The sequence below is a fragment of the Paenibacillus sp. FSL H8-0332 genome, assembly GCF_037963835.1.
In the GTDB taxonomy this organism is placed as follows: Bacteria; Bacillota; Bacilli; order Paenibacillales; family Paenibacillaceae; genus Paenibacillus_AQ; species Paenibacillus_AQ rhizoplanae.
Genome location: NZ_CP150145.1, coordinates 2,939,227 through 3,054,569 on the forward strand (window position 1 = coordinate 2,939,227; position 115,343 = coordinate 3,054,569).

Annotated in this window: 115 protein-coding genes and 1 pseudogene (2 of these 116 only partly in view); 84 read left to right on the forward strand and 32 right to left on the reverse strand. The window is 50.8% G+C overall.

All coding sequences use genetic code 11. The features are described from left to right. Positions 1 to 179, reverse strand: the 5' end (the start) of a protein-coding gene (locus NST43_RS12660; protein WP_339224750.1) for a MarR family transcriptional regulator. The gene continues 301 nt to the left of window position 1, outside the view; only the first 179 of its 480 coding nucleotides appear in the window; it begins with the start codon at positions 177 to 179; its stop codon lies beyond the left edge, outside the window. A 129-nt stretch (positions 180 to 308) separates the two neighbouring features. On the opposite strand from NST43_RS12660, the gene NST43_RS12665 reads away from it, so the two are divergent. Continuing rightward, positions 309 to 584, forward strand: coding sequence for a hypothetical protein (locus tag NST43_RS12665; RefSeq protein ID WP_339224751.1), 276 nt, complete (start codon positions 309 to 311; stop codon positions 582 to 584). Positions 585 to 608: 24 nt separating this feature from the next. Beyond that, positions 609 to 2,105, forward strand: coding sequence for a monooxygenase (locus NST43_RS12670; RefSeq protein ID WP_339224752.1), 1,497 nt, complete (start codon positions 609 to 611; stop codon positions 2,103 to 2,105). Between the two features lie 149 nt (positions 2,106 to 2,254). On the opposite strand, the gene NST43_RS12675 is transcribed toward NST43_RS12670, so the two are convergent. From NST43_RS12675 to NST43_RS12700, 6 genes are all read right to left on the reverse strand, one after another. Further along, positions 2,255 to 3,178 (reverse strand): carbohydrate ABC transporter permease, encoded by a 924-nt coding sequence (locus tag NST43_RS12675; RefSeq protein WP_339224753.1) that lies wholly within the window; start codon positions 3,176 to 3,178, stop codon positions 2,255 to 2,257. 17 nt (positions 3,179 to 3,195) lie between these two features. Continuing rightward, a complete protein-coding gene (locus tag NST43_RS12680; protein ID WP_339224754.1) occupies positions 3,196 to 4,158 on the reverse strand; it encodes an ABC transporter permease subunit in 963 nt (320 codons plus the stop codon). Between the two features lie 121 nt (positions 4,159 to 4,279). Continuing rightward, positions 4,280 to 5,965 carry an ABC transporter substrate-binding protein gene (locus NST43_RS12685; RefSeq protein WP_339224755.1) on the reverse strand — a complete coding sequence of 562 codons (1,686 nt, stop codon included), beginning with the start codon at positions 5,963 to 5,965 and terminating at the stop codon, positions 4,280 to 4,282. A 127-nt stretch (positions 5,966 to 6,092) separates the two neighbouring features. Then, positions 6,093 to 7,835, reverse strand: coding sequence for a sensor histidine kinase (locus NST43_RS12690; RefSeq protein WP_339224756.1), 1,743 nt, complete (start codon positions 7,833 to 7,835; stop codon positions 6,093 to 6,095). 18 nt (positions 7,836 to 7,853) lie between these two features. Beyond that, positions 7,854 to 9,407 (reverse strand): response regulator, encoded by a 1,554-nt coding sequence (locus NST43_RS12695; RefSeq protein WP_339225406.1) that lies wholly within the window; start codon positions 9,405 to 9,407, stop codon positions 7,854 to 7,856. A 219-nt stretch (positions 9,408 to 9,626) separates the two neighbouring features. Further along, positions 9,627 to 9,764: a hypothetical protein gene (locus tag NST43_RS12700; protein ID WP_339224757.1), complete on the reverse strand. Its 138-nt coding sequence runs from the start codon at positions 9,762 to 9,764 to the stop codon at positions 9,627 to 9,629. A gap of 355 nt (positions 9,765 to 10,119) precedes the next feature. On the opposite strand from NST43_RS12700, the gene NST43_RS12705 reads away from it, so the two are divergent. After that, complete coding sequence (locus NST43_RS12705; protein ID WP_339224758.1) at positions 10,120 to 10,305, forward strand: hypothetical protein; 186 nt, start codon at positions 10,120 to 10,122, stop codon at positions 10,303 to 10,305. Positions 10,306 to 10,413: 108 nt separating this feature from the next. Here the strand turns inward: NST43_RS12705 and NST43_RS12710 are convergent, their stop codons facing one another. Then, entirely contained in the window at positions 10,414 to 10,782 is a 369-nt protein-coding gene (locus NST43_RS12710) for a nuclear transport factor 2 family protein (RefSeq protein WP_339224759.1), read from the reverse strand. 24 nt (positions 10,783 to 10,806) lie between these two features. Continuing rightward, positions 10,807 to 11,706, reverse strand: coding sequence for a hypothetical protein (locus NST43_RS12715; protein ID WP_339224760.1), 900 nt, complete (start codon positions 11,704 to 11,706; stop codon positions 10,807 to 10,809). A 293-nt stretch (positions 11,707 to 11,999) separates the two neighbouring features. On the opposite strand from NST43_RS12715, the gene NST43_RS12720 reads away from it, so the two are divergent. The 5 genes and pseudogenes from NST43_RS12720 (at position 12,000) to NST43_RS12740 (ending at position 16,177) form a co-directional block, all read left to right on the forward strand. Beyond that, complete coding sequence (locus tag NST43_RS12720; RefSeq protein WP_339224761.1) at positions 12,000 to 12,155, forward strand: hypothetical protein; 156 nt, start codon at positions 12,000 to 12,002, stop codon at positions 12,153 to 12,155. Positions 12,156 to 12,345: 190 nt separating this feature from the next. Then, entirely contained in the window at positions 12,346 to 13,272 is a 927-nt protein-coding gene (locus NST43_RS12725; protein ID WP_339224762.1) for a hypothetical protein, read from the forward strand. 197 nt (positions 13,273 to 13,469) lie between these two features. Then, positions 13,470 to 13,820: a VOC family protein gene (locus tag NST43_RS12730; protein ID WP_339224763.1), complete on the forward strand. Its 351-nt coding sequence runs from the start codon at positions 13,470 to 13,472 to the stop codon at positions 13,818 to 13,820. A 254-nt stretch (positions 13,821 to 14,074) separates the two neighbouring features. Next, positions 14,075 to 14,814 (forward strand): annotated as a pseudogene (locus NST43_RS12735) (tyrosine-type recombinase/integrase). Positions 14,815 to 15,022: 208 nt separating this feature from the next. Next, positions 15,023 to 16,177, forward strand: coding sequence for a YARHG domain-containing protein (locus NST43_RS12740; RefSeq protein WP_339224764.1), 1,155 nt, complete (start codon positions 15,023 to 15,025; stop codon positions 16,175 to 16,177). Between the two features lie 295 nt (positions 16,178 to 16,472). Here NST43_RS12740 and NST43_RS12745 read toward each other — a convergent pair whose 3' ends face one another. Next, entirely contained in the window at positions 16,473 to 18,452 is a 1,980-nt protein-coding gene (locus NST43_RS12745) for an AraC family transcriptional regulator (protein ID WP_339224765.1), read from the reverse strand. A 161-nt stretch (positions 18,453 to 18,613) separates the two neighbouring features. On the opposite strand from NST43_RS12745, the gene NST43_RS12750 reads away from it, so the two are divergent. Beyond that, positions 18,614 to 19,897 carry a hypothetical protein gene (locus NST43_RS12750; protein WP_339224766.1) on the forward strand — a complete coding sequence of 428 codons (1,284 nt, stop codon included), beginning with the start codon at positions 18,614 to 18,616 and terminating at the stop codon, positions 19,895 to 19,897. Between the two features lie 82 nt (positions 19,898 to 19,979). On the opposite strand, the gene NST43_RS12755 is transcribed toward NST43_RS12750, so the two are convergent. The 5 genes from NST43_RS12755 to NST43_RS12775 form a co-directional block, all read right to left on the reverse strand. After that, positions 19,980 to 22,040 (reverse strand): methyl-accepting chemotaxis protein, encoded by a 2,061-nt coding sequence (locus NST43_RS12755; RefSeq protein ID WP_339224767.1) that lies wholly within the window; start codon positions 22,038 to 22,040, stop codon positions 19,980 to 19,982. Positions 22,041 to 22,209: 169 nt separating this feature from the next. Continuing rightward, a complete protein-coding gene (locus NST43_RS12760; RefSeq protein ID WP_339224768.1) occupies positions 22,210 to 22,962 on the reverse strand; it encodes a (2Fe-2S)-binding protein in 753 nt (250 codons plus the stop codon). Between the two features lie 13 nt (positions 22,963 to 22,975). Further along, entirely contained in the window at positions 22,976 to 23,932 is a 957-nt protein-coding gene (locus tag NST43_RS12765; RefSeq protein ID WP_339224769.1) for an ABC transporter substrate-binding protein, read from the reverse strand. Between the two features lie 120 nt (positions 23,933 to 24,052). Further along, the gene (locus tag NST43_RS12770; RefSeq protein WP_339224770.1) at positions 24,053 to 25,699 is read right to left on the reverse strand and encodes a helix-turn-helix domain-containing protein; all 1,647 of its coding nucleotides are present in this window, start codon (positions 25,697 to 25,699) and stop codon (positions 24,053 to 24,055) included. A 283-nt stretch (positions 25,700 to 25,982) separates the two neighbouring features. After that, positions 25,983 to 27,464, reverse strand: a complete 1,482-nt coding sequence (locus NST43_RS12775; RefSeq protein WP_339224771.1) for a 4-hydroxyphenylacetate 3-hydroxylase N-terminal domain-containing protein — start codon at positions 27,462 to 27,464, stop codon at positions 25,983 to 25,985. 254 nt (positions 27,465 to 27,718) lie between these two features. On the opposite strand from NST43_RS12775, the gene NST43_RS12780 reads away from it, so the two are divergent. Then, complete coding sequence (locus NST43_RS12780; protein WP_209985958.1) at positions 27,719 to 28,081, forward strand: VOC family protein; 363 nt, start codon at positions 27,719 to 27,721, stop codon at positions 28,079 to 28,081. Next, positions 28,078 to 28,641, forward strand: a complete 564-nt coding sequence (locus NST43_RS12785; protein ID WP_209985962.1) for a winged helix-turn-helix transcriptional regulator — start codon at positions 28,078 to 28,080, stop codon at positions 28,639 to 28,641. The genes NST43_RS12780 and NST43_RS12785 overlap by 4 nt, the downstream gene beginning before the upstream one ends. Before the next feature lie 560 nt (positions 28,642 to 29,201). Here the strand turns inward: NST43_RS12785 and NST43_RS12790 are convergent. The 4 genes from NST43_RS12790 to NST43_RS12805 form a co-directional block, all read right to left on the reverse strand. Next, positions 29,202 to 29,648: an OsmC family protein gene (locus tag NST43_RS12790; protein WP_339224772.1), complete on the reverse strand. Its 447-nt coding sequence runs from the start codon at positions 29,646 to 29,648 to the stop codon at positions 29,202 to 29,204. A 1,068-nt stretch (positions 29,649 to 30,716) separates the two neighbouring features. Beyond that, a complete protein-coding gene (locus NST43_RS12795) occupies positions 30,717 to 32,135 on the reverse strand; it encodes a hypothetical protein (RefSeq protein ID WP_339224773.1) in 1,419 nt (472 codons plus the stop codon). Between the two features lie 1,010 nt (positions 32,136 to 33,145). Further along, a complete protein-coding gene (locus NST43_RS12800; protein ID WP_339224774.1) occupies positions 33,146 to 34,006 on the reverse strand; it encodes a sulfurtransferase in 861 nt (286 codons plus the stop codon). 193 nt (positions 34,007 to 34,199) lie between these two features. Next, positions 34,200 to 34,595, reverse strand: a complete 396-nt coding sequence (locus NST43_RS12805; protein ID WP_339224775.1) for a hypothetical protein — start codon at positions 34,593 to 34,595, stop codon at positions 34,200 to 34,202. Positions 34,596 to 34,801: 206 nt separating this feature from the next. On the opposite strand from NST43_RS12805, the gene NST43_RS12810 reads away from it, so the two are divergent. Then, positions 34,802 to 35,740, forward strand: a complete 939-nt coding sequence (locus NST43_RS12810) for a phosphotransferase (RefSeq protein WP_339224776.1) — start codon at positions 34,802 to 34,804, stop codon at positions 35,738 to 35,740. Positions 35,741 to 35,780: 40 nt separating this feature from the next. On the opposite strand, the gene NST43_RS12815 is transcribed toward NST43_RS12810, so the two are convergent. Then, positions 35,781 to 36,716: an aminoglycoside phosphotransferase family protein gene (locus NST43_RS12815; protein ID WP_339224777.1), complete on the reverse strand. Its 936-nt coding sequence runs from the start codon at positions 36,714 to 36,716 to the stop codon at positions 35,781 to 35,783. Between the two features lie 150 nt (positions 36,717 to 36,866). After that, positions 36,867 to 37,238, reverse strand: coding sequence for a hypothetical protein (locus tag NST43_RS12820; protein WP_339224778.1), 372 nt, complete (start codon positions 37,236 to 37,238; stop codon positions 36,867 to 36,869). 285 nt (positions 37,239 to 37,523) lie between these two features. Here NST43_RS12820 and NST43_RS12825 point away from each other — a divergent pair, with 285 nt between their 5' ends. The 5 genes from NST43_RS12825 to NST43_RS12845 are packed head-to-tail and all read left to right on the forward strand — an operon-like array spanning position 37,524 to position 41,055. Beyond that, entirely contained in the window at positions 37,524 to 38,498 is a 975-nt protein-coding gene (locus NST43_RS12825; protein WP_339224779.1) for an ABC transporter ATP-binding protein, read from the forward strand. Beyond that, the gene (locus NST43_RS12830; RefSeq protein WP_339224780.1) at positions 38,491 to 39,237 is read left to right on the forward strand and encodes an ABC transporter permease; all 747 of its coding nucleotides are present in this window, start codon (positions 38,491 to 38,493) and stop codon (positions 39,235 to 39,237) included. Before NST43_RS12825 ends, NST43_RS12830 begins: the two co-directional genes overlap by 8 nt. After that, positions 39,237 to 39,620: a GntR family transcriptional regulator gene (locus tag NST43_RS12835; protein ID WP_339224781.1), complete on the forward strand. Its 384-nt coding sequence runs from the start codon at positions 39,237 to 39,239 to the stop codon at positions 39,618 to 39,620. The genes NST43_RS12830 and NST43_RS12835 overlap by 1 nt, the downstream gene beginning before the upstream one ends. Before the next feature lie 5 nt (positions 39,621 to 39,625). Beyond that, positions 39,626 to 40,327, forward strand: coding sequence for an ABC transporter ATP-binding protein (locus tag NST43_RS12840; RefSeq protein ID WP_339224782.1), 702 nt, complete (start codon positions 39,626 to 39,628; stop codon positions 40,325 to 40,327). Continuing rightward, on the forward strand, positions 40,321 to 41,055 hold the full coding sequence (locus NST43_RS12845) for a hypothetical protein (protein WP_339224783.1): 735 nt from the start codon (positions 40,321 to 40,323) through the stop codon (positions 41,053 to 41,055). Before NST43_RS12840 ends, NST43_RS12845 begins: the two co-directional genes overlap by 7 nt. A 103-nt stretch (positions 41,056 to 41,158) precedes the next feature. Here NST43_RS12845 and NST43_RS12850 read toward each other — a convergent pair whose 3' ends face one another. Continuing rightward, positions 41,159 to 41,500: a PilZ domain-containing protein gene (locus tag NST43_RS12850; RefSeq protein ID WP_339224784.1), complete on the reverse strand. Its 342-nt coding sequence runs from the start codon at positions 41,498 to 41,500 to the stop codon at positions 41,159 to 41,161. A 182-nt stretch (positions 41,501 to 41,682) separates the two neighbouring features. Here NST43_RS12850 and NST43_RS12855 point away from each other — a divergent pair, with 182 nt between their 5' ends. From NST43_RS12855 to NST43_RS12890, 8 genes are all read left to right on the forward strand, one after another. Then, positions 41,683 to 42,288 carry a pentapeptide repeat-containing protein gene (locus tag NST43_RS12855; RefSeq protein ID WP_209985996.1) on the forward strand — a complete coding sequence of 202 codons (606 nt, stop codon included), beginning with the start codon at positions 41,683 to 41,685 and terminating at the stop codon, positions 42,286 to 42,288. A 153-nt stretch (positions 42,289 to 42,441) separates the two neighbouring features. Beyond that, entirely contained in the window at positions 42,442 to 44,073 is a 1,632-nt protein-coding gene (locus NST43_RS12860; protein ID WP_339224785.1) for a diguanylate cyclase, read from the forward strand. Between the two features lie 412 nt (positions 44,074 to 44,485). Beyond that, entirely contained in the window at positions 44,486 to 44,566 is an 81-nt protein-coding gene (locus NST43_RS12865; RefSeq protein WP_245368211.1) for a YjcZ family sporulation protein, read from the forward strand. A 165-nt stretch (positions 44,567 to 44,731) separates the two neighbouring features. After that, on the forward strand, positions 44,732 to 45,535 hold the full coding sequence (locus NST43_RS12870; protein ID WP_209986019.1) for a glucosaminidase domain-containing protein: 804 nt from the start codon (positions 44,732 to 44,734) through the stop codon (positions 45,533 to 45,535). 5 nt (positions 45,536 to 45,540) lie between these two features. Continuing rightward, positions 45,541 to 45,822, forward strand: coding sequence for a holin (locus NST43_RS12875; protein WP_209986021.1), 282 nt, complete (start codon positions 45,541 to 45,543; stop codon positions 45,820 to 45,822). A gap of 114 nt (positions 45,823 to 45,936) precedes the next feature. After that, positions 45,937 to 46,359, forward strand: coding sequence for a hypothetical protein (locus NST43_RS12880; RefSeq protein ID WP_339224786.1), 423 nt, complete (start codon positions 45,937 to 45,939; stop codon positions 46,357 to 46,359). Positions 46,360 to 46,507: 148 nt separating this feature from the next. Next, complete coding sequence (locus NST43_RS12885) at positions 46,508 to 46,642, forward strand: YjcZ family sporulation protein (RefSeq protein ID WP_209873522.1); 135 nt, start codon at positions 46,508 to 46,510, stop codon at positions 46,640 to 46,642. A 180-nt stretch (positions 46,643 to 46,822) separates the two neighbouring features. Continuing rightward, the gene (locus tag NST43_RS12890; protein ID WP_339224787.1) at positions 46,823 to 47,074 is read left to right on the forward strand and encodes a YjcQ family protein; all 252 of its coding nucleotides are present in this window, start codon (positions 46,823 to 46,825) and stop codon (positions 47,072 to 47,074) included. A gap of 113 nt (positions 47,075 to 47,187) precedes the next feature. On the opposite strand, the gene NST43_RS12895 is transcribed toward NST43_RS12890, so the two are convergent. After that, a complete protein-coding gene (locus tag NST43_RS12895; protein WP_209986030.1) occupies positions 47,188 to 47,763 on the reverse strand; it encodes a hypothetical protein in 576 nt (191 codons plus the stop codon). Positions 47,764 to 47,976: 213 nt separating this feature from the next. On the opposite strand from NST43_RS12895, the gene NST43_RS12900 reads away from it, so the two are divergent. The 4 genes from NST43_RS12900 (at position 47,977) to coaD (ending at position 50,340) form a co-directional block, all read left to right on the forward strand. Beyond that, positions 47,977 to 48,369, forward strand: coding sequence for a hypothetical protein (locus NST43_RS12900; protein ID WP_339224788.1), 393 nt, complete (start codon positions 47,977 to 47,979; stop codon positions 48,367 to 48,369). A 62-nt stretch (positions 48,370 to 48,431) separates the two neighbouring features. Then, positions 48,432 to 48,770, forward strand: coding sequence for a hypothetical protein (locus tag NST43_RS12905; protein ID WP_339224789.1), 339 nt, complete (start codon positions 48,432 to 48,434; stop codon positions 48,768 to 48,770). Between the two features lie 459 nt (positions 48,771 to 49,229). Continuing rightward, a complete protein-coding gene (gene rsmD, locus NST43_RS12910; protein WP_209986038.1) occupies positions 49,230 to 49,838 on the forward strand; it encodes a 16S rRNA (guanine(966)-N(2))-methyltransferase RsmD in 609 nt (202 codons plus the stop codon). Next, positions 49,822 to 50,340 carry a pantetheine-phosphate adenylyltransferase gene (gene coaD / locus NST43_RS12915; RefSeq protein WP_209986041.1) on the forward strand — a complete coding sequence of 173 codons (519 nt, stop codon included), beginning with the start codon at positions 49,822 to 49,824 and terminating at the stop codon, positions 50,338 to 50,340. Before rsmD ends, coaD begins: the two co-directional genes overlap by 17 nt. Here coaD and NST43_RS12920 read toward each other — a convergent pair. Continuing rightward, complete coding sequence (locus tag NST43_RS12920; RefSeq protein ID WP_339224790.1) at positions 50,312 to 51,568, reverse strand: nucleoside recognition domain-containing protein; 1,257 nt, start codon at positions 51,566 to 51,568, stop codon at positions 50,312 to 50,314. The two genes, coaD and NST43_RS12920, sit on opposite strands and share 29 nt — an antisense overlap. 160 nt (positions 51,569 to 51,728) lie before the next feature. Between NST43_RS12920 and NST43_RS12925 the strand changes: the two genes are divergently transcribed. Further along, a complete protein-coding gene (locus NST43_RS12925) occupies positions 51,729 to 52,769 on the forward strand; it encodes a PDZ domain-containing protein (RefSeq protein ID WP_339224791.1) in 1,041 nt (346 codons plus the stop codon). Here NST43_RS12925 and NST43_RS12930 read toward each other — a convergent pair. Beyond that, positions 52,759 to 53,997 carry a nucleotidyltransferase gene (locus NST43_RS12930; RefSeq protein ID WP_339225407.1) on the reverse strand — a complete coding sequence of 413 codons (1,239 nt, stop codon included), beginning with the start codon at positions 53,995 to 53,997 and terminating at the stop codon, positions 52,759 to 52,761. The two genes, NST43_RS12925 and NST43_RS12930, sit on opposite strands and share 11 nt — an antisense overlap. Before the next feature lie 139 nt (positions 53,998 to 54,136). Here NST43_RS12930 and NST43_RS12935 point away from each other — a divergent pair, with 139 nt between their 5' ends. The 23 genes from NST43_RS12935 (at position 54,137) to NST43_RS13045 (ending at position 77,596) form a co-directional block, all read left to right on the forward strand. Beyond that, positions 54,137 to 54,658 carry a YceD family protein gene (locus NST43_RS12935; RefSeq protein WP_209986051.1) on the forward strand — a complete coding sequence of 174 codons (522 nt, stop codon included), beginning with the start codon at positions 54,137 to 54,139 and terminating at the stop codon, positions 54,656 to 54,658. Between the two features lie 51 nt (positions 54,659 to 54,709). Next, a complete protein-coding gene (gene rpmF / locus NST43_RS12940) occupies positions 54,710 to 54,883 on the forward strand; it encodes a 50S ribosomal protein L32 (protein ID WP_076154019.1) in 174 nt (57 codons plus the stop codon). A 274-nt stretch (positions 54,884 to 55,157) separates the two neighbouring features. Continuing rightward, positions 55,158 to 55,754: a transcription factor FapR gene (fapR, locus tag NST43_RS12945; RefSeq protein WP_209986054.1), complete on the forward strand. Its 597-nt coding sequence runs from the start codon at positions 55,158 to 55,160 to the stop codon at positions 55,752 to 55,754. Further along, the gene (gene plsX, locus NST43_RS12950) at positions 55,738 to 56,727 is read left to right on the forward strand and encodes a phosphate acyltransferase PlsX (RefSeq protein WP_036694171.1); all 990 of its coding nucleotides are present in this window, start codon (positions 55,738 to 55,740) and stop codon (positions 56,725 to 56,727) included. Before fapR ends, plsX begins: the two co-directional genes overlap by 17 nt. Positions 56,728 to 56,735: 8 nt before the next feature. After that, complete coding sequence (locus tag NST43_RS12955; RefSeq protein WP_155991613.1) at positions 56,736 to 57,725, forward strand: beta-ketoacyl-ACP synthase III; 990 nt, start codon at positions 56,736 to 56,738, stop codon at positions 57,723 to 57,725. A gap of 114 nt (positions 57,726 to 57,839) precedes the next feature. After that, positions 57,840 to 58,763, forward strand: a complete 924-nt coding sequence (gene fabD / locus NST43_RS12960) for an ACP S-malonyltransferase (protein ID WP_339224792.1) — start codon at positions 57,840 to 57,842, stop codon at positions 58,761 to 58,763. 51 nt (positions 58,764 to 58,814) lie between these two features. Further along, positions 58,815 to 59,564: a 3-oxoacyl-[acyl-carrier-protein] reductase gene (fabG, locus tag NST43_RS12965; protein ID WP_339224793.1), complete on the forward strand. Its 750-nt coding sequence runs from the start codon at positions 58,815 to 58,817 to the stop codon at positions 59,562 to 59,564. Positions 59,565 to 59,686: 122 nt separating this feature from the next. Further along, entirely contained in the window at positions 59,687 to 59,920 is a 234-nt protein-coding gene (gene acpP, locus NST43_RS12970; protein WP_036694165.1) for an acyl carrier protein, read from the forward strand. A 175-nt stretch (positions 59,921 to 60,095) separates the two neighbouring features. After that, positions 60,096 to 61,334, forward strand: a complete 1,239-nt coding sequence (gene fabF / locus NST43_RS12975) for a beta-ketoacyl-ACP synthase II (protein ID WP_339224794.1) — start codon at positions 60,096 to 60,098, stop codon at positions 61,332 to 61,334. A gap of 14 nt (positions 61,335 to 61,348) precedes the next feature. Beyond that, positions 61,349 to 62,053, forward strand: a complete 705-nt coding sequence (rnc, locus tag NST43_RS12980; protein WP_173126887.1) for a ribonuclease III — start codon at positions 61,349 to 61,351, stop codon at positions 62,051 to 62,053. Positions 62,054 to 62,279: 226 nt separating this feature from the next. Further along, positions 62,280 to 65,849, forward strand: coding sequence for a chromosome segregation protein SMC (smc, locus tag NST43_RS12985; RefSeq protein WP_339224795.1), 3,570 nt, complete (start codon positions 62,280 to 62,282; stop codon positions 65,847 to 65,849). Positions 65,850 to 65,906: 57 nt separating this feature from the next. Then, on the forward strand, positions 65,907 to 66,899 hold the full coding sequence (gene ftsY / locus NST43_RS12990) for a signal recognition particle-docking protein FtsY (protein WP_339224796.1): 993 nt from the start codon (positions 65,907 to 65,909) through the stop codon (positions 66,897 to 66,899). Between the two features lie 20 nt (positions 66,900 to 66,919). Beyond that, positions 66,920 to 67,123: a hypothetical protein gene (locus NST43_RS12995; protein ID WP_339224797.1), complete on the forward strand. Its 204-nt coding sequence runs from the start codon at positions 66,920 to 66,922 to the stop codon at positions 67,121 to 67,123. Between the two features lie 552 nt (positions 67,124 to 67,675). Continuing rightward, entirely contained in the window at positions 67,676 to 69,139 is a 1,464-nt protein-coding gene (locus NST43_RS13000) for a circularly permuted type 2 ATP-grasp protein (RefSeq protein WP_209986075.1), read from the forward strand. Between the two features lie 29 nt (positions 69,140 to 69,168). Further along, positions 69,169 to 70,122, forward strand: coding sequence for an alpha-E domain-containing protein (locus NST43_RS13005; protein ID WP_339224798.1), 954 nt, complete (start codon positions 69,169 to 69,171; stop codon positions 70,120 to 70,122). Then, positions 70,119 to 70,985 carry a transglutaminase family protein gene (locus tag NST43_RS13010; RefSeq protein WP_209986081.1) on the forward strand — a complete coding sequence of 289 codons (867 nt, stop codon included), beginning with the start codon at positions 70,119 to 70,121 and terminating at the stop codon, positions 70,983 to 70,985. The genes NST43_RS13005 and NST43_RS13010 overlap by 4 nt, the downstream gene beginning before the upstream one ends. A 214-nt stretch (positions 70,986 to 71,199) precedes the next feature. After that, on the forward strand, positions 71,200 to 72,009 hold the full coding sequence (locus NST43_RS13015; protein WP_209986084.1) for an SDR family NAD(P)-dependent oxidoreductase: 810 nt from the start codon (positions 71,200 to 71,202) through the stop codon (positions 72,007 to 72,009). Positions 72,010 to 72,036: 27 nt separating this feature from the next. Next, positions 72,037 to 72,381 (forward strand): DUF1801 domain-containing protein, encoded by a 345-nt coding sequence (locus tag NST43_RS13020; protein ID WP_339224799.1) that lies wholly within the window; start codon positions 72,037 to 72,039, stop codon positions 72,379 to 72,381. A gap of 177 nt (positions 72,382 to 72,558) precedes the next feature. Then, entirely contained in the window at positions 72,559 to 73,326 is a 768-nt protein-coding gene (locus NST43_RS13025) for a DUF2087 domain-containing protein (protein ID WP_339224800.1), read from the forward strand. Positions 73,327 to 73,351: 25 nt separating this feature from the next. Next, positions 73,352 to 73,732, forward strand: a complete 381-nt coding sequence (locus NST43_RS13030; protein ID WP_209986092.1) for a GIY-YIG nuclease family protein — start codon at positions 73,352 to 73,354, stop codon at positions 73,730 to 73,732. Between the two features lie 19 nt (positions 73,733 to 73,751). Further along, on the forward strand, positions 73,752 to 74,150 hold the full coding sequence (locus NST43_RS13035; RefSeq protein ID WP_339225408.1) for a DnaJ family domain-containing protein: 399 nt from the start codon (positions 73,752 to 73,754) through the stop codon (positions 74,148 to 74,150). A gap of 240 nt (positions 74,151 to 74,390) precedes the next feature. Then, complete coding sequence (gene hrpB, locus NST43_RS13040; RefSeq protein WP_339224801.1) at positions 74,391 to 76,892, forward strand: ATP-dependent helicase HrpB; 2,502 nt, start codon at positions 74,391 to 74,393, stop codon at positions 76,890 to 76,892. A 107-nt stretch (positions 76,893 to 76,999) separates the two neighbouring features. Further along, positions 77,000 to 77,596: a general stress protein gene (locus tag NST43_RS13045; RefSeq protein WP_209986099.1), complete on the forward strand. Its 597-nt coding sequence runs from the start codon at positions 77,000 to 77,002 to the stop codon at positions 77,594 to 77,596. A 633-nt stretch (positions 77,597 to 78,229) separates the two neighbouring features. Here NST43_RS13045 and NST43_RS13050 read toward each other — a convergent pair. Both NST43_RS13050 and NST43_RS13055 read right to left on the reverse strand, forming a co-directional pair. Beyond that, positions 78,230 to 78,748 carry a GNAT family N-acetyltransferase gene (locus NST43_RS13050; RefSeq protein ID WP_339224802.1) on the reverse strand — a complete coding sequence of 173 codons (519 nt, stop codon included), beginning with the start codon at positions 78,746 to 78,748 and terminating at the stop codon, positions 78,230 to 78,232. Positions 78,749 to 78,789: 41 nt separating this feature from the next. Further along, positions 78,790 to 79,242 (reverse strand): MarR family transcriptional regulator, encoded by a 453-nt coding sequence (locus NST43_RS13055; protein ID WP_339224803.1) that lies wholly within the window; start codon positions 79,240 to 79,242, stop codon positions 78,790 to 78,792. 898 nt (positions 79,243 to 80,140) lie between these two features. On the opposite strand from NST43_RS13055, the gene NST43_RS13060 reads away from it, so the two are divergent. Beyond that, positions 80,141 to 80,500, forward strand: coding sequence for a helix-turn-helix transcriptional regulator (locus NST43_RS13060; RefSeq protein ID WP_339224804.1), 360 nt, complete (start codon positions 80,141 to 80,143; stop codon positions 80,498 to 80,500). Positions 80,501 to 80,606: 106 nt separating this feature from the next. On the opposite strand, the gene NST43_RS13065 is transcribed toward NST43_RS13060, so the two are convergent. Then, on the reverse strand, positions 80,607 to 81,146 hold the full coding sequence (locus tag NST43_RS13065) for a TraR/DksA C4-type zinc finger protein (RefSeq protein ID WP_339224805.1): 540 nt from the start codon (positions 81,144 to 81,146) through the stop codon (positions 80,607 to 80,609). 213 nt (positions 81,147 to 81,359) lie between these two features. On the opposite strand from NST43_RS13065, the gene NST43_RS13070 reads away from it, so the two are divergent. The 10 genes from NST43_RS13070 to NST43_RS13115 all read left to right on the forward strand — a co-directional run bounded on the left by NST43_RS13070 (position 81,360) and on the right by NST43_RS13115 (position 92,854). Next, positions 81,360 to 81,755 (forward strand): DivIVA domain-containing protein, encoded by a 396-nt coding sequence (locus NST43_RS13070; protein ID WP_339224806.1) that lies wholly within the window; start codon positions 81,360 to 81,362, stop codon positions 81,753 to 81,755. A gap of 69 nt (positions 81,756 to 81,824) precedes the next feature. Continuing rightward, positions 81,825 to 84,563 carry a CHASE3 domain-containing protein gene (locus NST43_RS13075; RefSeq protein WP_339224807.1) on the forward strand — a complete coding sequence of 913 codons (2,739 nt, stop codon included), beginning with the start codon at positions 81,825 to 81,827 and terminating at the stop codon, positions 84,561 to 84,563. A 186-nt stretch (positions 84,564 to 84,749) separates the two neighbouring features. Next, positions 84,750 to 85,616, forward strand: coding sequence for a PRD domain-containing protein (locus tag NST43_RS13080; RefSeq protein WP_036728836.1), 867 nt, complete (start codon positions 84,750 to 84,752; stop codon positions 85,614 to 85,616). A gap of 21 nt (positions 85,617 to 85,637) precedes the next feature. Further along, complete coding sequence (locus NST43_RS13085) at positions 85,638 to 86,153, forward strand: PTS glucose transporter subunit IIA (RefSeq protein ID WP_339224808.1); 516 nt, start codon at positions 85,638 to 85,640, stop codon at positions 86,151 to 86,153. Positions 86,154 to 86,196: 43 nt separating this feature from the next. Continuing rightward, complete coding sequence (nagE, locus tag NST43_RS13090; protein WP_339224809.1) at positions 86,197 to 87,651, forward strand: N-acetylglucosamine-specific PTS transporter subunit IIBC; 1,455 nt, start codon at positions 86,197 to 86,199, stop codon at positions 87,649 to 87,651. A 156-nt stretch (positions 87,652 to 87,807) separates the two neighbouring features. Next, positions 87,808 to 89,088, forward strand: a complete 1,281-nt coding sequence (locus NST43_RS13095; RefSeq protein ID WP_339224810.1) for a stalk domain-containing protein — start codon at positions 87,808 to 87,810, stop codon at positions 89,086 to 89,088. A 232-nt stretch (positions 89,089 to 89,320) separates the two neighbouring features. Next, complete coding sequence (locus tag NST43_RS13100; RefSeq protein WP_036728818.1) at positions 89,321 to 89,836, forward strand: sigma-70 family RNA polymerase sigma factor; 516 nt, start codon at positions 89,321 to 89,323, stop codon at positions 89,834 to 89,836. 23 nt (positions 89,837 to 89,859) lie between these two features. Beyond that, positions 89,860 to 90,987, forward strand: a complete 1,128-nt coding sequence (locus tag NST43_RS13105) for a hypothetical protein (RefSeq protein WP_339224811.1) — start codon at positions 89,860 to 89,862, stop codon at positions 90,985 to 90,987. Beyond that, positions 90,984 to 91,976 carry an ABC transporter ATP-binding protein gene (locus NST43_RS13110; protein ID WP_339224812.1) on the forward strand — a complete coding sequence of 331 codons (993 nt, stop codon included), beginning with the start codon at positions 90,984 to 90,986 and terminating at the stop codon, positions 91,974 to 91,976. The genes NST43_RS13105 and NST43_RS13110 overlap by 4 nt, the downstream gene beginning before the upstream one ends. Continuing rightward, on the forward strand, positions 91,973 to 92,854 hold the full coding sequence (locus tag NST43_RS13115; RefSeq protein ID WP_339224813.1) for an ABC transporter permease: 882 nt from the start codon (positions 91,973 to 91,975) through the stop codon (positions 92,852 to 92,854). Before NST43_RS13110 ends, NST43_RS13115 begins: the two co-directional genes overlap by 4 nt. A 103-nt stretch (positions 92,855 to 92,957) precedes the next feature. Here NST43_RS13115 and NST43_RS13120 read toward each other — a convergent pair whose 3' ends face one another. Continuing rightward, on the reverse strand, positions 92,958 to 93,284 hold the full coding sequence (locus NST43_RS13120) for a helix-turn-helix domain-containing protein (protein ID WP_209986135.1): 327 nt from the start codon (positions 93,282 to 93,284) through the stop codon (positions 92,958 to 92,960). A gap of 188 nt (positions 93,285 to 93,472) precedes the next feature. Here NST43_RS13120 and NST43_RS13125 point away from each other — a divergent pair, with 188 nt between their 5' ends. The 8 genes from NST43_RS13125 (at position 93,473) to NST43_RS13160 (ending at position 100,535) form a co-directional block, all read left to right on the forward strand. Beyond that, a complete protein-coding gene (locus NST43_RS13125) occupies positions 93,473 to 94,255 on the forward strand; it encodes a GTP cyclohydrolase II (RefSeq protein WP_209986140.1) in 783 nt (260 codons plus the stop codon). A gap of 75 nt (positions 94,256 to 94,330) precedes the next feature. Beyond that, positions 94,331 to 95,386, forward strand: a complete 1,056-nt coding sequence (locus NST43_RS13130; RefSeq protein ID WP_209986143.1) for an ABC transporter ATP-binding protein — start codon at positions 94,331 to 94,333, stop codon at positions 95,384 to 95,386. Between the two features lie 70 nt (positions 95,387 to 95,456). After that, a complete protein-coding gene (locus tag NST43_RS13135; protein WP_339225409.1) occupies positions 95,457 to 96,251 on the forward strand; it encodes an ABC-2 family transporter protein in 795 nt (264 codons plus the stop codon). A gap of 8 nt (positions 96,252 to 96,259) precedes the next feature. Beyond that, positions 96,260 to 97,045 carry an ABC-2 family transporter protein gene (locus NST43_RS13140; protein ID WP_339224814.1) on the forward strand — a complete coding sequence of 262 codons (786 nt, stop codon included), beginning with the start codon at positions 96,260 to 96,262 and terminating at the stop codon, positions 97,043 to 97,045. Between the two features lie 235 nt (positions 97,046 to 97,280). Then, positions 97,281 to 98,270: an ROK family protein gene (locus NST43_RS13145; RefSeq protein ID WP_339224815.1), complete on the forward strand. Its 990-nt coding sequence runs from the start codon at positions 97,281 to 97,283 to the stop codon at positions 98,268 to 98,270. A 297-nt stretch (positions 98,271 to 98,567) separates the two neighbouring features. Next, positions 98,568 to 99,500: an NAD-dependent epimerase/dehydratase family protein gene (locus NST43_RS13150; RefSeq protein ID WP_339224816.1), complete on the forward strand. Its 933-nt coding sequence runs from the start codon at positions 98,568 to 98,570 to the stop codon at positions 99,498 to 99,500. Between the two features lie 114 nt (positions 99,501 to 99,614). After that, the gene (locus NST43_RS13155) at positions 99,615 to 100,145 is read left to right on the forward strand and encodes a hypothetical protein (protein ID WP_339224817.1); all 531 of its coding nucleotides are present in this window, start codon (positions 99,615 to 99,617) and stop codon (positions 100,143 to 100,145) included. A gap of 48 nt (positions 100,146 to 100,193) precedes the next feature. Continuing rightward, entirely contained in the window at positions 100,194 to 100,535 is a 342-nt protein-coding gene (locus NST43_RS13160) for a DUF6054 family protein (RefSeq protein WP_339224818.1), read from the forward strand. A 125-nt stretch (positions 100,536 to 100,660) separates the two neighbouring features. Here NST43_RS13160 and NST43_RS13165 read toward each other — a convergent pair whose 3' ends face one another. Beyond that, a complete protein-coding gene (locus NST43_RS13165; protein ID WP_339224819.1) occupies positions 100,661 to 101,104 on the reverse strand; it encodes a DUF4395 domain-containing protein in 444 nt (147 codons plus the stop codon). 208 nt (positions 101,105 to 101,312) lie between these two features. Here NST43_RS13165 and NST43_RS13170 point away from each other — a divergent pair, with 208 nt between their 5' ends. The 8 genes from NST43_RS13170 to NST43_RS13205 all read left to right on the forward strand — a co-directional run bounded on the left by NST43_RS13170 (position 101,313) and on the right by NST43_RS13205 (position 109,323). Further along, positions 101,313 to 101,882 carry a TetR/AcrR family transcriptional regulator gene (locus NST43_RS13170; RefSeq protein WP_339224820.1) on the forward strand — a complete coding sequence of 190 codons (570 nt, stop codon included), beginning with the start codon at positions 101,313 to 101,315 and terminating at the stop codon, positions 101,880 to 101,882. 67 nt (positions 101,883 to 101,949) lie between these two features. After that, positions 101,950 to 103,404, forward strand: coding sequence for a DHA2 family efflux MFS transporter permease subunit (locus NST43_RS13175; protein ID WP_339225410.1), 1,455 nt, complete (start codon positions 101,950 to 101,952; stop codon positions 103,402 to 103,404). Between the two features lie 184 nt (positions 103,405 to 103,588). Then, positions 103,589 to 103,921, forward strand: a complete 333-nt coding sequence (locus NST43_RS13180; protein ID WP_209986167.1) for a helix-turn-helix transcriptional regulator — start codon at positions 103,589 to 103,591, stop codon at positions 103,919 to 103,921. After that, on the forward strand, positions 103,921 to 105,255 hold the full coding sequence (locus NST43_RS13185; protein ID WP_339224821.1) for an FtsW/RodA/SpoVE family cell cycle protein: 1,335 nt from the start codon (positions 103,921 to 103,923) through the stop codon (positions 105,253 to 105,255). Before NST43_RS13180 ends, NST43_RS13185 begins: the two co-directional genes overlap by 1 nt. A 69-nt stretch (positions 105,256 to 105,324) precedes the next feature. After that, positions 105,325 to 106,092 carry a M15 family metallopeptidase gene (locus NST43_RS13190; protein ID WP_339224822.1) on the forward strand — a complete coding sequence of 256 codons (768 nt, stop codon included), beginning with the start codon at positions 105,325 to 105,327 and terminating at the stop codon, positions 106,090 to 106,092. A gap of 99 nt (positions 106,093 to 106,191) precedes the next feature. Beyond that, a complete protein-coding gene (locus NST43_RS13195) occupies positions 106,192 to 106,968 on the forward strand; it encodes a stalk domain-containing protein (RefSeq protein WP_339224823.1) in 777 nt (258 codons plus the stop codon). Positions 106,969 to 107,178: 210 nt separating this feature from the next. Continuing rightward, on the forward strand, positions 107,179 to 107,793 hold the full coding sequence (locus NST43_RS13200) for a TetR/AcrR family transcriptional regulator (RefSeq protein ID WP_339224824.1): 615 nt from the start codon (positions 107,179 to 107,181) through the stop codon (positions 107,791 to 107,793). A 42-nt stretch (positions 107,794 to 107,835) separates the two neighbouring features. Continuing rightward, the gene (locus NST43_RS13205; protein WP_339224825.1) at positions 107,836 to 109,323 is read left to right on the forward strand and encodes a DHA2 family efflux MFS transporter permease subunit; all 1,488 of its coding nucleotides are present in this window, start codon (positions 107,836 to 107,838) and stop codon (positions 109,321 to 109,323) included. Positions 109,324 to 109,521: 198 nt separating this feature from the next. Here NST43_RS13205 and NST43_RS13210 read toward each other — a convergent pair whose 3' ends face one another. Further along, on the reverse strand, positions 109,522 to 110,421 hold the full coding sequence (locus tag NST43_RS13210) for a DMT family transporter (RefSeq protein WP_339224826.1): 900 nt from the start codon (positions 110,419 to 110,421) through the stop codon (positions 109,522 to 109,524). 120 nt (positions 110,422 to 110,541) lie between these two features. On the opposite strand from NST43_RS13210, the gene NST43_RS13215 reads away from it, so the two are divergent. Continuing rightward, positions 110,542 to 111,423: a LysR family transcriptional regulator gene (locus NST43_RS13215; protein WP_339224827.1), complete on the forward strand. Its 882-nt coding sequence runs from the start codon at positions 110,542 to 110,544 to the stop codon at positions 111,421 to 111,423. A gap of 74 nt (positions 111,424 to 111,497) precedes the next feature. On the opposite strand, the gene NST43_RS13220 is transcribed toward NST43_RS13215, so the two are convergent. Then, positions 111,498 to 112,811, reverse strand: coding sequence for a transcriptional regulator (locus tag NST43_RS13220; RefSeq protein WP_339224828.1), 1,314 nt, complete (start codon positions 112,809 to 112,811; stop codon positions 111,498 to 111,500). Between the two features lie 142 nt (positions 112,812 to 112,953). Here NST43_RS13220 and NST43_RS13225 point away from each other — a divergent pair, with 142 nt between their 5' ends. The 3 genes in view from NST43_RS13225 to NST43_RS13235 are tightly spaced (at most 29 nt apart) and all read left to right on the forward strand, a layout consistent with a single transcriptional unit that may run on beyond the window. Continuing rightward, positions 112,954 to 114,171 (forward strand): M20 family metallopeptidase, encoded by a 1,218-nt coding sequence (locus tag NST43_RS13225; protein ID WP_339224829.1) that lies wholly within the window; start codon positions 112,954 to 112,956, stop codon positions 114,169 to 114,171. A 29-nt stretch (positions 114,172 to 114,200) separates the two neighbouring features. Further along, the gene (locus tag NST43_RS13230) at positions 114,201 to 115,040 is read left to right on the forward strand and encodes an enoyl-CoA hydratase/isomerase family protein (RefSeq protein ID WP_339224830.1); all 840 of its coding nucleotides are present in this window, start codon (positions 114,201 to 114,203) and stop codon (positions 115,038 to 115,040) included. Further along, positions 115,030 to 115,343 carry the beginning of an enoyl-CoA hydratase/isomerase family protein gene (locus NST43_RS13235; protein WP_339224831.1) on the forward strand. The gene runs 523 nt beyond the window's last position, so the window shows 314 of its 837 coding nt (coding positions 1-314); it begins with the start codon at positions 115,030 to 115,032; the stop codon falls past the right edge of the window. The genes NST43_RS13230 and NST43_RS13235 overlap by 11 nt, the downstream gene beginning before the upstream one ends.

Sequence of the window (115,343 nt, forward strand, 5' to 3'; positions counted from 1 at the left end):
CCGATGCACGCAATGGTGTGCAGTTCCGTCATATTCAAGCTGAATTCTGATTCAATATGCTTCCGGATATCCTTCAGGTATGTGGCAGTTATTCGGGTTTCATATTGCTCTTTTTGCTCAAGAAACTGAACGAAAAATTCATGAATGGCAGTTTTGTTTTTACTGGCAGTATCCATCATTATGCTGGCTCCTCGACTTATTTGTTTTATTATATCATAGATTGTTCTCTGAGAAACATACGAGCAAACCCATATTCGGATTGGGGTTGACATGGTAAACAGTAACCAAGTAAAATGATATTGTTTCGTATGAAACTAAAATTTTATATAATTTTCAGCACACTTGTTTTAACAGGCGATAAAAAAGGTTCTAACGAAACAATAATTGATGAAGGAGGTTTGCCGGAAATACTTGTCCACTTTTCAAGAGGGAATTTGACGGATAAGGTTACATCTGTAATTTCTCATGTCGTGGTAACTACTGCCTCCAAATTGGCCTTCATCTCAGGTCAGGTTTCTGTAGATGAAACAGGATCATTGGTCGGTTCAGGGGTCGAAATAGACGCTATCGTGATCTTCCCATAATGTTTAAGAAAAGAGGGGTTTGATATGAAATATGAAGTCATCCTGATCGGTGGCGGGCCTGTCGGCATGATGCTGGCCGGGGAATTGGCATTAGCCGGTGTAAAGGTCTGCGTCATTGAGCGATTAAAAGAGACAACCCCTTATTCACGTGCGCTTACCGTGCATCCTCGAACTCTTGAAATATTAGATATGCGTGGAGTGAAATCACAATTAATCAGTCAAGGCCGCTTACTTTCGAGAGGACATTTCGCCGGATTAGAAACTCCTTTGGATTTCACGGTGTTGGATTCTTCTTCCAATCACACTCTCTTTTTACCGCAGAGTGAGACGGAGAAGGTGTTGGAGGAATGGGCGCTTAGCCTTGGCGCAGAGGTCTGGAGAGAGGTTGAGGCTCTATCTGTACAACAGGATGAGGATGGGGTTGACGTTAAGATCGCAGGACCTCATGGAGAAACAACGTTAAGATCAGCTTATGTGGTAGGTACGGATGGAGCCAGAAGTTTGGTTCGCAAGCATGCAAATATATCATATGAAGGTACAGATGCGACCTTCACGGCGATTCTGGGGGATGCCGTTCTATCTGATTTGGCTCCTATGAGTGTCATATCCCGGATTACAGAAAAAGGATTGGTCAGTATCATGCCGATCAATGATCATATGTATCGGGTCTTGATGATCGATATGGAGAGACGTAACATCTCTAAGGATGAGCCCGTTACATTGGAAGAGTTTCGTTCATCGCTCATCCGTACGACCGGAAGCGATCTGGGATTGAACGATGTGAAATGGATGTCCCGTTTCGGAAATGCGACGCGGCAAGCTGGACGCTATCGGAATGGTCGATTGTTCTTGGCGGGAGATTCGGCGCACATTCATTTTCCCGCTGGTGGACAGGGAATGAACGTCGGCTTACAAGAAGCGATGAACTTAGGCTGGAAGCTTGCAGGAGCAATCAAAGGCTGGGCTCCGGACTGGCTATTGGACAGTTATCATGCCGAGCGCTTTCCATGGAATACGACCTTGCTCCGGAATACCGAGGTCCAAACCCTGCTTCTGGACGTGACTCCCCCTATCACGGAACTTCGAAGCATGTTAGCTAAACTGATTCAAATACCGGAGGCTAATTATCAAATCGCCGCACAAGTTTCCGCAATGGATGTACATTATGATCCAGACGCCGAAGCGCCCCCCCATCCTTTAAATGGGAAACGTTTCAAGGATCTAAGCTTAAAGCTGAAAGGCGGGCCATTGATTAACGCCTATCCGTTACTACACAAAGGTACTTTTCTTCTGCTGCATTTCCATTCTAATGAACAGAATAGCGGTCAATGGGAAACGTATAGCAACCTTCAAGTTGTACATGCCTCTTTGGCTGAGGCTGACGCGGATTGGAACGACGTCCACACGGCGCTTATTCGTCCGGATGGACATATTGCCTGGGCGATTCCTCTATCCGTTCCAAATCCAATGCAAACCATAAATGAAGGAATCACTCGCTGGTGCGGAGACAGTACCGTGTAGTAATTCGTTCGAGGTGCGTAACTGATTCGCTACCACGTTCAAGGATCTAATGAATTAGGGCTTGCAATTAAAAACAGGCGACCCTCCAGAGGCCGACAGCCCCGGTGGATCGCTTGTTTGTGTTAACGGTATTATTTGGCCCGTAAGACTTAGCCTTTGACCCCGCCGACAACCATCCCTTTGACGAAATACTTCTGCAGGAACGGATAGACGATGATAATCGGCACACTGGCCACAATGGTCATCGTGGCACGGATAGAGGTCGGTGTAACGGTCGCTTTGTTGCCCTGCGCGTTCGCAAAGGCATCAGCTGCCGAGGAACTGGACATCGCGGTGTTGGACGTAGATAGCATCTTCATTAGCTCATACTGGAGCGTACTCAGGTTCGGCATGGATGAGTTATACAGGAAGACGTCGAACCAGGAGTTCCACTGATAGACCGCTACGAACAAGGAGACAGTAGCCAGAGCCGGAACCGTCAGCGGGAGTACAATACGCGAGAACGTAATGAAGTCTCCGGCGCCATCGATTTTGGCCGATTCCATCAGCCCCTCAGGCAGTGCCTCGATGAAGGAACGAATGACAATCATATTAAATACGCCGATGATACCCGGGATAATATAGACCCAGAAGGTATTAAGCATATTCAGCTCTTTGATCAGCAGGTAGCCCGGGATCAGACCGCCGCTGAAGTACATGGTGAAAATAAAAGTGACGGACACAAACTTCTTCAGCTTATATTCCGGACGGCTGACCGTATAGGCAAGCATCGCTGTACAGAATACGGAGACCACAGTTCCGACAATCGTCCGTGCTGCGGAGATGAAAGTCGAATAGAAAATGTTGGATTCACTGAATACATACTCAAAGTTTCGCAGCGTCCATTCCCGCGGCCAGATATAGATATCCCCACGGACGGAGTCATTCGCTTCATTGAACGATAGAGCAAACATATTCAGGAACGGGTAGAGGGTGACGATGACCAAGAGAATCATGAAGACCGTATTGCAGATATCAAAAATCCGGTCACCTAATGAAGAATTCCGGTATGAATTAGCTTTGGATTTAGCCATAACTTGTGTCCTCCTTTCTAGTACAATCTGCTTTCGCCCATACGTTTGGCGATATTATTGGCTGCGATCAAGAAGATGAAGCTGACCAGGGTTTTGAACATACCCGCTGCGGTGGCAAGCCCGAAGTTATTCATCTGCATCCCGTATTTCAGTACGAAGATATCCAGATTCTCCGAATAGTCCAGATTCATACCGTTACCCAGCAGGTACTGCGCTTCGAAGCCGGATTCCAGAATATGGCCCAGGTTCATGATCAGAATCAGTACAATAACCGGCTTGATGCCCGGCAGGGTAATATAGAACATTCTTTGCAGACGGGAAGCCCCGTCGATCTCGGCTGCTTCATATTGGGACGGGTCGATGGAGGTGATGGCAGCCAGATAGATGATGGTGTTCCAGCCGACATTCTTCCAGACTTCCGTTGCTCCGAGAATTCCCCAGAAGTACTTGCCTTCACCCAGCCACAGAACCGGATGATCAATAAGCTGCATCTTGAGCATCAGCACATTGATGATCCCTTCCGGTGCCAGTGCCATTTGCACGATATTGGCCGCTACGACCCAGGAAATAAAGTAAGGCAGGTAACTGATCGTCTGCACGGTGCGCTTGAAGAGGACATTACGCAGCTCATTCAGCAGAAGGGCCAGTACAATGGCCGTTACAAAACCCAGTACCAGGTTAATGGAGCTCATAACCAGAGTATTACGAAGTACACGATAGAACTGCTGTTCCTGGAACAGGAACTTGAAATTGTCCAAGCCGACCCACTTCTGGTCGAACAGATCCTTGGCGGGCTTGAATTTCTGAAAAGCAATCGTCCATCCCCATAGCGGGAGGTATTTGAATATAATCACCCATAACAGAAAGGGCAATGACATCAGCATCAGCATTTTCTGTTTAGATAGCTCTTTAAAAAAGGTTTTGAAGCGCGAAGTGCCGGTATTATTCGATTTTGCCAACTGCACAGCGGTTTTCCCCACCTGTACCGTCCCCTTTCCTAGCTCCATATTCTCTATTTACTAACAAGTGTAAGTGTAGAAGGGAAAAGTGAAGGCGAGCTTCACTTTTCCCGGTTCATCATGCTTGGCGTCAGCGGTCAGCTTACCACTTGCCCTCAACACGGGCTTTTACCTTGTTAGTCATGAATTCTTCGTAGCCCTTGACGTCCAATTTGTTGTATTCGGCAAGGTATTCATTCCAGACAGCCTCGAAGCCTCCTGGTGCAGCAAGGACCATACGAGGATAATATTTCTGCTGCAAATCGCCGGCTCTCTGGCTGAAGAGCTGCTCCGGGGAGCCCGGTTCTTTCTCAATACTCCATGCAGGGTACCATGGGCGTTCTACCGGCTCAGCATAGAAGTCGGAGAAGGTCTTCAGGTTGTAGGCCTTCAGCAAGGCTTTGTCGCCTTCGGTGTAGTTGATGGCTGCAACTTCCGGCTGGTTGAACGGAACATGGGCGTTGCCGTCCTCATACACAGAGTTATCGCCATAACGCGGCCACTCATAATCGAAATAGGAGAAGCCGTATTTACGTTTGAAATCATTGTCGTTGCGGTTTTTTAACTGTTCTTCGCTCATAACCATACGGCCTTCGGCATTCTTGGAGTAAGTTACGCCTTCTTCGCCCCACTGTACAAGCTTCTGGTTCTCATCGGTCAGCAGATTGTCGAAGTATTTAATAATACGGACCGGATCTTTCGCGCTGACGGTGATCCCCAGTCCGCGGTTGTTCACGAAGGAAGGAGGATCAACATAAGCGTCTTTAATGCCTTCGTCATATAAAATAGGAAGGGCAACGTAACGCAGGTCGTCATTACCGGCGGTTCTCAGGTTGGTAGTGGCATCGTTGACCTGCCAGGAATAGTTGACATATCCGAGTACACGGCCGGAGGTCAGCTTCGCCAGATACTGGTCTTTGTTCGCAGTGAACGTCTCAGGGTCAACCAGGCCCTTACCGTTCATTTCGTTCAACTTGGCCAGCCAGCGCTTCTCGGTGTCCGTTCCCTGATACAGCTTGGCTTCATGAGACTCCATGTCGACCATAACACTGCCTTCATTCGGATAACCGGCCAGGTGCATTGGCTGGTTGGTGATGGTGTAGAATTCTCCGGCTGTACCGGCGAAGGTGACGAAGCCGATGGTATCTTTACCATCTATCTTAGGGTACTTAGCCTGGTATTTCTCAATCAGGTCAAAGTACTGGTCAAGCGTTTTCACTTGCGGGTAACCGAATTCCTTGAGGACGCGTCTCTGCATCCAGAAGGTGCTGCTAGGGTCCGGCGGCGACAAGTATCCGTTTACATTTGCAGTGAAGGGAAGGATATAGATGTTGCCGTCTTCATTCGTGATCTTGTTCATGTAGTCGCCGTAGACGCGCTTGATATTAGGACCATACTTCTCAATCAGGTCATTGAGCGGAATATAGGCACCGGCATCCAGGAACTTGGCCAGCTCGCCGACTGGAGAGATGACATCAGGATAGTCGCCGCCGGCAATCATAACACCGGACTTGGTGCTTGCATCCCCAACCACGTTTTCCATCTTCCAGTCTACACCTGTCTGTTCCTGAAGCTTCTTGCCGATGGTGGTATCACTGGCCATGACATCCTTGTTGGCCCCGAAGCCGAAGTAAGTGAATGTTACCGGTTCTGTGCTGACTTCGCTGTTTTCTCCGCCGGACTCACTGTTCTTTCCGCCTGCATTGTTGCCGTTCGAACAGCCGACAATGAGGAGTGCCGAAGCCATAACAACAGCCAGTCCGGTTTGCAACCATTTCTTTGTACGCATTTCATATCCCCTTTCTTTACTTTGTGCTATTGAACATCCTCATTATAAAAGAAAGCGTTTCACATTGTTACAGGGCAAACCTTAGATCAGTCTTTGAATAATTAAGGTATACCCTATATTTATTTATTTATTTGTTCTCCAGAGGCAGCCGCAGCAAAATGCGCGTTCCCGCTCCGGGCTCGCTCGTGATCGTGAAGGTGAACGATTCCCCGTAGGTGATCCTCAGCCGGGTGATGACATTCTTCATCCCGATTGAATCGCCCATGGCCGAGTCATCCTCCAGGTAATGCAGCAGCTCGCTGATTTTTGCCTGATCCATGCCCACGCCGTTATCCGTAATGACGAAGAGGATCTGCCCGTTCTCCTGAGCGATTTGAATGTTGATATACCCGATGCCGGCTATATTCTCAATCCCATGGATACTGGCGTTCTCCACATACGGAAGGAAGGCCATCTTCGGGATTTCAATGTTCAGCAGCGATTGGTCAACCTCGATGTGATATTCAAGCTTGTTGTCGAAGCGGTATTTCTGAATCTCCAGGAAGCACTCGATTAATTCAAGCTCCTCGCGTATCGTAACGAAGCTGCTTTTCCACATAATTGATTTGCGGAAAATCTTCGCCATGTTCTGAATCGTCCGGGCCGTCTGGGTTTCGCCCTTCATCATACTGCGCATACGGATGGTCTCCAGTGCATTGAACAGGAAGTGAGGGTTAATCTGGCTGTGCAGCGCATGAAGCTGAGCCTGCCGCTGCCGCAGCTCCAGCTCCTTCTTCTGTATCTCTGCGACATATACATCATTGATCAGGTTCTCGATCCGTTTGCTCATCCGGTTGAATTCTACCGTAAGCTCACCGATCTCATCCCGCTCCAGGTGATAGGGAATCAGACCGAAATTTTTGTCCTTTACGGACTTCATGTGCTTCAGGATGTTTTTGATACGTGTGTGGATCGAGCGGGACATGATCACGATCACTAGGGTAGGCACAAGGAAGTTAATCCCGGCAAACCACAGGATAAATTGGCCCGATTGTCTCACATCCGACAGAATGAGCGCTTCATCCAGTACGCCATAGATGGACCATCCGCTTAAATAACGGTTATTCTGATAGGTTTTGTCGATCACGATGGCCTGCTTCGGCTTGGGAATCTCATTCGGAGTAAGGACCTGTCCTGACGTAACCAGCTTGCTGGGTGTACCGCTGGAGAGACGGCCGAAGCGCGCTTGACCGGAAGGGTCGAGAATGTAGAAGTCCCCGCTGAAACTGGATAAGTCCAGAATTTGCCGGATATAATTCATATTCAGATCAATTTTGAATACATGCTCATAGGTCTCAAGCCGGCGGTCGGTGAGTCTTTGGATGACACTGATACTGTCAGGCGTAACATAGAGATGGGGATGTGTATTGCTGAATTGACTAATCTGTTTATACCAGTCCTGATTTCGCATTTCATCCTCGAATTTTATGATATGGCCCGAGGCGAGAATGGTTGGATTGTCTGTCATGATGACAGAGGAGCTCATGATTTTATTCTCCTTGTCGGTGCGGTTGAACAGATTCGATATGGCATTCAACGATTCCACATAACGGTCTGTGGACGCATAGGTGGTGTTCAGATGTTGAATGAGCTGCCGGTCAATGGAGTAGAGGTAGGAGATGCCTGCGGCATCCTCAATAACCGTCCTCAGCTCGGCTTGTAACAGGGTCATTGCCTGCTCGGCATCCGCGGTCTTCTGATTCTTGATATTGGCAGTGGTTACCCGGTAGAACATCACATTGGTCAGGATGATTGGAATGAACACGCATACAATGTAGATGACGATCAGCTTGCTTCTAAGCTTCATATGATTCAGACGAAAGTTGAACACGGAAGGGAGCCTCCTTATTTACTGCCCGATCATCATATTGCGGTAATCGGTAGGCGTCATATTCTCAAGCTTTTCGAACTGGGTGGCAAAATAATCAGCGTTCTGGAAGCCGACCAGCTCAGCGATTTCGTACATCCGTTTCTTGGTTTGCCGCAGCAGGCGTTTGGCCTCCTCAATCCGCAGGCTCAGCAGGTATTCATTGAAGTATACCCCGTAGGTTTTGCGGAACAACTGTCCAAGATAGACCGGATTCATGTCGAAATCGGCGGCGATACCTTTGAGATAGATATTTTCACGGTAATGCCCGTCGATGTATTTTTTGATTTTTTCAATATTGCCTTCGCTCTTGCCGCCGCGCTTCTCTGCGATATACTCTGCGGCTTCGGCGATAAACTGTTGGAATACCTGCTTCAGCTGCTTCAGATTGCGGTATTTCAGCGGCCAGTTGAGCAACTCAGTCATCCATTGCAGCGTGTTCTCGTCCCCTTCGAGCTGGCGGATAATGTTAATGATGGCAATCATGCTGCGCCGGATTGTGTTCGTCACCGCTCCGGGTGCGAAGTGGCGCTCCTGAAACATGGTAAAGATGGCGTCAACGGTCGAACTGTAGCCCTTGTGGTCATTGGCTTCGACCTCGTAGATCAGCTTGCCGTGCAGTCCTTCATCGATATCGAAATAGTATAAGGGCAGCTCCAGCAGCTCGTCCGCCATATAAATGCCCTCAAAGCCGGCCGCAAAACGGTATTGGAGGGATTTCTCGGCACTCGCCCCGGAGGATACAATCTGCTTGAGGTGGCTTACCTTCTGTCCTACAAACAAAGCAATGGTCGTTCCAAGCTCCCGCTCCAGTGTATCCAGCATCGTACGGTAGCCTCCCCAAGGGGAATGATCTCGTTCATCCACCCACTGGCCGGGCAAGATCACCCCGTATTGATTGTGCGTTCGTACATGAAGGAGCAGGGTCTGGTCCCCTTGGCGAAGATAATGCAGCAGCGAGTCCTTTAGTGCAGGCAGATAATCGACTTCTCCAGCGGGAAGCTGATCCTGCATTTCTGCGATGAGATACGTATAGGAAGAGGTGAGAGGAAGCTCCAGCGCATCGGCGATCCGCCCCATGACCTGATCATCGGGCTGCGTCTGCAGCAGGCTTTCGATGACCGTCTCGACCAGCGGCTTTTCCCTAGTGATGGAGAGGAGCTGCTTCTGGTTCAGTGTATGGGCAATCTTGTTCAGTGCGGCGTTCAGCTCCTGTTCGTCAACCGGCTTGAGGATATAATCGGAGACATTGTAACGGAAGGCTTGCTGGGCATACGAGAAATCAGCGTAGCCGCTCAAAATAATAAATATCGGCTGCTGCTCAAGCTCCGTTTTCACTTTCTTGATCAGTCCCAGCCCATCCAGCACGGGCATGCGGATATCAGCGATCACCAGCTCCGGGTTCAATTGTTCGATCAGGGTAAGCGCTTGCTCCCCGTTCTCAGCTTCACCGCATATTTCAAACTGCGGCGAGCATTCGCCCAGTATCCGGATTAAGCCCTTCCGTACAAAAACTTCATCATCTACAATCAGCACCTTATACAATGGACTTCCTCCTTGGGATTATTCTGGATTGCTTGGTCATGTTCCATCCTCGGTCAAGTCGCAGTGTGATCATTATAAGCTAATTCCCTGACAGAATTCGAGTGGAAACGACTTTTTATTCTAGCACATGCTGGAAAATGCTCTCAACACGAAGAGCCTGCATCGTTAGACACAGGCTCTTCGGTATTGTATTTTCGTTAAACTCTTAGCTTATTTGTCATTCTGCTGGAGATGCGGGGGCAGCGGATGCTGATGCTGCACCAGATCGGCAGCTCGGGTCTGAACATTCGCCAGTTCAGCAGAATATTCATCCGTCCACAGGTCTCCTCGGGCCAGGCGTTCTTTCAAATGTAAGATGTGCGGGCCAAATGTATGCGGAAAACCGAACACATATCGACTTGTAGGCGAATTCAACTTCTATCCTGCCGTATATGGGAGCATCCATCCGAACTTTTACGAACCCTGCCTGCTGAGTTGGCCTCTTCTGCGCTCAGCGCGGCTCACCCTGTGTAAGCCCGGATGCTCCGCATTGGGTGAGCCGGGTCTTTCCCGTATAATAGTAGACGTTACGCCGGATGAGACTTTAGAGCCTCGGCCTGGCGTATGAACTCTAGCTTCAGGAAGGGAATGAAGATTGTTGACTTATACGAAACTGTTAGAACGAAAAGGCGAAATTCTCAAGCGAACCGTGGAAACCTGGATCATGAAAGAGAATCGTGACGGGCTGGACCGTCAAGAAGCCCATATCTACAGGAATATGGTCAAGGAGCTTCATCAGAATGAGCAGGAACTCCATGTGGCACGTGTGGAGGAACTGGATACGAGTCCAAATTCGGACGCAGATGGATCAGCTTCCGCGAAGCGAGAGCTTATATCGCAAGGTATATGAAACCGGGAGCCAGTGAAGTTGCTTTAATATTAACTAATATAATGGAAAAAGCCGTCCGGAATTCGCGTTAGCGAAGCGGGCGGCTTTTCGTTGTGAATAAACTTCAGGTCAGGGCAGCATGATCCGGTAACAGCTGGCGGCAGCCACCTCAGTGCCTTTAGTCGTAGCGAAGGTATAGTGGTCGCTGAAGGCGAAACGGATTCCGCGGCAAGTCACCCAATTCCCGCTCACAGCAGCGACTTTGCCGTGGGAGATGGCATGTTCAATCGTCAGCTTCAAAAGCTCTGGAATGGAAGCTGCCCCTTCGAGAATGGAAGATAGCGGGTAATGTTCGCCGCCTACAAGTTCTACTACAGAATCGTCTGTGAGCAGATGGTTTAATGTCTTGGTATCTCCAGTAAGAAGAGCTACTGATAAATCCTCAGCTAGCTTGTTCTTCGGTGAATTGCCGCACATGCCGCTTAGTTGTATTTCCATTGCTTATGTGCCTCCTTTGATGGTCTACAGCCTAACAACCCGCCGGTACACCAGGCAATCCAGCAGATCCGCCCATTCCAGCTCGCTCTCATAAGGATCGCGGAAAGCGGTCGCGGTGGGGAGATACCCAAGGGCAACGCCCTGGCCGCCGTGCAGATTGCAGCCGCCGTCGCCGCCTTTGCCGGTGATGCCGTCCGGTGTGAGGACCAGCTCCTTCTTGTAAGGATCACCGGGGAAGCATAGCCCGAACCCATTCGGCAGCTCCAGCGGATACGGGTCCTCAGATTTAGCCTCCCCTGAGCCGGACACATGCCTGAGGCGTATGGATTCGTCCATCTCATCACCCCACGGGAACAGCGTCCGGGCACCTGCGCCGTACAGATACTCCCATTCGTCCTCAGTCGGCAGGGTGAAGCCCTCCGGCAGCTCCGCCTCAGACCATTCCTCGAACGATTCGCTGTCGTCGAACAGGAACACTACGATCTGATCACCGTCGCGTTCCAGCCGGAAATACTGGGAGTACTCATAGCTGGTGTGCGGACCCTGGCGGAACTCCCCGATGGCTTCAAGCACATCCTCATCTTCCTCCGGGTCCAGCCGGTCCAGCGGACATTCGTACCAGCCTGCCGAAGCAGGCTGGCGCTGCACGAGCAATGGCCCGATCACAGCCTCGCGGACGGGAGACATCTCCGCATACATATGTACCTCTGAACGGCCCAGGGTAACGGTATCGCCTGGTACGTACACATATTGACTGCCCTCGTACAAGAAGACACCTGTTTCCAAGGACTGTCCGTAACGTTCGAACCTTTCTAACCGCAGCCACTTGAAGCCAACGGGCAGCTGGTTAAGCACTTCCTGCATCGCATGAATTTTCTCTTCGACCGTTAATTGCCCCCATGCGGCACGGTCCCATGCTACCATGTCATCCTCTCCTCCCGGGAATCGGCATTGTCAGCCTATTTACTGTCATTGTAATGGACAGCCCGGGAGATTGGCAAACCAGCTGTCAAAAGGAAATAAAGTTGTAGACTCGGAAAATAAAGTACTAGACTGACAATGCTACATTTAAGCTAATTAGCAGGATAGTTCAGAAAAGGCGTGAACAGTAATGGAAAGTGTAATTAAGGAAATCATATCCCCAAGCGGGGTCTATAAAGCGCAGATAATTAAACGCTCTAAGGATGGTTTATTTACATCACAGGTCTTCAAATGGATTGAACATGGATGAAGAAATAAGCGAGATAATAGGGGAGAAGGGTTTTTGGGGAGTTCTCTACTCTACAAATTCATTAACAGATACAGTGGAAAGCTGTATGAAAGTTACTATCGAGAATTTAACTAATGCTTCAGCAGAGAAGAACATTATATAACGTTCAACTAACGGGAAACGTTAGCGCAGAAAACATATCATGAGGCCGCCGCAGACCAATCGGGCGGCCTCATTACGCTAACGGGCAGGATAGTTTAATAACATATCGAATGTTGAAGCTTGGAAAGGAATACGACGTGAGGTATTTGCTAAACTGAGTGAGGTAAAAGTACTTAAAAAGGAGGTACCAGATGGAAACTAATCAAACTATTCGACTGGCAATCGAAGAATCTATACAGTTTCTTGAATTTGCACCGCATTTTACGATGGCTCACGGCGAGTGCACTCGTCGAAAATGGGATGGAGCTTGGTGGCATATGGCTGCTCTTTATGAAATGGGAGAGGTGAAACGGATCCCCCAGTCCGTTATTGAAAGAGCTAAACATCTACTCAAAACCCAGGTCTGGCCAACTTTCATTATATCCGCCAATGACCATCCAACAAGTGAAAGTGATAAGATGAAGATGGATTGCTGCCATTGTGAACTTGCCGTGTACTATATGATTCTAATGGCGTATGGTTGTGATTTGGACAAGGAACTACCTTGGATTCGTGAATGGCTCTTAAAGCATCAGCTACCTGATGGTGGACTGAACTGCGATCCTGAAGCTTATACTCATTCTAAAAAAAGCTCTATTGTTTCAACATTGCCTCCGCTTGAAGCTATCTTATTGCATACTGACCGTGAATTTACTGAACAGGAAGCTGTTTTCTTAGACGAAGGTGCACGTTATTTAATTGAACATCGTCTTGTATGTTCTAAACAAAATGGGGACGTCATCGATATGGAATGGCTGAAGCCTTGCTTCCCAAGGTTTTTTGAATATGATATTTTGCGCGGTATGTCATTCTTGGCAGAATGGTCCCGGCGTAGGAACAAACTGCTACCGGTCTGGCTGTTTAGAGAAGGATTGGAACGCTTGAATTCATCTATGACAGCAGAAGGCTTACAAGTCGGTAGACAAGTGTTTGATCCCCAAGGCCCGTGGGGTGGACGAACCTTTTCCTTGTTAGAAGCAACGGCCGATATTGGTGTCGTTTCCCCTTATCTAACCAGACAATTGGATCAAGTGTTCGAACGAATGGGCCCGGAATATACCTCAAGACTTCCTTTATAAAAGTGATCTGGTCGAAAGGGTAAGGACCAGGATGAAGAATGCTTAAAAATTTCAAATATTTAAATGACTTGTCTAATTAAGCTAACGGGCAGGATATGTTAATCAATTCGCGAATACTTCAAATAATCATAAGCAAAGATTCTGCATGAACCTTAAAAAATGGTATCCTCAAAAAAGAGAAGGGGCAGCATAGCCTTATGAAACTAGGACATATAATGATTTTCGTCAATGACATGACAAAGGCGAGATGGTTTTATTCTGAATTGCTGGGTTTGCGAACACTGTTAGAGCAAGAAAATAAGCTTGTATTTGCCCTTGACGGCTGTCAGCTTATAGCTTTTAAGTGTGAAAAGACCAAAGAAATTGGAGATTATTCAAACGAAGCTAGAACAGTTTTGGTGTTTGAGGTCGTATCTGTTGAGCAAACTTATAAGGAAATGAAGGAAAAGGGTATTCAATTTTTGCATGATAAACCTACTCAAGGGAGATATGCTGCTTTCGTTGATCCGTTTGGTAACGTGCATGAAATCGCTGAATCGTTCGATTGAGAGTCGTTAACTTTGTTACAAACAACGTGGTGAAACATATTACAAAGGTATTGCACTAACGGGAAACGCTAGTTCAACATGGCTTACAGATTATTAAAACCTCTCCTTAGAAGCAAACTAGATTTAATAGCTTCTAAAGGGGAGGTTTTGTTATGAACTTAAGTGAATTGTGGAGGTTGTATGAAGCTGACAAGCGCATTCAAGGATTCAGTACGAGAACATTAAAAGCATACGCCCTTCAGCACAAAATGTTGATGCAAGAGTTTGGCAATCTCGATATTACTGAAGTAACGTTAACCACGCTGAAGGATTACTTGGCAAAACAGGCTGATCGTTTGAAGCCAAGCAGCCTGGGTCATCGAATTAGGTTTGTTCGTTCTCTTTTCCGTTACGCTTATGAAGAGACGTATCTGACTTCAAATCCTTCTCTAAAACTGAGAGAACCAAAATTAGATAAGCGCATTCCTAAGTTTTTAATTGAGGAAGACGTCATACACTTAAAGATCTCTTGTCAGTCACTCAGGGAAAGAGCGCTGCTTGAGTTTCTCTACAGCACTGGTTGCCGGGTTGGGGAGGTGGAAAAGATCAACATCGAGGATCTTAACTGGGAGAACTGCTCAGCAATCGTTAATGGCAAGGGATCAAAGCAAAGAGAAGTTTACTTTACGACAGAGTGCAAAGTATGGTTAAAGAAGTACCTGGCCAGCCGTGAGGACTCCTGCAAAGCCTTATTTGTTACCGATACGAATCCAACAGAACGAATGGCCATACCTACGATCAGATGGGCCTTAAAACGGCTTGCAGATCGTGGAGAAATTGAAGCGAACGTATACCCGCACGCTTTCGACATACTTATGCATGCCGGCTCCTTGATAACGGTGCTCCATTAGATTTCATCCAAGGTATGCTCGGTCACGAGAAAGCATCGACCACTCAAATCTACGCACAGCTCCGCGGCGAACGTCGGAGAGAACTTTATCGACGATTCTTTTAGTTTTTTGAACAGTGGCGGATCCCATTTAGAAATCCGCCGCTGTTCAACTAAAGGGCAGGATAGCGAACATTCAAATCAAAAGGCGATACAAACATTCGCGGATTTCTCAGAAGTGGAAGGCTCATTTTCCTATACGATAAATACCACTTTATGGTATATTTAAATGCGATTATCATATCAAATTCATATGACGAAGTGGGTCAACAAAATGGATTTTCGGAAGTTTAGGCTTACATATGGGGTAATTGCCCTGTCATTAATCATTTCTGGCTGTACTTATGCGGAAAAAGAGAAAGTCGCTGAAGGAGCGGTCAGTGATCTAGTTGCGGCAAATGAGTCAACTGCTGCTCCTTCTACTGTTGCAGTTGCAATACGGGAGTATATTTTGAAAGACAGCTCGAATGCGTTGCTGTCCCCTGAAAAGATCGGCAGTCTGGACAACCGTATTCTGAAGCTTGCGCGCAACGAGATATTTGCAAGGCACGGGTATGTATTTAAACAGAAGGATTTGAAGGACTACTTTGCCGCCAAGCCTTGGTATCATGCAGACTCTGCCTACAAGGAGCATCTTAGCCCGATTGAGAAACAGAACGTTGCGCTACTTCGTGACTACGAAGCCAAATACGCTGGCTATAAGCTCGAACCTTCTCATACAGATGACGTCCATTTACGTGGTTACATAGGCGATTCGGGCTTTAAACAGAAGAAGATGAAAGTGGATCTGAACGGAGATGGTCGTGAAGAAGAGATTCAGTTAATACCGCCGGAAACGGAATTAGGGGTCTTCAAGCTGAAGGTGAATAACATCACGATGGAGGTGGACAGTGAGCTGCTTCCTTATGTGGATATTGTCGATCTGGATATTGATGATCCATATTTCGAGATTGCACTTCAAATGGATTCGCAGATGGTCTCTCTACGATCAACATCTTTCTATGCCTATGACGTCGAAACCCTCAAGCAAATAGGTAAGCTTCCCGATTTCTCGGCACACAGCTCGATGTTTGACGGCCATGGGAGAGTGGTAAGCGCAAAAGAAAGCAATAACTTTCAGACCTGGTTCCGTAATTTGGTATTCCGTCTGGATGCCGAACATTCTCTCCATGAAGAGCAACAGGATTTTTATCCGATGGAACCACCGACGCCTTTAACGATCAACAAGGAAATTGTCGTGCAGTTTCATAAAGATGGCGCGGACGAAGCCTTTTCGCTGGAACCTGGAGACAACGTGAAATTCCTGGGTGACGACAAGCTCGGCCATATCAAGCTTCAGACTAGCACGGGTAAGGAAGTCTGGTACACCACAGGCGATGAGTACGTCGACTATAGTAGTTTTTTTGACGGGCTAATTTTATATGATTAGACCAAGGATGCCGGTATAGGACCCGTTGCAAAAAGTAGAGATGGACATTTATTTTATCTCACTGGTGACGGATTAACGAGTAATCAACCGTTAAACTAACGGGACACGTTAGTTTAACGACAACAGCAGCAGTCTAAGACTTTATTTATCAAGTCTTAGACTGCTGCTGCTTTTATTTATGGATCAGTCTAAAACTTATTTTTCAAAAGCTAAAGATTCTTTAATTCAAAAACCGCGTTGAATCAATGACCCAGTCTAATACTTTATTTTCACCGAACACCAGCCGGGTATACTGCTATTTCGTTCCCAGCAACCTGTCTACAACAAATTGGAGCTGGGCTTCCAGTGAGATCGGGTCACTGAATACGAAGCCGCGGCTATTCTCGCGGTAGACATGATTATTCTTAACAGCGGGGAGGCTGTCCCAGATGTTGCCCTCGAAGATCCACGTGGCATTCTCCTCGCCTGTCCATCCGCTGATAAAAATATAATCCCCGGCATATTGCGGCAACAGCTCAAGGGATAGCTTGGCCCAGCCCTGGCCGCTGTCTATAGCTTCCTTCTGAATAATCGGCGGTGCCTTCAGTCCGAACTCGCCATAGATAATGTCGCCGCCCCGGCCAAAGCTGCCGTAAGCATAGAACTCCTTGGCACTTCCTGCATCAAAAATCGATACCGTGCGCTCACCTACAGCCTGCTTCACAAGCGGTTTGTATTCGGCGATTTGAGTGTCCCACGCTTCAATCCAGGCTTTGGCCTGCTCTTCCCGGCCGGTCATTGTCCCGAATTCCATTAATTGCTCCCGGAAAGGAACTCCGTAATCTACAGCGACGGTCGGCGCAATCTGGGACAGCTTCTCAATTGCAGCCGGGTCATTCCACACCACAATTAAATCCGGTTGCAGCTCAATAATCTGCTCGTAAGGGATGTCATTGCCGAGATTGACAACGTTGTCCAGTTTACCTTCTGTGTAGTTGTTAAAAGACTCATCCCCGGTTGCAATCGGTTTTAGTCCCAGTGCCAGCAGATGCCCGGTGAAGGCTCCTGCGACCATAACGATTTTTTGCGGATTCTTGGGGATTTGTATTTCACCGTTCACAGCTTTGAAGGTGATAGTCTCGGTACTGACATTTGTCTTCCCGGCCTCTGCATTGCCGGTATTGCTGCCCGTGGTTATAGTTGTGCCTGCTCCAGCATAATTGCTTGCTCCGCCATTCGTATTCGCTGGTCTTGCGCAGGCGCTTAGCAGGAGTGTCAGGCACAGCAATACAGTCACTCCTACAGGTAATTTGCTCTTGTACATCGGTAAATCTCCTTTTCCACTGTATTGATAATGATTATCATCTCTGTTACCAATATAGTGACGAAGTCTGCGCGGAGCAATGGACGATTGAAGCCTAATGATAGGACGATAGGAATTGTTAGCTTGGCGCAACGATGCGTTTCTGAACTCTCCGGGGGTGACGCCTGCCGTCTTTTTGAACAATCGGATGAAATAGGATACATCGGTGTACCCGATGCTGCGTGCAATTTCCTGCATAGACAGGTCGGTCTTCTGCAGCAAGTCTCCCGCCTGATTCATTCGGATGCGAATCAAATAATCAATGATGCTTGTTCCGGTCTCGCGCCGGAAATACTTGGACAGGTAAGGTACACTATAGTTGAAAATACGTGCCAGCGAATCCCGCGTGATCGGTTCGGCATAATGCTGCTCTATGTAACGGATGATCTGGGAGATCAGATCCGGCCTTACGGGGCTGACCTGCTGCTCATCCATTTGCTGAAGCAGCTCGTAGACAAACTGGTAGAATAAAGTTTTGGCATGCAACCGTTCCAGCCGTTCCTGCACAAGCCATTCGTCCAGCATCTGCTCAGCCAGCTGATAGAGAATTGCCGGATGGAGCGGAATGAATCCGTACTGCAAGGAAAAGGAGAGATCTGCGTCCGTCCGCGCCGGTGAATATCGCCTCCCGGACAGCGGCAAGCTGGCCTTATATAGAATAAGATAGTACTGGAAGGAATGGTCTGTAAGACGGATATCGAGATAAGCGCCCTTGCCCCCATGAAGCAGATAGTAAGGCTTGGCAGCATGCCCAGCTCCGTCCAAAATTACAGATGCTTGACCTTGTGTAACGTAAAGATAGGCGCTGGAAGGAAGCAGATACGGCCTGACGTCATCACCGTTCTGTATGTGTATATGCCTGACATCCATAATTTGAAATACTGCATGATTCCAGATCCGGATGTGCTCATGTATATTTATAGTCTCGTCCAATGAAGATTCCCTCCTTTCCACGGGCGATGAATTTAGCCTTACAGGTAGTACAACTCCGCCTGTTAGATGGCAATCCATTTATTACCCTGTCCTTATGGTCTGCGTGATCATATAATAATTCAGATTGGAACATTAATACATAGCAAAAGAGGGATAGGAGTATGTTTTCAAAACGATTCAAGTTTCTCACCACGGCATTTGCGCTGCTATTGGCTGCACAAGTGCTGCTGCCCGGGCATTCATCGGCTGCCGGGAAGGTCATTGAACAGTTGCCTACGCCGGAATGGAGCTATACGTTGCCGGATGGTCTTAGCTTCTGGGGCACTATAGACACCCTACAGAGCAATAAGCGGATGTTCATTCCGCTGCTAAAGACCGTAACCGTATCCCCTTCCAAGAAGAAGACTTCTGGCATGTTGTACGCATCCATTGACCGCGCACAAGGTTCTGCCAACTGGGTATATGACTATTCGGACATGGCCAACGACCAGCCGTTTACTGCTCATGGTTTGTATTCTGTCAGTAACGGCTACACCTATGTCTACAAAAAGAAAGGCGGTATTCCCTACGATCTCACCGCTGTCGATCCGAACGGCAAACGGAAATGGACCAAAACGATAACGGATTCCTACTCGCCGCTGTTGCTGGATAACGGAAATATTAGTATTCGGTCCGGACTAAGTGTCAACACAAAAACTATTGCTTTTACCGAATACAATCAGGACGGGAAGCAGGTAAGCAAGCATAAGCTCAGCGGCAAATGGACCACAGGGATACTTGAGTTGCTGCCGAACGGGTACGTTAAGCATGAGTTGATAGATAAACAAGACAAAGTCCTTAGTATCAGCGTATACCGCAGCCTAAATGCGTTGACAAAACCGCTCGCTACCTACACTGTTCCCAAAACAGTGAACAACCCCTATTTCCAGGTACACCCGCTTCGCGGCGGGTCGTTCCTGATTCAGATGAGCAGTGCGGATACCTGGCTATTACTCGGCTATGACGCAAGCGGAACCAAGAAGTGGGTGCGTCCTTTGAATAAGACGGATCGGATTGATACTACAGGCAACAACTATCTGATCAAGAGCGATAACGTCTACAGACTGCACAGTAAAAACAACCAATTGCTTGGCAAGCAGCAGATCGGTGAAGCCGGGGACCGCGAATGGTACTACAGGATAACGCCATCGGGCGAGATTACGGTCGAGAAGCAGTACCAATGGCAGGAGCGTCCGGCTGTGATTGATCCTGAGACCTTTGAGGGAGATATAGCGAAGGAAGATTTCTATGTGCTTGACCCAGGGAACCTGCAGATCAAATATCATCTTTCCACAAGCTGGCATGACTACGAAACCGGGCATAATTACATTTATGCGGGAGGCGGGGAGCTTTACATTTCGAGGAGTTATGCACCTAAGACGATAAGCAAATATATGTTAAAATAGCACCGGATCGAGCTAATGCCTCCGAATGACAAAAACATCGCCAAGTGAGTGTTCCTACTTGGCGATGTTTTTGTATATTCCGTTATTCCAGCTTGAACTGCCGCAGCTCTTCCTCCAGCCTCTGTGAGATTTCGCTCAGCTCTCTGGACAGTTCAGCTACCTGCTCAATACTGCCGAGCTGCTCCTGCGTATTGGCGCTTACCTCTTCAGTGGAGGCAGAATTCTCCTCAGTCGTCGAAGAGATGACCTCAATCGCCTGCAGGATCTCATCCTTGTGCTTGTGGACAATCGAAGTGTTATTGCTGATCTGCAGCATCCGTACCTTCAGTTCCTCCAGGTCACCGTTCAGGCTAAAGAAGACCTGCTTCGCATTCTCGACAGATTTGGCATTCTCCTCCGCAATCGTAAGGCCAAGAGTAGTGTGTTCTACGGACAGGCTTGTTTTTTCTTCAATGGCGCTGACCTTCTTGTAAATTTCCTCGGTAGCCCGGGCTGTTTGCTCGGCAAGCTTACGCACCTCACCAGCCACCACGGCAAAACCTCTGCCATGCTCACCTGCCCGTGCCGCTTCAATGGAAGCATTAAGGGCGAGCAGGTTGGTCTGTGTTGCTATTTGATTCACAGTGCCTACGATACCCGAAATCTCATGACGGCTCAGATCAATATCCTCAATGAGTGATGACATCGCTTGTGTGGATCGGTGATTGTCTTCTGCGGCTTTGGAGAGCTGCTCGACCAAGTCAAGACCTGAACTACTGAGCTGCGCAGAGGTCTGTACCATGGCTCCTACAGCCTGGGCATCACTGGTGATTTCGTCAATTTGATCCGACAAGGCACCGGTTTTGTGGAGAATGCTCTCGGATTCAGCGGACTGGTAGTTGGTGGCATTCGCAATTTCATTGATGGCCGTAGCCGTTTCGTTCATGGTTATCGCTGTTTTGGTGGAGACGGCTTGCAGGTTGAGGGAGGACTGGGCCAGCACCTGAGTCGTATTATGGATCACCTGAATCATGCCTTGAATCTTCTGGACCATACCTGCAATGCCATGAGCAATCTGCCCGATCTCATTGCGAGAAGTGTCATTGAGCTGAACAGTCAGGTCGCCGTCTGCAATCCGTTTGATAGCAGCGAGCAGTTTGGGAATAGAACGTAAGAGGTAACGCAGCATGAGATAGCAGATGACTACCAGCAGAAGCGCGGCCACGGCAAAACCGGTAATGGTAATCCGGGTGAAGGATGTTAGCTCGCTAAGCGCCTCATGCCGGGTAATGGTTAAGCCGACAGACCATCCGGTATCCTTACTGGTGGCATAGCCGATGTAACGGGGGTCACCATTATCATCAATGAGCGATACGCCGGATTCGCCGTTAATCATTTTTTTGCCGATGGCCCCGAGATCGCCCGGACTGTCTGTGATTTTCTCCTTCAGCACTTTGGCTTTATCCGGGTGGTAGAGAATATCGCCTGAGCGGGTAGCCAGAATGGAGAATCCGGTGCTTCCCAAGGAATAGCTCTGCATGATCTCCGGGATGTCATCGAAGGCAATATCTGCGGCAATGAAGCCGATCATTTGGCTGCTGTCATTCAGAATCGGATAGAAAATGCCCATCAGCATTTTGCCACTATTGACATCGGCGTAAGGCTCAGAATAATAGAGACCCTTAGATTCAGATACGGGCTTGAAGTAGGGGCGGGCGCGGATATCGAAGTCTGAGTTAGAGGCCAGACCGTCATTTTGGAGGAAATATCCCTTCCCGGATAACCCGGCAACCCAGGCATCGGCGAAGGAGGGCTCTGACTTTACAATGTCCGCAAGTGTAGCGAGTGCTTCTGCTGCGTGGGGGGAGGTAGTGATTTGATCTGCTGTAGTGCTCTCAATATATTTTTGGAAAATCGAGTTGGTGGACATTTGTTTGACCAGTGAGCCCTTCTCCTTGAACAAAGCATCGAACTGGCTGACAATTCCCTGCGTCTTGGTAATCAGCATCGACTCTTGCTGGCTGACCAGAATGCTTCGGGTGCTGGAATAGAAGAAGGTACCCAGGATCGAGAAGACGACAAGAATAATGACTAGCAGTACAATGGCCAATGTGTTGGCGATGCTGGTTGAACGGACTGGCCGTTTTTGAATTAGCTGTGACATAGGTCATCTCCCGGATATGTATTAGAGCAAAAGCTCTTAAATAATATGTCGGAATATGGCGGATATTCTTGTATAGTGAAGTGTGTTAATTTGCAAAAAAAAACCGGATGGGGAAATATCCCATTCCGGTAGCCGCTTGAGGGGTGGTACTCAGCTTATAATTCTCCGGTTACTCCGGCAATATAGGACAACTGCTACAGTAGGAATGATCCGCTCTTAGCTGGTAGGCCAGACAGCAGGTCGCTTTAATGGATATCGTATGGTAGGGGGGGCTGGGGTCCGTTCTGAATCTGGGTATAATGCGGAACGGATTGCTGCGAAGTCCGAAGTTCTCCGGTTGCAGCGCCCAGGTCACAGTCTTGAATTGTTCGGCGATCTGAGCGCGGCGGCTCTCACTTGCTGCATCCTGGACTTCCTCTTCCATGAAGGTATATAACTGACTGTACACCTGCTTCCACAGCATCACTGGCTTGGTCTGTGAAGCCTCGGCAAGCGCCGCTATAATCGGTCTGACATCATTTTGGTAGAACATTCCAAGCTCGTCTATGAATTCATTTCCCTGACCAGTCCGGTCATAGATACCCTCCCGCTGATCATGGACGGGGAAGGAGAATTCGGGGTAGCCCTCCGTGCGGAGGAGCTGCACAGACATATTGCTCCGGCACACAGCAGAAGCCATCGGGTGTCCAGCCGTGAGCAGTGCAGCTTTGGCTCCGCAGATTCCGGCAATCCAGCTGCAAAAGATGGCCGCCGCGATTCGTTTGTCCGCCGTTCCAAGCATAGAAGCATAAGTGCCGAGCAGATGCTCTGCTGCGGAAGGCTGGCATAATTCAGTAAGAGATAAAGTAATCACTACATTCTCTACGGCTTCCTGATGGATGAAATAACGTTCCACCCCTTGAAGTTTGCCAGTATCGTACATCCTGAAATCCCCTTTATTTCGACTTGCCTTCAAAGGCCTCCAGAACCACGTCAACCGCATAGCGGTTTGCCATTGGAGACATGCCCACGTTGAACCAATCCTTGTCCCCCATCGTAATGACCTGATTCTTTTTAACCGCGTTCATATTCTTCCATAAAGGGCTCGCCAGCATATCTTCATAGGTTTGCTTAATCTCAGCATTATCCTCTTTGTTCAACTGAATAATAAGGTGGTCAGGGTTGTACTCCGGTAATTTCTCCAGAGAGATGGACGGAGACTGCTCGGGGAAATTCGGAATCATCTCCAGACCAAGGGTGGTATGAATGAACTTTCCGCGGTCTACCTGATCTCCATTGAGGACGAGACTATTCTGCATAACCCTCACATACAACACGGTTTCGTTGCCAACCAGCTCATCAAGCTTCAGCTTGGCCTTGGCCTCATAGTCTTCCAGCTCCTGTATAACCTTCTCGGCAGCTTCCTTCTTGTCCAGCACCGCGGCGATGTCCTTCAGTTCATCGCGCCAGTCCTGACGCTCGGGCAGCAGAACCGTCGGTGCGATTCCGGATAACTGGTCATAATCCTTGCCTGCCCACCATGCAGGAGCAAGAATAAGATCTGGATTGGAAGACAGTATCATTTCAAAATTCGGAGTTTTGGCAATTCCCATCTTCAGCGTATCCTTGAAAGGCTCTTGCAGATAGGTTGGGAATTCTTCCTGGTAGTTCTGCACAGCAACGGGTGTAACGCCTAACGCTTGCAGAAACTCCGGGTAGACTACGGATAGGCCGACGACTCTGGTCGGATGGGCCGGGATCTTAATCTCGCCCTTCTCACTGTTTACCAGACGAAAGTCCGCTTCTGTTGAAGCATCTACCTTGGCCTTTCCCGCGTTATTAGAGCAAGCTGCCATTACCAGTACCAGCAGAGCGGCCATACAGAATGCTATTCCTGTTCTTATCTGTCGCATGAATTCTATAACCTCCTGAGTTTCGATACCTTACATCTCACATGAGAGTGAGAATCAATATCACTGTTAGGAGTATAAAACAATCCCTTGGTTTCGACTATAGATGATCACGCCAATATTTCATATCCGATTACGCCACAGGGATGGCGTCAGGTCAAGAATCAGCTCTTGTGTGAACGAGGTATACTCTGTCCAAGGGTAGGGAGGGAGAAGCTCAACACGCGAATATCCGGCGGGATCAGGCAGCTTCCACAACTCCTGATGCTGGATCTCCGACCACATGGTCTGAGAGTCGGCATCCTCGTCTACGATCAACAATAGCTTGTCCGCATCCGCAGACTTCAGTTCCGCAAGGGTCAAGGTCTGACGGCTTAGCTTGCGGTTAACAAGGGGAGCGGGGATGAAATGCAGATCATCGTAGAACACCTCGGCCAAGCTCCGGTTAGACAATACGGTGAGGGTATGACCGGATATTTGGGCGATAAGAAGCTTGCCCTTGGTAAGCTCATAATCCAACTCATCACGGACTGTTTCTGCCTTGCGTTCATAGGTGCCTAACCAAGCCGCCGCCTCCTTTGACTTGCCAAGAGATTGTCCGATGAAGCGTAATTCCGTCCGCCAATCCATTTGGAGCCGGGGAACAAGCGAAGTGGGGGCAAGCTCCTGAAGCTGCTGCTGAATGGCGGGACTTAGCGTTTGCTCAAGCCCCAGAATATAATCAGGGCGGAGGGAAGCAAGCTGCTGGATGCGGATAGCGTCATCTTGGGCAAGCGGCAGGACCGCATCTGTCTCATATTTACGGCGGTAATATTCTGTCCAGGGATGGTCAGCCGGTGCGGCGCAAGGAATAATATTAAGGGTAAGCAACGCCCCAATCAGGCTGCCGTGGTAGGCAACGATCTTCAGCTTGGCATTCCGCATGAAGGTCGCCGGAGCTACCCCGGTAATTTGCTTGAATTTGCGCCGGAAATAAGGAACGTCCTTGTAACCGACATAAGCGGCGATATCCTTCAATTCATAGTTCGAATGCGGCAGCATAAGACTTCTTGCTTGTCTGATCCGGTATTCGGTCAGGTATTCGATGGCGCTAAGACCATATTTCTGCTTGAACAGCCGGATAAAATGCCTTACGCTTGTACCTGCTTCGCCCGCCAGCAGGCGGATAGAAAGCTCTTCACGGTAATGCTGCTCTATATAGGTCTTGGCGCGTTCCATAATCGTATCGGTATCGTCAGGCTGCAGCTGCCTGGCATCGCTGAGCAGACTGAACAGCAGCTCATAGAATCTGCTCTGGGCAAGCAGCTGCTGTAAAGGGTCTGTACTGCCAAGGGAAGCGGTGATAGCCTCACAGTGTTTGCTGTATGTAACTGTTGAAGACATCGCGGTTTCTCCTTCCAGGGAGAAGGGGAGCGGGGGCTCCGTTGAGCTTATCCGGCCCGGTTGTACAGGCAGATTCCTCTGGCTAAATACATCAAACCGCAGAATGTATATATTCGGTTCGCCTGAACCGTCCAGGCAGGCTTCGATTAATTGCCCCGGCAGGCAGACAAAGGCAGCTCCCGCTCTGAGTTCGCCATACTTGCCGTCCACAGTGATCCAGCCCCGGCCCGAAACTGGAATCAGGAGCAGATGCGATTCAAGGAATTGCAGTCGGAGTGAACACTCTCCCGTGAGACTGCTGTTCTGCTGGCTGCTCCGAAGCCTGAACCACATCTGATCAAGCTGTCCGAAGGCTCCCGCAGGCGGGATTCCATCCTTACTGTTCATTCTTTGCACCCCCGTTCGCTATTGTGCGCTTATTTCTTACATTACTGGAGCATCGTCTGCTGTTTTTATCACCGGCAGATAATCACCTACATACATAGCCATTGCCAGCATACACAATTCGGCTTTGTAGTACAAATTGAACCTTTTGATAATATTCGACGCTCTTTCTTATTTAGAATTATCATCACTATAAAAGGTGGTCGCTATTTACACAATGTCAATTATGCTTTAATTTTAGAAAAAAGGACACTCTCCTCAGAACAATGAGAAGAGTGTCTTTGAGTTACCGGATTTTCTTCATAACTAATCCAGTTTCTTCTGGGGCAATGAACTCGTGAATGATTTGACGGAAGGATTCATGGTTATCATAGCTGTTGTACATGCGCCAGGCCAGAGTTTGGGAGCTGCCAAAAAATAACCGCTCAAACTGGATTTGTCGCCCCCCGAATGCACCCGCTCCCAGTTCCCAAGCAAGCCGGAATAAAGCATTTCGGAACCAAGCCTCCGAAGCCGTACCCTTCAAATACTGATTGAGGTACGCACCAGCACTTGTATCGAAGTCGGACTCCGAGAGGATCATGATGAGACCGCTTGAACTGAGATTTTGAACCATTTCAATCAGTTCTGGATAAAACTCCGAAAAGTGAACGGACGAAGCCAAAAGTGGACCTTTGTCTGGAACGAGATATCCGAATTTGTCTGGAGAAGCCCCAATTTCAGAAGCAAGTCTTAAGGCTTTGAAGGTCTCTAAATAGGTTATCGTTCTGGAAATAGGCAGAATAGTATGGGGCTCAGGGATAACATTTTGTTCTTCCGCCAAAGCTTCCAGCAACCCGAGAAAGAACTCGGTTTTTACAATATAGCGGGTGATGATTTGATGGGCCAGATGCGTATGGAAGTGACTCTCGCCGAACAAGCGGGAACAGTACATTTCATCTCCGTAATAAAATATACGATCATGAGGGATAAGAACGCGGTCAAATATCACTAGTGTATCCATTTCTTCATATCTTGAGCTTAACGGATGGTCGTAGGCAGATGAGGCAGCGTAGCTTTCACGGCAAAAAAAGGTCATTCCAGGCAGATCATTAGGCACGGCGAAGGCAAACGCGAACGGATTATCATCATCCACAAACGAGGGGGAAGGAGTCGGGAATACAAGCATTTCATCGCATGTAGCCCCTTGTGTTGCCATCATAAAAGCACCGGTTACTATCATCCCTTCATCATTGATTTCAACGACTTTAGCAGCGATAGAATCCTCTGTAGCATCAATCTGGCCGGATATTTTGCTTGCTTGAGGCTGGATGAATGCATGGGATAAGGTAATGTCATGATCCCGGCAGTAAGCATAGTACTTCCTGAGGTTCTCAGCATATTTCGGATTCAGCTCCTCAAGGATATCGGCAGCTGTAAACAGAGACATGAGGGCTGTATTCATATAATCCGGGGAACGTCCTAAAAACCCATGATGGCAGTTGGACCAGAGTTCAATCATTTTTCTGCGGCGCTGTAAATCTTCAGCATTCTTGGGTGGAAGAAAAGATAGACCCACAGGCTCTCCTGTATCGGGTGAAGGATAGGTCATCTGCGCTAAATAACGCTCATCACACTGCATGTTGTACATTTCGGCTTGGGTTTGTATGAGACCTTGAAATGCGGGATGCTTTGATAAAGGAGCTTCGATCCGTGTTCCTTTGTAAAAGATATTGATATTTTGCCGGTCGATACGTTCGATGTATTGGCTACCTGTTTTAATAGGCACACGGTTCACCTCTTTAAAAGACAGCTTTGACTAAAAAGCCGTGTTAATGCTTTTAATATACGTAACCATGATCCGCTTTGTACATTGTCCGTAGATCGTGTGAGAGACGGGGAGTTGTATCCAAACTCTATAGAAAGAGGATATCCCGCTAGCCTCTTAGCAGTATTGACGATGATTATGATTACTTTACTACCGTTATTATATGGGGTATACTATCGGTAGTTAATTCTGTATTTATCTTAAGGAGGCTGAATATGTACAGATCAGGTCTTACCGTATGGTACAGCGTATCCGACTTGGAGCAGACGATGGCGTTTTACTCAGGAAAGCTTGGTTTCGAGGTTATCTTTCATGATGCAGAGAGTGGCATGGCCATGGTGAGTACCAATACTAAGGACTGTGTTATTGGTTTTTCAGTGGCAGACACCGTAGAACCGGCTACTTCTTCGACCGTATTTGAGGTATGGAATATCGAGGAAGCGATACAACTGCTCAAGAGTAAAGGGGTAATTTTCATTGGTGAAGTTGAACTTATTCCGGAGTTGACCAAGCTGGCTACATTCGTGGACCCCGACGGGCATAATTTGATGTTAGCCGAATCCCTTACAGACTCTTGATCAAGAAAGAAGAGATACTCAAGCTAAGCCGGGAGCTGACCGGGCAATGGACCTTGCCCATTCTGCTGTCGCTTGACGAACGTGGCGGTCGCTTCACCCCGCTGCAGAACAAGCTAGGTATCGCTCCCTCCCGGCTGACTGCCAATTTGAAGAAGATGATAGCGGATGGTCTGCTCATTCATCTTTCTCCGCAAGATCGGAGGCACCCGCTCCTTCCTGAGTATGTGCTGACCGACAAAGGGCGGCTTCACCGAGAAGCCGCGCGTGCTGTCCAACTCAGCGAACAGAAGATTGGACAGGGCAGACTTTCAGACAGAGCCTGGGGCTTGTCTGTTCTACTAACGCTGAACTTTAATAATGAACGGTTCGAGGATATCCGCAAGTCGCTCACCGGTATAACGCCGCGCCAACTATCCCTGCGTCTGCATGATTTTCATGACGGCGGTCTTGTCTGTAAGCAATTGTCCGAAGAGCCGAGACCTTCCTTCTGCTACCGGCTGGGACAGCCAGTTCAGCAGCCGATTCACCGACTGTCTATCGATTTGGCATCTCTGCTGTGAGTTAGAGTGTCGGTGAGATTCTAAAGCGAATATGAATAGCGACACTCACAGAGTAGAGGAAGAGAAATACTGGCAGAACGAAGAGCCCACAGATCTGGGCTCTTTGCCTTTATCCTGCTCCTGCCGCCATCGTAATCCCCTCATAACTAATTCAGTCGCTCCAGCTCCTCACATGCAGCTGCACATTCGTGTTTCCCGCTTCTTCAGTGTAATACATTGTTACAGTTTTAATAAAACTATTGTTCAAGCATGGAGAGATTGCTTGTTTAACAAGCTCGGGCTGATCCAGGTATACGTAGTGTCCTGAGCCTTGAGCAATGATATGAATGGTCCGGCCAAACGGACGAATATAGTGTGGAATGTAAATCCGTACGATTTGGAATCAAATTGGATTGGTATAGTCAGGAAGTCGGGCTTGCCCAAGATAAGGTTCCATGACCTTAGGCATATACATGCAAGTCTCTTGCTGAAGGCTGGAGTACATCCGAGAGTGGACGAGTTGTTGACAGAAAAGCCCCTAAACCTGCGTCCGACAAGGCTTCTCGGTTCTTATCGGTCGCTTAGCTTTCGATGATAATGCTTTCCAGCTTGAGATTAACCGGGTTTGCAAGCGTATCTCCAACTGGGCATTTGCTTTCCAGGAATCGTACAAATTCTTCAACCTGTTCTTTGGGTGAATCTGTTTTAATACGGAAGGTATACCGAATTTCTGAATAGCCCGGACGCACCTGCGTCTTGTTGAAAAAGCCATCCAGATCAAGATCGCCTTCTACATCCACGAAGAAATCCTTGAGGTTCACGCCGAATTTAGGCGCATACACTCTGGCTACGATAGACTGACATGCTCCCAGTGAGGCCAGCAAAGCTTCGACCGGATTCATACCGGTATCAGTTCCGCCCAAGCTTTTGGGCTCGTCAATAATAAATTCAAAGTTTCGGGATGCTACTTTCACTTGGACTCCGTCTTGCAAATGCGCAGATGCTTTAAAGGTTTGGAGAGCGGTCATTTTTAAAATCTCCTTCGATGGTTGAGTTTATAATAATTTAAATCATACTTTTCCGCTGTGATTATTTTAAATTTAACGGGCCGCATTGTCAATCCTCAAATTACCAACTTGTCTATCTCTGGAACAGCGCACGCGAAAATGCCGAAAAAGGGCCGTGAGCAGCCTGCCTTCCGGCAACCTGTCACAGCCCCAAAACTCGAGTCCGATGCGGTCAATCGGCTCTTACTCGTCTCCTGTAGCCAACGGGTTATCTTCATAGCTGATCCAGTCACTCCAGCTGGCATTGCTGTTAGAAACTGCTTTAAGAGTGTGACCTTCGGATTTAGAAAAAAGATAAGACTACACTGCATCAGAGCACCATCGCCAAGTGCCGATGTATCAATCTGCACCATTGCTTAGGAGACAGAAGCATAAAGTTTACTAGCCTGAGGTCAGGAGAACGCGTGCTAGCCAAACCATCCATTGTTCCCGAACCAGAGGAGGGCACACTTTGGAATAAACTACCCCGCGAGATGAGGCAGGTAGAGCATTCAACAGCAGTAAAAGATTCAGAAGCTGCGTAAAGAGTCAAGCATCCGAATCAATGTACCCCCGTTGCTGAAAGGTCGTTTCTTGTTCTCAGACCTCCGTATCTCAGGCAAACAAAGTCTTGGCACGGCATTAACTTGACCACGGCTAGTCGTTTATTAGGGCTGATCATTCGGGTTGCTGAAAGCTGTGGGATCTGGCTCTATTGGTCAAACTTAGTGCATCGATGTTCTTCTCAAACTAATTTGATATATTTTACTTGCGTATGGATGGGTGAATTATGTAGTAACAAGGCAAAGGGGAGGGAACATTCAAAAGATAAGTATTAGTTACTATTCTTTCTGAGTGATTATCTCAGTGCTTTCTTTTGGTGTTTATTCTCCTGGAATAACTAGCTGTAAAGAAATCCCCCCAAAATGCTTATTCAATATTAATAAAATTCATAGATATACTAATAGCAGAGCAATGTCCAATTATCATCATTAGAGATATAGTAATAGCAATGTTGAAATACTGAATATTATTGTAAAAATTGAATATTTAATCCAATAATTCTATTGCCTTTGCATAATTAAATAATTTTGTTAAAGTGTAATTGGAAATTTCTGCTTGAGAGGTTTTTTTTCTCCACATTATTTCTAATCTAATTGGTATGTCGTCAGTAGTGCATAGAATATCCGTTCGCCTTTTTAATCCTTCACCAAAATTAGATTCAAGTTCATATGATTTTATTAGTTCACAATCTACTAATGCGTCTGCTATTGCCGTGTTTAGCAACGCATCATTGTCTTTTGCTATCTCTGCTAGCTTTCCGAAAGATGCAATAGTATTTGAGCCAACTTTGGCGCCTTTTTTACCCATTCCTATTTTTTCATCACTAATAGCTTTTCCAAGCTGTGACTTGAGTAAGTATTCTTTTCCTTTATCTGATTTTTTGGTCTCGAAATTTTTCTCTACTAACTTTAACTCTAAACTGGAGTTATAATAATCTCTAATAATAGATGTTGTAGCTAATGTGGAGATGTTTAGAATTCTGCATTCAAAATAAGAAGATAGCTTACCAATGTATTCTGAATAATTTTTAATTTCTTCTACGATGTTAGCTTCAGTAGCAACCATTAATCTCTCAATATCTGCAAAAGCATTACTCCCCAAAGTCAATGCTGAAACATCTTTAATTGGATCATTCCCAGATATCACGACAATCCACATCTTACATTTTTCTTTTCCAACTAATTTTTTTATATATTTTGTGCTTTCTTGAGATTTCTTTCTTATTTTAGTTAAGTATTTTCCTATAGTATCATCCTCATCAATCATTTTTGTTGCTTGTTCTTCTGTAATACCAAGGTTTAATAAGCTTATTCCTTCATTAAGGGTGCTAACTGTATTCATAGCTATATTTAGAAATTTTACCCGTTTAGGACCATTGAATAGCATATAATTCTTATCTAAACCTAGTAATGATTCAGCACCAATTTCATTAGCAAGTTCAATCAATTTTTCTCTCATTTCTTTTTTGTTGCATAACCAAACAACCAAAGTGTTGTTGCCTCTCTGGCTTCTAATAAAATTATTAATCCTATGTAAACTTTTTTCGATTTCTTCATTTGAGGAGTCTTTAATCGCTTCTCTACCCTCAATGATAATTATCCTGAAGTCCCTATCAGTTAATTTTAAGGTTGATAAATTGCTGTCAATATCTTCGTCATTTCCTATTGAAACTATCTCAATATTTTTTAGAAATAGGGGGAGGGTGTGTAAAAATGTTGTTTTTCCAGATCCGGATTTTCCATGTAATATTAAAAAGGCTCCCTGTCCAGATGCACACATATCACTGTATATTTCTTCAATTTCATCAATAGCATCTTTCACTTCTACAATAAAATGTCTGAATGTATCTTTGCTTTTAATGTTGCTTAAAGCTTCATACCTTGAAGGGATAAGTAAATCTTCCAATAGTCATGCACCTCTTGTTTTTAATGTTTTTGATTGTAGTTCAGTGTCCATTCTCATTTAACCTTCTTTTATTTCATAAACTAGAGTATCTAAGGACTGTTTGAGTGACAGGTCATTTTCACCTTTAAATCTGAAATGTTTCATTGACCCAAATATTAGAGACAGTACTATGAATAGGAATTCGATCTAATACCAAAAATTTAGATAAAATTAAACCGTTTCTAGCTTTTTTGATTTTCTTTTAATAATTGGTATTAGAATTTTCTTGATCTCTGGGTAACAATTAATCGGCTGTGATTTTTGTGAATCTGATTACAGAGGTTTAATGAAATTATTCATCGCGTTTTCCAAGTAGGCATTCTTGCTATTATTCAAAACCTGCATCTCTTTAATTTAAACCATCTTTTCTCTGTTATACCAATATAAAGGAAGGTCCATTAGTCCAAAGATACGTTCATCATAAATTGTTTTCTAAATCACTCCACTTCATAAAAACTGGTTGCTGTTTATTTTTTTGATTTTAGCCACTTGTTATACCCCTCATTTCTATAAATGCCAAACTATAATTCTTAATGATTGTAATTATTATATATCCAGTTGGATAATATTCCAACTATTGCAACTTGACTATATCAGGTGTAATAGAACTTTTGTATAGATTTTTGGACTATTAACGAGTTTGTTACAACATCTGCTAAGGATTAACAATAGCTTCCTTAAGGTTACATTGGTTCAGGCGGTATGTTTTGTTCTCTTTCTCTTTTTCGTCTCAGGGATCAGCAAAGCGAAAATTGCGTTCTTACATCTTATAGTTGGCATCCGTACTGCCTCCACGATGTAGAGTCCGGTACTTTATGGAGTACCGCCGAGAGACCACGCTGCAGATGCTTTCTCCGTCTTCTCGTTGACTCCTTATTGACTTGAGACACCTCTTGGCACTCTGTACGAACTATACAACTGCACAACTCCAGCACAAAGAGCCCGCGTCGGACGCGGGCTCTTTGTGCTTACTATTCACCAGTGGCGATAGTGTTCTCCTCATAACTAATCCAGTCACTCCAGCTCCCCGCATACAGCCGAACATTCTTGAACCCGGCCTTCTCCAGCGCCAGCACATTCGGGCAGGCGGTTACGCCGGAGCCGCAGTAGACGATGATCTCAGCGTCTTGGTCCAGCTCGGCGAAATGCTCCTGCAATTCCTCAGCACTCTTGAAGCTGCCATCCGCATTCTGCGTATCCTTCCAGAAGAAGTTGAACGCACCGGGGATATGTCCGGCCTTCTTGTCTAAGGTCTCTTCCTGACCCAGGAAGCGTTCACGGGCGCGGGAATCGATGAGGACTGAAGGAAGGGCGGCTGGAGAAGCCGAAGGCTCCATATTAGCAGATACCTGTTGAACCTTGTGGACATCTGCCAGCATCCGGGGCTGAACCTTTGGCACAAAAGCGCTCGGCACCCGCACCGGCTGGTGATCCGTCACCGGATATTTACCCTCTTTCCACTGGCTGAAGCCGCCTTCCAGAATGTATACCTGCTCATGCCCCAGGTAACGCAGCAGCCACCACAGACGGGCGGCGTTCATGCTGTTCTCATCGTCGTAGGCGACAATACGAGTATCGTTGCCGATGCCGAGCTTCGAGAGCCTGACGGCCAGCTCCTGCGGGTCTGGCAGGGGATGGCGTCCGCCATGTTCGCCTACAGGAGCAGACAGATCCAATTCCAAATCGAGATAGACCGCGCCTGGAATATGCTCTTGTTCATAGCTGTCTCTGCCGGCCTTAGGCTTGCCCAGTGTGAACCGGCAGTCCACGATGGTCTGCTCCGGCTCATAGAGTCTGGCGAGCAGCCAGCGTTTGCTAACGGTTGCGTCCATATGTATCCCATCCTTTGCTTATATCATTTGGATTATATTATAGCGGATAATCAGGCATTCCGCATATTATTGAAGTGGTGCAAGCATAGGCTTATCAGGTCAGGAGTGATCGTGATAGTGAGCGGGCTGCTATCCTGTACAGTTTTACCAGAAACAAAAAAAGCTCAGGACTCGCCTGAGCAATGAAATGAGGTTAACTAAGGACGGGACCGATGATGTTCCAGTCTCCGAATGGATATACCTGATCAAATACTATGAATCCGGCTGCATCCCGGGCTACTGCGTATAGCGAGATGTCGTTCACGAATCCGGGAAAACCGGGTGAAGAAACGGTGATACTGTAATTGGCCACCGTAGTTGGAATGATGAGTGTCACTACTCCATTGGGAGCAGCAATTCCGAACGTTGTTGTGAAATTCAGGGTTTCAGCTATACCCTCCGGGCCGGTATCTGTGACACTGTAGGCATTGACTACAATTGGCTCGAGCCTTGCAGCGGTTGTATTGGTGATGCGAAGCTCGACAAACTGAGAGATTACTGTTCCAGTAGGTTCAAGGTTGGGCACTGCACCGATAGTATAAATTGGCATTTGGAAGTCCTCCTTTTCTCTTGATACAGTAATATATGTAAACCTGATAGTTTGTTTTGTATGATTATCTTTTGCTGCTAAAAAAGGCGACTAGATCAGAAGATAGGGAACCGCCCCAATCCTAGTAGATTTGACAGCGCAGTATCCGGATTCTACAATTGCTTCTGAACGTATAAGAAAGGGGGCATAAGCCTACGGAAGCTATATTGAGTCAGGCCTGGCCTGAATGGAAGGGTACGCTGTGCAAACGGAGTGGAGGCTGGAATAATACAACGTATTTTGTGGAGAGCGGGGAACGCCGCGCTGTGCTGCGCGTCTATGATACACATAGAGACAGGAATAAAATAGAGTTCGAGCATAGTGTCTTGCAGAAGCTAAATGGATTGAATCTTCCTTTTACAATACCTGTTCCGATTCTTACCGTTACGGGGGAGACGTTAGTACAATTGGAGGATGGCACAGATAAATTTGCCTGCCTGTTCGGGTATATTGAAGGAGAATCTCCCACCGAACAGGATTTTGGCTTCTATGATTCGCTCGGAGAGGCGGCAGGCACATTATCCGTTGCCCTGGCTAAGGTGGAGACAGGGATAGCTCCAGTGTACCGACCGTACTATGAACTGAAGACCTCCTATCCGCTATGTACCCGTGAAGCGCTGCATGGTCTGGTGACGGACCCGCCCGAGCCTCTGAAGGAGCTGCTGCCGGAGCTGAGAATTTTAGTAGAGGCCCACGACAATGTGGCAGATTCGCTGGAACAGCTTCAGAGCCTGCCGCATCAGCTGGTGCACGGCGATCTGAATGCTTCCAACCTGCTGGTGGATGAAGCGGATACGGCCCGGGTGACGGCGCTGCTGGATTTTGAATTCTGCACCCGGGATGTACGGGTTATGGATGCTGCTGTAATTCTGTCGGCCTTGCTCAGTCATGAGGACTCGGAGCGGATTATCAGTGATTTCTGGCGGGGTTATAACCGCAGGGTTACGCTGACTCCCGAGGAACTGGCGGCGATTCCGGTGCTCATGCTCCTGCGCAAGATAGACGTATTCCTGCATTTCGCCACCCGTTACTGGGAAGGGACCGATGAGGTGAATGTCCTGCAGCAGCAGGTCCGGGAGCTGGCGGCAGAGGTAGCTGCGATGTAGGCGGGAAGCTGCATGGAACTTGCACTGTCTTCAAGCTTCCTTACAGGAAAAGCTGCTGATTATGTATTCTTTTCATCAGCTCTCTGCCGGATCGGACGACTTCGGGCTGATGATTGTGAGTACCCCAGCAGATATCGCCGAGGGCCATTTTGATGCAGCATATTTGTATTTCAGCAGACTGGTCCTTAAGCACTTCAAGTCCATACCCTGCAAAATAGGCATCTCTGGCTGATGGATGATCTATGAAATATCTGGCGAACAGAATGGAGAAGTTGTCCACAGCCAGCCCCCACAACATATTCTCGAAGTCAATCATTCCTGTCAAAATACCCTGGTCATCCACCAGCCAGTTGCCTGGTGTGGAGTCCCAGCTTATTGGAACAGGCTTGCTATGCCGGAAAATTTGAGCATTTTGAAGCGCCCAATCGGTTAAAGCTATTTCAGAAGATTGCAGCAGATCTTCCTCCATACATCGCGCCGTAACTTCCCGAATCGAATTAGAAACATAATTTACCGGGTCCTCATTATGGGATAACTCGATTGGGTTTCCATTGATATCAGGGCGGCCGAACCAATCGCCAATCTGTGAATCATGCAGTACTTTTGTTAATTCACCTGCCTTACGGTAAGCGGCTTCCACAGCCAGGGGACTTAGTTCAGTATCCCTCATGATTAATCCATCCATGGATGTGATTAATATGGCTTGCCAACCTTCGCCTTCGTAAGAAGCGATGAACTCTGGTACATACGGCTTCAAGTGACCTACCCAATGCTGATAGGCGTAAACCTCAGGATGCCATCTCTGTTTGCGGCTGTACGTTTTTAAGTAATAACATTTAGAGTCCTGAGTGGATTGCAGCTTCCAGACCCCGGTTCTCACACTATTCAGCCTGTAGTTTGCCAAGACCTGAAAGCTGCCAATGTCGGACTGAACCTGCTCATACAACGCTGTTGGATGGATATCCAGTGGCTTCATGTTCTGTTGGTCCTCCTTCATAATTAGTTTTATTCACTATTTTACAATAATAACCTATCATAGGAAGTTCACTAATCCAAAGTCATACCAAACAGGGCACTCTCCGGCTGGGCGATACCAGAGGGTGCCCTGTTCAGCGTGCGTATTCTGTTAGATTAAGCGGTAGCCTGCAGGAAGTTCCCCGCTGCTGCGGATACGGCGGATCTGGTCCAGCGTCAGTCTCTGGTTGGTGGAGATGATCGATTCTACGTCATTGCCGGAGATGTAGTCATCCAGATCGCGGATGCTGTGGTTGCCGCGAAGCACACGGAAGCTGCCTCTGAACCGGGTTCTGCTGAACAGAACGAGCGTGGCATTGCTGCTGGTCGAGAAGAAGCGGAGGCTTTCGATGCCATCCAGAATATTGTCCGTATCGCGGATACCCAGATTGCCTCTGTAGATTCTGCTTCTTCCCCGGAAGTTTTCTTCGCTGTACACCGTCAGTCTTGGATAAGTCTGAGAGATATGAACCTCTTTATTCATGTGTATTCCTCCTTGGAGCGTTTTGGCAAAAGCAGCACGTTACTGCCAGCTGCAATACTATTCTATGTATGCTGATAGAGACTGGTATGGTTAGAACCCCTGAACGAATAGCCTGTTTACATACAGCTTCAGGAAATTTTTCACAAACTCGCTTTACAAACATAAATCTCTAGTGTACTATTTAACTAACACACCAACACAACGATGAGGATACACATATTTCAGCTCAGCAACAACCTGTGGAATTGCTACTCCACCCATACCTATCTTCACAAGGAGGCTGTCATGAATTCAACCGTTCTTAAGGCTCAGGGGCCGTCTGGCCCGGCGCAAGAACAAACCGTACTGGAAATGCAGGGCGTCAGTAAAGTGATTAAAGGTAAGGCAATTGTAGATAATCTAAGCTTCAAGATTCAGAAGGGAGAGATCGTCGGGCTGCTGGGACCGAATGGCGCCGGCAAAACGACCACCATCCGGATGATGACCGGACTGATCCGCATGAGCGAAGGGGATGTTCTGATTCATGGGCACAGCATCCGGAAGGATTTCAAGCAGGCGATCTCACAGATCGGGGCGATTATTGAGAATCCCGAGTTCTATCCGCATATGACCGGGTACGATAATCTGCTGCAATATTTACGGATGAGTGACGGAGCCGGGACATCGCGGATCAAGGAGGTCGTGGAGCTGGTGGGACTGCAGGAGGCGATGAACAAGAAGGTTCGGGCGTATTCACTCGGTATGCGCCAGCGTCTGGGGATCGCTCAGGCCTTGCTGCACTCGCCGAAGCTGCTCATTCTGGATGAGCCGACCAACGGCCTGGACCCCGCCGGCATCCGGGAGATGCGCGACTATATGCGGAGAATAGCAGAGGTAGAGGGCATTGCCATTCTAATCTCCAGTCATATGCTGGCCGAGATTGAACAGATCTGTCACCGCGCAGTGGTCATTCAGAACGGCAAGCTTGTAACGGTGACACAGCTTACTGGAGCACCGGAGGCGCGGAGTGAGGTAGCACTTGCCATCCGGGTAGACAAGATTGAAGCAGCACGGACTGTGGCCGGAGCCTTGCAGGGCGTCAAGGTCACTGGAGCGGATGAAGCCCATTCCGAGCTGCATGTGCAGCTGCCAGATGGAGCCGTGCCGGAGCTGGTGGCGGCACTCAGCGAAGCCAAGGTCGGGATATACCGGATTACTGAGAATAGACAAAGTCTGGAAGAGGATTTCCTGAAATGGACAGGGGGCAACCGCATTGCGTAAATTTAATCTGCTTGTTCTGAATGAATGGCTCAAAATATCGAAGAAACGCAGTAATAGCATTCCTTATGTCATCCTGCTGGTGCTGGCGCTGGCAGTGGGCTATATGACACGTACATTTGCTACGGATATCTATGCTTCAGCGGCAGACTTTACGGCGGATTCCTTGCAGCCCAGAGGCATTGGACAGATTCTTGCCATTCTGGTGATCGTCGGGACGGCAGGAATTGTATCCAGGGAATACAGCCAGGGGACGATCAAATTTCTGCTGATCCGTGCCCGCAGCCGTACGGCGATCCTGGCCTCCAAATATGTAACTGTGCTGCTGTATACACTGAACATGCAGGTAGTTGCAGCGGTGGCGCTGTTCCTCTCGGGAGCGGTCTTATTCGGACTCAGCGGAGGGGAGGCGGGAATAAGAGAGATCCTTGCTTCGCTGCTATATTCAACTGTGTACTGCACCGTCTACGCTACGATAGGGTTCATGCTGGGGATTCTGACGAAATCAACGGGCGTAACCATTGGGGCGACCATCTTCGCCACCACCATCGACAAGCTGGTCATTTCCCGCGAGTTCTACAAATATGTGCTGTTCCCTAACCTTAATCTCGCAGCCTACCAGGATGGCGGTGCGCCGATGCAGGGAATGACGCTGAGCTTCTCCATTATCTTGCTGTGCATCTACATGACGCTGTTCCTGCTTGCAGGCTTCGCCGTCTTCAGACGCAGGGATGTTGCTTGATGGGGATCGAATTCGATAATAACCAGCCGATTTATCTCCAGATCATGAATTACATCAAGGGAGAGATTATCACCGGCAAGCTGAAGCCTGGAGATAAGATTCCCTCTGTCCGTGAATTGGCCGCTGAACTGCAGATTAACCCGAATACCGTGCAAAGAACATTTCAGGAACTGGAGCGTGAGACCATCGTGGAGACCCGCCGCGGCATGGGCAGATATGTGACCGGAAGCGAAGAGACGATTCTGACCGTCAAGAAGGAGATGGCACAGGATGTGCTGGACCGTTTTATCCGCGGGATGCAGGAGCTCGGCTTCCAGGGCGAAGATATTCTAACTGCAGTAGCAGAGAACATTCATAAGCGGGACCAAGAACAGGGGGAGTAAGAAGAGTGGATGATATACTTGATATTCAGAATGTAAGCAAACAGTTCGGCCCCAGACAGGTGCTGAATCAGGTATCCTTCAAGCTGGGCAGCGGCACCATCACTGGTCTTCTGGGAACCAACGGCAGCGGCAAAAGCACGCTCATGAAGCTGATCTCAGGACTCGCCTGGCCAGGCTCGGGGCAGATTTCAATCCTCGGGGTGCCCGTGGGAGTAGAGAGCAAGAAGCTCGTCTCCTTCATGCCGGATAGGCCGGTAACGGAGTCGTGGATGAATATCGGGGATGCGCTGAGATTCCAGCAGGATTTCTACGCGGATTTCGATCAGGCCAAGGCGCTGCGGATGCTGGATTTCATGAAGCTGCGTACAGCGGATAAGGTGCGGATGTTATCCAAAGGAATGAACGAACGCCTGCAGCTGACCTTAGCGCTCTCCCGCCGGGCCAGATTATACCTGCTGGATGAGCCGATTGGAGGCGTTGATCCGGTGGCACGGACCAAGATCCTGAATGCGCTGATGGAGTTCTATGAGGAGGACAGCAGTATTCTGCTCTCTACCCATCTGGTGACGGATATCGAACGGATCTTTGACGAGGTGATTTTCCTGAAGGATGGGGAGATTGTGCTGCATCGTCCGGTGGAAGAACTGAGACAGGAGCACGGGAAGAGTGTAGATGAGCTGTTCAGAGAGGTGTTTGCCGAATGCTGAAGCTATTGAAATATGATCTTAAACGCCGAAAAGAACGCATTCTCGTCTTTATTGTAATTGCGTTGCTCGTTCAGGCCGGACTGTGGATCTCCAGTGCAAAGATAGACACGGGCTTGGCTTCCCTGAATCTGGTTATTTACTGCATCCTAGCCATCGCAATGATATTTATAGCCGTTACCGGATATTTCCGTAATCTTAAATCCTATCAGCGGCGGCTTTTGCCGGTTACTGCGCTGCAGACGGTCCTGTCTCCCATGCTGCTGGCGCTGCTGCTGATTGGGGTGGTCATCCTCCTCGGCCTGGCCCATCTGGGAATCCTCAAGCTGCTGAATATGGTGGATTTACTGCCCGGCAATCTATGGACGGTTGGCTTCCGGGCATTGCTTCAATCGGTCTGGTCCACCTTATTTCTCATGGTGATGGTGATGTTCTCCTTTACAGTAGCCTTTAGTCTGCGCATGAAGGGGAGAGTCTGGCTTGGCATCGCCCTTCTGGTCCTGCTGGAGAACGGGATTGGTTATCTGGAGAAGTTTCTTTTTGACACCTATTTCGTAGGTTTAGATAATGCCTTTAAATTCGAGATTTACCCTGGAAGTTCTCAGTCCGGCAGTGAATTCACTATAAAATATCTTCCAATTAATCAAGGCGCGCTGCTGTTTGAAGTGGCGGTGGTCTGCCTGATGATCTATGGAATGGTTGCGCTGGTGAGGAGACGAATCGAAGTATAAAGCGAAGTGTAGCAGAGGGATAATCCATCGTTCTTATTTCACGCAAGCAAGGCTCCTAATCAGCCTTGCTTGCGTTTGTATGCATTATTAGGGAGCGCAAAGGCTACAAGCCTTGCGCGCTTCTTCCGCTGGTCCAGAGCTCCAGCTCCCGCAGCAGCTGTTCTTCCTCGTCTTCCTGCAGGTCCAGCCTTACCCCATACTGGTATTGCCCCAGACCGAACATCCAGCCCCAGCGGACCCTGCCTTCATACTGTAGCTTCTCTTCCGCCAGCTGAAAATGAATAATCAGCTTCGTGTCCCCTGCGGTGAAGCGGAGGTTCAGCGAGGTGCGGACCTTGCAGCCGGAGCGGCTAAGGTCAAGCAGGATACCCTCAGTCAATTTGCCCGCTCCCGGTCCCGAATTACTGGCGGGAATTTCAAGCCAGCAATCGATGGGCTGGTTCATTACATATCGGAATGGTTCTTTTCTGCTGGAGTCATCCATCATTTACCTCCGCGATTTTATTTGCTATTATATCGAAACGGCTACACTTGGACAATCTCCTAAAGTAGTATATTTAAAGATTAATATAGTATCTGTTATACCATACCTTTGCTCCAATACCCAGATAAAGAGGTGCATAAACTATGTATCAATATCAAAATGAGACGTTTCATGAGCATAATTTCGATTACGCGGCACTGCAGGATGGAGAAATAAACGGCTGTACCTTTGAGCGCTGCTCCTTCCGGGGAGCTTCTATGGAAGAGATGACCTCCAGCGGCTGCCGGTTTGTGGATTGCGATTTCACCGGTGCCCTGCTGAATGCTTCGCTGCACAAGGATGGCGCGTTCACCAACTGCAAGTTCACCGGAGCGAATCTGTTCGTGGCGAAGTTCGAGAACTGCAAGATGGTCGGATCGGATTTCGCCAATGCCCATATGGACGGAATTACACTGAGCGGAGGGGACTGGGCGTATACGAATCTGCGCCATCTGAATCTCAGCAGGCAGGATCTGCGGGAGATCCGGTTCACCGAGGCTGACATGCTGGGCTGCGATTTGCAAAAGGCGGATTTGCGCGGGGCGGATTTAAGCCGGGTCCAGCTTGCCCAGTGTAAGCTTGCAGGGGCTGATCTGCGTGATGCCAAGCTGGAAGGGATTGACCTGAAGAGTCTGGATCTCAAAGGAGTGCGGCTGGATGTGGAGCAGGCTGTGCTGCTGGCCCGCTCTATGGGAGCGAAGGTAGGGTAACGACTCAAGAAAAAACGGACGTGTGCCTGAAGCTGTATTATATTTCTGCCGGACTCTTCCGATAAAGAAATATCGACCCGTTTCGACATGTTGCTGCAAGATATCTTCAGTGGTCGGAATCATGAACAAGGTCAACGGAAGAGGAGAGTGTACATGTCATTAAGTCTTCGCACCTTATTTTCAACAGCATTTGCGGTCATTATCATTCTGCTGACGGCTATGCTCAGCTATGTGATAGGCAACCGTTCCACCACTTCCGTAGAAGTCGGTATCGGCAGCTCCCTGGCCGCAGAGGCCAATCAAATGTCCGAGAAGCTTGATCAGTTCATGTGGTCACGTTCCGGTGAAATAGAAGTTTTGAGTAAGCTGAATGCTTTTCAGGAGCCCGTTGAACAAGCAGAGGCCGGCGGATTGCTGAATCAGCTGAAGAGGAGTCTGCCGGTATTTACCTGGGTGGGCTTCCTGGATAAGACAGGGAATGTGGTTGCTTCCACGGATCAGATCCTGCAGGGGACGAATATCAGCCAGAGGCCGGTCTTTCAACAGGCGCTTAAGGGAACCTTCATCGGGGATGTCCACGATGCGGTGCTGCTCTCTAAGCAGCTGCCTAACCCGACGGGGGAAGCCCTGCAATTTGTTGATGTGAGCGTGCCGGTCATGGACAAGCAAGGACAGACAAGCGGAGTGCTGGCGGCACATCTTAGCTGGGAGTGGTCACGCGAGGTCGAGGCCTCCATTGTGAATCCGCTCAAGGAACGGCTTAAGGGTGTGGAGGTATTCGTGGTCAGCAAGAAGGATGACACCATTCTGCTGGGACCTGCAGCGCTCACCGGCAAAAGAATGACGGATGCGGTCCTGCAGCAGGCCCGCAGCGGCAATAGCTCCTACGTGATTGAACAGGAGCGGGGCCGTGACTCCTATTTAACGGGATACGCCTACGGCGACGGTTACATGAACTATCCGGGCCTTGGCTGGACGGTCATTATCCGTCAGCCCGCGGACATCGCTTTTGCCTCGGTCCATCAGCTTGAACGCTTCATCCTGATCAGCGGTCTGCTGACCGCTGCGGCTTTCGCACTGATCGGCTGGCTGCTGGCCGGATGGATCAGCCGACCGCTGAGGGATATTACCCGGACAGCCGACCTGCTCAGCTCCGGTGCCGATGTGGAGATCCCGAGCTCTACGCGGTTCAAGGATGTTGCGATTCTGTCGGCCTCCCTGAGGGGTCTGGTGAACAACCTGACCAAGACAGAGACCAAGCTGAGCTATATGTCGGATATGGCGCTGCATGATAAGCTTACCGGCTTGCCCAACCGGGCAGCGCTGGATGAGTTTCTGGCCCATGCGGTCAGTAAGGCCAAGCAGAAGCGGACAACACTAAGCTTTTTGTACATGGATCTGGACGGCTTCAAAAAAGTGAACGACACCTTCGGCCATGCGGTTGGAGATGCCCTGCTGCAAGAGGTAGCCTTCCGGCTGATGGATTGTACGCGGGACAATGAGATCGTTGCCCGGCTGGGCGGGGATGAATTCGTGATTATTCTGAATACCTCGGCGGGCAAACCGATGAGGGAAGCGGAGGTGGTGGCTTCGCGGATTATCAGCAAGATCAACCAGCCGATTCTGATCAAAGGCGAGGAACTTCGTGTAGGCTGCAGCGTAGGTGCTGCTGTATGGAGTCCGGATGGCGGCGATACGGTTGAGACGCTGCGGCTCGCGGACGAAGCCTTATATATCTCCAAGCGGAGCGGGAAGAACCGGATCACCTTCGAGGCGGCATCCTAGGATCAGGAATCAGAGGCAGACAGAAACAACAAACAACCTTTTATCGGCAGGATGGGAATGCTCCTCTTGGACCGGATAAAAGGTTGTTTGCGTTATCTCACTACACTCAGCGTAACCGCTTACGTGGATTGGACCATCTCTTTATCCACAGAAATCCTTCGTCGTCCCGGAAAAACTTAATGCCTATCCAGCTCAGCGGTGTCCAAATTTCCTTAAAATAATATGAAGGCATAGTAAATTAGTCCCTCCGATATAGTTAATTATTACTAGTTTAAGCCAGGATGGAAGATTTAACAATACTTTTATTACATATAAATCCCAAATTATGCGTTCGCCCAGTTTTTTTGGGACTACAGGCATATGATGTAGAGGAGTCAAAGCTGGGCATGTGCGTAAGAGAGGAGGGCTTCAGATGAGTGGAGGTCTTAGAACGTCAACGGCCACCATACTGGTGTTGTTTATTTTGCTGATTATTATCCTTAGCGTATTTTAGCGGAAGGGAATATAGGGGGTTATTGAAACAGTGCCGGGGCATCCGCTCCGGCGCTGTTTGCGTGCGTATAAGCTGCAGCTCACTTCCATATACATCATAACAGGGATAAGCACAGGCAGTTTGGCAGGGCGGGGCATTTAATATAGTAGGAAAGGAAGTGATGCAATGACGAACTCCGAATTTATCGCCCGGATCGCTTCTTTCGCAGTAGCGGATATGCAGCGCACCCGTATCGCAGCTTCGCTGACGATTGCCCAGGCAGCGCTGGAATCCGGCTGGGGAACGAGCGGCTTGACGCTTAAGGCCAACAATCTGTTCGGCATCAAGGGCAGCGGGCCTGCGGGCAGCCTGGCGCTTCCGACAACGGAATACAGGAACGGCCAAGCTGTACAGGTGACTGCCCAGTTCCGTTCCTATAATAACTGGGGAGAATCTGTGACGGATCATTCCGCGCTGATTACCGGGGGAGTCTCCTGGAACCCCAAGCTGTACAGCAAGGCTATTGGAGTCGACGGCAAAACAGCCGCCCGCGAGATTGCTGCTGCAGGCTACGCAACGGACCCGGGTTATGCGTCCAAGCTGATTCAGATTATGGATTCATATAACCTGTATCAATATGACGAGCTGAAGGAGGATGAAGAGATGTCGGCTGAAGATAAACAAAAAATTGCGGCGCTGGAAACCGAGCTGCGGGAACTGAAGGAGCTGCTGGCAGGGCTGTCTGTCAGCAGAGATACACTGAAGGCCGGCGTTCAAGAGCAAGGCCAGGCCATTAAAGGTGTCGCGGAGCGGCTGACTGTCATTGAGGGCCGTACAGTAATGAATGTGCCGGCCTGGGCTGAGCCTGCGGTACAGGCAGCGTCTGCCGCCGGTCTGCTGGATACGCCGTCAGGAGGCAGCTATGATTTCTACCGGATACTGACCGTATTGAACCGCGCCGGTCTTCTGGTTACAAGCAAGGGGGGGTAGCGGTTATGTACAATGATGCACTTAACAATGTACTAGCTTTTGCATCCGTATTGGCGGTATTCGTCATGGCGCTGGTCCAGCTCGTCAAGAACAGCGTGACCCTTCCGCGCAACGTGGTTCCTGCGGTGGGGCTGATCATCGGCTTGCTGGTAGGAGCGGCTGCGTATCCTTTTACAGATATGAATCTCATTCTTCGTCTATGGGCCGGAGGCTTAGCCGGATTATCGGCAACGGGACTGTTTGAACTGGCGTTCAATAAGCGGAGCGGGACTACCAAAGAAGAATAGGACAGCTGGAGCTGTAAGAGAATATGTAATATAGGGAAAGAGAGCGGGTATATCATCCATGCGAATTGGAAGGATCGTGAATATATTAAATTAACAAGAAAGGAGGTGCTTGATATGGGAACTTATGTTGATGGTAGAACCTCGCAGAATGCTAGTTTTGCTAACTCTATTGCAATACCTATCTTGGTAGTTGATACTCCACAGCTGTTCGGACAGATAGGATTAATTACAGATGGAGTGGGTACGAATCCACGGGTGATTCTGAAAGGAACGATATCGGTTCAGCTACCCCTTGCACTGGTTGGCATCACTGTAACTATTGTTAGAGGAACACTGGCTACGGATCCGTTGGTGTATTCCGCCACTTCCACTTTCAATCTTAGTATTCTTGCGCCACAGGTGATCACCTTCTCTGCCGATGATTTCCTGCCGACGATTACTCCGCAGTTAACCTATACTGCGTTCATCAGTTCGAACCTTCTGGGTACAATCCGTGTAGGTCCGGAGAGCTTCGATGGAATCCTGGTATCCGATTAATCTGTAACATTATGCATCCTGCCTGGCCGTGAGGGCGGGCAGGATGCCCTTGTACATACGCCCCCAAATTATGTCCGTTTCGCCCAATCTGATAAGGCTGCTTACTCATATGCTGTTCTGTAGTCAACATTATGAAGGAGGTAATCTCATGGGTGCAGATTGCGGATACGGTGGCAATGTAGGCGGCGTGAATACGTGTGGAGTAAGTCCTTGGACATCGACAGGCGCGATTCTGGTTCTTTATATCCTGCTCGTTATTATTCTGAGTGCTTGCTTCTACTAGGAGATCCAATCAGTCAGCGCGGTCCCGGTGGAGTCCCGGGACTGCGCTTTTTGTAGGCGCAGAAGAGGACAAGCCTTGCTCCCTGACAGTAAATTTAAATTCGCCATGCCCGGAAGGGATGTGCGATAATAGAAGTCATTGTCTTCAGGGCAATTAGTGCTGGCATGAAAGAGGTGTACGATGGAAGAGAAGGAAAAGATATATGCCATCCTTAAGCGGATTGAATCGGATCAGCCGGTTAATCAAGAGGTAATGGAACTGGAAGCCGAGGCCTTCGCCGATATTATGGAGGAGCTTACCGACAGCCGGATGGTGGAGAATATTAAGATATCCAGATCAGGCAGTGGTGCTGTGACGGTTACTACCGCGGGAATCAAATTGACCCGGCGCGGGCTTGATTTTATTTTATTGAAAGAGTCTGGCAGAATCTGAACAAATGAATAAAAATCATCACCCGGCACTCTAAGAGGCCGGGCTATTTTTTTGACTAGGGTCCCCGTTTGATTGTAAATACGGGAGGCCCCATGCCGGAGCCATAAGCAGTTTTACTTGGTTGTGATCTCTGACAACGCCTTGTCCATCTGCGTTTCATTCGACTGTACGGCTTCGCTGTCCACAGCATGGGCTCCGCGGAAGACATTCTTGGTGTTCTGATAAAAGTCAAAGGCAAACTTCTTAACGGCTTCACCGTCAGGGTGATTGCGCTCAACTACGGTGGCCTTAAACAGGTTCGTCAGCATGTATCCGGCGTCCTCGCTGTGCGCGAGATAATTCCCGGCGGTGTACTCCTCCACGATCTGGGATTCAAAATCCTTAAGCTCCACAGCCGACGGAGTATACGATTTCGCCAAAACCTCCGCAGCATCTGCCTTTTGCGTAGCCTCTGTATCAGTAGCGGCAATTTGTTGGATAGCAGATTCCCAGTTCATCGACCCCTTCCCGGCAGTCGGCTCAGCGACCGGCGCAGTGGTGGGCTGGGCTGCTGTCGGCTGTGCTGCCTCGGTGGGAGTCGGGGTGGCCTGATTTGCCGGAGCGTTGCAGCCTGCGGTCAGTCCAATAACACCGCCGAATACGATCACTAGGGCAAGGGATGACATCTTTTTGTACAAGGGCTTCTTCATAGCGGTTCCTCCTGAATCTATCTGATATCCATATACTATATATGTAACCTTGTCCGCGCGGATTGAATTTATTCGCTAATTTAGCCAATAGATATGAATATTTTGTGAGTCTGTAGAACTAAGTCATTTGACCTGATATAATTGGTAAAAAATAGAATAGCAATGAGGTGCTAATGTAAAATGAAGCGGAAACTGGCAACGCTTTTTTTTGTGATGATATTTGCGCTATCCTTAAGTGCGCAGCCATTATCGGCAGCAGGCAAGACTCAGAAGGTTAAGGTTACGTTTGTAAGTGCAGACCTGGTAGAGAATAATCATGTAGGCAATGAGTGGTGGTGGGGCGGATTCGTTAATGGAGAGGAGCTTGAGGAAGGAGATTCAGTCACGCTGGATCTCAGTTCAACAGCAAGCATCAAGCTTCGTGCTGAAGCGCAGGAACAAGATAAGATTCCCGATGAAGGCTCAGCGAACACCTCGATTAAAGTGTCAGCCCTGAAGGATACCCAGAACAAATCACTGACAGTGACGGTAGTTGAAAACCGCGGGCGGTATTCCGGAAATTCAGCCTCCTGGAAGTTTGTGTTCAAGATCGACAAGGTCAAATGATGTAGAATAATGAATTGGATTCTGGTACAATCTTATATACCACGTTTGAAGGAGCGGAACTCATGGATAATGACTTGGTGCAGGTATTAAGATCCGTTATTCGGGAAGAATTGGAGCCTGTCAATCAGCGGTTAGATAGGACCGATGAAAATCTGGAAGGTATAAATCAGCATCTAGGTAGCATTGATCAACATTTGATCAGCATTGATCATCGTATGGACGATTTTGATCAACGTTTGACCCGCATTGAGGATGATCAGCAACTCATTAAACGTGCTGTACTCGATACCAACGAGCGGCTCATCAACGTTGAGTCTCTCCTGGAGAATCAGCACAGAATTATCGAACTTCTCTCAGCGCGCTCCATTGAGCAGGAAGCCAAGCTGAAGCGGATTATATAAGCAGAGCCGATCCGGTGCCCACAGGGCGTCGGATTTTTTAAAAAGATAAGAATTTATATGCTTCGCGCTATAATTATCCTTATCTTTCTCACTGAAACGGTACCGTCCTTTAAAAGGACGGCAATGCCGTTTCCACTTGAATAACCAAATAACAAAAATCGAGGCTCCCTTTCGGGAGCCTCTTTCATGGGAGAGGAGAAACCGGACGAAGAGCTTATGGGGAAACGTAAGCCTGCTCCGCGGTTGTCTACGACATTTTGTGATGTCGATAGTTACAGGATGACCCGGTTACGGGAGTTTTATACATTTGCTTGCGAATATTCTTCAGCTCCGCATTGTGACAAACTCGGACAATCTTTTTATTTCATGGAATAATTGTGGTACTATAGGCTTGGACTTATGCCCTGTAATGGCATAACAATGTAGAGACATAAAAGCTAAAAAGCAGGTGGATAATCGGTGAGAGTCATATCGGGAAGTGCAAAAGGCAGGCCGCTTAAAAGTGTTCCAGGCAATGGCACACGGCCTACTACCGATAAAGTAAAGGAAGCGTTATTCAGTATGATCGGGCCTTATTTTGAAGGAGGTACGGTGCTTGATCTGTATGCCGGTACCGGAGGCCTGGGGATCGAAGCCCTGAGCAGAGGGATCGAAGCCGCAGTATTTGTGGATATGGAGCAAAAGGCGATTGATACGGTGCGCGCAAATCTGAAGGCGGCCCGGCTGGAGGCGCAGGCTGAGGTCTACCGCAATGATGCGGGAAGAGCGCTTGCGGCACTTCAGAAGCGGGGGAGAGCGTTTGATCTTGTTTTTCTGGACCCGCCTTACCGTATGAAGCATGGAGACGAGCTGATGGTTACGCTGGCGGACAAGCTGCTACTGAACCCGGATGCGGTGATCGTGCTGGAGCATGAATCGGGATATGCCTACCCGGAGGATATACGGGGGTTCGTGAGAACGAGGCAATCCGTCTATGGAGAGGTTACAATCTCGATCTACCGGTATGAAGCTGCTCTTCCAGAGGCTGCCGTAAGCAGCAAGGAGGTTAATGATGAGTCTGCAAATTAGAAAAGAGCGTGTCGCCATCTATCCGGGAACCTTTGATCCGGTTACGCTGGGACATATGGACATTATTCACCGGGCCGCCAAGCAGTTCGACCGGCTGATTGTGGCGGTGCTGAACAACCTGAGCAAGAATCCGCTGTTCTCCGTCGAGGAACGGACAGAGCTTCTGCGTCAGGCGACTGCGGATATACCGAATGTTGAGGTGGACAGCTTCCGTGATCTCTTGGTTAACTATGTGAGGCAAAAGGATGCCCAGGTTATTGTCCGGGGAATCCGGACTGTTACGGATTTTGAATATGAGCTGCAGAACGCTTCCATTAATCATAATCTTGACCCTGAAGCAGAAACTATATTTATGATGACCAATCCGAGATACTCCTATCTTAGCTCCAGTGTGGTGAAGGAGATTGCCCACTTCGGCGGGAAGGTCTCGGATTTTGTAACCCCTGAAGTGGAGCTGGCCATGAAGCAGAAGTTCAGCCGGATGGACGGCGGTTCGATGTAAGCAGCTTCACGGCAGCGGATAATGCCAGCAGCAGCATAACAAGTAGTGTCTGAAGTCCCAGGATCTGTGGGGCCAGAGCCCATATTCTCAGCGAAGTGCCTATTTGCGGCAGATCGGCTGGGGGTGAAGCGGCAATAACCGGCAGCACCGCAGCTTGAAGATTGAGCAGCGGTGTCCACAGCAGGAGTGTGAACGCAAAGGCAAATAGTCCATGCAGCAGTCTGACTGCGGTGAACGGAAGGAAGCGGACATTCGCTGTCTTCAGCACAGTGAGTGCCTGGAGCTGAGCGCAAATACCGCTCCAGGCCAGTCCGGCGGATAGCAGTGCCGGGCCAAGTAGACCGCCTAAGATGAAGCCTTCATGATCTGTTGCGGCTGAGGTCATCGACCGGGCGCCGAGATGAATCTCCAGCAGACTTGCTGTAACCAGATTCGGCAGCCCCGGGAACAGCCTTGTAATAATACTTACGACAACTGCGAACATGATCATATAGCCGCCTACAATCATCAGGTTCTGTACGGCGGAAGATACGGATTCACCGAGCACCTTGCCGAAGCCCCGTCCGTCCCTTGAACGGGCATCCGCTGCTGCCTGATGGATACGCCGGGGCAAGGATGCTTTTTTGGCGCGGGAGCGGCTGCCGGTATGTCTGGTGTCGCTTCCCTGCGGAATAGGAGAGACTATCTTGCGGGAGCTGCTGAAGCAGGCGGATAGCATACCTGTGGCTAAGCCTGACAGCCAGTGGATGGCAAGCAGGGCATACCCGGCGGCTGGACTGTGCAGGAAGGCTGTTCCGACTACAATAAGCAACGTGACCGGGCTGGCATAATGCACGATTGCTGCCAGCCGTCCTGCCTCCTTGTCCGTAATAGCCCCTTGCTTATACAACTGCATCACTCCGCCGGCTCCCGCCGGGAAGCCGGCGGTGAGGCCGAGTACAAGCGTCCAGCCGCCCGCCCCGGGAAGCCGGAACCACCGCTTCATCAGCGGCTCAAGCAGGACGCCGATACCGTGCACGAAGCCTGATGCGCTGAGCATCTCTGACAGGATCAGGAAGGGCAGCAGCGCCGGAAAGACCAGGGTCCACCAGAGCGAAAGGCCCGTAAGTGAAGCCTTGAAAGAGGCTTCGGGTGCTGCGACTATGGCTATAGCGAGCAGAATGGCGGCGGCTCCGGGTATAAATGGAGCTGAACCCGACAGGAAGTGTCTGAATCTAAAGTTTATCATTAGAGTTATCCCCTCTTCATAGCTTAGGACATGGGCAGATCTTGTTATCAATTTATGCAGGGGAGACAACCATCATGCCACAGCCGGACCGAAGCTCCAGGCTGCTGGTACCACATTCTAAGTGCCGGGCATCATGCCGCAGGAAAGAAGGGGAAGAGACTTGAGGCAGTATAAACGCCGGGTAGGCCTCCGCGCTTCAGCCTATTTATTTTCATTCGTGGTCATTCTCTATGTTGTGGTCTTTATGAACACGCCTTACATTGTATATCAGCCGGGAAGCGCCTCCGAGGTGGCACCGATGATCAGGGTTGAGAATGCCGATCCCCAGGAGCAGGGGACCTTCATGATGACCACGGTCTCTGCAAGCTATGCGAATGTGGCTCTTCTAATCGCTTCTGTGTTCAACTCTAATGCCGAGGTAGTATTGAAAGAGACCCGCCTGCAAGATAAGACGGAACAGGAATATGCGGCGGAGCAGGTATTCTATATGAATAGTTCCCAGTCTTATGCCGTGCAGGCAGCTTATCATGCTGCGGGTGTACCCTATGCGGATGTCGTGGATTATCTGTATGTGTTCTCCGTACCTGAGGCTGCGAATCAGGACCGGTTCAAGCCGGGGGATAAAATCATCAGTGTAGGCGGGCAAAAGGCAGCCGATCCAGCCGCGCTGTCTAAATTGCTGTCCGTTCACCAAATTGGAGATACCGTGGAGGTATTACTTCAGCGTGACGGCAAAGAGATCAAGGAGCAGGTCAAGCTGGTGGGAGTAAAAGATAAAGATGCTGCGGCTGCCCGGCCGGGCTTCGGAGTTGTTATTGGTGCGGTTCAAAAGGTGGAGCCCAAGGAGGAAGGTAAAGCCGTCAGTTTCGTGGATACTAACGTGGGCGGACCCTCTGCCGGACTGATGTTCACCATGGAAATCTACAACCGGCTTACGCCGGGCGATCTCACCAAGGGCCGGAAGGTAGCCGGCACGGGTACGATAGATGCGGAGGGGAACGTGGGGCCAATCGGCGGTGTGAAGCATAAGATTGTAGCGGCCGACCGTAAGGGTGCGGAGATCTTCTTTGTTCCGCTCAAGAATTATGACGAGGCCAAGGCCAAAGCGGAACAAATCGGTACAAAGATGAAACTGATTCCTGTCTCAACGCTACCCGATGCCCTGAAATACATGGAGGAGCTGCCGGTCTTCAGATCCTGACCGGCGGCTCGAGATAATCGCTGTACAGATCGCTGCGCAGCGGGTCGGCATAAGCCCCGGCGAACACAGCCGCCGCCTGGAGGTCCCGCTCCAGCATGGGATGGGTATAGCGGGCAGGACTTGTAATCACCGGAAGCGCCGCTGTCTGCTTCATCTGCTTCAGCAGCTCCCGGCCGCTCTCGCGGAAGCCGAGAACCCTTATGTAGCCGGGTCCCCGGGAGAGAACGGAGGGGGACAGCTCTGCTTTGCTGTGGTTCAGCAGGGTGTGGAGCAGGAGACGCTGGAGCCGGGTAAGGGTATACCGTCTGCTCTTGAGCTCCTGCAGCAGCCCGCTGACGGTGAACTTGTCCAGCTGTGGCAGGCTGCGGAGCAGCCGGTTCTCCAGGCCTTCGTTCATGTCTTGTACACTATGCAGCTCCGCAGCGGAGCGCGTGGAGAGCACATGGCGCAACGGCCCCGCGAAGTCTTCGAGCAGCACCGGGCCCCGGCCTGCTGCGCGCTCCCGCTCCAGGATGGACAGGCTGTACTCCGGCATGTAAGCCGCCGGTGATCCGCCCTCCTGCAACAGCCTGCGTATGGCTGTTGCACTGGCAATGGCCGACCCGCCCTCCAGCGGGTCGTGGAAGCCCGCGCCGGTGCGCGGCACGGTCAAGGGCTTGATCGCGCTGCCGAGCCGCCTTAGCGCGATCAGGTAGTGCAAGCCGAGGCTGTTGTTGGGCTGCCGCAGCAGCGCCTCGGCTTCTTCAGGACTCCCGTTCCAACCGGGAGTCCCCTTCCAGGCCGCCGCCGCCGCTGCACTGTAGGCGGCGGGGAATCCCGCGCCCTCAGAGAGGCGTGCGCGGATCTCCTCCTTAAGCGCGCTGCTCTCTTCGGCCAGGAAGCCGGCCAGAGGCAGCAGCACCCCCAAAGTGCCTGCTTCGGAGCCGAAGCACAGGCTGTCGACGACGCCGGTCGCCTCCAGCAGGGATACCGCTCCGAAGGCGAACCATTCCGCCGGCTGGACGGCATACGCCACCGGCAGCTCAATGACCAGGTCGGCGCCCATATGCAGCGCCATCTCGGTGCGGGCGCGCTTGCTGACCGCCGCCGGCTCGCCGCGCTGGGTGAACGGTCCGCTCATAATGACAACAGAGCGGTCCGCTCCCGATATTCTTTTGGCCTCGGTGAAATGATGGACATGCCCGTTATGTAAAGGGTTATATTCGGCTATAATACCTACAGTTGCCACAGTTGCTTCACGCCCCATTCTGGAATCTATAATGTATATCATAAATTGTCACGCCCCCTGAAACAATATAAAGGGAAAGTGGTTGACAAAGTCAGGTAATAATAGGTATAATAAATTTTGTTTGTTTGGAGTGATATCAATGAACATTCACTTTCGCAAATTAGCGAATGCCGACGAGCCTCTGGTCCTCCACGATGTTGTGGATGTCAGTGAGGTTGTCACAGGGCGCAAGGATATACTTGCTGTTGCACCACTCTCAGTAGACCTTAAAGCGCTGCCCGCGGGAACCGATAGTGTGAACGTGGTGGGAACACTGAGTGGAGAAGTGGACATGTTATGTTCACGTTGTCTCACGGAGGTCAAGAGTAAGCTGAACATTCCTTTCGCTGAGACCTTCAAGTGGCTTAAACAGCCAATTCTTCCGGAAGATGATGATGAGAAACTCATTTACATCAAAGATGAGATTGTGGATCTTATCCCGTATGTGGAAGAAAATTTCGTACTGCACTTACCGGATTCGGTATTGTGCAAGGCAGACTGTCTTGGTCTTTGTCAGAAATGCGGACAGAACTTGAACGAAGGCACCTGCAGTTGCGACAACACAGTGATCGATCCAAGACTCGCTGCGTTGAAAGGATTCTTTACCAAGCAAGATGACTAAGCACAAATCCCAAGTCCACTTGGGTTACACACAATCAGGAGGTGTCTAACAATGGCAGTACCACAACGCAGAACGTCCAAGACTCGCCGTGACAAGCGTCGTACTCACTTTAAACTGGTAGTTCCAGGTATGGTGAAATGCGAACAATGCGGAGAGCTGAAGCTTTCCCACCACGTATGTAAAGTTTGCGGAACATACAAAGCAAGAGAAATCATCAAACAATAGTTTGCACATAAGAGTAGCACTTCATCTGCCGGTGGAGTGCTATTTTTATGGGGAAAATGAAGCTGGGGACGGAGCGGCCAAGCCTTGCAAAGCACGGGTTTCAGGCGCTTTTCAAGCCAAAGCTTTATTTTTGATGCGGCATGCTATATACTACATATTAGTACCTGGTTCTAAATGGTAAGGAATAATAGAGAATCGTAACTACAGCGGCCACTCTTACGGGCCGGATGCTGCACATCAGGACTGTGCCGGGAGGTGAGCCGCTATCGAGCGGATGTCCAAGAAAGAACGCCAGCAGCAGCTGCTGGCTATAATTGAAGGGAACCCGTTTGTAACAGACCGGGAGTTGACCCGCCAGCTGAAGGTTAGTATCCAGACGATCCGGCTGGACCGGCTGGAACTGGGGATTCCGGAGCTGCGTGAGCGGATGAAGCAAATGGCGGAGCATTCCTATGATCAGGTGCGTTCCCTGCCAGCCGATGAAGTGGTCGGTGATATTGTGGATCTGCAGCTGGACCGGAGCGGGATCTCGATCTTCGAGATCCGGGATGAGCATGTGTTCTCCCGCAACGGGATTGCCCGGGGCCACTACGTCTTCGGTCAGGCGAATTCGCTGGCAGTAGCCATTATAAATGATGAGATTGCCTTAACGGCTTCGGCTGATATCCGGTTTGTGCGCATGGTCAGGCTGGGCGAGAAATGCATTGCCAAGGCGCAGGTGCGGTCACTTGCGGGCCGGAACGGCAAAGCTGAAGTAGATGTGTTTACATATGTCGGGGAAGAGCTGGTATTTCAAGGCCATTTTATAGTGTATCGTTCAGCAACTGAAGAGTACAGCGAAGGGGGAAACCGGAGTGCGGATCGCCATTGATGCCATGGGCGGGGACAATGCTCCTGAATGTAATGTGGAAGGCGCGCTGGCAGCGGCTGCGGAGTGGAGTGATATAGAGATCGTGCTGGTCGGCGATGAAGCGCGGCTTGGGCCGCTGCTGAAGACTAAGCCCTCCAACGTTACCGTACGTCATGCGGGGGATGTGATCGGTTCGGATGAAGAGCCGGTGAAGGCGGTCCGCCGCAAAAAGGACTCATCCATGGTCGTAGCCGGACGGATGGTCCGCGAGGGTGAGGCTGATGCCATGATCTCCTCCGGGAATACCGGAGCGCTGATGACTACAGGACTTCTCGTAGTCGGAAGAATGGAAGGGATCGAACGGCCGGCACTGGCTCCGATGATTCCGACGCTGGATGATGTCGGTGTACTGGCCCTGGATCTTGGCGCCAATATGGATGCCAAGCCGCAGCATCTGGCACAGTATGCCTTGATCGGCAGCATATATCGCAACAAAGTGCACGGTATTGCGAAGCCCCGGGTAGGCCTGCTGAACGTCGGGGCTGAGCCGGGCAAGGGAAATGAATTGACCAAGGAAGCCTATCCGCTCCTGGAGGCGCTGCAGGGTATTCATTTTGTCGGCAATGTGGAAGCGCGCGATGTGCTCACCGGAAGCTGCGATGTGCTGGTCTGTGACGGCTTCGCCGGTAATATACTTCTGAAGACGCTGGAAGGAACGGCTGGCGCGATGTTCTCCCTGCTGAAGGAGCAGTTCAGCAAATCGCTTAAGACGAAGCTGGGGGCGGCCATCCTGATGCCGGAGCTTAGAAGCCTGAAGGGCAAGATGGATTATAAGGAGCACGGCGGAGCACCGCTGCTCGGTCTTAGCGGCCTGGTAGTGAAAGGGCATGGTTCGTCCGACGGCAATGCGGTGAAGAATGCGGTAAGACAGGCACGGATTGCACTGAAGGCTGATCTGGTGCCCAGTATATCGAAGGAAATTAGCGGGAAGTGAGTGAAGACATGAGACAATTACGTCCGGTAGGAATTATTGGGACTGGGAAATATGTACCTGAGAGAATATTAACCAACAGCGATCTGGAGAAGATCGTCGAAACGAACGATGAATGGATTGTCAGCCGCACGGGAATCCGGGAACGGCATATTGCGGCCCCGGAACAGGCCACCTCTGATCTGGCCTATGAAGCGGCCCTGAAGGCGCTGGAATCCGCAGGCATGAAGGCTGAGGAGCTCGATCTGATCATTGTAGCTACGGTTACACCTGACAGTGCTTTCCCGTCCACGGCCTGCATTCTTCAGGACAAGCTGGGAGCCAAGAACGCAGCCGCTTTTGACCTGTCGGCCGCCTGCTCCGGCTTCGTCTACAGCCTGGCTACGGCAACGGGCTTTATCCAGAATGGAATGTATAACAATGCGCTGGTGATCGGCGCGGATACGTTGTCGCGTATTACAGACTATACAGACCGCAATACCTGTGTGCTGTTCGGTGACGGTGCCGGTGCGGTAATCGTCGGCGAGGTTCCGGAAGGACGCGGCTTCCAGTCCTTTGATCTGGGGGCGGAAGGCTCTGGCGGCAGCTTGCTTAATCTTGAAGCGGGCGGCTCGCGTCTGCCGGCTTCCCAGCAGACCGTAGAAGACAAGAAACACTTCATTTATATGAATGGCCGTGAGGTCTTCAAGTTCGCGGTACGCGTCATGGGATCGGCCACAGAGCGTGTGCTTACCAAGGCGGGGTTGTCTAAGGAGAATATCGACTTGTTCGTGCCGCATCAGGCCAACATCCGGATTATTCAATCCGCTATGCAGCGTCTGGATCTGCCGCCGGAGAAGGTTGTTGTCAACGTTGATAAATACGCGAATACCTCCGCGGCCTCCATTCCGCTGGCTCTTGTAGAAGCAGCCGAGGAAGGCCGGATGAAGGCAGGCGACGCTGTGCTTATGGTCGGCTTCGGCGGCGGACTTACCTGGGGCGCTTCTGTGCTGATCTGGTAAGAATCGGGGCATTACTAAATAAATAACAGGAATCCATAATAGATACGATGCAGCTCAGCTTCGGCGTCAAGTACGCGGCGGAGCTGCAGCTAACGGGAAGGAGCTGTATACCTCATGAGCAAAATCGCATTTGTCTTTCCCGGTCAGGGTGCACAGGCAGTTGGTATGGGTAAGGATGTATATGAAGCATTGCCTCAGAGCCGTGCGGTCTTTGAAAAGGGTGACGAGGTGCTTGGATTTCCGCTGAGCACGCTTGTGTTTGAAGGGCCGGACAGCGAGCTTAAGCAGACGGTGAACACTCAGCCGGCACTGGTTACAGCCAGTGTGGCTTATCTGGAAGCGCTGAGCGGCCTTCAGATTGCGCCGGATTATGTGGCAGGCCACAGTCTTGGCGAATATAGTGCTCTTGTGGCAGCCGGTGTGCTGTCCTATGAAGATGCTGTAAGGCTGGTCCGCCTGCGCGGACAATTCATGGAAGAAGCAGTACCCGGAGGACAGGGGGCCATGGCAGCAGTGCTTGGAGCAGGTCGCGACGCGCTTACGGAATTATGCCGCAGTATTACAGCGGCGGGTACTCCGGTTGAACTGGCCAATGTCAATTGTCCTGGACAGATTGTGGTCTCCGGTTCCGTGGCCGGTGTCGGTGAGGTGGTCCAGCGTGTGAAGGAAGCCGGGGGCAAACGGGCTATTCCGCTGGAGGTTAGCGGGCCGTTCCACTCTTCATTAATGAAGGGTGCGGCTGATCGGCTGGCTGCCGAGCTGTCGAAGGTAACTTTTAATGCTCCTGCTATGCCGGTAGTGGTCAATGTGACCGCTGCTCCGGTAACAGACCCGGAAGAAATCCGCAAGCTGCTGGTAGAACAGGTATATTCTCCGGTACTCTGGCAGGATAGCGTGGAATGGCTCATTGGCGCAGGAGTAGATACATTTGTAGAGATTGGCTCCGGCAGTGTGCTGGCTGGCCTGATCCGCAAGATTGACAGGAATGTCAAGGTTGTGAATATCAACAGTCTGGAGAGTGTACAGGCTGGCTGGTAAGCCGCTTGTCCTAACCATAGCCGCATGATTATCGAAGGGGGACAACATAGCATGTTTGCAGCACTAAAAGGTCAGACCGCCCTTGTAACCGGAGGGTCCCGGGGGATCGGCCGCAGCATTGCCTTGGCACTCGCTGCACATGGCGTGAAGGTGGCCGTGAACTATTCCGGCAGCCTTCAGGCTGCCGAAGAGACCGTAGCCCGGATTCAAGAGCTGGGCTCGGAAGGAATCGCTCTGCAGGGGAATGTCGGCCGCAGCAGTGACGCCGAAAACCTGGTCAAAGAGGTTATCCAGGCCTGGGGAAAAATCGATATTCTGGTGAACAATGCGGGCATTACCCGGGACAATCTGATCATGCGTATGAAAGAGGAAGAATTCGATCAGGTCATCGAGACGAATCTGAAGGGCGTATTCAACTGCCTGAAGGCAGTGACCCGCCCGATGATGAAGCAGCGTTATGGCCGGATCATCAATATTTCCTCGGTCGTTGGCGTGACGGGGAATCCCGGACAGGTGAACTATACTGCCGCCAAGGCGGGTGTAATCGGAATGACGAAGTCTGCGGCCCGCGAGCTGTCGGCGCGTGGAATTACCGTGAACTGCATCGCGCCGGGCTTTATTGATACCGACATGACCCGCGAGTTGTCCGATGAGGTTCGCAGCGAGCTGATCAAGGGGATTCCCTTGGGAGAGCTTGGGCGGGCGGAGGACATTGCGAATGCGGCGGTATTCCTGGCTTCGGAAGGGGCAGCCTACATGACAGGCCAGACGCTTCATGTGGATGGCGGAATGTACATGTAAGGCTTCGCAGGCTAAAATCATTACGGGGGAAGATGGACAGAGGCGGCCAGGGCAGCGTTTTTTATGCTCTATGGTATTTTGACTTCATATCTCGTATAATACCAAAAGAGGAGGTGAACCGGATGTCCGATGTATTAGAGCGTGTAACACGCATTGTCATCGACCGCTTAGGTGCCGATGAAGCAGAGGTAACATTAGAAGCGTCTTTCAAAGATGATTTAGGTGCTGATTCTCTTGATGTAGTAGAATTGGTAATGGAATTGGAAGATGAATTTGATATGGAAATCTCTGATGAAGATGCAGAGAGAATTACGACCGTGGGTGAAGTTGTGAAGTACATACAATCTCATACCTAGAGTCATATGATTGAGGGTCCCGTTCCTGCCAGGGCGGGACTTCTCCTCATTTTACAGTGATAATAAGAGAACCGCAGATTAACTAATCCTGCGGCGACTGCAGTTTATATAGACATCTGGCGTGTTTCGTTTACAAGTTGTAGAGGTACACAGCCTACAGACGGGGTGATTATGTTTGAATCATAGAGTGGTTATAACAGGTATGGGTGTGATGACTTCGCTGGGTAAGGATCTTGAGACGTTCTGGGATAACCTCATGAGCGGCAAGTCCGGAGTATCCCTGGTTGAAGCTTTTGACGTCAGTGAATATCCAACACGAATTGCTTCTTCGGTTAAGGATTTCGATGCGGAAGCACGCTTTGGCCGCAAGGAAGCCCGTAAGATGGACCGGTTCGTACAATTCGCGGTTGCTGCCGGTGAAGATGCACTGAAGGACAGCGGACTTACGATTGGTGAAGATATCGATGCAGAGCGGATCGGGGTATCAGTCGGTTCTGGAATCGGCGGCCTGGGCACATGGGAAGATAACCACAACCTGCTGCTCGAAAAAGGCCCGAAGCGGGTCAGCCCGTTCTTCATTCCTATGATGATTGCCAACATGGGCTCCGGCCAGCTGTCAATCAATCTCGGTGCCAAGGGACCGAATACAACGACAGTAACCGCTTGTGCTACAGGTAGTCACTCCGTCGGGGAATCCTTCCGTCTGATCCAGCGCGGTGATGCGGATGCAATGATCTGCGGCGGTGCGGAAGCGACCATTCGCCCTACAGGAATGGCAGGCTTTTGTGCAATGAGAGCCATGTCTACCCGTAATGATGAGCCGGAGAAGGCCAGCCGCCCGTTTGATGTGGGCCGTGACGGTTTCGTCATGGGCGAGGGTGCGGGAATCCTGATTCTCGAATCCCTGGAACACGCCGAGAAGCGCGGAGCCAAGATATATGCTGAAGTGATCGGATATGGCCTTAGCGCCGATGCCCATCACATGACAGAGCCTGATCCTGACGGTGCAGCACGCTGCATGAAGATGGCGATTCGTGATGCCGGAATTAATGCTGAGGATATCGACTACATCAATGCGCATGGCACATCTACACCGGTAGGCGACAAATCGGAGACAGCCGCTGTGAAGAAGGCGCTTGGAGAGCATGCGTACAAGGTAGCGATCAGCTCGACCAAATCAATGACAGGCCACTTGCTTGGTGCTGCCGGCGGTGTGGAAGCGATTATCTGCGGGCTGTCCCTGCAGAAGGGCATGATTGCTCCTACCATCAATCTGGACAACCCTGACCCGGACTGCGATTTGGACTATGTTCCGAATGTGCCGCGTAAGGCTGAGCTTAACATCGCAATGTCGAATTCCTTCGGCTTCGGAGGGCATAACGCGACCGTTATTCTCAAAAAATATAATAAGTAAGGGGAGACAGTGCAGTGAAAGGAGACCTGAAGCAGTTACAAAGCCAACTTCAAATCCAATTTCACGATCCTGTACTTCTGAAGCAGGCCTTTACCCATGCATCCTATGTGAACGAACACCGGTTCAATCAGCATCAGGATAACGAGCGCCTTGAGTTCCTGGGTGATGCGGTGCTTGAGCTGACGGTGTCCGAATATCTGTACAATCTGCTCCCGGACAGACCCGAGGGTGAACTGACCAAGCTGCGTGCGGCGATTGTGTGTGAGCCGTCGCTGGTCCGTTTCGCCGAAACCTTGGGCTTCGGGCGATTCGTACTGCTGGGAAAAGGGGAAGAGCTGACGGGCGGGCGTACCCGCCCGGCTCTGCTGGCCGATGTGTTCGAAGCCTTCGTGGGAGCGCTCTATCTCGATCAAGGCCTGGAAACGGCCCGGAGATTTCTGGATAATCACGTATTCCCGCTGGTTGAGACCGACGGTAAGCTGCAAATGCAGATGAGCGATTTCAAGACAGAGCTTCAGGAACTGATACAGCATCATGGCATGGGTACGCTGGAATACCGGATTATTGAAGAACGCGGTCCGGCGCACGAGCGTGAGTTCGTCTCTGAAGTCTATATGGCCAGCCGTTCACTCGGCAGTGGCAGCGGCCGCTCCAAGAAGGAAGCGGAGCAGCAGGCCGCGGCCGCGGCGTTATTGCTTCTGAAGGAAGACGGCGCTTGAAGGTATATTTGAACGAGTAGAAGCGGAGTAGAGCAGCAATGGTCTGAATGCCGGCGATATCGGCGGAAGTCAGACTTTTGCTGCTCTTTTTCGGAATATCAGAAATTATATGTTTTGGGGTAACCACAAAGTACTTGAGTAAACATCGAAGCAGGTGCACCCCTTTGTGGGGGTGTTTTGGCAAGAAAACACTATGGTATAATGGGTCAGAGGTGATTGGCGAGTTATGTTTCTGAAACGGATTGAATTAGCGGGCTTCAAATCATTTGCCGACAAAACGGAGATGGAATTTGTGCGCGGCATTACGGCTGTAGTCGGCCCGAACGGAAGCGGCAAAAGCAATATATCCGACGGCATACGCTGGGTGCTTGGGGAGCAGAGTGCCAAGTCCCTGCGCGGCGGCAAGATGGAGGATATTATATTTGCCGGAAGCGATGCCCGCAAGGCGGTCAATTACGGCGAAGTTTCGCTGACACTGGATAACGAGGATCATGTGCTGCCGCTGGATTTCAGCGAGGTGACCGTGACCCGGCGTGTCCACCGCAGCGGAGACAGTGAATATCTGATCAATAAGCAGGCTTGCAGGCTGAAAGATATCACAGAGCTGTTCATGGATACCGGCATTGGCCGTGAAGCCTATTCGATTATTGGACAAGGCCGGATTGAAGAGATTCTTAGTACCCGTTCTGAAGACCGGAGGGGGATCTTTGAAGAGGCTTCAGGTATTGTTAAATATAAATCACGTAAAAAAGATGCCGGCCGCAAGCTCGACGAGACCGAGCAGAATTTGCTGCGGATTCATGACCTGATCAGTGAGCTTGAGGATCAGGTGGGACCGCTGAAGGACCAGTCCGAGAAGGCACTCCGCTATAAGGAGCTGCGTGAGCAACTCAAAGTTCTGGAGATTTCCGTATATGTGCATCAGATCGAAGGCATACATACATCCTGGCAGGAGGGTAACGCCCGCCTGGAGGTGCTTAAGACGGAGCAGCTGGAGCTGTCCACTGTAGTCTCTGCCCATGATGCCAAGCTGGAGAGCGGCCGGGCCGAGCTGCGTAATCTGGAGCAGGAAGTGGAGAAGCTGCAGGAGCTGCTGCTGCGCAGCAGCGAAGCCAACGAGAAGAGTGAAGGCTACGGAGAGCTGCTGAAGGAGCGCCGCAGGAATCTGGAGCAGAACCGGGAACAGCTTATGCAGACTCTGGGTTCTGTAGGGGAACGTTCCGAGGGGCGGCAGCGCGAGCTGGCCGAGCTGGAGCATAAGCTGAAGCAGGCCAGACAAGCACTGGAGGAGCTGCGGGCACAGCTTGCGGATGAGGAATCGAACCTGCAGGGTGTGGCCGGTGGTATTAGCCAGAGCAAGGAAGAGAAGCTGAAAAGCGCTTTGCTTGAGCTGATGAACCTGATGGCCCAGGCGCGCAACGAGATCCGCTATGCGGATCAGCAGAAAGAGAGCCTGGAGCGGCGAATGAGCCGCAGCCAGGAAGAGAGCGGCAAGTGGACAGCCCGGCTGGAGGAGCTGGTCTCCGCCCAAGCAGGGCTGAAGGATAAGATTACCGCGCTCGGCAAGGAGATCGGCCTGCTGCGCGGCGCGTACATTACGGAGAGCGAGCAGACCGGTAAACGGCAGAAGCTGCTCGAAGAAACGCAGAGCGGCCTGCGCAAATGGGAACAGAAGCGCGAAGCCCAGGTCTCCCGGCATGAGACGATGAAGGAAATGCAGGATGATTTTGACGGCTTCATGCTTGGGGTCAAAGAGGTGCTGAAAGGCGCGCGCAAAGGACAGGTAAGCGGTGTACACGGCGCAGTTGCCGAGTTGATCTCCGTTCCCGAGAAGCTGGAAATGGCGATTGAGACCGCGATGGGCGCTTCCTTGCAGCATGTGGTCATGGAGAATGAGGCGGTGTCCCGGCAGGCGATTGCTTTCCTGAAGCAGCGTCAGCTCGGGCGGGCGACCTTCCTGCCGCTGGATGTTATCCGGCCCCGGCAGATTACCGGCAGTGACCGCAGCTTGGTGCAAGGTGCCGAAGGGTTTGTCGGCATCGGTTCGGAGCTGGTCGGCTATGAAGAGAAGTATGGAAGCATTATCGGAAGCTTGCTCGGCAATGTCGTGATCGCTGAGAGTCTGGAGCAGGCGAACCGCATTGCGGCCAAATGCCAGTACCGCTACAGAGTGGTTACGCTTGAAGGCGATGTGGTGAACGCAGGCGGTTCGATGACAGGCGGCAGCCAGCATAAGAAGAACAACAGCTTGCTTAGCCGCAAGCGGCAGCTTGACCAGCTCTCCGGTGAGATTGAGGAAAGCGAGCAGCAGATTGCCAAGCTGATGCAGGGAATCAGCCGCTTGCGCGCCGAACAGGACAAGGCTTCTCAGAAGCTGGAGGAGCTGCGGCATGACGGTGACGAGAAGCGTCTGGAGGAACAGCGTGTATCCGGCGATCTGAAGCAGCTGGAGCAGGAGCTGCGGCATGTGCAGGAACAGGTAGAGGGCGCAGGCGCGGAGCGCAGCGGCTTCGAGCATGAGGCGCGGGGGCTGGACGAGACCCGCAAGCAGGCCGAAGCTGAGCTGGCCCGGCTGGAGAAGGAAGAGCAGGAGGCGCATGCGGCGATCCGCAGTGCCGAATCGGACCGCAAAGCGAATGAATCGGCCAAGGAAGAGCTGCAGGGCAAGCTGACCGGGATGAAGGTCACGGAGGGCAAGCTGGATCAGGAGATCTTCTCGCTGGAGGAGCAGCTTCGCCGGATGAGGCAGGATGCCGGCTCCCAGGAGAAGGAGCTGCGCCAGAGCCGCAGCCTGCTTATGACCATCGAGCAGGATCTGGAAGAGAATGCACGGGAGACCGTGAAGCAGAAGGAAGAGGTCAACAGTCTGCGGCTGAGCAAGGAAGATACGTCTGCGAGGCTTGACCTGGCCCGTGCCGACCGCGCGGCGATCTCGCGCAAGCTGGAGCTGGCCGAAGGCGAGACCAAAGACCAGCGGCAGGCGCTCCGGGCGGTTGAAGACAAGCTCCGTTCCACGGAGGTTGCCGTTGGCCGGCTCGATGTGGAGCTGGACAATATCCTCCGGAAGCTGAGCGATGACTATGAGCTCAGCTACGAGCTGGCGAAGCAGCGTTATCCGGTACCGGAGGATGTGCCTGCGGCACAGCTGGAGGTGCAGCGTCTGAAGCGTAGCATCTCCGGTCTGGGCGAGGTCAACCTGGGCGCGATTGAAGAGTATCAGCGGGTGCATGAGCGGTATACTTTTCTCAGCGGGCAAAAGGATGATCTGGTGGAAGCCAAAACAACGCTGTATCATGTGATCCATGAGATGGAAGAGGAGATGTCGAAGCGCTTCAAGCAGACCTTCGATGCCATCCGCCGCGAGTTCGGTACAGTGTTCACGAAGCTGTTCGGCGGCGGCCGGGCAGATCTGCAGCTGCTGGACCCCGAGCATATGCTCGATACAGGAATTGATATCGTCGCCCAGCCGCCGGGCAAGAAGCTGCAGAATCTCCAGCTTCTCTCCGGCGGGGAACGCGCCTTGACCGCGATGGCTCTCCTGTTCGCCATTCTGCAAGTCAAGCCGGTACCGTTCTGCGTGCTGGATGAGGTGGAAGCGGCACTGGATGAAGCCAATGTGGTACGCTTCGCCCAGTACCTGCGCGAGTTCTCGGAGCAGACGCAGTTCATCGTAGTGACCCACCGCAAGGGAACGATGGAGGAAGCCGATGTGCTCTATGGCGTGACGATGGAGGAAGGCGGCGTATCCAAGCTCGTATCCGTGCGGCTGGAGGATGAAGAAGCTGAGATAGCTTAATTAGACGCAGGATTCATGAAGTGATCCCTATAACCCTTTAGGAGGAAGCATAAGCATATGAGTTTTTTCAAAAAACTGAAAGACAGCATCTCCGGCAAAACGGAAAGCGTAACGAAACAGTTCCGCGACGGTCTGGAGAAAACACGCAAGGGCTTCGTTGAGAAGGTCTCTGATCTGATGATCCGCCGCAAAAAGATAGATGAAGAGTTCTATGAGGAACTGGAAGAGATTCTGATCGGCGCCGATGTAGGCGTAAATACGGTCATGAATCTGGTGGAGGAGCTGCGCGCCGAAGTGAAGCAGAAGCGGATCGAGGACGCGGCAGAGCTTCAGCCGATTCTCTCCCGCAAGCTGATGGAGCTGCTGCGCGGCGATGACGACAACAGTCTGAACGAGAATCCGGACGGCATTACTGTGATCCTGTTCGTCGGTGTGAACGGAGTCGGGAAGACCACGACCATCGGCAAGCTGGCGCACCGCTACAAGCAGGAAGGCAAGAAGGTGCTGCTGGCGGCAGGCGACACCTTCCGTGCCGGAGCCATTGAGCAGCTTGAGGTGTGGGGCAAGCGTGCCGGGGTTGATGTTATCAAGCAGCAGTCGGGCTCCGATCCGGCAGCGGTGATGTTCGATGCGGTTCAGGCTGCCAAGCAGCGCGGTGTGGATGTGCTGATCTGCGATACGGCAGGCCGGCTGCAGAACAAGAGTAATCTGATGGAAGAGCTGAACAAGATCTTCCGTGTCATTCAGCGCGAGATTCCAAGCGCCCCGCATGAGGTACTGATGGTGCTGGATGCGACCACCGGGCAGAATGCGCTGACTCAGGCCAAGCTGTTCGGCGAGAAGAGCGGCGTGACCGGACTCGTACTAACGAAGCTGGACGGTACGGCGAAGGGTGGTATCGTGGTAGCGATCCGCCAGGAAATGAACCTGCCAGTGAAGCTGGTGGGTCTCGGCGAGAAAATGGAAGATCTCCAGCCGTTCGACTCCGACCAGTTCGTGCATGCCCTGTTTGCAGGCGTAATCTCGGAGGAAGCGGACGCCGAAGAATAATGACTCTAGGCAAGAGCTGAATGGGTAGTCGAAGACCTTTAACTACAATAGATGACTGCGCTGCAACCTCCCTTTGGAATGAAATATTCCCGGGGAGGTTTTTTGTTGAACGGATTGGAGCGGCTGAGAGAGGAGGGGAAGCGGAAATAGTTGGATTTTCTCCACTTGCTGAGGAAAGAATGGTCTCTGTTAGAGCAGTAGTTGGAAAAACTACACTTAAATGAGCGCATTTCAGCCAATGTAGCTGATACTAACACTAGCAGTTGTAGTTTTTCCACTTGCTTGCCCTTATCCCTCAGAAATCGAAGAATTAAGATACGTTTGTCCACCTGCTGTTGCGGGGCTGCCGCTTCTTGGCTTCCCGCGCAGAATCCCCCGCCAAGGACATATCCTGCTCTGCAGAAAGGAGCCTCCACCAGTGCATAATCATCCTTCGGCGTACTCCCCTTTTGGCCTTTCAAAGAATATGCCGAAATCATGTTAAAAATACAACATATGAAAAATTCATAATAGTACTGCTTGTCAGCGCTCCAGCATACAATTGGATGTGGAATTCACTCTGTACGTCCCTGAAAGCAGTGAAAAGAGAAAGGAAGCGATTCCAAACCGGCAGAATGGTTCAGAAACTCCATTTTGCTGTTATATATATTGACATGAATAATATCATTTACGTATTATGAAGGTAGTGAAACATATTTTAATGGTGAATTTTTAATTTTTGAACTTATTTGTTAAGAAACATAACACATTATACTGATCCGAGAGGAGTCGGGCTCATGTCCAAACTAGATCCTTTGCCCGGTCTGTCTCCGTATCCGCTGCAGCATTTCTATGATGAGATGTATGCGGATGAACGGAACGTCCGGCCTCATTACAAGCATGTGAACCGCATGTTTTCCGGGATGAGCCCCGAAGAGCTGCAAGGCAAGCAGAAGCTGATGCAGCGTCGGATGATGGAAGAAGGCATTACCTTTACTCTGTATAACCCGGCACAGGATCAGCCTATGGAGCGGACGATTCCTTTTGACATGATTCCGCGCATTATTCCGAAAATGGAATGGGAACGGCTGGAGGCGGGCATTGTGCAGCGGATTACGGCACTGAATCTGTTCATTCATGATATTTACCATGAACAGTACATTGTGAAGGACGGCATTGTGCCGCGGCGGATGATTATTTCCAACTGTTATTTCCGGCCGGAAATGTGCGGACTCCGCGTACCCGGCGGCGCATACATCACCACTTCAGGCATCGATCTGATCCGCCATCATGACGGGGAGTATTACGTGCTTGAGGATAATCTGCGTACACCTTCCGGCTTCTCTTATCTGTTCAAAGGCAGATCGCTCATGAACCAGCTGTTTCCTGAATTGTCGTTTGCCAGCTCGATCCGCGATGTGGATCACAGCCTGAACCGCTTCCTGTCCGTGCTGCGCAGCCTGTCTCCGTCCCGGACCAAAGACCCGGTCATTGCCCTGCTGACACCGGGGGAATACAATTCTGCTTATTATGAACATGCTTTCCTGGCGCAGCAGATGGGCATTCATCTGGTAGAGGGCCGCGATCTGGTCGCCCAGGACCACAAAATCTACCTGAAGGTGATGAACGGTCTGCGCAGAGTCGATGTGCTGTACCGGCGGCTGGATGATGATTTCATTGATCCGCTCGCTTTTCAGCCTAACTCGCTGCTGGGGGTCGCAGGTCTGATGAATGCCTACCGGGCAGGAAATATCACAATTGCCAATGCGCCCGGAACCGGGGTAGCTGATGACAAGGCCATGTATGTGTATGTCCCCGATATGATCCGCTATTACCTTAACGAAGAACCGATTCTGGGCAATGTGCCGACCTATCTGCTGTCACGGCCGCAAGAGCGCCAGTATGTGCTGGATCATCTCGCTGAAATGGTGGTGAAGGAGACGTCTCTCTCCGGGGGATACGGCATGCTGATCGGAAGTGAAGCAACGAAGCAGGAGCTCATAGACTTCCGGCTCAAAATACTGGCAGAACCGGAGCGTTATATCGCTCAGCCAATCATGTCACTGTCCCGTGCGCCGGTCTTGTCAGAAGCGAGCATGGCTCCGCGGCATATCGATCTCAGAGCGTTTGTGCTGATGGGGGCTGACCGCAAGCCGCATGTCATTCCAGGGGGCCTCACCCGGGTGGCGATGCGCGAAGGCTCGCTGGTCGTGAACTCCTCCCAAGGCGGCGGAGTGAAGGATACCTGGGTAATGGCCTAGAGACTATCTAAGGTAAAGGGGTGGCTAGAATGCTTAATCGCAATGCGGAGGCTCTATTCTGGATCGGCCGGTATATTGAACGGGCTGAGAATCACGCCCGGCTGATCGACGTACATTACCATATCCAGCAGGAAGAGGATTTCCAGGAAGAGGGCCACAAGTGGTCGCGCCTGATTAACGCGCTTGGGGTGCGGAACGAATATCTGCGGCAATTCGAGAGCTTCAGCGAGCAGGATGTGTTATCCTTCATTACGCTGGATCTGGGGAACACCAATTCCTTGTTCTCCTGTGTGCATCAGGCCAGGAATAATCTGCGCACTCTGCGGCAGCATCTGCCGAGCGAGCTTTGGGATATTGTCAATGGCTTCAACCTGTGGCTCGGGGAGCAGTCGGTAGCGGATATCATGCGCGGTCCCCATCAATTCTATCAGCAGGTTAAGGAACGGGCGGCGATGTTCCTCGGCGCGGAGCAATCGGTGATGCTCCGGAGCAATGAATGGCATTTCATCGAGAGCGGCCGGTTTCTGGAACGGGCGGAGAATACGACGCGTATCCTGCAGACCGTCACGGTATCCTGCAAGTCGAAGGATATCAATTCCATCTATACCCAGCTTCAGGCTGTGCTGAAATCGGTGAGCGGTTATCAGTCCTTCCGCCGGTATTATGCCGATGATATGTCGCCGGAGTGCATCCTCGAATTCCTGATCGTGAACCCGTTTTTCCCCCGTTCGATCCGTTTCTCGTTCCACAAGCTGGAGGAGCATCTGGCCAAGCTGGAGCTGGACACTACTGAGAAGGGCTCGGGGCATGAGAAGGTGATCCGGCAAGCAGGCAAGATCAAGGCGGAGCTGGATTATATGGAGAAGGATGAGATGTCCGGGGACCTGGCCCTGGATGTACTGGAGTCACTGATGATATCCTGTCAGAGGCTCGGACGAACGATGGACGGTGCTTTTTTTCGCCGAGAAGGAGTCTCGGTATGAAAATACAAATCAACCACACAACCACCTACAACTACCCCGAACCGGTGACGGACAGTGTCAATGAGATCCGGCTGACGCCGCGCACGAACTACCGGCAATCCTGTTATCACCATGAGGTGGAGGTGCATCCGCCGGCCAATCTGCTAACCTATGAGGATTTCTTCGGCAACCGGGTCCATGCCTATTCGGTGAACAAGCCGCACACGGAAATGGTGATTCACACCAAGGCTACGGTGGTCACGCTCGATAAGGCGCAAGGCGCAGATCTGCCGCATATACCGCTCGAGGAGCAGGTGAAGCTGCTGAATGACGAGAAGTTTCAGAACCGGTATATAGAGTTTATTCTGCCTACCCGCTACACCGAGGTGACGCCGGAGCTAGTCGAGTTTGCTTCGCAGCATCCTTTTGAGGACGCCGAGGATATGTATGAATGGACTAAGAAGCTGTCGTCCACGATCTATGAGCAGTTTACGTACGATCCTGAGGCAACGAGCGTCAATACTACGGTAAAAAGAGCGCTGATGCTCAAACGCGGAGTCTGCCAGGACTATGCGCATCTGATGATTGCAGTCTGCCGCAGTGTCGGCTTGCCCTCGCGTTATGTGAGCGGGTACCATTTTGTCGGGGATCTGCAGGGGGGCAACGCCAACTTCGAACAGGCCTCACATGCCTGGGTGGAGACGCATATTCCGGGTACGGGCTGGCTGGGGTTCGATCCGACCAACAATGTTGAAGTGAGCTGGCGGTATATCAAGCTTGGGCATGGACGGGATTATAAGGATATTGTTCCGGTCAAAGGCGTATACCGTGGAGGAGCGGGCAAGCTTACGGTCAAGGTGGATGTACGGCACTTGGAGAATTGAATGTGTTAGAGCAGGCCCCGCGAAAGTGGGGCTTTTGCTGTTGCTGATAAGGTGCATCATAGCGTAGGCTCAGTAAGCTGTGTGCTGTGCTGTGCATGTTGCACAAGGCTTGTGCATTTTTTTGCATAACATGATTATAATCAAGCATCAATTGGGTAATCTTGAAACAGAGCCATTACAAGCAGAATGGTATTTATGGAAGGAGAGTGTACATATGAGCCCAAATATAGCAAAAAAGCAGCGTTTTCAAGGGAAAACAGCCATAATTACAGGTGCGGGCTCGGGAATCGGCAGAGCGGCAGCGATCCAGCTGGCACGTGAAGGCGCGAATGTCGCCTTGTTCGATCTGGTGAACGAACGTACCTCTATCCTGGAACAGAAGCTGAACAAGCTCCGCAAGGACTGTGCATTAGCAATTGATGTGGATACTTCGGATGCCGGCCGGATGGAGGAAGCGGTGCGCAGAACCGTGGAGCATTTCGGAGGTCTGGACATTGTGTTCGCCAATGCAGGGATTAACGGAGTGGTCGGGCCGATTGAGGAGCTGAGCGTAAATGATTGGGAGAAGACCCTGTCGGTCAACCTCACAGGTACCTTCCTGACGCTGAAATACAGCATTCCTCACCTGAAGGAGAAGGGCAAAGGCAGCATTATTATTACCAGCTCAATCAACGGCAACAGCAGATTTACCAGCTTCGGCTGGTCACCATATAGTACTACTAAGGCCGGGCAGGTTGCTTTTGCCAAGATGGCTGCACTAGAACTGGCCAAGTTCAAAATTCGTGTCAATGTCATTTGTCCGGGAGCCATCGCCACGAATATCGACGAGAGCACGGAGTGGAACGAGGATGTGGAGTCGATTGTTATTCCAATTGAATTCCCTGAAGGAGCGCAGCCGCTTGCAGACGGACCGGGCAAACCGGAGAATGTAGCCGATCTGGTCGCCTTCCTGGCCTCGGATGAATCTATTCATATTACAGGCTCGCAGATTGTGATTGACGGTGCGGAGTCTTTGTTGTCTTAGGTATATCCTTAAGGAAAAGGTGATTTCATGAATCCAGAAGTGACTGATTACATTGCTCAGATCAAGCTGCCCTGGCAATCGGAGATATGCTCCAAGCTGCGTGAGGTCATTCATGGGGCAATCCCGGAGGTAGCGGAACGAATTCAGTATGGCAAACCGCATTTTCTCAAAAACGGGAAATATGCCGCTGTCCTCTCTACCGCCAAAGGCTGGGTGAGCTTCTCCATCTTCAACGCAGCAGCGCTGGAAGTGCCTGAAGGCCAATTCGAAGCGGGGAGTGGGGATCGCCTCACAACCAAGCTGACGGAGGGCAAGGCTGTGGATTATGAACTGCTGTCTTCCTTGCTGAAGCAGGCTTCTGCTGCATTATAAGAACTGACAAATAGCGATCCTCCGGGATATAGAGACACTGCCATGATTGGCGGTGTTTTTCTGTATGCGACAAACAGTCTAATTAGATAGTTGTAAAATAACAAACGAAATGATAATATGTCTATATAAAAGTGAACAAAGGGTGTGGTGGTCCAGTTGGCAGGAGAGAATGAGGCAGTGCAGATATCGGAGAAATTCTGGAATGCTTCCATTGCAGAATTGAAGCAGGGCTATAATGTGGAGACGGAAGCGCGTAAGGAAAAGTATCATTGTCTGGTCTGCGGGATGCCCTTCGAGAAGGGTTTAATCTATAAGGATGGCGAGCAGTATTACGAAGCGGAGAAGTTCGCAGCTCTGCATGTGGACCGGATTCATGGCGGGATGTTCAACTGGCTGCTGACGCTGGACAAGAAGCTGAGCGGGTTAACCGAATTGCAAAAGGGGCTGCTCCAGGCTTTCCGCCAAAGTCTTAGCGATGCAGAGGCGGCCAAGGAGCTGGGAATCGGCAGCACCTCCACGGTGCGCAACCACCGGTTCACGCTTCGCGAGAAGGTGAAGCAGGCCAAGCTGTTTTTGGCGGTCATGGAGCTGGCTGAGGAGAAGCCGGGAGCTTCATCGCCTTTTGTGAGCATTCCGCGTACGGCTGTGATGGTCGATGAACGGTTTGCGATTACCGAGCAGGAGAACGCCGAGATTCTAGGCGCCTATTTCAAACAGGGGCCGGACGGCCCATTGTCAGAGTTCCCTAAGCGGCAGAAGCGTAAGGCGGCTATTCTGCGCCATCTGATTCAGCGGTTCGAAACGGGACGCAAATATAGCGAGAAAGAGATTAATGCTGTGCTGGAAGCGGCTTATCCCGATTATGTGACGCTGCGGCGTTACCTGATTGATTACGGGCTGCTGGACCGCGAGGATGACGGCAGCAGATACTGGGTGAAATTATAACGGAGAGAAGAAGGGGAGAGAAGAAATGACGGATAAAGCCAGACGCAAGGAACTGGGATATAATTACGCGCATTCGCACAGGCCGATGGGGGTCTACAGAATTGTAAATACCGGCAATGAGAAAATGTATATTGGCAGCAGCCTGAATCTCGACGGGGTCTGGAACAAGCATAAATTCATGCTGGATATCAAAGCCCATGACAACAAGGAGCTGCAGAGCGACTGGAATGAACGCGGGGAAGCGGGCTTCCGCTTCGAGGTGCTGGAGCAGATTAAGCCGGAAGAGGATTTCGTGGCCGATGTGCTGGAGCTGAAGAAATACCGCAAGCAGCTGCCGGATATGGAGAGTAAATGGCTGGAGCAGCTGTCTCCTTACGGAGAGCGCGGATATCATAAGCAGAAATAGAATGAAAGGTACGGTGGATATGGCTATACTATCTTGGCTTGCAGAACAGAGAATTCAGGAAGCGATGCGCAGCGGAGAGTTCGCCAATCTGCCGGGGCACGGCAAGCCGCTGGAGCTGGAGGATCTCTCCGGCGTACCCGAGGAATTACGGATGTCCTACAAGATTATGAAGAACGCCGGGCTGCTGCCGGAGGAATTGACGCTGCGGGCTGAGTGCGTAACGCTCGAAGAGCTGCTGGTGGCTTGCCACCGCAGCGGCAACAACGACACTGGCGAACGTAAGGAGCTGGAAACCAAGCTCTCGCTCAAGCGTCTTCGTCTCCAACAGCTTCTTCAGGAACGCGGGCTGGAGGGCAATGCTGCATATGCGGATTACGGGGACGCGATCGGGCAGCGGCTGACGGGAATAGAAGAGTAAGCAGGAAACCTCCGGTTCTATGAACTGGAGGTTTTGTGCTGGGTAGGGGAATGGGGGAAGTGCGTTTCTAAAACCACCGCCAGTAGATGCTGTTTTTCCACGTGCTTGCCTACAATCCGCCGAAACCCTGAATGTTCACCGTAAGGGCGACTAAGCTTCTACTTGATATCCGGGGCGGTTTCACCCATGATAATGAAATGGATATGAAACTTAACTTTTAGCGGATGATGGAGAGATGAAATGAATCAGCTTCCAATTATGCAGGTGCTTCCTGACCTGAAGAGGATTTTAACTGACCGTACAGCGGCTATTCTGATCGCCGAACCCGGAGCGGGGAAGACCACGGCTACTCCGCCTGCTCTGCTGGAGGAGCCATGGCTGGCCGGTAAAACCATTCTCATGCTGGAGCCCAGACGTCTGGCAGCCCGTTCGGCCGCAGGCTATATAGCTTCCTGTATGGGGGAGAGTGTCGGTCAGACCGTAGGATACCGTATGCGGATGGATACCCGGGTCGGTAAAAATACACGTATCGTTGTAGTAACTGAAGGCGTTCTGACCAGAATGCTGCAAAGCGACCCGTCGCTGGGGGATGTGGGGCTTGTGATCTTCGATGAGTTCCATGAGCGCAGCCTGCATGCGGATCTTGGACTGGCACTGGCGCTTGAAGCGCAGAGTGTGCTGCGCGAGGATTTGCGCATTCTGGTGATGTCTGCGACCCTGGATGGAGACCGCGTAGCTTCTCTGCTGGGGGAAGCACCAGTCGTGCGTTGCCCTGGTCGGACCTATCCGGTAGATACGATCTATATGCCGGAGGCAGGCAATGCTACCCTTACTACCCCCGAGAAATCCGCAGCCGCCGCTGTCCGCCGGGCGCTCGCTGAGCAGCCGGGGGATGTGCTTGTCTTTCTGCCCGGCGAGCGGGAGATCCGCCGGACGGAGCAGGAGCTGGCATTAGGGAGTCTGCCACCGGGGACAGTGCTGCGTCCGTTATATGGCCAATTGCCGCAGCCGCAGCAGGATGCAGCGGTGGCTCCTGCTGTAGATGGCGAGCGGAAGGTCGTGCTGGCGACCTCCATTGCCGAGACGAGTCTTACGATAGAAGGGGTTCGCACGGTGATTGACACGGGGCTTCGCCGGACGCAGGTATTCTCTGCACGTACCGGCATGCCGCGCTTGACGACGGTGCCGGTCTCGAAGGCATCGGCCGATCAGCGGCGCGGCCGGGCAGGCCGCACTGCGCCGGGCGTCTGCTACAGGCTGTGGAGCCGGGAGGCGCATGATCATCTGCCGGACGACAACGTGCCGGAGATCATGGAGACCGACCTGGCGCAGCTCGCCCTGGAGCTGGCGCTATGGGGCGTGCGCGATCCTGGAGCGCTCGCCTGGCTGGACGCGCCGCCTGCCGCGCCTTACGCGCAGGCCACGGCGCTGCTGCGCCAGCTCGGCGCGCTGGACGCCGGCGGCGCCATTACGCCGCACGGCCGCAGCATGGCCGTGCTTGGCGCGCACCCGCGCATCGCGCATATGCTGCTGCGCGCGGCAGACCTTGCAGCCGCGCCGCTCGCCGCCAGGCTCGCTGCGCTGCTGCAGGAGCGGGACCTCTTCCGGGGTCCCGCGGCTCTAGATAGCGACCTCACGCTGCGCGTGGAGGCGCTATTCGGGTTCGAGCGCTCCGCCAGCAGCGGCGGAGCGGACCCGGCGGCCTTGCGCGCGGTGCAGCGCGAGAGCCGGGTCTTCCTGGCGCAGCTGCAGGCAGCGCCAGGCGAAGGGCCCGGCGACATCAGCCGCAGCGGCCTGCTGCTGTCGTTCGCCTATCCCGACCGCGTCGGGCAGAAACGCGGCGACGGCGCGTTTCTGCTCTCGGGCGGCCGGGGGGCGGCCATGCGCGAGGGGCAGCCGCTGGCGCGCTCGCCCTATATCGTGGCGCCCGGCGTGGATGACCGTGCCGGGCAGAGCAGGATTATGCTTGCCGCAGCGCTCTCCGAGCAGGACCTGCTGAAGCATCATGCGGACAGCCTTCTGGAGGAGCGCGAAGTCTACTGGGACAGCGAGAGCGGAAGCGTGAAGGCGCGTAGAGTGACCCGTTTGGGGACGCTCATTCTGAAGCAAACGACCCATGAGCGGGCTACTCCCGAGGAGACAGAGAGCGTATTGCTGAAGGTAATCGCTGCAGAAGGGCTACAACTGCTGCCTTGGGAGAAAGGGACCACCCAGCTGCGGCAGCGGATGGAATTCATGCACTCGCTGCGGGCCGAGTGGCCCGATATGTCGGATGAGGCGTTGACGGATACATTGGAGGAATGGCTGGCACCTTTTATACAAGGGATGCGGAATCTCCGTGATTTACAGCGGGTGAAGCTGACGCAGGCGCTGGAGGGGATGCTGGACTGGAATAGCCGCCAATTGCTGAACAAGGAGGCGCCGACGCATATTACGGTGCCGAGCGGTTCGCGTGTCCCCTTGGATTACAGCAATCCGGGAGCGCCGGTACTGGCGGTAAGGCTGCAGGAGATGTTCGGGCAGATCAATACCCCACGGATAGGGGGAGGGAAGGTTCCGGTGCTGCTGCACCTGCTGTCTCCGGCGAGAAGGCCGATGCAGATTACTTCAGATCTGTCGAGCTTCTGGCAGAACACCTATTTTGAGGTGAAAAAAGATCTGAAAGGCCGTTATCCCAAGCACTACTGGCCGGATAATCCGCTGGAGGCAGTGCCGACCAACCGCACCCGTTCTTCCAAATAGATTGAGTGATGATTAGGAATTAATGCAGCCGGTGAAGTTTTTCCTGTTTGGGCACCGTGTGAACGGGTAATACAATAGCGAACAACAATTACGAAGGAGGGCTTCAAGTGACAGAGAAAATTATTGGCGTATTCGATACGGAACAAGAAGCAACCAGAGCGATTGAAAGTTTGCAGAGTCAAGGGTTCACGAACGATGAGATTTCAGTAATTACGAAGGATCGAGATGACCTGAAACACATCTCCGAAGATACAGGAACGATGGCGCCGGAAGGCGTTGCTACAGGTGCAGCCACCGGCGGTGTAGTTGGCGGAATTACCGGCTTGCTGGCCGGGATCGGTGCACTGGCTATTCCGGGGATCGGTCCAATTCTTGCGGCGGGTCCAATCGTAGCTACACTGACAGGGGCTGCCATCGGAGTAGGAGCAGGCGGACTGGTGGGCGGATTAATCGGACTCGGTATTCCCGAGGATGAGGCCAGAGATTATGAAGGCTATATCGACAGCGGCAAAATCCTCGTCCTCGTCGATGACAACGGCCGTGGAAGAGATATCCATACCGTATTCCGGGGTAACCGTTCACTCAACTCCAACCGGTACGACAGCCTCTACCCGGAGGATACCAGAGTCGGCAACTCTTTGGGCAACAGGGGCGCGATGAACGCAGACCGTGATCCGGACCTCTACAACCGCGACAAAATCTAAAAATTAGAGCAAGCTTATGCTTGCATTCATAGCTTAACCAAAAACTGCCTGCGGCGAACATGCCCGGGCAGTTTTTGGTGCTTATTTAGGAAATTATAATATCCGTCTGCTATGGATAAGGGAGGAACAGAGACCGCATGAGTGAATAAGGAACCACAATGTATGCGAAAAACCGAACACAATTGGACTGGGAGTGCTACGTAGGCTAAATGTAATCGAAAAACCGAACACAATTGGACTGGGGGCGCTACGTAGGCTGTGCATTTATCGCAGGTTGTACCAGAAGTATTTTCACAGAAAAACCGAATACAATAGATGCCGCTGCGCGGAGGGAAGGGCCCCATGCATCACAGCCAGTAAAATTTTAAGAGGAATCCTGCAAAAAGTGCAACAATACTGCCCCAAAGAAGCGGTCTATGCTGAAATCCTGCACGAACTGCAACAAGTTCAGCGCTAACTTGCTCTAAACACTGAAATTTGTGCAAATAATGCAACATTGTTCTTCAACCAGTAAAAGGTATAGAGAAATCCTGCAAAAATTGCAACATTACTGCTCCTTAAAAGCGGCCAGTGAGAGAGGCATTAGCATCATTCACCCGGCAGAGTGATTTTGTGCTGATTAACCTAATTGTGCTAAAGGATGATTCTGGTTAGGATCAGATCCGTCTGCTCCTCTTCACCCATATAGAAGGAGTGAGTGCCTGTTTGTACAAAATTTAATTTATTGTAAAAAGAAATCGCGTTTCCGTTTTGTTCCCAAACCCCCAGCCAGAGCTTCCTCTTATTCTTTTCGGCCGCGATTTCCACCGCTTTCTCAATGAGCTGTTTCCCTAGCCCCAGCCTATGAAAGGGCCTTCTAATATAGATCCGTTCCACTTCAAGCGAGTCCTTGTCCATATGTTCAGTTTGGGCATCATCGGTGTTAACCTTCAGATACCCGGCAATTTCTTCATTATAATAGATAAAATAAAATTCAGAATGGCGGTTGGCGAATTCTTTTTTTAATTGCTCTGGATGAAAGGCTCTTTTCAAATAAGCTTCCATAGCTTCTGGTGAATTTTGATTTTTGAAGGTGTCCGTAAACGTTTCAATACTGATTTTTTGCAAGGTCTCCAGATCGCCGGAAGAGCATCTCTTTATCAATATAGTCATCAATAATTCTCCTTTTGTAAAATTAGTAGTCACTTGTACAATCAATAGTCCCGTTTGTTTCCCTTTTTTACATACTCCCAGTCTTTTTCCACATTGGATCTGACTCTTTGCAGCAGGTTCACCAGGGTTTCTGCCTCACTTTCGGAGAAGCCGGACAGCGCTACGCTATTGGAATAATCATTTTCCCTTTTGATCAGAGGGTAGACGGCCTGCCCTTTCTCTGTAGGGATCAGCCGCTTGATTTTTTTGTTATGCTGATCTTCATTTTTTTCAATAAAACCGTTAATCTCAAGCTTCTGTATAGCACGGGCAGCCGTTGTCCGGTCCACCTTAATCATTTCAGCCAGCTTCTCCTGGATGATCCCCGGATGCTCACAGATCCGCACCAGATACAAATATTGCCCCCTGGTAAGGTCGTACTGCTTAAATTCAATATTGCTGATAGAATCCAAGGACCGGGCAATCATTCCCACCTCGCGCAGAATCTCCTTCATAATCACAGCTCCATTAACCATGTATTTTCTAAGCTTATAGTTTTTAAAATAATACAGGTTTTTTGTTGTAATTACAACAAAAAAACCATAATGAAAGTGAAGGTGGTATTTTATTTCATCATATGAAAAATTCATAATAGAACGACAAAAAATTGCCTCTATCTACAGCACAGAAGCGGAGACGATTATAGTTTCTGATATCCAAGCAGCATTGCTTGCAAAGAGAAAAATGACCAGTATGGCGTCAGATTTAAAAGGGTGGAGTTAAAGCGCCACTAAGCCGAAGATTCGGTGTAACGGACTGAGCCCTTATTCCGGAAGAAAGTCCCCACTAGAGCAAGTAGTAGACCCCATGGCCCTTAATCCGGGAAATCTCGCTTCTAAACTTGTATTAGCAGGACCATAAGGCCACTCGGTCCGTAAACTCACAAAAAGTGTTGTTTTCTTACATCTAACGTCTCTCCGGTCCGTTAAGGGCTTATCGGTTGCTGTGGTAATAAGCACCGAAAAGCCAATACAAACCACTGACAACCTAATTTCATCATATGAAAAATTCACAATAGAAGGACTAAATAAACAACCGCTTCTATCCACAACACCACACAACCAAACTACATACGTACCTATCCCCTTAAAACAGGAAAAAGTGATTATTAACATCTTTACCCGGCAACGTAAATACCCAAATCCCCGAAATTTCACATTATCCGAACTCAAGCTTTATTACTAGCAGAGCTAGCAGACTATAATACTGTCGTAGAATTTTATTCTCAAATTACTTGTTGTGAAGGCTGGGAAATAGAGTTTATACTAGAGACATAGTTTAAATTTGCAATTCTCAAATAAACAAACATATAACTTCTTATATTTTAAATAAAACACCCCGGGAGGTGTCTTAATGGCGTTTATGATTGCCCAGCGGGCGTTTATAAAGGTATACCTGATTACGATGGTGGAGCAGCACAAAGGGTACGGGTATCAGATGCTGGAGGATTTGCGGAGAGATTTCAAGCCCTATGGTTATGCTCCTCCCCAAAGTGAAATTTACCGCGCCCTGCATGAGCTGGTGCAGCAAGGGATACTTTACCGCACCAAGCAGCTCAAGGGGAGCGATCCGAAGGTAGATTTTCAGGAGATTGTCCTGTATCATTTCACTTCTGATGGAGAGGAGAAGGCCAAGCTGTATAAGAAGCAGGTAAAGGCTGACCTGGACCGTTGTCTTGGAATCCTTAATAAGGCGGTAGCGGACAACTTCTGATGGGAGATCCACGAGCTGGCGGGCTCATGCATATCGATCTAGCTACGAGCCGGCGGACTCATCTATATCAGTCTATCCGCGAACCTCGCAAGCTATGACTTGCCGCTCAGGAATCCTCTTCTTCAACATCCTGCCCTGGAGGGGTCACCGGCGAGCTTGCGCTGCCATAATCCTCCACGGCTTCCCAGGCACCGGCGTCATCGAACCTTCCGCTATGCTCCTGGCGTCCTTCGCCTGCACCGGCTGGTGGTGGCGTCATGACCTCTTCTTCCACAGGGCGTGCGCCGGTGTCACGGCTGGTTGGCGCGTGCTCCACGGTATAGCGGGTGAAGGGGATCGCTTCAAGCCGCTCATAAGAAATCTCTTGCTTGCTGGCTTCGCAGATACCGTACGTTCCGTCCTCCACCCGCGCCAGAGCAGCCTCAATCTCCTTTAATTCTTCGGATAGTGAGGTATTGATGGACAGGTCGCGGCTCCGTTCGAAGGTCTCAGTTCCTGTATCGGCAGGATGGTTATCGACAGAAGAGAGCTCGCCCGTAGAGAGAATAAGGGAATCGCCAAGCAAGCTGTCTTCAGCCCCGTTGCTGGAGAAATGCTGCTCCAGTTCTGCCTTGCGCTCTTCCAGGGCTGCTCGGAGTGTATTCAATTGGTCTTTGGTTAAGTGGCTCATGTGGTCATCTTCCTTTCAGCTTAATTAGTAGTTATACTGTCGTAATCTTTCCTTACCCTATTGTTATAAAAGGCAATCAGTAGTCAATTCTATTGCTGAATTGTAACTTTAGTGATATTTTCAGGTTGCTTTCACCCTGTTATAATAATTACTGCCGGATGAATGCAGTAGACACTTGGAGGTTATGAAATGGACGAACATATGAAACGGCGGCTGGATAAGCAAAGAAAGCTGTTCAGCCAGCTCGGCATTACCCTTGATGCACTTACAATTCATGAGAAGGAATTCGGGATGAAGCTTCGCGGATATGACGCCGAAGAGGTGGATACTTTTCTGGACAGCGTAATTAAGGATTATGAACGGTTCTATGCTACCATAGCGGATCTGATGGATAAGTGGCAGGAGCAGCAGATTGAGATGAAAGAGCTGAAGGCAGAGGTCAAGACAGCAGCCACTCCGGCCCCGGTTCCGATTATTAAGGGGATTGATCCGCAGGACCTGGAGGATATTATCATCAAGCTGGAAGCCAATGTGCGTCAGCTCAAGGACAGATTGCCATTGTCCCGCACGGAGGGGTATTTGTAAGACATGTACAGCTACAGCATAAGAGAACAATATGCAGCGTAAGAATAACTCTGGACGGGGGTTGGACCATTGCCGGAGAAGCATGCGTGGAGCTTGAAGATCCGCGGCAAAATCGCACTTGGCTATGTCATCATATTATTAATGTTAGGTCTATTTCTGATTATAGTCTCTGGCCGGATTAACAGCCTGGAGAAAGAAACCGTGTTCTTGAGCGATCATGATATAGAAGTTCATGAACTTACATATCAAATTGAGAAAAATGTACTTGATATGGAGACCGGACAGCGGGGGTACGTCCTTACCGATGATGAGTCCTATCTGGTACCGTATAATGACGGGCTGGTGCAGTGGAGGATTAATGCAGCGAAGCTGAATAATCTCATTGCCGATAACCCGAAGCAGGTACGGAATCTGGACACGATTACGGATAATATCGAGAAGTGGGTCGATGTAGCCGGGCAGCATGTGGTTGAGCTGAAGAAGAATGGCAATACGGAGGCAGTCAACGCTTTTTTTCGCAATGATACGGGGAAAAATCTCGTCGACACGATCCGCTCCCAATCCGACTACTTCCGTGACATCGAACGTACGCTCACGAACGACCGGATCAGCAATCTGAAGGATAGCAATCATAAGCTGCTGATCACGATGTACATATTGTGGGGATTGGTGGTCCTACTTGCGCTGCTCATCACTTATCTGCTCTCGGCCAGCATTGTGAATCCTCTGCACAGCGTCATACAGGCCATTAACAGTATTGCCTCCGGCGGTAACCGCTCGGAGCGGATCAAGGTGAAGACTCTGGATGAAATCTATGATTTGGGTGAAGCGACGAACGGGCTGCTGGATAATGTGCAGCGGGAGCAGTGGATGAGCGAACAGCTCACCTCGATGTCGATAGCCCTGCAAGAGACCGTTGATATGCCTTCACTGTGCAGAATTTTTGTCAGCCGGTTGTCGGTTATGCTGGAAATGCAGTATGCCACTATATACGTCGTGAATAACGAGGAACTGTTCGAGCGCATCTATTCCTATGCAGGCGCAGAGAATAAGGAAGAACGCATCGGGCCGGAGTTGATTCAGCCGGGAGTAGGCCTGGCAGGTCAATGTGCGCTGGATCAGCGGATGAATGTGATCGAGCAATTACCCGAGGATTATATCTATATAAGCTCTGCTCTGGGCAGAACGGCGCCGAGGTTCGCTGTGATCGCTCCGATTATTTTTGAGAACAAGACCGTTGCTGTACTGGAGATTGCTGCGCTGACCCGTTGGGCGCCTTACCATTTCGAGCTGTTGAAGGAATTGCTGGACATGATGGGTGTTACCGTGAATTCGGTGAAGACCCGGATGGAGATCCAGAGGCTTCTGCATGAATCGCAGGTGATGAACGAAGAGCTTCAGGTTCAATCCGAAGAGCTGCAGACCCAGTCCGAGGAGATGCAGATGCAGACGGAGGAGCTTCAGAGCCAGACCAGCGAGCTGCTAACCGTGAACAAGGAGCTTGAGAACCAGAAATATGTAGCCGAGAATGCAGCGATCGAGCTGGAGCGGTACAATGAACAGCTGGAGCAGAGCTCGCGCTACAAGTCTGAATTCCTGGCCAATATGTCGCATGAGCTGCGGACACCACTGAACAGTATGCTGATTCTCTCACAGCTGCTGACGGAGAACCGCAATCATACGTTAACCGAGGAAGAACTGGGCTATGCCTCTGTCATTTACAATTCCGGCAGCGATCTGCTTAGTATGATTAACGATATTCTGGATCTCTCCAAGGTGGAAGCCGGCAAGATGCTGGTGGAAATGGATGCCGTCAATCTCACCGAGCTGCCTTCGCTGTTGCAGGGCTATTTCGGCAAGCTTGCAGAAGCGCAACATGTGGAGTTTAACGTAACCCTGAACCCGGAGGTTCCGGATCTGTTCTTCACCGATGAGATGCGCCTGCATCAGATTCTGCGGAATCTGCTGTCCAATGCCTTCAAATTCACTGAGCAGGGCGCTGTAACCGTGAAGATTACCAAGCTGGCGGCATATTCGGATCAGAGTTACATAACAGAAGGGCCGGTGCTGGCCTTTGCTGTCCAGGATACCGGAATCGGCATCTCTGAAGAGAATCGTGAGCTGATCTTCGAGGCCTTCCGCCAGGTGGACGGAACGACTGCCCGCAAATTCGGGGGAACCGGTCTGGGCTTATCCATCTCCCAGCAATTGGCTCAGCTACTGGGCGGGCATATCAGCCTGAAGAGCGAAGAGGGGAAGGGCAGTACATTCACCTTGTATCTCCCATGCCGTGAACTGGACAGTGAAGAAGAACCGTTCCATCCGGATCCGGCGGATCTGGCTCAGACTGCAGCCGGGTCGGAGCACTCCAGAACCGTTCATGATACAGGGCAGCCGGGTAATAGCGGGGACTCCCTGTTCGAGAAAGAATACACCCTTCTGCAAGGCAGAACTGTCCTGATTGTGGATGATGATATGCGCAATATTTATGCCTTGCAGAAGGGTCTGGAGCCTTACGGAATGATCATCATGACCGCTCAGACGGGTTATGAATGTCTTCAAGTGGTTAGAGAGCAGCCGGAGGTGGATATCGTACTCCTGGATATTATGATGCCGGTTCTGGATGGCTACGATACCCTGTCCATTATCCGTGAGGAAATGCATCTTATCGACCTTCCAATCATAGCGATCTCCGCCAGGACGATGAAGGAAGACCGTGAACGGTGCCTGTCCGCCGGGGCCACTGATTTCATCAGCAAGCCGGTATTGATGCAGGACGTCATTACACGAATGTGCAGGTACATTTGACTTTTTCAAAAACCCATTGACGAGTATACAAGGTATGATTTATGATGGGTTCATAAATGATCATTTATATGTAGTGGCGTGTTACCTTAACAGGGCATGAGCCAAGATTCGTACTCAATACATTGAGTCCAGTCTTGGCTCTTTTTTGTGCAAAAAATCAGGCAATGGGCGGAAAGGAGGGGGAACTTGGCGAGGGACACTGAACAATTTCAGGTGCTGCGGGTGATTGGGAATAATGTCGTCATGGTAGAGGGCGGCAAAAAGAGCAAGGAATATGTAATTATCGGCAAGGGCATCGGATTTGCGCTTAAGGACACAGGTGTTATTGATTCGGATGATCCCCGGATTGAAAAGCTGTTTCGGCTGGAGGACCGGGAGGAATGGAGTCAGTATCAGATTCTGCTGGAGGACATTGATCCCAAAGTCATGAGAATCACGGATGAGATTATTTCAGATATCGCCCGTGAGTTTCCCGGCAAGTTAAACGACAAGATCTATTTGGCGCTCCCCAGCCACATCCAATTCACCATTTTCCGCTTGCGCAGCGGGATGGACATTGTGAATCCATTCCTGGAAGAGACCCGGATGACATTTCCTAAGGAATTTGAGATCGCTTCCAAGGCGGCCGGAAAGATCAGCGAAGGCTTTGAAGTGCAGATTCCAGAAGACGAGGTCGGATTCCTTACTTATCATGTATATTCTGCAGTCAGCAATGTGCCGGTGGGCCAGCTTGTGAAGGCTTCCAACATTGTCAGCGAGCTGATGGAGATGATCCGCAGTGAACGCAAGATCCGCTTTGAGCAAGGCAGTATGAATCATGTCCGGCTGATGGTCCATTTGAGATTCTCGATTGAACGGATTCTGCAGGGTTCGCTCATCGACAATCCTTTTGTGAAGCATATCAAGAAGGAATACAAGGATGAATACAAGCTCGCTCAGAGAATGGGCAAAGTCATGCAGGGCAAGCTCAGTGTAGACGTTCCCGAAGAAGAAATCTGCTTCCTGGCTATGCATCTGCACCGGCTGTTCCAGACGATAGAGAAGAATAAATAGCAGCGGCAAGGAGTGACTTTTATGTTTTCGAGATGGAAAGCTAAAAAAGAAGAGAAACCTACTGAGGCGGTAACCCGCCTGGAGATATACGCTCCGGTCAGCGGACAGTCCGTACCGTTAACGGAAGTGCCGGATGAGACCTTTGCCGGTGGGCATATGGGCCAGGGCATTGCCATAGAACCTATAGAGGGACGGTTAACCGCCCCTTTTGACGGGAAGATCGCCCATGTGGTCAAAACCAATCACGCTCTAATCCTGGAGCATCCCTCCGGTCTGCAGCTGCTGATGCACATTGGAATTGATACGGTCAGCCTTAAGGGGAACGGGTTCATCAGCCATATCGCTTCTGGAGATGAAGTCAAAGCAGGCCAGACGCTGATCGAGTTCGACCTGGAGATGATCCGGAGCGCGGGTTACCGGACGATCACCCCGGTTATTGTAACCGGCAGCGGGGAGGACCTCCCGGAAGTGAATTGCCATTACGGGGCGGTTAGCGCCGGGCAGAGCAGTATTCTTACGGTGGCTTTACAGCAATAAAGCATACATGTACTTAATATGAAACCAGGGGGATGATTTCATTATGTTGGCTTTTCTACAGAAGTTAGGGAAATCTCTGATGCTTCCAGTCGCAACTTTACCGGCGGCAGCGATTCTGCAAGGGTTTGGACTTATTAATTATGAGAAGGATTTCCATCTGGGCAGTACCGTAGGCGGATTCCTCAACCAGTATGTGGCTCCTTTTCTGAATGCGGGTGCGGGCGCTATATTCGGCAATCTGGCGCTGATTTTTGCAATTGGGGTGGCGATCGGGTTTGCCGGAGATGCGGTTGCCGCGCTGTCTGCGCTCATTGCTTATCAGGTGCTGGACAGTATTCTTAAGGTCCTGCCAGCTCAAATGCCGTTCATCGCCGATGATGTGAAGCTGAATATGGGCGTGCTGGGCGGGATTTTTGCCGGAGCCTGGGCTGCTTACCTGTACAAGAAATATCATAATATCAAAATGCCTGACTGGCTCGGCTTCTTCGCAGGTAAACGGTTCGTACCTATCATTACGGCCATAACCACCATGATTCTCGCAGTGCTGTTTGGGATGATCTGGAGCCCGATTCAGGATGTGATCAGTGATTTCGGTACCTGGGTTGTCGGTCTCGGAGGTGCAGGGGCATTTGTATTCGGGACGGCTAACCGTCTGCTGCTCCCGTTCGGCCTGCATCATGTAATCAACGCTATCGCCTGGTTCCAGTTGGGAGATTTCACGAACGCTGCAGGGGATGTTGTTCACGGTGATCTGACGCGCTTCTTTGCCGGAGATAAGACCGCAGGAATGTTCATGACAGGCTTCTTCCCGATTATGATGTTCGCTATGCCGGGGGCAGCCCTGGCGTTCATTCATACAGCCAAACCGGAGAAACGCAAAATGGTCGCATCCATCTTCATCGGCTCGGCGATTGCTTCCTTCCTGACAGGGATCACGGAGCCGCTGGAGTTCTCCTTCATGTTCCTCGCACCGCTGCTGTATCTGGTTCACGCTTTGCTTACCGGTTTTGCCGGATTCCTAATGTATGTGCTGGATGTGAAGCTAGGGTTCGGATTCTCTGCGGGACTCATTGACTACCTGCTTAATATGAAGCTCTCCACCAACGCGTGGGTGCTGATTCCGGTCGGGCTTGGTTTCTTCGTCCTATACTATGTGCTGTTCCGGTTCATCATCGTCAAGTTCAACCTCAAAACTCCCGGACGCGAGGATGAGACGGAAGAGGACCTGATTGATCTGTCCAAGAGCGGTACAGCCGTGTCGTCCTCTTCCAGAGCTGCCAAGATCCTGGAGAACATCGGTGGTTCTGCGAACATCCGCAGCATCGATGCCTGTATCACCCGCTTGCGCCTTAACGTGAATGATGACAAGGCGGTTAAGGATTCCGCGCTTAAGCAGCTTGGCGCTTCCGGTGTCATGCGGCTTGGGCAGGGCGCCGTACAGATTGTGTTTGGACCGCAGTCCGAGCAGCTCAAGGATGATATCAAGAAGCTGATGTAGCTTGAAGCTTATCAGCACAGCAGAATAGCTTTTCCTGGCAGGCATCCTTCATGGGATGTCTGTTTTTTTGGAATTTTACTGGTTTGCGGTTTGAACGGGGGCCCTAAGGGTTAAAAAACTAAAAATCCGTTTGTTTTGCGAAAGGATGGGGTATAGGTGAGAAAAAGGCGAATGTCCGGACTTGCGATCCGGCGGATATGGACGGCTGTTATCTGGCTGGGAATAGCTGTAGCACTGAGTGTAACAGCGGGCCAGGCGCAAGCTTCGCCAGCAACGGGCAAAACGATTGAGGTTAATCTGGATGATAAACCGTTGACTTTTGAGAAAGCTCCCTTGCTGGATAAAGGGACAACATTGGTTCCATTCCGTCCGCTGTTCGAAGCGATGGGCCTCAAGGTAGGCTGGAATCCCGCACAGCAGACAGTAACCGGTACGAAGGAAGGCCTAACCATCATCATGAAGATAGGCAGCAAGACGGCTACTGTCAATGGCACCAGTGTTCAACTTCTGCAAGCGCCAACAATTATAGACAGCTACACAATGGTCCCGCTTCGCTTCATCGGGGAGTCCACTCAGGCACTGGTGGCATGGAACCCGTATAAGCCGCAGATTCTTGTCTACACCGACCCTTATCTGGCGGCGAACGGTCTGACCAAAGCAAAGGCGAAGACGGCGGTTGACAAGCAAATTGCCGAATTCAAAAAAGTATATGACGAGCAGATCGCCAGCCAGCCGCCGCAGCCCAAACCGCCAGCTCCGGGGACTGTCCCGAATGCTCCTGCCGGAGACGGCTCCTATAAGCCAGCCGCTTCAGACCAAGTGAACCTGAGCAATCTGCAGGGAATGTATTACGGCTTCAGCCCGGACTACGACGGGTATGCGTGCGGCGGGATGTGCTGGAATATCATCACCTTCCTGCCCGGTAATAAAGTGGTTGTGGATTCTCCAAAGCAAGGTGGACCGGAGACGATCAACTGCTCGCTTGACGGCTGCCAGACCTATACGGTACAGAACGGGAAGATCAAGTTAAGTAATGGAAAGACTTATGACATTGCAGTCAAATCCGGCAAGCTGCATATTGATGATGTTGAGCTGAGCCGGGTCAAAACAGTCAAGAGCGGGCTGACCCTAAGTGGTACTTATGTCCACCGCGGCTTCCAGGGGCTGGCTGGGATATCTGCCGGATCAACTTCATGGACACGGACGCTGGTGCTGAACAGCAATGGAACCTTCACCAGCGACAACCTGATGCTGGGTACCGTCCAGGGCGGGGCGCCCACAACAGGCGGGGCCGGCGGTTCAGACACCGGTTCATACAAGATAAGCGGCAATACCATCGTATTCGCTTTTGGCAACGGTAAGGTATCCAGCTCCCTATTCTTCCAGCATGATGACGGCAGCATCCAGGTTGGCGACGAGAATTACAGCAAGCAATAGTCAGGAATGGAATAGCAAGACGCAAACGGTCCCCGGGATTTAACCGGTGGACCGTTTTTTTGTGGATGTAGATGCTTAGGGCAGCGCCTGGAGTGGATGTATGCGGGCCAACGAGCCTGCCGTATAATTAGAAGATCAGAATTGCTGGAGAGAAATCTTGAGGCAAGGTGATACAAATCCGCCCCAGCCTTCGTCTTACTTATAGCTGCAGCGGATAAGGAGGATTTACCTAATGAATATTCCGGAATCAGACCCATACAAATTAATCTTTTATGAGCATTACCCTAGTGTGCGCCGCAAGTTGGCGGCACTTGTGAGGGACGAGAGTGCTGCCGATGATCTGGCGCAAGAGGTTTTTATCAGACTCTACAGAAATCCGCCGGATGATCCGGCGGCTCTGGGGGCGTGGCTGCATAGAGTGCTTACGCGGATCGGATATGATTATCTGAACCAGCGGGTGAGAGAGCGGCGTCTGATCAACAAGCAGGAGCTGTTATATGATGCGGGGGCTTCTGCTCCTACAGGGGAAGAAGTAGTCCTTAGCAAGCTGGATCAGGAAGATGTGCGGAGCTGGCTGGAGGATCTTCCCGAACGGGACCGGCAGGCCCTGCTGCTTAAGTATTCGGGCTACAGCTATGCAGAGATCGCCGGGGAGCTGGGAGTGAAGCCGCCAGTAGTCGGAACCCTGTTAAGCCGGGCGACAGCCAAACTGAAACACCATGCGGTGAAATCCATTCCGCAAGAATAATGAGATCCGGGAGGAAAGAGACCATGAATAGAGCAAACGGGCAGATACAGCCACAGAACACAGATGAAGCCTGGGCTAAATTACAGGAGAAGCTGGGAGACGAGCCGGTCAATCCGGTGTGGGCTACATGGGGCAAGCAAGAGACCCCTCTAGAGGAACAGACTGTCAAGGCGGATAGATCAGATAGAACAGAACCGGAAGCAGATGTTGTGCTTCAGGCAGCTAAGGCGGATGATCATGCAGCAGCGGAGCCAGTGCAAAATACAGGGCGGAAGTCACGCCGGCCTATGATGAGCCGCACCCGCAAGTGGGCAGCAGCGGCGGCAGGCGTAGCGATTTTCGCAGCAATACTAGCTACTCCGGTAGGAAATACAGCCATGGCAGCCTTGCTGAACCAGTTCAAGATGCAGGAAGCCACTGTTGTTGAAGAAGGCGATCTGCGGGATATGTTTTATCAGATAACAGAGAATGGTAATGGCAATATCGCGCAATCCCTTGAGGCCTTCGGTGACGTCTCAATCAGTAATGGTGAGATGAAGGAGAATGTTCCGCTCAAGGATATCCAAGGTTTGCTGGGCTACGCGCCGCTGAAGGGGTCCATTATGGATTCAGTCAAATTTGTTCAGGTAAGCGGGTCCCATGATATCACACTGAACCTGAAGGTGGAGGAAGTGAACAAGGCACTGAAACGCCTGGGCTCGAACAATCTGCTGCCTACCTCTGTAGATGGCAAGCCGATTACGCTTCATATCCCCGAGCAGGTGAATTACGATCTGGGCAGCGATCAGCACTGGGGTGCCTTGTCACAGATGAACACACCTGTCGTTACTGTAGATCCTTCTGTGGATCTGGACGAAGCGGTTGATGCCGTTGTGAACTTCCCGCTCATTCCAGATAATCTGAGAAACAGCCTGCAGAAGAGCCGGATCTTGTCCGGAGATCTGCCGATGCCGCTGATTAAGGGCAGTCATGATGAACAGATTACGGTGGCTGGTACGCCGGTGATTCTTACTGAAATGAAGTACAGTAACGGCAACAGCTATACGGCTGTCTGGGTACAAAAGGGGCAGTTTCTGCAGCTTAGCGGCGGAGACCTCTATCCTGAACGCGAGCAGTTCATTCAGAAGGTACAGGAGTTGATCACACAATGAGCAGTATCCCTGCGATTGATGCGAACGCCTTGACCAAAGCTTATCCGAACGGGCGCGGTTGCCGGGATGTTACTTTGACTGTGGGGAAAGGGGAAGCCTTCGGCTTCCTCGGCCCCAACGGTGCCGGTAAGAGTACCTTTGTTAAAATGCTGGTCGGACTCATCTCGCCAACAGGCGGCCATGCTTCCATCCTGGGCTATCCACTGGGCTCTATGGAAGCCAAAATGAAGATCGGCTATCTGCCGGAGCTGTACCGCTACCAGGATTGGCTGACCGGTGAAGAGGTGGTCAGGCTTCATGCCAAGCTGTGCCGGATTCCGACATCTGTAATGAATCAGAGAATTCCTCAGCTCCTGCAGGAGGTAGGTATCGGGCTGCGCGGAAGGGACCGGGTCAAGCATTATTCCAAGGGAATGCAGCAGCGGCTGGGTCTTGCATGTGCACTGGTGAATGACCCGGAGATTCTGTTCCTGGATGAACCCTCCTCAGCCCTTGATCCTATCGGGAGAATGGAAGTTCGGAAAATTCTGCAGCGGCTGAAGGAACGGGGAATTACTATTTTTCTCAACTCTCATTTACTTGAGGATGTTGAAGTGCTGTGCGACCGGATGGCTCTGCTGAGTAACGGAGCGGTCCTGCGGCACGGCAAAGTAGCGGAGATGCTGAACAAACGGACAAGCTGGTATTTCAAAGTGGGCGGATACACGCCTTTTTTGCTGTCCTGGCTTAATGAACATACAGGATTAGCTATCCGGCAATCCGTGCCTGCTGCGGGTAAATCAGGCTATGGTCCGGCACAGGAAGAGTCAGATTCGAGTGTTGTGTGGCTTGCGGCGGAGCTGGATCATGAGGAGCAGGCGGGCTGGCTGAACGGGCTGATGGTCCAGCAGGGGATGACGCTGTATCAGGTGATCCGCCAGACGGAGCGGCTGGAGGATTGGTTCATGGATGCGGTCGCCGGGCTCAGTCATAGGGGGGAGAAGGAATGAGAACCATACTGGAAATGACCTGGAAGGAAATGCTGCGTAAAAAAGTGATGCTGCTAACCCTGCTGCTGACTGTTGTGTTCCTGATTGCCTTCTGGTTCGTGGCGGATACCGTGGGGACGAACGATCCGGGGGCCGGAACGCTGGGGAATGGCAGCGGGTTATTCATGCAGTTCATGAACGGCGCTTTTATTCTAAGTCTGGGCTTCTTCTTCGGCGCGTTCGTTATAGCCTTTCTGGCGATCTTCAGCTCTTTCTCGGTGATAGCAGGTGAAGCGGAGCAGGGGGTCATGCAGGCCCTGTTGCCCCGGCCGCTGCCGCGCTGGAAATGGTATCTTGGCCGCTGGCTGGGCTTCGTTACGCTGGGAACGATCTATGCCCTCATTTTGTTCACTGCGATTCTGCTGATTACAAGTGCCCACGCGAATGTTCCCAGAGATGCGGTCGTGCTGGCGAAGTCATTCCTACTGTTCGCCTCTGTAGTTCCCTTGTTAATCTCCGTCTCCATGCTGGGTTCAGGACTATTCTCGGCCCTTGGCAACGGTGTGTTCATGACGATGCTCTATGGGGCAGGTTTTCTCGGAGGGATGGTAGATAAGCTTAGCGGATCGCTGAGTCTGGAGGAGGATGGACTGAAGGTGCTGAATAATCTGACCGGAATGATCTCGATGATTATGCCCGCAGATACCCTGCAGCGCAGAATGACTGTCGAGCTGTTCAGCTTGAAGGATATGAATGGTCTGGTGTCCATGAATAGCGGGGCGCTTAGTCTGATGAATTTCAATTCATTTCCGTCTAATACCTTTGTCGTATACGCTGTAATCTACACTGTGGTTATCTTTGGGCTGGGGCTTTTGCGCTTTCAGCGTAAGGATCTGTAGGAATCAACCCGTGCATACTTTAAAAAACAAACAAACAAAGCAGCGCCCCCGAAGGTTCCTGTTCAGGAGCTTCAAGGGCGCTGTTTCGCGTGCCGGGCGGCAATCATTTGGTCACGCCAATCTCGATCCAATCCGTAGACCAGTTACCGATCTCTCCAAGAATGGGAGCCAGTGCCGTACCTTTATCGGTTAGCGAATACTCAATTCGTACGGGCATCTCAGGATATACAGAACGCTGAATGATCCCTTCAGCCTCCATTTCCTTCAATCGGTCAGATAAGACCTTGCCGCTAAGATTGGACAAGCAATGCTCGATTTCCCCGAACCGCCGCGGACCCTCCATCAGGACGAACACGATCAGGGCTACCCACCGCTTGCTAAGCACATCTACCGCTTTCTCGAACCGGGGGCACATTTCAAAATCATTCATAAGGATCACCTCAGCATTCATTATATCATAAACTTACAATAAGTAATTATAAATATTTATATATATATTATAACTTGACGAAGTTATATTACAATGATAAACTAACTTACAAATAGTTACTATGACAAAACTTAAATATCAAAATTTAAAAGAAGCTTATGCTATCAAACTTTTAGGACGGTGCTCTTATGATCAACCCAGATATCCTATCTATACTACAGAACAAAATCAACCGGATTCCTATGGGAAACTCCACGAATATATTAGTCGGACCTATTACCCTGCCTGTCAATCTGGACGGGGAGACGATTACTTTCAAATGGTATAGCTGGCTGAACGTGACGGACGAAGAGCTTCAGCGCGCTGAAGGTAAGGAAGCTACCGAGCTGCTCATTAGCCGGTTGTCATCGATGAAGCTTGCGGATGGACAGCAGTCCAGTGTCCTGGTCTACGGAGATTTCGAGCATTCCGAGGAAGCGCTGATCCGGATGCACAGTATTTGCCATACCGGGGATATCTTCGGCAGCAAGCGCTGCGATTGCGGCTTCCAGCTGCACCAGTCGATGAAGATGATTGCGCAGCATGGCGCCGGGGCACTCTTTTATCTGGCGAATCATGAAGGAAGAGGTATTGGTCTGTTCAGCAAAGCGATGGCATATCTTCTTCAGGAAGAAGGGTATGATACCGTAGAGGCCAATCTGGAGCTTGGGTTCGCCGATGATTCCAGAGATTACACGGATGCAATTAGCGTACTTCAGCATCTGCGCAGCCATCCGGTGACCTTGATCACCAACAATCCGAAGAAGATGGAAGCACTTCGGGCTGCCGGAATGAACACGGTGAAGCGGGTGCCGTTATGGGGCGACGTATCGGTCTTCAATGAAAAGTATCTGCGGACCAAAGTGGCCCGTTCCGGACATCTGGAGGCTGTGCCGAACACGGATTTTTTTGAAGAAAGAGTGGCTAAATAAGCAGGCTGGACGGATATACATCCGTTCCATTATAATGGGGTACTGAACCCAATACTTAGCTTAGTGAGGTAACCTATGAATGCTATTCAAGTGCAGGACTTGCGCAAGACCTTCAAAGTCCAAAAAAACCGCGAGGGCCTCAAAGGGGCCTTCGCTGATTTGTTTAAGCGGCAATATTCCGAAGTAACGGCAGTGAAGGACATCTCGTTCAGCATTCCCGAAGGCGAAATCTGCGGGTACATCGGAGAGAACGGGGCCGGGAAGTCCACAACGATTAAGATGCTTACCGGGATTCTTGTGCCAACCGCCGGCAGTCTGACTGTCGGCGGCTTCGTGCCGTATGAGGAGCGCGAGAAGTTCGTGCAGAACATCGGCGTTGTCTTCGGCCAGCGCAGCCAGCTCTGGTGGGACATCGGTGTGATTGAGTCGTTCCAGCTGCTGCGCAAGGTATACCGCGTGTCCGAGCAGGATTTCAAAAAACGGCTGGATGAGCTGGTAGAACGCCTGGAGCTTCAGGATTTGCTGAACCGTCCAGTCCGCAAACTGAGTCTGGGCCAGCGGATGCGCTGCGAGCTGGTGGCGGCACTGCTGCACAATCCGTCCATTCTGTTCCTGGATGAGCCGACGATCGGTCTCGATATTGTCGTGAAGTCGGAGATCCGTGAATTCCTGAAGGACATGAACCGGGAGCATGGCACAACCATTCTGTTGACGACACATGATCTGCAGGATATCGAAGCGCTCTGTTCGCGGGTGATTATGCTTGATGACGGGCGGATTATCTACGACGGGGGTCTGGATGAGCTGAAGCAGCGCTGGGGAACCGGGCGTGAGGTGCAGTTCCAGTTCGGAACGGCCACGAAGCTGCAGCAGCTGATCGACTGGACGGAAGGCATGCCGGTTACCTGGACCGCAGAGAATGAGCTGGCGGCCAAGGTCTGGATTCCGCTGGAGCTGAATGTATCGGATGTGCTGGGCCGGGTCGTCGGACAGGCAGATATCACAGACATCAAAATCATCGAAACAAATACGGATGACATCGTCCGCAGTATTTACCAGTCAGGCTCAGCAGAGAAGCCGGAGGAGCGGATCGCCGCACTCAGCGATGAGAAAGAGGTTATCCATGTCTGAGAAGCTGGCAACGGCAGTTCCCTCCTCCGGTGGTTCTCCGGGCGGCTCCCGGGAGAATGGGCGGAGGCTGCTGCTTGGCGCTTATTTTGACTTTATTCGTATCCGGTTCCTGACGATGCTTGCTTACCGGGTGAATTACTATTCAGGAATTCTGATCTACACGCTCAATATCGGGGTGAACTATTTCACCTGGAAAGCAATATATGGAAATGGCGAGTCGCTCGGCGGCTTCACCGGGGCGCAGATGACCACGTATGTGGCGGTATCCTGGATGGCGCGGGCCTTCTACTTCAACAATCTGGACCGGGAGATTTCCACCGATATCCGTGACGGAAGCATCGCCATTCAGTTCATCCGTCCTTATAATTATGTTCTGGTTAAAATGATGCAGGGCCTCGGCGAAGGCCTGTTCCGCTTCATGATGCTGATGATCCCGGGCATGGTGATTGCCGTTCTGCTGTTTCCGGTACAGCTGCCTGCTGAGCCTTCGGCTTGGGCCGGGTTCCTGGTCATGCTGTTCTTCAGCTTCCTGATCAGCTCGCAGATTAACATTATTACAGGTCTGTCTGCCTTCTTCGTGGAGAACAATGAGGGGATGATGCGCATGAAGCGTGTGGTCGTGGATCTGTTCTCGGGGCTGATTGTGCCGATTACCTTATTCCCGGACTGGTTGTCCTCCGTGCTTAAGGTGCTTCCCTTCCAAGCGATTACCTATCTGCCGGGTTCTGTATTTACAGGCCGGGTGCAGGGGGTAGGCATCTGGAATGTGCTGGGTATCCAGGTCTTCTGGTTCCTGCTTCTGCTCATTCCGATTGTCTGGATAAATCACGCAGCGCGTAAGCGGCTGTTCGTGCAGGGAGGTTAAGCTGAGCTATGTACTACCTGGGCTTATTGATTGAATATCTGAAGAATTATATGAAAACACGGTTAACCTACCGCGCGGATTTCTGGGTGGAGGTCATCTCCGATCTGCTGTTCCAGGCGACGAACTTTATCTTTATCCTGGTCATCTTCATGCATACCGACAGCCTGGGCGGCTGGAATCAGAACGAAGTGGTGTTCGTCTACGGCTTCTTCATGGTGCCGTTCGGCGTGTTCAGCTGCTTCGTCAATATGTGGGGCTTCAGTGAACGGTATATTGTCAAAGGCGAAATGGACCGCGTCCTGACCCGTCCGGCGCATAACCTGTTCCAGATCTTCCTGGAGAATGTGGACCCGCCTTCACTGGTCGGCTCCTTCATCGGGCTGATCGTCATGGCGATCAGCGGCAGCAATCTGGGCCTGCCGTTTGAATGGTGGACCCTGCCGATGCTGATTCTTCTGACTCTCAGCGCAGTAGCCATTTATACGGGGATCTATACGACACTGACCTCGTTGTCGTTCTATTCGGATGCCCCGACAGGCATTCTGCCGCTGATGTATAACATCCAGACGTACGGACGTTATCCGGTAACGATCTATAACCGGGCGATTCAGGTGCTGCTTACCTGGATCATCCCGTTTGCTTTTGTCGGGATCTATCCGGCAGCCTTGTTCCTGCACCGCGATGAGATGCGGACGATGGCGCTGCTGACCCCGCTGGTCGGCGTGGTCTTCCTCAGCATCGGCCTGATGGCTTGGAGCTTCGGCGTCAAGCAGTACAAGGGCGCCGGTTCTTAAGAAGCTTGAATGAAATAGTTATACAGTGAGGGTTGTCCAGCAGCTTGAGAAATGGCTGCCGGGGCAGCCCTCTTTGTCAATAAAATAACAGCAATCGCTATCGGCAGGATGTTCGCTTTCAAGTGAAACGTACTATCCATATGCTTGGAAAATGCTACTTATCTAAAATTTGAAAGCGCATAATAAGAGAAGAGAGGCTAGAGCATTCTAATGGGAGAAAGAAGGACGGGGCAGAATGGACAAATACATAGTCGGTATTGACCTGGGCGGAACCAATATAAAGGCAGGCCTATTCGATGAGCATTTCACAGCGCTAGAGGAGCTATCTATACCCACAGAAGCGCAGCTTGGTCCGGCGCATGTGCTGGAGCGGATCAGGCTTGCCGTTACGCAGCTATGTGCAGAAAGCGGGACTTACGAGTCGCAGATTGCCTGTATGGGCATGGGAATTCCTGGCCTGCTCGACCCGGAGGAAGGACTGTCGGTCTTTTCACCGAATTTTCCCGCCTGGGAGCAGGTCCATGTGGTCAACGAAATGAAGCCGTACTACAGCTTCGATGTCTACATAGATAACGATGTGCGGGTTAATCTCTACGGGGAATGGCAACGGGGGGCCGGACAAGGGCATAACCATCTGATCCTGCTTACACTCGGCACAGGCCTCGGCTCAGGGATGGTTCATGACGGCAAGGTGCTCTACGGGACAACCTTCAGCGCTGGTGAAATCGGGCATATGAATATGTTCCGGCAGGGACGGCCCTGCCGCTGCGGAAGCTCTGGATGCCTGGGGCGGTATGTGTCTGCGGTGGGGATGGTGAATACTTTTAAGGAGAAGCTGGGGGCAGGTAGGGTCAGCCTGATTCAGACCTGGACCAAGCAAGACCAGGAGCAGATTACGGCGAAGATGATTTCTGAGGCTTATGATCTGGGAGACCTGCTGGCAGTTGAGGTTATGCATGAGACGGGGGAGCTGCTGGGATTTGGGCTGGCAAATGTGATCAATCTGTTGAACCCGGAGCTGATTATTATCGGGGGCGGCATGGCCGCAGCAGGAGACCGCCTCCTGAATAGTGTCCGCGATACCGTAAATGCCCATGCGCTGAAGCTGTCCGCTAGCCGGTGCCGGATTGTTCAGGCTGAGCTGGGCAGCCGAGCGGGTACGCTGGGTGCGGCTGTGTATGCTTATCAGAAACATAAGCATGTTCAACTAAACCATTCTAATTGAGCGAAAATTCGAGTGCGGCTGGCCGCATCCACCTGATGCAAAACTATTGAAATGCAATAATTCACCATATGTCCATATAAAAGCCCGGAATCGACATGAATCGTCAAATTAACCCAATGAATATAGTAACTTACAGGCGATATACTGATAACAGCGCAGAATACTGGAATATATATCCTTCTCTTTTAAGGAAGCAGCATGGATGATACTGCGAATTATAATCACGGGCAGATTGAATGTACCGTCATGCAGCTTGCTGAAGGTATTCATGCGTTCGTTTAAGGAGCCGTTAATGTTATGAATCTCGTAATTGGGGGCAATGGCGGTCTGGGCCATTCCATCACACAAGAATTACTGTCACGGGGCAAGCTAGTGACGGCTACATACCACCGTTCCAGTCAGGCTCTGCGCAGGCTGAAGGGGCCGCTGCTGACCCTGGCGGCAGTAGATGTAATGAATGAGAAGGTGCTTGCTGAAGTACTTAATGGGAAGACAACTGTCTATTTCTGCCTTAATGTGCCGTATCAGGATTGGTACTCATTCATGCCAGAGGCGCTTGAGCGGGTGACGCGCTTGCTTAAAACTGGTCAGACGCTGGTATTTCCGGGCAATATCTACGGTTACGGCAAGCTCCAATATCTTCCGGCGGATGAACGCCATCCGAAGGAGGCGCGAACCCGCAAGGGGAAGCTGCGGAATCAACTGGAGAAGCTACTTGAGACAGAGGCTGCGCAGCGCGGTTTCCGTTACGTGATTCCGCGATATCCGAATTGTTACGGTCCCAATGTCACGAACCGATTATTCGGACCGATCTTCAGCGGAGCCCTTCAGGCCAGAACGATTAAGTGGCCGGTGAAGCTGGATGTCCCGCATGATCTGGTCTATATCCGCGATGCGGCCAGAGCTGCCGTGCTGCTGGCGGAGAGCGGAGAACAGGGGGAGTGGCATGTGTCCGGCTCCGGCGCTATTGAGGGGCGGCAATTCCTGATGAACATCCAGCGTGCGGCAGGCAGTCCGGGGAAGTACTGTGCGGTGCCGGGCTGGTCAGTCGGATTAGCCGGTATGTTCAATAAGGAAGCTAATGAATTCCATGAGCTTCTGTATGAATTCGAGTATCCTCTGCTGCTGAATGATAATAAATTCATGAAACGGTTTCCTGAATATAATCCGACATCGTATAAAAATGCCATTAAGGAAACCATAGAATGGTTCCGTGAAGAACTGGGATAGCGGAATTAGCCAAGGGAAATGAGCGGCGGTGCTTTTATAACAGGCTTGCAGAATTGTACGCCTTCCCGGGTTGCATGATATGCTATAGGCAGTAATCACACGGGAGGTAATAGGATGACACGCGATATACAGCATGTGCCTTATGGTTATGAACCGCCAGCGAATGAACGTAAGGGAACGCTGATCTTCTATGATTCCTTCGAGCATATATCGGATATGGAGCTGCTTAAGGCGGCGGAGACGGCAGTGGAGCGCAAGTTCACGAAGCTGGTGCTCTACCCGCTGCATGAAGAAACCGTCCGGCGGATGACGAAGGAGCCGGTGAAAGCTTGGTATAAGCGGGACGACCGGCTGCATGAGTGGAAAAAAGACCAGGGACAATCCTTCATCACCGTGGAGAGCCTCGAAGGTAAGCGGAAGAAATATACCCCGCTGGATTCGGCGCTGCGCCATATCAGCGACATCTATCCCGCACCGTATTTTCTCTATCTGACTCCAGAGATGGCGATTCTGTTCGCTTCCTTCTCCTCCTTCGAGGAGTGGATAGTCAAGCTGCGCCTGCTGCTCTCCGAAGAGCCGGAAGAGGTCAATCCGCGCCTGGAAAAGTTCCGTCACCGCTGGGATGTGGCAGGCAGGGAACGCTGAACGGGTTACACCTTGGATTCTGAGTATAATTCCGTGAGGAGGATAAGCATGGGAGAGTCTTATCAACTGAATGTCGAATTGCAGCCGAGTGAAGTAATCATGCGGATCAAAGAGGGGATGACACAGCGGTCGGAGCTTCTGTATGAGGAGCTTAACGACCTGGGGAATGGCCGGATGATCGGGACGCTGATCTATGAACGCTTCTACTTCCGGTCCAGAAATCAGGCGGCGCTGGTAATCATCGTGGATAATCTGCGGGGAACGGGCAGTAATGTCCGTCTCATTCCGGCAGGCGCCTCCCAAGGCCTGGTTCTTAAGATGGATTGGGGCGCAGGCCAGAGTTTCGCATCTACAGTGGAAGAGATCCTTGAAGATTACGTAGTCAAGTAAGCCGGGAAGAAAATGAGTGAACTCAGGCCAGCCAAGCCTTGACAGCAGTGTTCGACTGCTGTAAGGACTGGCTGGCCTGTTCTGTGACAAGGTGTAGATGTGCGCAGCAGGAAGGAAATCCCGGATTATTTGTGAAGCTCGGCCTGCTTGCGTCTGTATGTGTACATTCTCCACTGATAATGAATGAAGCAGCCGATGCAGAAGCCGAGTATGGCAACCGTTGCTGCGATTCCAACCATAATGGTGAAGATATATCCGGCGATCGTCCAGCCAGCCAGAAAGCTGACCAGTCCGGCCGCCAGACAGAAGACGGCAATCTTTTGGTTGAATTGCTGCTGCTCCGGATCTTCCAGCACATAAGTAGAACGCGGCTTGGTCAGTAGTGGGCTGCTCAGCCTGATGACGGGATTATATCCGAAGATTAGACCCGATAATCCTGCGGCAAGCGGGAGGACGAGAATCCAGTGGAGGCCTGTGAGCAAGGCCAGTAATACAGATATGACAATGAAGGCCTGATTGAGCTTTACTAACGGCCGGGGAATTCCTTGCACTGTAGGCTTTTGATTCATTTAAATCACACCTTTCGTATTGGAATAATTAAATTTAATTAGATTATAGCCGCAGAACCGGTACGTGGCAATCCTAAAGAACTATCATTTAAAGGCGGAATTTAAAATTTGAAATTATTAACCATTGACATATGGAGTTTTTTTATGGTTTTATTATGTAGACCAATTGTTATAATGGTTGGATCGTCAAGATAAGGAAGTGTACAGCTTGTCGAGCAAGCATAATGCACGTGAAGCCATTGTGGATACGGCTTCGAGGTTGTTTTTTACACAGGGCTATCATGCTACCGGACTGAATCAGATCATCAGAGACAGCGAATCGCCTAAGGGTTCCTTATATTATTATTTCCCCCATGGCAAAGAAGAGCTGGCCCTGACCTGCATTAACCGGACTAGCGAAGAGGTAGCCCGTTTATTGCGCCATTATATGGAGAGTGAAGTGGCACCGGCTCAGGCTGTGCAGAATTTCATTCTGTCCATGGCCGATGAAGCGGAGAAATCCTCTTTTGAAGGACTGGTTCCGTTCAGCTTCTGGGTAGCCGTGGAGACTTCCTGTGTCAGCCATGAGCTGCGCACCGCTTGCCAGTGTGTCTTCAAGGATTGGCAGGATATCATTGCGAAGCGTCTGATCCGGGAGGGGGTACAGGAGGAAGCGGCAGAGTGCAAAGCTTCGGTGGTGGTCTCCTTGTTCGAGGGAGCGCTGCTGCAGGCGTTGACCTGCAGAAATATTCAACCGCTGGAAGCAGCGGCAAAGTGCATTCCGGCAATACTGGCTTAACCGTAATACGCAAGACCATAGAGAGAGATTACACAGATACCAGGAGGATACGAGAGTGAACGCAACTATGACTGACAAGGGGTCAAGCGAACCCCGGCAATTCAAGACTTTACCCATTCTGATCTCCCTGCTGATCGCCGGCTTCATCGGCATGTTCAGTGAGACCGCCCTAAATGTAGCTTTAAGTGATCTTATGAATGTCCTGCAAATTACACCATCGAAGGCGCAGTGGCTGACTACCGCCTATCTGCTGACGCTGGGCATTCTGGTTCCGATCTCCGGGATGCTTCTGCAGTGGTTCACCACAAGACAGTTGTTCGTCGCTGCCCTATGCTTCTCCATTCTTGGCACGTTTCTTGCGGCGATAGCGCCGAATTTCGAGTTTCTGCTCACCGCAAGAGTGGTGCAGGCCATGGGAACCGCGCTGCTCCTGCCGCTGATGTTCAATACGATTCTGATCATCATTCCCGCTGAGAAAAGAGGGGCGGCGATGGGACTTATCGGCTTGGTCATCATGGTAGCTCCAGCGATTGGACCTACAATTGCTGGTCTGCTGATTGAGAGCCTGAGCTGGCACTGGATCTTCTGGCTGTCGTTGCCGTTCCTGGTGATCGCTCTGCTCAGCGGAATCTTCTTCATGCAGAACGTTACGGAAGTGACGAAGCCGAAGATCGATGTTCTGTCCATTATTCTGTCCTCCTTGGGCTTCGGCGGTATTGTCTACGGATTCAGCAGCGCCGGTGAAGCGGAAGGCTGGGGAAGTCCGAAGGTTATAATCGCCATCGTGATCGGTGCGATTGCCCTTATTCTGTTCTGTATCCGCCAGTTGACGATGAAGCAGCCGATGATTGATCTGCGCGCCTTCAAGTTCCCGATGTTCGTGGTTGGGGTACTAATGGTGTTCATCTGTATGATGGTCATTCTCTCCTCGATGCTGATTCTTCCTATGTATCTGCAGCAGGGACAAGGGTATTCAGCCTTCAAGGCAGGATTACTGCTGCTGCCAGGCGGAATTATCAACGGGCTGATGTCGCCGGTCATGGGGCGTCTATTTGATAAATATGGTCCGAAATGGCTGGTTATCCCTGGACTGGTGCTCGTCGCCGTCTCCTTGTGGTTCTTCTCGGGGATTACAGCTACTTCGACCGTTGTCTTCGTGATCGTGCTTCACAGTGTGCTGATGATCGGAATCTCCATGATTATGATGCCTGCACAGACGAATGGTATCAATCAGCTTCCGCTGGAATACTACCCGCATGGTACAGCCATTATGAATACACTCCAGCAGGTGGCGGGTGCGATTGGTACAGCGCTGGCAGTAAGCATCATGACCTCCGGCTCCAAAAGCTACATGCAGACCGTCACTAACCCGGCTGATCCGCTGAACATCGGCGCTGCCTTCACCCATGGGGTGCAGAACGCCTTTATCTTCGGGATGGTCATGGCTATTATAGGTCTGGTAATTGCATTCTTCCTTAAGCGTGTCATCATTTCGCACAAGGCTCAGGCTTCTATGCACTAATTCATCTGCAATTGAATAAGAACCTCTCCTTGGTAAAATGGGCAACCATTTTGCCAAGGAGAGGTTTATTTGTGTTTGCTAATGTATGAAGGCGGATGTGAGGGGGATGGACTTCGTTTGGTTAATACTGTATATTGAGCATAGATTAACGATGTATAGGCGAAACAAACAGGAGGGAATGCCGATGAAGGTCAGCAAAGAAATGCTGAAGGGGAGCACAGGGACGATGATCCTTACTCTGCTGCTGGACAGGCCGCTGTATGGGTACGAGCTGATTAAGGAGCTGGAGCAGCGCTCGCAGGGAGTTTTTGCCCTGAAGGAGGGTACGCTCTACCCGATTCTACATGCGATGGAGAGTGAACGCTGGGTGGAAGCGTATTGGATGGAGGTAGACGGACGCAGACGCAAGTATTACCGGCTACTGGATGAGGGCAAGCACAAGCTTAAGGAGAAGAAGGCGGAGTGGGCGCTGTTCAAGGGCGCCATGGATACCGTTCTGGGGGAGGGCAGCGGCTGATGGAGCAGAGTAAGAAGGATCTGGAGCATTACCTGGATACAGTATGCGCCGAGGTCAGGGCGAAAGGGATGCACAATGAAATCCGGGACGAGCTCAGCGGGCATTATGCAGACCTGGTGGCAGAGCGGATGCAGCTTGGTAATTCCGAAGAAGAAGCCCAGGAGTACGCTATCGCGCAAATGGGCGACCCGCAGGCCGTAGGCAGAGAGCTGCACCAGATCCATAAACCACGCATTCCTTGGGGGCTGCTGGCCGGTGTAATATTGTTGTCAGCGGTAAGTCTGCTGGGGATGGCAGCTGTGGAAGCGGGGTTTGGGGATTATTACAAATTTCCTGATGCCCTTATGCTGCGCCAATCTGTGTATATCGTTCTTGGGATCGCGGTCATGACCATCATGTATTTCATCAATTTCAAGCACGTGCTGAGAGCTTCGGGATTTATTTATTGCGCAGCATTCATGGCGATTCTCTTCAGCATATTGGTAGGTCTTCAGGTGACTAATGGCGTTAGGCGTTATGTGGGCATCCTGGGACTCTTCTTCGATGTGATCGGATACAGTCCTTATGTGTTTGTGGTTGCCCTGGCAGGAATATGGAACAGACAAGGCTTCATGAAATCATGGAGCGGACGAACAAGAGAATTGGCGGAATTATCGTTATTGCTGCTGCCGGCCGTGATTTATGCGGTTATCCCCGCTGTTCCTGAACTGATTCTATATCTGGCCGTATCCCTGACGCTCTATATCTGGATGACACGCCGCTGGATTAGAGGTGCGGTAATTGCTGTAACATGTCTAACCGGCGGGGCAATCTATGTGTGGAACCAACTGCAACTGCGGGAACGAATCATGGCGGCAATTCAAGCGGATCATAGGGATACGGGCGCAGGCTACTTGAATAGTGTAATTCACAACACGCTAACCTCCGCAGGCTGGAGAGGACAGGGAATGGGTTATAGAGGAGCGGAAGAACGCTTGTTGTTTCCTTATACGGACCTTTTTCCTGTGTACCTGATCCAATGCTTCGGCTGGGCCGGAGGCCTGCTGCTGCTTGCGCTGACTTGCTGGTTTGTACTCAAAATGGTCTCCTACGCCCGCGCGGTAAGCGATACCTATGGGCGGATGCTGATCCTTGCGTTGACGCTGATGCTATCGATCCGCTTGTTGTATGGCTTGTCTATACTCAGCGGCAGAATGCCGCTTACATCCATACCGTTTCCCTTCCTAAGCTACGGGCAGCATGTCCTGATTGAATTCGCCGCTGTCGGATTGCTAATGGGGATCTACCGGCGCAAAGATATGCTCCCGGCGGGGCAAGCTCCATCTTCACTATAGACGCTCCCTGGGGCTGCACCGTATACTGGAAGGGTAAATATGGGATAAGGCAGGTGAGGAATAAGCATCGTGAACAAGCTGCGATATACAGGCACAAGACTCGGATTACTGTTAGGTGCAATGATTGTAAGCGGGGCTGCACTTCTGGGCGTAATGACAACGGCTGCAGCGGCACCCGTGACTGCTGAGACATCGTTTACACCAAGTACAGTTGTGAAGAAAAACAGTCTCCCCGGCGGGTTTGTCTATCTGGATGAGGTTATTCCCACGGCGCAATATGAGATCCGTTATTATAGTGAGAATAATTTTACCGGCACCAGGGTGGACGGGTATAAGGCACCGCTGGCAATCTTCTCGCGGACTGCCGCCGCTGCGCTGAAGAAGGTCAGTGAAGACCTGGAACAGAAGGGCTATATCCTGAGAATCTATGACGCTTACCGTCCGCAGCAAGCCGTCAACCACTTTGTGCGCTGGTCGCAGGATGCAGCCGATCTGAAGATGAAGCCACAGTATTATCCGAAGCTGGACAAGCGCAATCTGTTCAAGCTGGGCTTCATCGCCAAGAAATCCGGGCATTCCCGGGGCAGCACGATCGACCTGACCCTGGCTCAGAAGAGCACAGGCAAGCTGGTGGATATGGGCAGTCCTTATGATTTTTTTGGTGAAATCTCTTACTATAATACGACGCTCATCAGCAGCACCCAGCATGCTAACCGCAAAATTCTGAAGGATGCGATGACGAAGCATGGCTTCAAGCCGTACGCTAAGGAATGGTGGCATTTCACACTGATTAAGGAGCCTTACCCGAAGCAATATTTCAACTTCAAAGTGGAGTAGGGCTGTTCCAGAGCTGTACAGAACGGTTAATGGATAATGTAAGGTTAATCTCTGAAGCATGCGTGCATAATATTCGAATACAGGAGAGGTGGGATCGATTTGTTCAAAAGAATCGTAGCCGTATTCCTTAGTGTAATGTTATTTGCAGCAGGAGCAGGTGTATTGACCAGTCATAACGTTAGTGCAGCCGGAAGCTTGAGGATTATCGTGAATGGTCAGGAATTGCAGCTAGGCGGGGCATCGGCCTATACCGACGGACCGGACATCATGCTCCCGCTGCGGGAAACGGCCCAAGCCCTCAAATATAAGGTCAGCTTCAATGGAGCTACCGGCACATTCCTGCTGGAACGGTTCCAGGAGAGCGTTCAGTTCAGATTATCTGGTAAGGAGCTTATGCTGGACGGCAAGAACAAAGTACCGTTTACAGGCGGCTTTGAGTTAAAACAAAAAAAGGCGTACGCGCCGCTGTCTTTTTTTGCAGCGATCGGGTTAGTCACTTCCTATAATCCGGAAACAGGCCAGGTTGACGTATATACACCGGAGGTAATGGCAGGTGCCGTAGCAGGTCTGCTTGTAACTGGTAACTATCCGGCGCTGAAGGAGCGGTATTACGCCAAGGATGCAGAACCCGCTGCTCTTCCGGTGCTCCAGCAGAGCTTGGAAGGGATTAACACGCTGGCGGGCAGCTACTTCGGAGTGAAAACCACCACCAGCACACAGCAGGATGGAGTAATGACGATTGTGAGTGTATTGTCATTCACCAAAGCGGAGGCCGTATTGACTCTGGAACTGGGCGCTTCAGGTAAGCTCACCAAGCTAACTCTAACGCCGGTCCAGGCAGCCAGTGAAGTATGGGCCAGCCCGGCTCAACCCTAGATTCGCATAAGACATAACTCTACTCCCAAGGGAGAATTCCACGGCTTAAGTATAGCTGCAGGAATTCTCCCTTTAACTTTCTGTTGACAGAATGCCGGAAAGAGAGTAATTTAAAATTCGAATTAAACAATGTTTAAATCGTTGATTAGATCAATGATTAAGATTCTGTGACAGAGGAGGGCGACAAGCTGCATTATGGTTAAATTTAAATTGGGCAACAAAGCTGATGCTTCAGATAAAGATACGAAGCAACTTATCCTCGATGCCACGGTTGCGCTGATCCGCGAGGAGGGATTCCGCTGCATTACCCTGCGCAGTATCGCGGCAAGGGCGGAGACCAATCTGGCGCTGGTGAACTACCACTATGGCTCCAAGGAGAAGCTGTTTGGCGACGCAGTGAAGCAGCTCGTGGGCACCTTTGACGATGCTTTTAAGGCACTTGAGGATACTTCAATGCCGCCGAAGGAGCGTATGAAGTTATTTTTCACACGGTATATTATGAATCTCAGCCGTTATCCCGGGATGGCCCGGCAGATGCTGGATCAGAGACACCATATTATGGGCTCACACGATGAATATGCGAAATATTCCAAGCTGATGCGGATTGAGCGGATTCTGGATGCTCTCGGGGAGATTACCGGCGAACAGGACCGCGATAAGCTCATGATGATGAACATGCAGATCTACGGGGCGATTGTCTTCCCGGTCATTATGGTCAGCAGTTTGCCGAAGGAACGGGAGGATCTTCAGCAGATCTTCAAGCTGGCCCCGCTGGAGGAGCAGATTGACGGATTGTTTGAGCAGTATTTTCACAAGTATAACTAATCATGAATAGAGAAAAGAGTGGACAAGAGAATGTCAAAACCTATGAATCCAAGTAGTACCGCCGCCGCAGAGGCGCCGTTCTCGCTGAGAGCTATACTTCCATCGTTGCTGGCGATTATTGTCGGCATGATCATGGTTATTCTGGACAGCACCGCAGTCAATGTGGCCGTTCCGAATCTGGTGCAATATTTCGATACGGATCTGAAGACTGTTCAATGGGCCATTACCGGCTACACGCTTGCGCTCGCCGCTGTAATTCCGCTGGCAGGCTATATGACGGACCGCTTTGGCTCCAAGCAGGTGTTCCTAACGACCATTGCGATGTTCGTCCTCGGCTCTGTATTATGCTCCGTAGCCCAGACCTCGGGACAGCTGGTCCTCTTCCGTGTCATTCAAGGTCTTGGCGGCGGCATGGTCGCTCCTATCGGGATGGCGATGGTCTTCCGACTGGCTCCGGTAGAGCGTAGAGGTTCTATCATGGGGATGCTCGGTATTCCAATGCTGCTTGCTCCGGCTCTTGGACCGATCCTCGCAGGCTATCTGGTGGAGTATGTAAGCTGGCACTGGATTTTCCTGATTAACCTGCCTATTGGTATCGTGGGTATTATTCTTGGTCTTAAATATTTGCCGGTCATCGAGAAAAAGGGAAGAGCTCACCTCGATATCTTCGGGATCATGTTGGCCCCGATCGCATTCTCTATGCTGGCTTACGGCGTTAATCAAGGCGGCGGTGAGAGCTGGACTTCAACCGGAGCGCTTGTAGGATTATCAGTCGGCGGCGTTGCACTGGTGCTGTTCGTCATCGTTGAACTGCTGCAAAAGCATCCGCTGCTGGAGCTGCGCGTCTTTCGTTCCTCGGACTTCACACGCGGGATTATTCTGTCCTGGGTTACACAGGCGGCGTTGTTCGGCTCCATGCTGTTCGTTCCGCTGTATCTCCAGCAGATCCGCAATTACACGCCGCTGGAGACCGGGCTTATCCTGCTTCCCCAGGCGCTGGCTTCCGGAGTAGGGATGCCGCTGGGCGGCCGCCTGTTTGACAAAATCGGTGCCCGTCCGCTGGTATTCGTAGGTCTCAGTATTATATCGACGGCCCTGTTCCTTCTATCTGGAGTTACAGTAGACACCAGTCTTCCTCTTATTATACTGTCTCTGGTCATGATGGGCCTCGGTATGGGTCTGTCGATGATGCCGGTCAATACCCATGTCCTGAACTCTGCGCCGCGTGAATGGGTGAACCGGGTTACCCCGCTTACTGCCGCTGCCCAGCAGGTTGTGGTATCGTTCGCTGTTGCCGGCATGACCGGGTACCTCACCAGCCAGATTACCGTGCATATGGGTAAAATGACGGCCGGAAGCAATCCGCTTGCCGCTGCTGTACAGGGCTTCGGGGATGTCTTCTTCCTCTCGGGCTGCATCGCCGTGGCCGGAGTGGTCCTCAGTCTGATTCTGCGCCGTCCCAAGACAGCGGGCGCTGCACCTTCTCCTGAAGAACAGCAGAAGGATGCTGCAATGATGATGGGGCATTAATCGGCCACAACTATTGCTACAGCCATTATAGAAGACAAATGTTATAGACATACAAAGAGCGCCCCTGACTGCCGGTTGGCAGGGGGCGTTTTTTGTGCTTTTTGAACGATCCGGAGGGAGCAGATGCAAAAGAGGGAGCATGGGTGCGAGCCGGATGTATGTGGAAAACCGAGTACAATGGGCGGGGGCCATTAAAACCTATAAGTGCGCCCGCCGCTTCCTGAGCAGCCTTGCCGGCGACACAATATGCAGCTTGCCCAGCAGCTCGGAGGCCAGAATGCCCAGCAGGACAAGGGTGGCACCGGTGTAGCCCTGGAGGGAAAGCTGTTCCTGTGCGAACAAGTAGCCGAAGAAGGCAGCGAATACCGGCTCAAGTGCGAAGATCAGACCGGTGCGGGTCGGTGTAGTGTACTTCTGGGCAACCGGCTGGATGATGAACCCGCAGGCGCTGCAAAAGATCCCCAGAGCCAGAATCGCGATCCAGCCCGGGAGGGTGGACGGCAGCGAAGGCGTCTCGAAGATGGCGGATAGAATCAGGGCATAGCCCCCGGCGAAGCCGAGCTGCAGAATGCCGATATTCAGCGAGTCGCAGGTCTTGACCGCCCGGCCCGTCACGAGAATCTGCACCGCATAGAATACTGCGGACAGAATGCAGAGCAGATCACCGGGCTGAACTTGCAGCGATCCGTTCAGCGTAAGCAGCCCGATGCCGCTAATGGCCAGGATCGTGCCGAAGATCTGCGGGGGAGCGACTTTTTTTCGGAAGATCAGCACCTCCAGCATAGGGACAAAGACAACAGTCAATGCAACCAGGAATCCGGCGTTAGAGGTCGTGGTGGTCTTCAGCCCGAAGGTGATGCAGGTGAATACGCTAAGCAGCAGGAAGCCGAGCAAGGCTCCGTATTTCAAGGTTCTGGCATCCATACTGCGCAGCCGTCTGCGGAACAACAGCCCCGCCAGAATGAATGCAAGTCCGAAACGCAGTGCAATCAGATTGAATTCTCCCAGTGTACCCAGTCCCAGCTTCATGAACAGGTAGGAGGAGCCCCAGAATAGTGTTACTACAATGAGCATTAGCTCGGCCTTTAGCGGCTTCATTCAGTCATCATCCTTCTTAATTTCAAGTGAGTATAGTATAATACGCTCGAATACATAAGGTAACTGAATGTTTATCATAAGATACATGAGAGATTGTCATGCTAAGTGAGGGGGCTGGACATGAGTCTGATTAAGTATGAAGTGTTTCTAAAAGTGGTGGAGCTGGGCAGTTTGACCAAGGCAGCGGAGATGCTGGGCTTCACCCAATCCGGCATCAGCCACACGCTGAGCAGTCTGGAGCAGGAATTCGGCTTCCCGCTGCTCGTACGTAGCCGTTCGGGTGTGAAGCTGACGGTGAACGGGGAGCAGGTGCTTCAGCCGATCCGGGAGATTCTGAATTGGAATGAGCAGCTTAAGCAGCAGGTAGCGGATATTCACGGTCTGGAGACGGGTACGATCACGATCGGCACCTTCACCAGTGTCTCTGTCCATTGGCTGCCGGACATCATCAAGCAGTTCCGTGAGGAATATCCGTACATTGAGTTCAAACTGATGGAGGGTGGTTATCTGGAGATTGAGCAGTGGATCGAGGCTGGGGTGGTTGATTGCGGCTTCCTCTCATTGCCGACAAGGGAGCGGTTCGAAGTCATTCCGCTAATGCAGGACCGGATGCTGGCGATTCTCCCGCTCGGCCATCCGCTGAGCAAGGCCCCTTATATGCCGCTGGCTCAGATCGCCTACGAGGACTTCATCATTCCGAAGCCCGGTTCGGACTATGATGTACAGCGGGTGCTGGAGAAGGCTGGAATTAAGCCGAACATCAAATTCTCGGCCGGGGACGATTACGCCATTATTGCCATGGTGGAAAAAGGTCTGGGCATCAGCATCCTCCCGGAGCTGGTCACCCGTTTCCAGTATGAGCGTGTAGCCATGCTTGAGCTGGAGGAGCAGAGCTTCCGTTCTCTGGGCATTGCGGTCAGCTCAATGAAATATGCTTCTCCTGCAACAAGGCGTTTCCTGCAGCATGTGCAGAACTGGTCTTCAGGCGGGGATGAGAGTTGACTTTATAAATCCAGCGCAAAAAGGCATGTTTTCAATTTTGAAAACATGCCTTTTTGCCAATGTGCATCCGTGCCTCACCCGCTTAATTTACGCCCCTCATTGTCGAGAAACAACAACTCGTAGTATTTTTTTGGCCGACCCTTACTGTTGTTCCTTTTTTCAAATACCGCTTGTACTTGTTTACTTTCTTCGATTTTGTTAAGGATGCGGTTTGCACCTTTGACGGTCATAGACAGGCACTCCGCAACATCCTCAGAGGATAGCTTATTGGTTCGCATGATTTCTGCGTAGGACATGATTTTTTGCAAATTGATGTTGTTGATTCCGATGGTTTTGGCTAACGCAAGGATTTCCGGGTCCCCCTGTTCGGAGAAATGGATGATATTCATGCTCCGCATGGGGCCGGCAACCTTCTGATTCTCGTCTATAAAAAAGCTGCTGCTGCCCGTATAGGCTTCTGCCTGTCTGTGAGCCTTGGTGGCGTTGACGTTCGCTTGAAAATATTCATGCCCCGAGCCCCAGCCGATCTTTACCTTGCCCTGTATGCGCTCCTCCAGATACTCCAGCAGGGAACAGTTATGAGCGTTAGAGGTGATTCTCATGAAATTGCCGAAGGTGGTGTACAGTCTGACATAGCCTTCTGAGATTTGGGCCGTGTCAGCCAGATTCATGCTATGCAGAAACCTGCCAACCAGGGCTTTCAGCTCTTGAAGCTGCTCCTCAGATGGTGGCTGCTCATTGTGGACCGATAAGTATGCGACAACGGCCCGCTGGTTCTTAAGCTTACGGATGGTAATCTCGTTGATGATCTCGCTGATGGTCTCTTTAACGCTCTCCAAAGTGGGCCGGATTAAGATAAATTTGACGCCGTGCCTCTGGAGTTCCGGAACAAAGTGGCCGAACGCCGTGATGGACAGATCTATTTTCTTGTCTTCCCACAGACTGATATGGTTCTCCAGCATGGTCTCCACCCGTTCGGACAGATCTCCGCAGTCAACGGGCTTTCCCTCATGAGTCAGGTATTGCTGGAATTCGCTGAAAGATTCGATGATATATGCATAATCCACATAGATCCGGGAGATATCAAGTCCAGGTTCTGTAACCAGCAGCCGGAAAAGCTCCCTGTACAGCAGGTTCTCATCATCCTGCAAAATGTGAACAGGGACTTTATCATCCAGGCATTCCTTATCGATGGACTCGTAGAGCATCCTGCCACTGATCACAAATCCATCCACCGAATCTAAGTTTTTGAGATAGATGTCCGTTGTTTCCCGGAAATTGCTGATGGTAAGGAAGCGGAACTGGCATAAGGGACGCATTTCTTTTTCAATGGCGCGGAAATAGTCCATATGGGTCTCAGGCGTGATAATACCCAGCTTGATTTTCATGGTAGATTCCTTTCATAAAACAGTTCAATCAAAAGAGTTATATCACAATAAAAGTGTTCTTAAAAAGTCTTAAATTAAGAAGGGGGTAATGGTCACTCTAATCTAACGTTCATTTAATTTATGTTTTGGGAGATGTTCATTTGTGATTGAAAAAGCTGGAGACTTAATGAGTATGGCTCATCAGCTGCAGGACAAATTGGTCATGTACAGGCATCATCTTCATGCGATTCCGGAGCTTGATTTAAGTTTGCCCAGGACAACTGCTTACGTAAAAGAGGTGTTGGAGTCGATGGGGCTTAAGCCCGCTCCCGTAGGGGAATCAGGGCTAACGGTTACCATTGGCGGACAGCATGACGGGAAGGTGGTTCTGCTCCGTGCGGATATGGACGGGCTGCCCATTCAGGAAGAAACGGAGTTGTCTTACGCATCGTTGAGCGGAAACATGCATGCTTGCGGTCATGACATGCATACTTCCATGCTGCTGGGAGCTGCGGAGATTCTGAAGGCTAACGAAGGGCAGCTTCGCGGGACGGTTAAGCTTATGTTTCAGCCAGGTGAAGAGACGCTGCACGGGGCAAAAATGATGCTTGAGAGCGGGATTCTCGACAATCCTAAAGTGGATGCAGCCACGATGCTTCACGTGTTGACCGGAATGCCACTTCCTATCGGACAATTTGTTGTGCCTGAGGAAGGTGGAGCGATTTCTGCTTCTTCGGATTGGTTCGAAATCATCATCCGCGGAAGGGGGTCACATGGCGCAATGCCCGAGGCCGCAGTGGACCCTTTGAATGTGGCAGCTCATCTTCATCTGGCGCTACAGGGTATTCTTAGCCGGGAAATTTCGCCGATTGATAATGCAGTCCTTACCATCGGCGTGATGGAAGGCGGAACCACGAACAACGTGATTCCCGATACGGCCAGAATGAAAGGCAGTGTACGCACATTTAACACCGCATTGCGGGATAAAGTGGAGACCCGTATCCGCGAAATTACCGCAGGGATCGGAGAAACTTTTCAGGCCAAGGTGGAAGTGATCTATACGAGAGGCTGTCCTGAAGTAAAAACGGATGGCGGGCTTAATGAGCAAATGAGGGTTTCGATTGCAAATACCTTTGGTGACGGCTCCTATATCGGTATAACTGAGCTGGTACCCGGCGGTAAATTAATGGGCTCGGAAGATTTCGCCTTTGTCTCACAGGCGGTGCCAAGTACCACAGTGTTTCTTAACGCAGGCAATATCGAAGATGGTTATCGTTACCCTGTTCACCATCCTAAGACGATGTTCTCGGATGAGGTGCTTTATAGAGGGGCTGCGGCTTACGCAGCTTTTGCCAGAGACTGGCTTGAAAGTAACAGATAAGCTCTAAACCAAACTTAGGAGGAATTACAATGACAGAGAGACGTATGATTGGACCCACCAAATTTGAAGAGTACTCGGAGAAATACAAGGAATTTCTGTTAATGACCCGCCGTGACGGAATCCTTGAAGTGCGTCTTCACACGGGCGGAGGATCGTACACGCACAATTGGGAAGCTCATACCGCCTGGTCTCATGCCTGGTCAGATATTGGCCGTGACCCTGAGAACGAAGTCATGATTATTACGGGAACCGGGGATAAATGGTTGATTGGCGACCCTGAGGTCTGGAATACGAAATTCATGGACTGGCCGAAGCAAAAGAAGCTCGAACAGTATCATGAATCGCTGAGACTGCTTGAGAATCTGATCTTCTGCATTGACATCCCGACAATCGGGGCAGTCAACGGCCCGGGAACGCACTGTGAACTCGCAACGCTCTGCGATATTACCATTTGTACGGAAGACGCGGACTTTTTCGATCCGCATTATCTGGGAGGCACGCCTCCAGGAGATGGAATGCTGCTCACACTGCAGAGCATGATCGGTTTCAAAAAAGCAGCCTACTACGCATACACCGGCAAGAATATCAACGGTCAGACCGCGTTAGATCTGGGTATCGTCAGTGAAGTGCTGCCCCGTGAGCAGCTTCTTCCACGCGCTTGGGAGCTCGCGGAGATGATCATGCAGGTACCGCGTTCAACGAGACATCTGTCTCACTCCATTATCTCCCGGCCATGGAAGCAGGCTCTGGTCGCTGATCAGGGATTCCAGCTTGCCCACCAGATGTACGACATGGCCATTGATGAAGAAGGAGCGCTGGAGCGGCTGAAGAAAATGCAGGGACGCCTGATGGGCAACGATGTTCAATAGAAAGATGACGGGACCTACTCGGCTCGAAGAATACTCGGAGAAGTACAAGGACTTATTCCTCATGACCCGCCGCGGCGGCATCCTCGAAGTGCGTATGCACACTGACGGGGGACCTTTACAATTCGACTGGCCGGTCCAAGCCGCTTATGGTCACGTATGGTCAGATATTGGCCGTGATCCTGAGAATGAGGTCATGATTCTTACAGGGACAGAAGAGTTATGGCAGACCGGCAATCCTGAAGTCTGGAATACGAAATTCATGGATTGGCCGAACCGCCGGAAGCTGGAAATGTACCATGAATC

What these genes read in the sequence shown, in the direction of transcription:
- NST43_RS12665 (WP_339224751.1), top strand. Translation starts at nt 309, where the DNA reads ATGAAACTAAAATTTTATATAATTTTCAGCACACTTGTTTTAACAGGC.
- NST43_RS12670 (WP_339224752.1), top strand. Translation starts at nt 609, where the DNA reads ATGAAATATGAAGTCATCCTGATCGGTGGCGGGCCTGTCGGCATGATG.
- NST43_RS12675 (WP_339224753.1), bottom strand. Translation starts at nt 3,178, where the DNA reads ATGGCTAAATCCAAAGCTAATTCATACCGGAATTCTTCATTAGGTGAC.
- NST43_RS12685 (WP_339224755.1), bottom strand. Translation starts at nt 5,965, where the DNA reads ATGCGTACAAAGAAATGGTTGCAAACCGGACTGGCTGTTGTTATGGCT.
- NST43_RS12705 (WP_339224758.1), top strand. Translation starts at nt 10,120, where the DNA reads ATGAAAGAGAATCGTGACGGGCTGGACCGTCAAGAAGCCCATATCTAC.
- NST43_RS12710 (WP_339224759.1), bottom strand. Translation starts at nt 10,782, where the DNA reads ATGGAAATACAACTAAGCGGCATGTGCGGCAATTCACCGAAGAACAAG.
- NST43_RS12715 (WP_339224760.1), bottom strand. Translation starts at nt 11,706, where the DNA reads ATGGTAGCATGGGACCGTGCCGCATGGGGGCAATTAACGGTCGAAGAG.
- NST43_RS12725 (WP_339224762.1), top strand. Translation starts at nt 12,346, where the DNA reads ATGGAAACTAATCAAACTATTCGACTGGCAATCGAAGAATCTATACAG.
- NST43_RS12730 (WP_339224763.1), top strand. Translation starts at nt 13,470, where the DNA reads ATGAAACTAGGACATATAATGATTTTCGTCAATGACATGACAAAGGCG.
- NST43_RS12740 (WP_339224764.1), top strand. Translation starts at nt 15,023, where the DNA reads ATGGATTTTCGGAAGTTTAGGCTTACATATGGGGTAATTGCCCTGTCA.
- NST43_RS12750 (WP_339224766.1), top strand. Translation starts at nt 18,614, where the DNA reads ATGTTTTCAAAACGATTCAAGTTTCTCACCACGGCATTTGCGCTGCTA.
- NST43_RS12755 (WP_339224767.1), bottom strand. Translation starts at nt 22,040, where the DNA reads ATGTCACAGCTAATTCAAAAACGGCCAGTCCGTTCAACCAGCATCGCC.
- NST43_RS12760 (WP_339224768.1), bottom strand. Translation starts at nt 22,962, where the DNA reads ATGTACGATACTGGCAAACTTCAAGGGGTGGAACGTTATTTCATCCAT.
- NST43_RS12765 (WP_339224769.1), bottom strand. Translation starts at nt 23,932, where the DNA reads ATGCGACAGATAAGAACAGGAATAGCATTCTGTATGGCCGCTCTGCTG.
- NST43_RS12770 (WP_339224770.1), bottom strand. Translation starts at nt 25,699, where the DNA reads ATGAACAGTAAGGATGGAATCCCGCCTGCGGGAGCCTTCGGACAGCTT.
- NST43_RS12780 (WP_209985958.1), top strand. Translation starts at nt 27,719, where the DNA reads ATGTACAGATCAGGTCTTACCGTATGGTACAGCGTATCCGACTTGGAG.
- NST43_RS12790 (WP_339224772.1), bottom strand. Translation starts at nt 29,648, where the DNA reads ATGACCGCTCTCCAAACCTTTAAAGCATCTGCGCATTTGCAAGACGGA.
- NST43_RS12800 (WP_339224774.1), bottom strand. Translation starts at nt 34,006, where the DNA reads ATGGACGCAACCGTTAGCAAACGCTGGCTGCTCGCCAGACTCTATGAG.
- NST43_RS12805 (WP_339224775.1), bottom strand. Translation starts at nt 34,595, where the DNA reads ATGCCAATTTATACTATCGGTGCAGTGCCCAACCTTGAACCTACTGGA.
- NST43_RS12815 (WP_339224777.1), bottom strand. Translation starts at nt 36,716, where the DNA reads ATGAAGCCACTGGATATCCATCCAACAGCGTTGTATGAGCAGGTTCAG.
- NST43_RS12820 (WP_339224778.1), bottom strand. Translation starts at nt 37,238, where the DNA reads ATGAATAAAGAGGTTCATATCTCTCAGACTTATCCAAGACTGACGGTG.
- NST43_RS12825 (WP_339224779.1), top strand. Translation starts at nt 37,524, where the DNA reads ATGAATTCAACCGTTCTTAAGGCTCAGGGGCCGTCTGGCCCGGCGCAA.
- NST43_RS12835 (WP_339224781.1), top strand. Translation starts at nt 39,237, where the DNA reads ATGGGGATCGAATTCGATAATAACCAGCCGATTTATCTCCAGATCATG.
- NST43_RS12845 (WP_339224783.1), top strand. Translation starts at nt 40,321, where the DNA reads ATGCTGAAGCTATTGAAATATGATCTTAAACGCCGAAAAGAACGCATT.
- NST43_RS12850 (WP_339224784.1), bottom strand. Translation starts at nt 41,500, where the DNA reads ATGAACCAGCCCATCGATTGCTGGCTTGAAATTCCCGCCAGTAATTCG.
- NST43_RS12855 (WP_209985996.1), top strand. Translation starts at nt 41,683, where the DNA reads ATGTATCAATATCAAAATGAGACGTTTCATGAGCATAATTTCGATTAC.
- NST43_RS12860 (WP_339224785.1), top strand. Translation starts at nt 42,442, where the DNA reads ATGTCATTAAGTCTTCGCACCTTATTTTCAACAGCATTTGCGGTCATT.
- NST43_RS12865 (WP_245368211.1), top strand. Translation starts at nt 44,486, where the DNA reads ATGAGTGGAGGTCTTAGAACGTCAACGGCCACCATACTGGTGTTGTTT.
- NST43_RS12870 (WP_209986019.1), top strand. Translation starts at nt 44,732, where the DNA reads ATGACGAACTCCGAATTTATCGCCCGGATCGCTTCTTTCGCAGTAGCG.
- NST43_RS12875 (WP_209986021.1), top strand. Translation starts at nt 45,541, where the DNA reads ATGTACAATGATGCACTTAACAATGTACTAGCTTTTGCATCCGTATTG.
- NST43_RS12880 (WP_339224786.1), top strand. Translation starts at nt 45,937, where the DNA reads ATGGGAACTTATGTTGATGGTAGAACCTCGCAGAATGCTAGTTTTGCT.
- NST43_RS12885 (WP_209873522.1), top strand. Translation starts at nt 46,508, where the DNA reads ATGGGTGCAGATTGCGGATACGGTGGCAATGTAGGCGGCGTGAATACG.
- NST43_RS12890 (WP_339224787.1), top strand. Translation starts at nt 46,823, where the DNA reads ATGGAAGAGAAGGAAAAGATATATGCCATCCTTAAGCGGATTGAATCG.
- NST43_RS12895 (WP_209986030.1), bottom strand. Translation starts at nt 47,763, where the DNA reads ATGAAGAAGCCCTTGTACAAAAAGATGTCATCCCTTGCCCTAGTGATC.
- NST43_RS12900 (WP_339224788.1), top strand. Translation starts at nt 47,977, where the DNA reads ATGATATTTGCGCTATCCTTAAGTGCGCAGCCATTATCGGCAGCAGGC.
- NST43_RS12905 (WP_339224789.1), top strand. Translation starts at nt 48,432, where the DNA reads ATGGATAATGACTTGGTGCAGGTATTAAGATCCGTTATTCGGGAAGAA.
- coaD (WP_209986041.1), top strand. Translation starts at nt 49,822, where the DNA reads ATGAGTCTGCAAATTAGAAAAGAGCGTGTCGCCATCTATCCGGGAACC.
- NST43_RS12920 (WP_339224790.1), bottom strand. Translation starts at nt 51,568, where the DNA reads ATGATAAACTTTAGATTCAGACACTTCCTGTCGGGTTCAGCTCCATTT.
- NST43_RS12935 (WP_209986051.1), top strand. Translation starts at nt 54,137, where the DNA reads ATGAACATTCACTTTCGCAAATTAGCGAATGCCGACGAGCCTCTGGTC.
- rpmF (WP_076154019.1), top strand. Translation starts at nt 54,710, where the DNA reads ATGGCAGTACCACAACGCAGAACGTCCAAGACTCGCCGTGACAAGCGT.
- fapR (WP_209986054.1), top strand. Translation starts at nt 55,158, where the DNA reads ATGTCCAAGAAAGAACGCCAGCAGCAGCTGCTGGCTATAATTGAAGGG.
- NST43_RS12955 (WP_155991613.1), top strand. Translation starts at nt 56,736, where the DNA reads ATGAGACAATTACGTCCGGTAGGAATTATTGGGACTGGGAAATATGTA.
- fabD (WP_339224792.1), top strand. Translation starts at nt 57,840, where the DNA reads ATGAGCAAAATCGCATTTGTCTTTCCCGGTCAGGGTGCACAGGCAGTT.
- fabG (WP_339224793.1), top strand. Translation starts at nt 58,815, where the DNA reads ATGTTTGCAGCACTAAAAGGTCAGACCGCCCTTGTAACCGGAGGGTCC.
- acpP (WP_036694165.1), top strand. Translation starts at nt 59,687, where the DNA reads ATGTCCGATGTATTAGAGCGTGTAACACGCATTGTCATCGACCGCTTA.
- smc (WP_339224795.1), top strand. Translation starts at nt 62,280, where the DNA reads ATGTTTCTGAAACGGATTGAATTAGCGGGCTTCAAATCATTTGCCGAC.
- ftsY (WP_339224796.1), top strand. Translation starts at nt 65,907, where the DNA reads ATGAGTTTTTTCAAAAAACTGAAAGACAGCATCTCCGGCAAAACGGAA.
- NST43_RS12995 (WP_339224797.1), top strand. Translation starts at nt 66,920, where the DNA reads ATGGGTAGTCGAAGACCTTTAACTACAATAGATGACTGCGCTGCAACC.
- NST43_RS13000 (WP_209986075.1), top strand. Translation starts at nt 67,676, where the DNA reads ATGTCCAAACTAGATCCTTTGCCCGGTCTGTCTCCGTATCCGCTGCAG.
- NST43_RS13005 (WP_339224798.1), top strand. Translation starts at nt 69,169, where the DNA reads ATGCTTAATCGCAATGCGGAGGCTCTATTCTGGATCGGCCGGTATATT.
- NST43_RS13010 (WP_209986081.1), top strand. Translation starts at nt 70,119, where the DNA reads ATGAAAATACAAATCAACCACACAACCACCTACAACTACCCCGAACCG.
- NST43_RS13015 (WP_209986084.1), top strand. Translation starts at nt 71,200, where the DNA reads ATGAGCCCAAATATAGCAAAAAAGCAGCGTTTTCAAGGGAAAACAGCC.
- NST43_RS13020 (WP_339224799.1), top strand. Translation starts at nt 72,037, where the DNA reads ATGAATCCAGAAGTGACTGATTACATTGCTCAGATCAAGCTGCCCTGG.
- NST43_RS13030 (WP_209986092.1), top strand. Translation starts at nt 73,352, where the DNA reads ATGACGGATAAAGCCAGACGCAAGGAACTGGGATATAATTACGCGCAT.
- NST43_RS13035 (WP_339225408.1), top strand. Translation starts at nt 73,752, where the DNA reads ATGGCTATACTATCTTGGCTTGCAGAACAGAGAATTCAGGAAGCGATG.
- hrpB (WP_339224801.1), top strand. Translation starts at nt 74,391, where the DNA reads ATGAATCAGCTTCCAATTATGCAGGTGCTTCCTGACCTGAAGAGGATT.
- NST43_RS13050 (WP_339224802.1), bottom strand. Translation starts at nt 78,748, where the DNA reads ATGACTATATTGATAAAGAGATGCTCTTCCGGCGATCTGGAGACCTTG.
- NST43_RS13055 (WP_339224803.1), bottom strand. Translation starts at nt 79,242, where the DNA reads ATGAAGGAGATTCTGCGCGAGGTGGGAATGATTGCCCGGTCCTTGGAT.
- NST43_RS13060 (WP_339224804.1), top strand. Translation starts at nt 80,141, where the DNA reads ATGGCGTTTATGATTGCCCAGCGGGCGTTTATAAAGGTATACCTGATT.
- NST43_RS13070 (WP_339224806.1), top strand. Translation starts at nt 81,360, where the DNA reads ATGGACGAACATATGAAACGGCGGCTGGATAAGCAAAGAAAGCTGTTC.
- NST43_RS13085 (WP_339224808.1), top strand. Translation starts at nt 85,638, where the DNA reads ATGTTTTCGAGATGGAAAGCTAAAAAAGAAGAGAAACCTACTGAGGCG.
- nagE (WP_339224809.1), top strand. Translation starts at nt 86,197, where the DNA reads ATGTTGGCTTTTCTACAGAAGTTAGGGAAATCTCTGATGCTTCCAGTC.
- NST43_RS13100 (WP_036728818.1), top strand. Translation starts at nt 89,321, where the DNA reads ATGAATATTCCGGAATCAGACCCATACAAATTAATCTTTTATGAGCAT.
- NST43_RS13105 (WP_339224811.1), top strand. Translation starts at nt 89,860, where the DNA reads ATGAATAGAGCAAACGGGCAGATACAGCCACAGAACACAGATGAAGCC.
- NST43_RS13110 (WP_339224812.1), top strand. Translation starts at nt 90,984, where the DNA reads ATGAGCAGTATCCCTGCGATTGATGCGAACGCCTTGACCAAAGCTTAT.
- NST43_RS13115 (WP_339224813.1), top strand. Translation starts at nt 91,973, where the DNA reads ATGAGAACCATACTGGAAATGACCTGGAAGGAAATGCTGCGTAAAAAA.
- NST43_RS13120 (WP_209986135.1), bottom strand. Translation starts at nt 93,284, where the DNA reads ATGAATGATTTTGAAATGTGCCCCCGGTTCGAGAAAGCGGTAGATGTG.
- NST43_RS13125 (WP_209986140.1), top strand. Translation starts at nt 93,473, where the DNA reads ATGATCAACCCAGATATCCTATCTATACTACAGAACAAAATCAACCGG.
- NST43_RS13130 (WP_209986143.1), top strand. Translation starts at nt 94,331, where the DNA reads ATGAATGCTATTCAAGTGCAGGACTTGCGCAAGACCTTCAAAGTCCAA.
- NST43_RS13140 (WP_339224814.1), top strand. Translation starts at nt 96,260, where the DNA reads ATGTACTACCTGGGCTTATTGATTGAATATCTGAAGAATTATATGAAA.
- NST43_RS13145 (WP_339224815.1), top strand. Translation starts at nt 97,281, where the DNA reads ATGGACAAATACATAGTCGGTATTGACCTGGGCGGAACCAATATAAAG.
- NST43_RS13150 (WP_339224816.1), top strand. Translation starts at nt 98,568, where the DNA reads ATGAATCTCGTAATTGGGGGCAATGGCGGTCTGGGCCATTCCATCACA.
- NST43_RS13155 (WP_339224817.1), top strand. Translation starts at nt 99,615, where the DNA reads ATGACACGCGATATACAGCATGTGCCTTATGGTTATGAACCGCCAGCG.
- NST43_RS13160 (WP_339224818.1), top strand. Translation starts at nt 100,194, where the DNA reads ATGGGAGAGTCTTATCAACTGAATGTCGAATTGCAGCCGAGTGAAGTA.
- NST43_RS13165 (WP_339224819.1), bottom strand. Translation starts at nt 101,104, where the DNA reads ATGAATCAAAAGCCTACAGTGCAAGGAATTCCCCGGCCGTTAGTAAAG.
- NST43_RS13175 (WP_339225410.1), top strand. Translation starts at nt 101,950, where the DNA reads ATGACTGACAAGGGGTCAAGCGAACCCCGGCAATTCAAGACTTTACCC.
- NST43_RS13180 (WP_209986167.1), top strand. Translation starts at nt 103,589, where the DNA reads ATGAAGGTCAGCAAAGAAATGCTGAAGGGGAGCACAGGGACGATGATC.
- NST43_RS13185 (WP_339224821.1), top strand. Translation starts at nt 103,921, where the DNA reads ATGGAGCAGAGTAAGAAGGATCTGGAGCATTACCTGGATACAGTATGC.
- NST43_RS13205 (WP_339224825.1), top strand. Translation starts at nt 107,836, where the DNA reads ATGAATCCAAGTAGTACCGCCGCCGCAGAGGCGCCGTTCTCGCTGAGA.
- NST43_RS13210 (WP_339224826.1), bottom strand. Translation starts at nt 110,421, where the DNA reads ATGAAGCCGCTAAAGGCCGAGCTAATGCTCATTGTAGTAACACTATTC.
- NST43_RS13215 (WP_339224827.1), top strand. Translation starts at nt 110,542, where the DNA reads ATGAGTCTGATTAAGTATGAAGTGTTTCTAAAAGTGGTGGAGCTGGGC.
- NST43_RS13220 (WP_339224828.1), bottom strand. Translation starts at nt 112,811, where the DNA reads ATGAAAATCAAGCTGGGTATTATCACGCCTGAGACCCATATGGACTAT.
- NST43_RS13230 (WP_339224830.1), top strand. Translation starts at nt 114,201, where the DNA reads ATGACAGAGAGACGTATGATTGGACCCACCAAATTTGAAGAGTACTCG.